The following is a 114064-nucleotide window of genomic DNA, read 5'->3' on the forward strand; positions in this document are numbered from 1 at the left end:
AGAGTACGTTCACGGGGTCAATGCCTCGGCGGTCTGCCCGGGCTACGTCGCCACCGACATGACCGCCGCACTACCCGGCGTCGATCCAGAAGACACGCCGGCTTCGCCGGCTATACCGTAGATTCCTGAGTCATACTGTGCTGCAATCGTTTTCGAGCATCGGGGAACTCGCCGTCACGCTTCGCGTGACTTTGAATGTTACTGTCTTGCAGATGGTTTCGCGCTTCGCGCTCAACGCCTGCATGCTTCCTCGTTTCCATTGCCTTACAGTCACTTTCGGAATGCTCCGCATTCCTTTGTCATACCTACAGTGTAGCAACAGTTTTGCCACCACGGCGCGTGCACATCCATAAGATCCAATCTATTTCAATTGCTGCCCAGGCGATTACGCTACTACCCACCCGTGCGGGCCTTGCGGTTCCTGTCTCGTAACCCTCATGCCTAACCCATACACAGCCGGTACTCCAGCCCAGGCCTCTGCCCACCAGGCCGCCCCACCACGCTGGCTCCGCCAGCACACCCCGTTAGACCTCCACGACGACTCTGCGCGACAGCGGCCGGCCGGACGTCCTCGTTACGCACTGCCCCCGGCCGGCATCAACGATCCACGGGCACATCTATCCCGAAAGCCCGGATACGCAGCTATCGATCCAGCCGGATTGAGTACGTCACGGGTGCCTCGGTCGTGACGCTCTGACGCCTGCTATCCGGCCGACCCAAGCGTACCGACGTATAACGCACCGCCGAGATGCCACTCTGCGTGCGGCATTCCACAGTCGGGGCGATACCCCCGGCCATAGGCATTGAGTCCGCACCTGTGCTCCGTCAGGGTCGATCCCGGCCAGATCTCGGCGATGCGCTGCCTCGCCACGCCGACGCACTCCCCGCGGGCGATGGGGTCGCTCGCCCACAACGTGGCGCCGGCCCTGTTGCAGACCAACACTTTCCAGCCTTTAGTCGGCGCTGCCGCGCCAAGGTCCCACCGCCTGAGCTCCCGGCGAACATCGTCCTCGGCCAGACGATTCCACCCCAGTGTTCCGTCCGGGAGAATGGCGTATCTGCCGTCGCCACTGATCTGTGTTCCTGTCGGCCACATCGCGCTACTCGCTCCCCGCCTGCACGCGGGCTCGCTGGCCACCAATCGCGTCGATCTTCGACGGGTCGGCCCGGTATCGGCCTCCGTCTGCGAACACCGCTACCGCTGTTCTATGCGCGTTGCGAAGCACCCTCAGCGCAGCCTCATATCCAGCCCAGTCCACCACGCGCCACAGCACAGGCCCCATGTGCACGTCCACCCACTGCACCTCACTGCCCCCCCGGTGCCGAACGCCGCACTGGGGCACCACTGACCATTCCGGCGGTCGCGTCCACGTCACCGACACCACCGACACGCCCGGCCACTCCTCACGCTGCTCCCCGAGCATCGCTGTGCCCGCAGCGCCACGCAGAGCCTCACGCACAGCACCGAACGCTTCCAGCACCGCGGACACCTGCGCCGCCGAGGTGAACCGCATCAGGACATCCCCCCACTGCACCGACACCACCGCCAGGTCCGTTCTCGAATCCGACACCGAGATATGCCCCGGACTCGGCCGCACAACGACCAGCGTCCGGGTTACCAGCCCTGACGGAATTACCATTCGATCAACAACCCGAGAACCCAACACCGAAGCAGTCACGACAGAATCCCCTTTCCGCGGGATACCAGGCCAGCCCAATAGCGTGCCATTACCGCCAATTCTACTGTGCTACACCGACAAAATGCGGCCACACAGATGGCCTCTCGATGCTCACGGCTGCCGGCTGAGCGCCACCGCCGCCCGTCTCGTCATCTTCCTCCTCCTACCACCCCGACAGCTGTACAACACACCGCACCCTCCCCACCCCGGTGCCGGGTGGGGAGGGTGCGGTTACAGCCCGCCACGTCAAGTTTCATTGCGGGCATTAGCGGGGTGATGCGATCTCGCCATCAGCAGGTATCGACGTCTTCACTGTCGACGTTGACCGCTGTTGACCACCACCACACGTCGCCAAGGAGGCTCACAGCTGCGGCGGGCAAAACCATTCTGATCGTGCCGGCCTCGCTGGTATCGGCGCCCCCGACCATGTTGTGGTTCATTGCCTGCCCATCGCGTGGCGACTCGAACCAGAAGTACTCCAGCGTCTGCCCGCCGAGCTCGTCGTAGCCCAGTTGGACGAAGTCTCCGTCCGGGTTACTCGCCAGTAGCGACCACAACACTGGGGCGGTGGGAGGAACATCGCCGGTGTAGGTGATGGTCACCTCGGCGGTTGTGCCCTCCCATCCTGGGGTGTCCCCCACACGGACCTGCGTCGAGATCAGATCAACCGGTGCCCCGACCGTGGGCGAGGTACACATCGAGTCCTGGCCGGCCAGTGTCTTCCCGTGCGGAGGCGCTTCAGGCCCGTCTGATGTATCTGTATCCGGCGCGGCTGATCCACCTGGGGCGAGCGGTGGTGCCGGCGAACTGCTCGGCGCAATCCTCGGCTCAGTGACAGTTGTGGTCACCACGGGCGAGGAACGATCAGCCGGTGCTTCATTGCCGGCGCACGCAGCAACTAACCCGCACCCGACGACAACGGCTAGACCGACTCCGCGCAACGAACACTCCGTTCCCCGATTCAAACAAGCTACGCGAGCCGCCATCGCGAAACCGCAGGCTTGCCGATCCCCTGCCCCGGAGCGGCGGATGGTGTGTACGCGACGCGGCAGGCCGTTCGCGACAGACCGGCAGCCTGCCGGGAGTTTCGATCACCCTTTTCGAATATGTGTGGGTATAACGGTTGCCCTGGCGTCGTCAGGCTGCTCGTGAAGACCCCCGCAGGTCACGCAGTAACCGCGCTGAACCCAATGATCAACACCGTTGGGACTGATCCACGCCCCAGTCCACGCATTGCTGTTGTTCCGCACGCCTCGTATTCCCCTTGGGCACGTGGCCGCAGTTTAGGTGATCCGCACCGGAGCCAGGCCACCGCTCACGCTGGGCCCCGGGCCGGCGCCCGCGGGCCCGGTGGGCAGCGGTTGAATGCTGCCCTCGGTGAAATCGCCCCAGTTAGGGTCGGCGTATCCACCAGGACCGTCGAAAGCACCGACCGGCGTAGCCTCCACCGCCCCGACCCGCTGTGCACCGTCTTGATCGGAGGTTGTGTAGCGCTGCGAGGCATCCCGGAGGTCATCTGCGTGGCGCTCGTACCGGCTGGCCACATGCGCGCCTGCCGCTTGCAGAGCCGTTTGGAACTCGCCAAAAGCGGCGGTGAATGCGGCCCCGACCGGCCCATATCCCGATTCCATCGCCGCAACCACCGAAGGGTCTACCTGGCAATCGGCCTGGACCTCGGCGCCGACGGTCCGGCAGGACTCGGCATAGGTGTCAACGGCGTGTGTATCGACTTCAAGCGCCATGGGCGGCTACCTCCCCTTGTGTGGCCTGTGGGGCCAAGTTTACCGCCATCGACCAGAAGCACCCCGCGCTCGACTGGAGGCATTTGCTGAAACGTCGAACACCTATCTGCGAGCCACCCCGAACATGGCACATCTGTCAGACTGCCCAGATGAAGACGGTCCGCCCCCTCGGGCCCGCCTACGCGCGGGCCCGGACGACCTCGGTGGCGACCCGATGAGCGGCCGGCGCGCTTCGCCGACCTGGGCCGCAACCAGCGTCCCCGAGATCCGCCAGCGGTGGTGCAACGCTCTCGATGCGGTAGCTCACCGCTTCTCCGATGTCGGGCTGGCCCCACCAGCCCCGTTCAACGACCGCGCGTCGGCAGCCCGCCGTCGGCAGATGCAGGACCAACTAGCCGCACAGCTGCGGGTCATGCAGACCGAGACGGCCGCCCTACGCGACGCCGCGTTGTTCTGGGTAACGCGTCCGATGGTCGATTTCATCGTCGAAGCAGCGTTGTCATTGCCGGAGTGGACGCCGGCGCTCGCGATCCCTTGTCCCAACGGTCTGCTCTGCTGGGCTAAGCCCGCCGGTTTGGTGCCGTTCGGCGCGCCCGGCTCCGCGACCGCCGACGTCAACTGGGACGGGGTCTGGTGGTGGACCCGCCCTGATGGTTTCCTTCAGCTCGCGCCGGCGAGCCGGTTCGCCAAGCACGCCGACCTGCTGGAGCCGTATCAGGTGACCACCCCACTCTGGGCGGCCAGCAGCATCGTGGTCGATCCCCGCGCTAATCGCACTGCAGAGGCCAACGGCTCCGAGGATGCTCATCCGTTCATCAGTGTCGTCGGCGCTACCTGGCTATTGATGAATCAGGCCAGCACTCAGACGCGCACCCTTTCAGATCCTTCCGGTCCCCGACTAGGTAAGCCGACGCGGCAGAAGGGCTCCGGAACCACGCTGCCGGCGCAGGTGACCCTCGTCGACATTCGGCACAGCACCGAGCCTGCCAATCCTTCCGAAAGCACTGACGAGTCCAATCGTCAGTACAGCCACCGCTGGTGGGTGCGCCCCCACTGGCGCCAGCAGGCCAAGGGCCCGAACCGGAGCCTGCGCGAGCCGAAATGGATTGGACCCCATATCAAAGGGCCCGGTGATGCGCCCCTGATCGAAAAGCCGCGGGTCAACGTCCTTCGTCGCTGACGGTCCGTTGATGCCGCAAGTTGGCGAGTAGCAACTCTGGCAATTCGAATCGCCGGCGGCCGTGTGAACGTAGTCTGATCAAGGCAACTCGTGAACGGCCCGGGGGATGCAAATGACCGAGTTCGACGCAGCTATTCCTGATGAGGTGTTAGCGGCCCTAGATGCCGTCCCATGGGACATCTCACGTCCACCGCGTCACACGCCCCCAGATCTGCTAGCGAAGTTCCCGGCGGCAATGATCGTGGACGAGACTCTGGTCTGGGCATCAATTCGTTGGCCTAAGTCCGTTGGCCGGCCAACGACGAAGCATCTTCATCAGGGCTTTGATATTCAAATGTACCGCAAGGACAAGGTCTATGGGCTGGAAAACGGGGCTGAGCGAGATTGGGATATCAATACCCCCATGCCCAGAATGAGTGTGCGAGATAGCAACGCCGACAACGATTCTCACTACGGCGTCCACATTGTCGCGCACATGCATTCAACAGGGAACAAGGACAGCAAGGGCAGAGATATGTTCTACACCGCCGAGGTAGCGCTGCTTCCTGGGATCAAATGGACTTCGCCGGCCGCTTTGTTCACACAGGGCCGATACCGGACCGTTGATCCCCAAAAGCGGTGGTTCTCATTCCCGGGCCCGGTACGACTAGACCCCTTCACCGTGCAGTTCGTCGTTCCCGAGTTTCACTTCCGGGCGTAACGACCTGCGGGTACGAACTAAAGCGAAAGAGGCCGACGCAATAGGCCGAGGTGCTGACTTACTCCGCGAGCTAACTCGTACAGTTTTCTCCTCTCGTTCGCGGACCTACTGGCTTAGCCTGGTTTCATGGGTAGCAGCGAGACCACCGGCAACGCCGGAGTCGACTTCATCAACGACCCCGACCTGCGTATACGAGATCTGTCATACACCGGCAGTCGTGTGCGCCAGCTGGTTGATCTCGCCAAGGGGTCGTTCTTCGACATGGGCTTCGGGCCACGCAATGGGGACTCCGACAGCTACGACGTCACCGTCGACGAGGAGTGGCCAAGAGACCGCCTAGAGATCTACATCAAAGATAAGCCTCGGGGCCCCGGCTATGTCTGCGACATCGTCTACTACTGCGAAGATCTGCCCGTCACTGTGTATGCGGTTCTGATCAACCGCGGCCGCGGACTTGAGGTCGCCGAGCTGGAGCTGTTCCGCCGCAACTGGGGCTGCTTCGACGACCACGACAACTATCTGCATCCCGATGACCAAGACCCTATCGACCCCGACGAGCCCACGACCCTGATCACAAGCGATACGCTGCGCCGCATCCCGCTCGGGGACATCCTCGCTCGTGTCGAACGCGACCTTCCCGATGATTCGTGGCGCAACGAGGGCATACAGCAGGTGCCCGGGAACACACGCCTGCGGGTCGAGGACCTCTCCGGCGATCAGCGTCGAGCCCTGGAGAACACAACCACGGTGACCGCCAGGCGCAAGGGGCGCCCGGAACTCAGCGACGAGCTGCTGATCGAGGTCGCCGAGGCCTACATCGGTGAAGCAGCCCGCGGCCGTGGGGCGATCGGCCGCCTCTCGACAATGTTCGACCGACCTGAACCGACCATCCGCGACTGGATTTCCACAGCACGCAAACGCGAATTCCTCGCCCCCACCACACCAGGCCGGCGCGGGGCCGCTCCCGGCCCCAAACTGCCCCGCCCGCCTCGGGCGTATGCGGCACCAGACCTCACTCGGGTACGCAGACGTACGGTGCTGCGGATGATCGAGAGGGATCGCATTCTTGATGCCGACATCGGCGAGGATGCCTTGCTCCTGTACACCGTGTCCGGCCTGGTATGCAACGAGGTTGGGGTGGCCAAGATGGATGCGCTGCAGGCAGCGATGCAGGACCCACAGGTGCTCGACGCGGCGCTAAACATTCTGAATAAGGCGCGGCGCCGTCACGCCGCCGCGGCCGCCGGGAGCGGCAACATCGCTTCTCAACCACGCTAAGCCACGCAGTGGGCAGGCCCGGGTTTGGTGGTCTGGATAACCGCTTTTCCTCGTGAGTCAATTGGAGTGAATCTATTTGCGCCGCTATGGCTTACGTACTCACGAAGGTGGTTGCCGTCATGTCTGCACACTCCCTGGCCGACGTGTTGGCGGCATCGCGGCTGAGCCTGCACAGCGCGGTCAACGCCGAGTCCGCCGAGCGGCGACGGATGTTCTGCGTGGACGCTGGCGATCTGGCGGCGACCGTTGCGCTGGATCCGACCGCCTCGGCCGCTGAGCGTGACCGCGCCGCTCTCTACGCCGACGAGGCGCGCGGCATGCTCGATGCCCTTCGCCGGCGCGGGGCCGGCCATGGCTGACTTCGGTCGCGCGCTGGCGCTAGCCTTCACCACCCGAACCATCCGTCGGCTCGCCGCCCAGCATCACCCACTGCCGTCTGATCGGCTCGCCCCCGTCGCAGAGCTCGCCGGCTCGGACGACACCCTGGGGGACGCATTCGACTTGGCTTACGCCGAGCTTGCCAGCCAGTATCGCTGTGAGTACGTCTTCGCCAACAGCCTGATCCACACACTGAGCGCACCGCGGAACACCAGCAATGCCATCAGCGGGTTGCGGGTCTCGATGTCGATCGCCGACTTGATCGTCGCCGACAATTCTGCCGCAGCGTACGAGATCAAAACCGGCCTCGACAGCTTCACTCGATTGGACATGCAGATGCTCTGCTACAGCAGGTGTTTCGAGCATGTCAACGTGGTGACCACACGCCAGAAGGCAAGCCGGGCAGCCGCGCAGACGGCCGCGCACATCGGCGTGGTGACGCTCACCGATGACGGCGCTCTCGATGTGGTGCGCTCGGCCGCTGGCGGGCTGTCTCGTCTCGACATGTCCTCGCTGTTTCGCGTCCTGCGCCGTGGCGAGCTACTGACAATCCTCGGCCGCCATGTCGGTTACAGCATCGACGTGCCCAGCGCCCAAATCTATCGCCGCCTCAACGCACTGTTCATGCAACTGCCGCTCGACACCGCCTACGGCGAGTTCGTCGCCGCGCTGCGTGAGCGCGACCTACGCTCACGCCAAGCTGCCCGGGACGCGCAATTGCCCGCATCGCTGAGTGCCGCAGCCTCGGGTCTGAGCCTCACTCCGCCGGCCTGGCGGCGGCTGGCCGCGCAGCTCGGCCGCCCGGCCCACGAGTTCCGGACCCGCGGCACGCAGAGCAACGGTCACGGGTCAATCAGGAACTTCAACAGCTCCTCGATCCGGTAGCCGAGTTCATAGGTGGCGGGCAGATCCCAGCGAGGAGTAATCCACTGCATGACGATCTCGTCGGCGAGAAGCTCGTAAAGGCGTTCGGTGTCGTCGTTGACCCACGCCTCGATTACCTCACCCTGAGGGTCGACATCCAGGGATGCATAGTCCTCTCCACCGGATTCCGGGATGCGTTTGGGGTACTCCTTGCCGTTGACGATCACAAACCCGTCGGTCTCCACACCGATCCGCTGCGTCGGAGCGCCCGGGGGCACCTTCTCGTCGCGACGCCGTGACGGCAGCTTCGCCGAGGGATCAGCGGAGTCGCGCCAACTCCGCACACGCGCCGGTGTGGTGCCGAGCTGGCGGGCCATCTTGGTCATGCCACCAGCGCGATCGATCGCCGCCCACCGATCCAGCCATAGCTTGTCCACACCCGTCGGGGGCTGATCGCGGCGGCCGCGGCGCGCAATCGTCGCCTCCGACAGCGCTTCGCTGTCGGTGTGCTGGGCGATACGGCGGGCCATCTCCTTGCGCGCTCGCCTGCCTGCCTCGGCACGGCGCATCCGCTCGGGCATGCGTTGCCATACCCCGCGCATCTCGCTGAGTCGCCGCTCAGTGAGTACTTTGAGCGCCTCCTGAAATCCCTGGCCCTGTGGGGCCTGCGATGCCCCGCCGGAGAGCTTCCAGAACTTCACAGCAACTCATCGGGGATGCTCTTGAGCCGATAACTGCCGTTGGTGCGCGTCCCGTCTGGACGCAGCGGGTCCTGCAGGTCCGCCGGGTTGATCCCGTCAGGGACCCGGTAGAACCACGCGTCTGCGAGGCATTCGGTCGGGTAGAGGTCGAAGTCGCGGCCGATGCGCCGGGCGTAACGCAGCGCTCGCCAGCGAGTGAACCCTTCGATGGCGGCGTACCACGCAGGCTGCTGGTGGTGCAGGTAGGGATGCTTGAACGCGCCCTCACCGGTGCCGGCGAGCCGGCCCAGGTAGCTGGTGTAGATGGCCTTGATCATGTTCTCGTAGTCGGTGCGGCCGGCCGCGCGGGCGGCAACCAGCCTGGCGCGCAGAGTTTCTCCGAACTGCTTGAGCCACTGGTGCTGTTCGGGCCACACCCAGGCGGCTTCGATTTGCAGTTCGGCCACGGCCAGACCAGCGCCACCGTTGTCAGGCGGTGCGATGAGCTGTTGTACATCAATCGTGGTCGCCCAGAACGTTGATTCCTTGGTCCACGACATGCCTGGGTGCGGCACCGGCAGCTTCGGTGACAGCCCGTCGAGGCTGTCGGCGGCGGGCACGGTGATCTGGTACAGCCCGAACGGTGGTCGTTGCTCGTCGAACACTGCTGCCTCGATGCTCTCCCACTGTGGTTTGCCGTAGCCCAGGTAGAGACCTTCAGCCGAGGGTAGATACGCCGCCTGCTGGTCGAGTTCGACGTCGGTGCCTTTACCGCGACTGCGGTGGGGCTTGCGCCGCCAGCTGGCTGGGCCCCACCACTGGCCGGGGAACTTGCCGCGCTCGTCGACAGCGGCCGGCAGCGGGCAGGGAAGTACCTTGGCCTGCGGATCGGTCTTGGGTTTGGGACGGGCCCGCCGCATGCCGGATTCGGCGATGTGCACACCCACGCGCGTCCAGCGTGGTGCGGGCAGGGCCTCGTCGATCTCGTGCAACCAGGCGATGCGATCGCCGAGCAGGTGCGCCGCGTCGACCTCATCGTCGGGCAACACGGTGTCGGTGCCTTCGATCCCGATGATGCCCCGGTCGGCGGGGCGCGCTGCCGACGGCTGTAGCGACGTTGCCGGCATCAGGATGAGTTCGATGGTGCGGTCGGTGCCGCCGCTTCCCTCTTCGGCGCTGAACTGGCAGGTGAAGTAGCCGGACTGGGCGTATTTCACTGTGGCGCCGAAGAATTCGGCGACCAGATCGGGTAAGGACGCCTCGTTGGCTTGATCGGCGGGGAAGTTCAGCGCTTCGAGTGCCTCCCCGGTGATCCAGACTTGGGGGTCGCCCTGGTCGGCGCGGCTGCTCCACCGATACTTGGTGGCCAGTTTTCCGAGGTCGCCGGGTTGACCTAGTGGCCGCGATTTGACTTCGCCGGCCGGGGTGACGATGCCGTAGCTGGTGGCGATGAGAACCCGGTGATCGGCCGCCGAGAGCGCCACGTCGTCCCATTGCCGGGAGCGCCTGGGCCAGTGCTGTGGGTCATCGTCGGCGCCGACTGCGGTGTCCGCGATGGTCGCGTTGTCCTCACCGGCTGTCTGGCTGTCGGTGAGCAGGTATCGCTGGACGGTAGGTTCCCACCATCCTCGGGTGGGCCCTTGCTCGGGATCCCCGACAACGACGTCCGGGCCGGGAAAGTCCTCGGGGATCCCGCGGCCAAGCCGGGTGACTACCTGCTGACGGGACAGTGTGACCAGGGGACCGTCGAGTTCGCGACAGCGTTCGGCGGTGATCCAGTCGAGGATGTCGCTGGCTTCGCCGTCCTCGCCGAGCTCGAAGACCCGACCGTCTTTGATTACATAGGTCGTCACGGCCGGCCCTTTCCTGCATCGTCGGAGGTATGCGGGGGCGGCGGTGGCGGTACTTGCAGGGCGAGGCTTTCAGCCAATGTGCCGCGGCGCCATTTGACGCGCAGAGACTCGACGGCTGAGGCGGTGCGGCCTACCTGGATGGCGGCTTCGGTCACCGGCAGTGACAGGTCCAGGGCGATACGCGCGTCGCCGATGGTCCAGGGGCGTCCGCGTTTGGCTGCTGCGGCCCCGGTGCGCTCCGCGCGGCGCTCGCTGTAGCGGCGGCGCTCGGCGCGGGAGCGTCGCTGTGGCGGTGGTGTTGGATCGTCCGACATGGGCGTCGCCTTCCTGCGTAGGCAGTGAGCCCTCATGCTAGGCGTGGGCCACGACTGAGGGATCTTGGGTGGCGCATCGCGTACGGGCGTCAGTCTCACGGCGCGACCGCCGGGCAGGTCGCCGCTGCGATGTTGCGTTCCTCGGTGGTGATCGCGAGGCCATAAGTCACCGCGACGGTGAGGTATCGGGCGATGTAGGGGCAGCGGTACGCCGGGTTCGGCGGCAGCCATGTCAGTCCGGAGTCCGACTTCTCGCGGTTGATCGCGCCACCGACAGCAATGAGGTTCAGCGGATCGTTGGCGAACGCGACGCGCTGGGGCAGGTCCCAATGCGCCGCCCCGGCATCCCATGAGCGCCCGAGAGCAAACACGTGGTCGACCTGGACCGCGGCCGGGTCACTGACGTCGAAGTGGATGGTTTCAGCCGTGTATGGATCGACGAGGACCCCTGACAGGACCTTGCAGCCCTGCGTTCCAGGCTTGACGGAAACATGTTCGAGCTGGCTGCGCAGGATCCGCGAGCGAGTGTCACATCCGCTGTGATCGTTGGGGTCGTTCCAGGCGGGACCGAATGAACACGCCTGTCCCCGTTTGCAACTCCGGTCATAGCCGTCGACTTCAGGCAAGACCTCGACGGTGCGCACCTGATCGAGTAGCGAACCGATCTGCTCATCAGGCACCACAGGCACCACTGGCGCGGACGGGGCTGAGACCGTGGCCGACGACGGCAGCAGTGAGGTCAATTCCTCAGGTATGCCTCCGGCTAGCACGGTCAGTGTTATCGCGGCGGCCGCGGTGATCAGCAAGCGCCGCTGTAGGGACTTCATCTTCCGCTTGATCCGTGTCATGCGGTGCCGCCTTTCAGTGCCGATGGTGATGCAGGCTGCATCACCGAGGGTGTGACCTCATGCTACACCCGTAGTTAGCATGAGGGGTGGTTATCCGCGGGCGAGGTCGCGGAACGAGGACATGTGAAGAGTTGACGCCACCGTGCAGGTTCTCGTTGGCCCGTTCCTGTGCTTTGCCAGGATGAGGTCTGCTTCACCGGCCCGTGGGCTGTCCCGGTCGTAGCCGTCCGGGCGGTTGATAAGGATTACCAAGTCGGCATCCTGTTCCAGCTGACCGGTCTCGCGCAGGTCAGAGAGCTGTGGAACCTTGTCGACACGCTGCTCGGGGCCGCGGTTGAGCTGGCAGACCGCGACCACCGGCACGTCAAGTTCCTTGGCCATCAACTTAAGGCTGCGCGAAAACTCCGCCACTTCTGTTTGCCGGGACTCCACCTTTTTGCCTGAGGTCATCAGCTGCAGGTAGTCCACCACGATCAGCTGCAGATCTGCCTTCTGCTTAAGCCGGCGCGCCTTGGCGCGGATCTCCATCATGGTCAAGTTCGGGGAGTCGTCGATAAACAACGGGGCGTCGGAGATCTCGCCCATCCGCCGGGCCATCCGCGTCCAATCGTCGTCGCTCATCCGGCCGGCGCGCATGTCGGCCAGTTTGATGCGGGCCTCAGCCGACAGCAGCCGCATCACAATCTCCGACTTACTCATTTCCAAGCTGAAGATGACGCTAGCCCGTCCGTGCTTGATTGAGCAGGACCGCATAAAGTCAAGTGCCAGAGTCGATTTCCCTTGGCCGGGACGGCCCGCGACGATGACCATCTGCCCGCCGTGCAGGCCGGTGGTCACCTCGTCGAGATCGGCGAAACCGGTCGGAACTCCTTGGCCTTGACCGCCGCCGGCCTGGATCGCGTCGATCTCGTCCATGGTCGGCTGCAGCAAGTCCTCCAGGGCCACCATGTCGTCGCTGCCGCGGTCCTCGGTGACGTCGTAGACCTCGGCCTGGGCACGGTCGACGACCTCGGCTACGTCGGCGCCGTCCGCGCCGGCGTAACCGTACTGCACCACCCGGGTGCCGGCCTCCACCAAGCGGCGCAGGACGGCCTTCTCGGCGACGATGCCGGCGTAGTAGCCGGCATTGGCGGCCGTGGGAACCGTGGCGATCAGCGTGTGCAGGTAGGGCGCTCCTCCGACCCTCTGCAGCACGCCCCGTCGATCGAGTTCGGCGGCGACGGTCACCGCGTCCGCCGGTTCGCCCTGGCCGAACAGGTCCAGGATCGCGTCGAAGATCTGCTGATGGTTGGGCCGGTAGAAGTCCTTGGGCCGCAACCGTTCGAGCACATCGGCGATCGCATCCTTACTCAGCATCATCCCGCCCAGTACGGACTGCTCGGCCGCCAGGTCCTGCGGTGGCTGGCGACCGCTGTCCAGGTCGGTGTAGGACTCCACCGCCTGCCGGCGCCGCGTGCGCGCTGGAGCATCGTCGAGATCAGTCATGCCGGGATCGCCTCCTCGAATTCGGCCTCGCCTTCGCCCGCGGCCAGCTCGGCGGCAATGTGCGGCCAGCACTGGTCACACACGTTCGCCATCGCCTTGAGCGGCAATTCAGGGCGGTAAACGCCGCGCCCGGATCCACACACCACGCAGTCGCAGCCACCGCTGATCGCCAGATCCATCAGCAGGTCGGTGCTCAGCGACGTCACCGCCGAAACCGGTTCCACCACGGCGGGTTCCGGTCGGTGATTCGCCAGGATGTCCCCGGCCCAGCGCGCCAACGCTTCCGCCAGGGGCATCTCCGGGAACATGCCGGCCACTCGACGCGCCGCCGCTGCCAACGCGGCCACCGGATCCCTCGACCGCCGCCCGAACTTCACCTCGTCGGCCCGAAGCACCTCGGCGCGCAGCTCCGGGCTGGTCACGGCCGCCACGTCGGCGTACCGGCGGGCTTTGGCGTCGTCAGCGTCGGCACGGGCCGTTGCAGCGGCTTCGGCATCCCAGGCCTGCTGCAGCGGCCGCAACCGCGGCCCGGAACCCACGACGTTGCGCTGGAGGCGCCAGACCGCCAGCTTGTACGGGCGCTGCAAGTCGGCGGGCATATCGGCGCTAAGCACGTCGAGGATCTGATCCGGGCGCCATCCCCGCTTCAACCGCTGCAGGATCTCGCTTCCGAGCTTCCACCGCAGGTGCTTCGGAAGGTTGGCCATCGGCTCGGGCAGCCCATCGAGGACGGTTTTTAGGTCCCCTTTGGGAACCTTCACCTCAGTCGGTCGCGAACCCGGCCGCCGCCTGTCGCAGCGGAGGGTAGGGAGGTACTTCGTTTGGTCTATATAAGGACGCGGCCGAGAAAAGGTGACGGAATCGGGCCGCGAATGGCCGCCGCAGTCGGTGATTACCCGGCCGGAGCTGTCTCGTTCGAGCACCTCGACATCGCCCACGAACTGGCCGTGCACGGCAATCAGCGAGCGGGCACCGCGGCCCCTAGCAGGCCGATACACGATCAGGTCGGCTGCAGCTAGCCCGGCCAGCGCCCGCCCGATGGTCTTGACGTCGTAGCGCCGCTCACCGGCCGCGGCGACAAGCTCAACGATCTGCGTCAGCGCCACCGCGTCGTCGGACAGCCTGCTCCACCCGCACAACAAGCGCAGCACGGCCGCCAGCACGTGACGGCGCGCCCCGCGTAGCTTCAAGCCAGCGGCAGCGCCTTCAACGCGTTCGCGCACCGTGGCCGCGTCGTCGAAGGCGATCCGCTGGCGCGGCGGCCTCGACGACCCCGGCCGGCATACACCGCGCCTGCTGGCGACCGACATGCCGACACTGCCGGCCCCCCCACGACGGGCGGCCCGGCGAACTCCGGTTGAACTGTGTTCAGGGTAGGAGCTACCCTGAGAACTACCTAGCATGGTGTTCTCCCTGGTGGCACAGGGACCGCGATCTCACCGTCTGGCAGCGGTGGTTTCGACACGAGACTCGGAGCGCGTTACTCCGGGGATCTGATGTTCATCTCGTCCCAGACCCCCCCCTTCGGGGGGGCTCTGGCTTGCGGTCCCACTATGGATTTGTCAGAAGTGGCCCCCTACTGCCGGGAACCCGATAACGGAGTCAGATCACCCCCTTTCAATCCGTGGGAAGTCACGGCGCGGCATCCGATCAGCGGGTGACGGTGGACGGCGCTACGGTCCTCCCCCACGGCCAAGAGGCGGGATCGGCCGCCGGGGGCGGGCGTGCCGAGCCGGCGCTCTCTCCCGACGAGGCGACTTTCAGGCACTTCTGGTCACCGTGTTGCTGACAGGGATGCTCAGCGGCGCAGCCAGGGCAACCTCGGCTGCCGAGCGCAAGACCGCCAGCATCGATTCGCCGTCGACCTTTGCGGCGAAGTCGGTGAGCGTGGTGTGCGGCGGCAACTGCGCGCGTACCGCAGCGAGCACAGCGGCGTAGGGCGCGGCCCGGCCGGTCTGCTCCCAGGCAGTTCGCAGGGCGTCGTAGATGTAGCAGTGCGCCACCGCGGAGGCATTACCGGCCAAGGCGCCCGCCGCGGTCGTGAGCACCTCACAGACCACCGACCCCAGCTCCCCGCCTCGCGGGGTACGACCGGCACCGGTGGTTGGACCGCTGGTAGGGCCACCGACATCCACTCGCCGATAGGCCGCACGCAGGCAGGTCGCCAGATCAGCCACGGACTTGCCCTCTGTCGGCTGCATCGGCACCGTCACTGCGCCGTGGTGGCCAATGTGGACCTCCCAGCCGCGGTAAGCGACCTGAGCTGTGCGCGAGACACCCTGCGCGGTGGTCTGGTCGATCTCCTCGACCTGGATCTCATCGTCGGAGCCCGCCTCGGGTCGGATTTCAAAGATGTTGCGTGTCATACGGTTTAGAACCTCCTTCGGATCGGGTGAATGTCGCCGTCATGGCCGGACGCAGCGGCCGGAACCCCACCGCATCGTCGAAACTGAGTTGTTCGGCGATGGGCCGGTTGGACCACAGCACCTCGCAGCGCGCCGTCCGGGAGTGGCCCTGCCCGGTTTTTGCCGGTACCTCCAAGCGCGACCACCCGACCAACGCCTCGTCATAAAGCGCCGACGGGTAGCCGGAGAGGACCACAGCTGCCCGACACGCCACCAGCGCCTCCAGCAGCTCGATGTGCTCAGCGTCGGACTTGAACTCATGGCGATACCCGGCCCCGCCGGCAGTACGGCTGGAACCCAAATACGGGGGGTCGACGTAGAGGCAACAGGAGCGGTGCGCACCGTACTGGGCGATCACATCCAATGCGGGACGGCACTCCAAGCTCACCCGGTGCAGGCGCTCGGCGGCCGCGGCCATGCGTTCGGTGTAACCGTCGAGATAACCCGGCATGCTGGTCGACGATCCCGCTGGGTCTACATACATGCGCCACCCGGTGCGGCGCAGCGTGCCACCACGACTCTGGGAGATCTGTATCCACACCAGACGCGCGACTTCCAGTTCATTCAGCACAGTGAGGTCGGCGTCCCATGCCTGCTGGTGCTCGGCCCGCGAATGCGGAGTCAGCGCGCACAGACGCGCGAGTTCAGCTGGACGCTCACGCAACACCCGCCAGAAGGTGATCAACCGCTCGTCGATGTCATTGACCGTCTCCATCGAGCTCACCGGCTTAGCGAGCAATACCGCCAGGCTTCCGCCGAAGGGTTCGACATAGTGCTGATGGCGCGGAAGAGCCGCCGCGATCCGGGTGGCCAACCGAGTTTTTCCGCCGCGGTAGGCGAACGGCGGCGTACGCGCAGGGGTGGTCACGAGTCCATTCCGGCCGCGCGCAGGAATCGCTGCTGGTAGCGACGGTCAACGCCCGACGATCTGGTCAGTGCGCCGCCGCAGCTCAGATCCCGCATCACCTGGTACCGCTCACCGGCGCCGGCCGCGCCCAGCCGCGTCAGCGCCTCTGCGGTCTCGGCGGCCCTGACGCCTACGCGAGCGGGGTTGTCCAGCAGCGACGTCTCGATGCCAAGGCGACCTAGCACCGTCGCTAGGGTCAGCATCATTGGCACCGACGGGCAGTACACCTTCATGCCGTGCCGGGTGAACCGTGACGCCGCATGCACCGCGCCCCTGCCGATACCTTCGGCCTCAACCAGCCCGCGGCCGAACGCCCACCGGCCGTCTTCATGTAACCCATACTGCCGCAGCGTCTCTCGTGGCCTCGGAACGTGAAGCACGCCCGGCCGTGGGGAACACACGGTTGGCTCGACCAGGGTGTCGAGCACCCATCGCGCGGTGGCCTGGTGAGCGAACTCGAACTGCAGCCCACCGCCTACCCGTCGGCTGGGGGTGAAGGCCAGCAGTGCCCCCAGATGCACGGCACGCACTCGGGCGCTCGTCGATGTCCGGCACAGCTCGACACGCACCGCGGTTGCGAGCTCATCCATCGCCTCACTCACGCCGGCATCCCTTGCCAGGGCGGGGTGAGGCCGCGCCCGCTGACTCCGCGGCGATCTCGCGCAACTGATCCATTGCTGCGGACCACCCTTTGCTCTTGCGGCGCTCGGGGACGAACACACCCGCATAGATCCCGGACTGCTGTTCGGCGGCGACGGCCTCGGCTGCACAGCGTCTCCGAACCGGGCAGCGCTGGCACATCTGTTGCAGATAGGTCCACACCGGCTGCGCGGGCCTCCGCTCGGATGTCCAGAGCTCAGGAGCATCGGGGGTCTCGCGAAAGCACACCGCCTTAGCTCCCCAATGCTCCTCCGTGCCCGCGGGCAGTGATGTCATCGCACCAGGCCCTGCACAGGCGACCGCCCGGAAATCTCGGCGATGAACCGAACCGCCATCGCCGCCACACGAACCGCGGCCGGACGTGCAGGGTCGTCGAAGCGCACCGCCGACCAGAGGGACTCGTATTCGCGCTTGAGGTAACCGAACCCTTCATGGCTCGACGCCAATGTCCGGCCAACCGGCCCGACATCGCCGATGACGCAATGGCATTCCCGCGCGGCCGCCGCGTAGCGCTCCGAAGCAGGACCACTCTCGTAGAGGTCGGCAACGAACCGCAGCGCCATAGCGCCGACCTGCACTGCCTCGGCACGCGCTCTGCCAATCCGATTGGCCCGGACCTCGTCCCAAAGCTCGTCGACCTCTTCAGCGAGCACCATCGCCGCTTCCTCGACCGAGCAGAAGACGCCCGGGAATGCCTCCAGCGCCGTGCGTAGTTCATCGCCGATCGCCAGCTCGGCATTGCGGCAACGGTCTTCGGCGTCGATGGTGGCGCAGGCGCTGAACATCAGGCGCGGTGTTCTCATGATCCGACCAGCTCTCGCACCGGGTGGAGCAGCGCCATACATCCCACGCAGGCGTCATCACCGGGAACGCTGGGCGATCCACATACTGTGCACGCTGCGGTGCACGTCCAGCACGCCATCTGACCCTCGATGAGTACCGGGTCGACAGGCAATCGCCCACACATCGGGCAGGTATCGAACACCGATCGCACCGCACGGCGGCGATGACCAGCGGCCACCCCGCTATGCAGGCCCAATGCGCACGCCGGGGCTTCGACTACGGCAGATGAATCAGCTTCTCGGGTTGATTCGGCTGTAGAGCAGCCGCTACCCTGAGTATGACCGTGCAAAGTCAACTCCTCTCAGTGGGAGACCCGGGACGCAGAAGTTGCGGTCTGTCGTCCTAACCCAGATCAGCCCTCCGTTTTCGCCGGGGGGCTGATCTATTTCTGGGCCCGGGTCATCGCTATGAAAATGTCCGATTGACGGCTCCTGGAGTCAGCGTCCGGATCCGCCATTGCTCACAGAGGCAGCGGCACCACCTCATTCGCCAACCGTGGATCTTGCTGCGCGCACATCACAGCCGACCTAGTTCATCGGTGCAGCCCTCCACGTGGCTGCGCGCTTGCTCGGAGGCCGCCGACGGCCGCGCCCAATACACTGCGCGGCCACGTCTTTCCACACGTACGACAACCCCATGTCGCCGCAGACGCAGCAGCGTCCGGTAGACGCCTGACTCGACCGCCCACGCACCGAAGCCAGCCTCAAGTGCCCGGTGCCGGAACTCCGCCGTCGAAATCGCCCGCCCGGCAGAGCTGTCGATGACAGCCCGCAGGAATGCGCCCAACTCCGCCCTCGTTTCATCGCCGAGGTCACGGGTGTGATGAGACTCCCGCTGGGCCGTCGCAGTCTGCATTTCTGTATGCCGGCTATCCAGTGGGTGCGTGCGCGGACATCGCCAGAGCCAGCGGCAACACCAGCTGTGTCTCCGCGGCAGCGCGCGTCGGCGTGTAGTCCGCCAGCTCGATCACCTCGGCATCGACTTCACTGCTGCTGACGTCGACCGCCGGCTCTGGGGCGTCAACGTCCTGCACACCCTGCCCGTCACCGGCACTCTCAGAGCACGCATCGCCTGCGGCACGGCGAGACAGGACCTGCGCCACTTCCACTCCCGGTGAGCGCGCCGGACCGACGTCCAGGCCGGCGATGATGCGTAGTTCCTTGCGGTTGCGCTTCAAGCCAGGGCCCGGCGCCAGCCGGTATCCGCCCCAGACGCCATGCTCAGGCTGCGGATCCAGGGTCAGGGCGCGTAGGGCGCAGCGAGACTGATAGAAGCACGACCAGCAATCCGCGGCGGCTTCAGCGTCGGGCAGCTGCCCCTCAGGGAACCAGCGTTCGGGATCACCCTGGAAACACGGGGTCATCTGCTCGGGTTCGGTGTCGCGCATCTGGTGCTTGGTCACCTTGTGCATAGGGTCGCCTCCATCGCGGTGAAGGCGCTGATGAGCGCAGAGTTGGGCACGACAAAGCTCCTCATGGGTCAAAGATGGGTGATCGCCGAAGCGTCGGGGCGTCCAGGCGCGACGAAGACAGCACTTCCTGGTGCGCGAGAAAGGTTCCTGTGCAAGCGAATTCGTGGTCGAGATTCGTGCCCCGGGTACAGCTGCTGACGGCCTGCTGGCCGCTTGAGTGCGAACGTGTTACCCGGGGGTGGTTACCAGTGACTCCTCAGCGGGCGCTCCCTCCGGTCTGTGTGACCTAACGCCCCGAACGTATCAAAGCACCGAACACGTTGGCAACATTTACGGCGAAGTCGTTGTGTCGTGCACTTCCGATAGCCGCCTGACCAGTGACATCGCATATGAGCGCTCGGATGTCGGAAGCTGCGGAATCAAAGGTGCCAACAGTGTTAGCGTCTGCTCGACACGGCCTTGAATCTCGGTGTACATCGCGCGTCGAGCCGACTCGGCCACACCGTCGGCTCGCGCCATCTGCACCGCACTCTCGGCGAATCCCAGGACCGCCTCCGCCATCTGCAAGGTGGTATCGGCCGCTGGCGGCACCCCGGCCCCTGATGTCTCCCCACCGGTGATGGCCTCCCGAAGGTCTGACTCGGGAACGCCGTAGAGGTCGGCGAGCACCGGACGTAGCGCCGCCGGCGGGGAGTACTTGCCGAGCTCCCATCCCGAGACCGCCGAGGGCGCCACATTGATGCGCTTAGCCAGCGCAGCCTGGGTGAGGCCGGCCGCGATCCTGAAGTGCTTGAGCTCCCAACGCTGCCGCGCCGGCATCTCCAGGAAGTCGACGAGATCGCCACCGAAAAAGTCCACAATCTTGGTCAACAGCTTCAGCGACGGCGTGGAACGACCGCTGTACAGGCTGCTCAGCGTGGTCGGAGTCACGCCCAACCCGGCGGCGATCGCCTTCTTGGTCATCCCCGCCTTGTCGCAGGCCTCGCGAAATGCTCTGGCGGAGAAAAAGTCAGAGGTGTTGTCTGCCATCAGCGGGTCATCCGACCCGGGCAGTCACTGCCGAAGCCGACCAACCTGGCCGCACAGGGAACCATGGCGCCAGACTGTGACTTCACGAGCCGCGAAGCCTTCAGTAGCCATGGATCGCGGCAGCGCTGCCCTGATCACCAGCGACATACCGCCCGGCCGCGGCGCGAAGGTCCTCGGCATGTTTGGCGAAGTGCTCGGCCACCGCGGTCCCCGAAGCCAGCATGGCCTGCTGGAACTCACCGACCGCTGCCGTGAACTCCGCGCCCACCGGTCCGTATCCGGTCTGCATGGCTGCAAGCAGCTCGGCGTCGGGCTGGACGTTGGCTGCAACCTCGGATGCCACCAGATCGTTGGCCTCCGCGAACTGCAGTATGTCCTGATCGTCGACGCGCAGATTCATGGCAAAAAGGCTATAGCTGTAACTCAGCTGCAAGCAAGACCACCCGAAGCGGGCTCCACCTGTGCGAACAGGCGCGCGACGGCGATCAGGAGTGGCTCGACCACCAGGTGTACAGCTCCGCGAGCGCGCGATCAGTCGGCGCACCGCGCGCCAATACCAGCAGCGAGCGCGCCGTGTCGGTCCAGGCCACCGTGGAGGCTTGGTCGTCGAGCCCGCAGACCAAGGTGCCGGCAGGCTGGGCGGTACCACTACGCCGCCACGGCCCCGGCGACTGGATGTTGCCGGGGCAGACCACGACATCGAGGCCGTCGACAATGCCTGCGAAGGCCGCATCGAGATCGGTGCGCTCAGTGATCACGGTGTACGTCGAGGTGGTGGGCCCGCCCGGGTCCAAGTTGCGCGCACAGTCGACCGCGGCCACCGCCGGCGTCGGCGGATCGACGGCGGCGCACGCCTGCGATGGATACCCAGCCGGCAGCATTGCCATCACACGATCGGCGCCGGTCTCATCGGAGTTGGTCTCCACCGCGGATTCCTCGACCGCTGCCCGCGGGCTCTCGGCTGCGTCCTGCGAAGAGGCGGGAGAGCGGGTCAGCAGCCAGGCGCCCGCGCCCACCACCAGGACCACCACGCCGGCGGCGACGGCCGCCCACAGCAAATTCCCGCCCCGGCGCGGACGCGTCGGGGAGTCGTAGAACCGCTGCCACGGGTTGTCCCCGTGGGAGGGTCCAGGAGAGAGTCCGCCCATACCTGTCAGTATGACCGATGTGACCGCCGCGTTGGCTCTGGAGAACGCGTGTCCACACTGCCAGCATTGGAATCATGACCAACCCGCTCCAGACAATCCTGACCGACCCGGAATTACGCTCGTGGCCCACCCGGAAACACACCGCGAAGCCGGTCGGGCCGCACGAACTGGAAGCGCAAAACATTGCAGCGGAAAGCAATCGAATGTCCGCTTCGCAGGTAAGCATAGATGCGGACGCCGAGGCCGCCATCTCGCGACTAAATGCGTTACTGGAACCTGCACCAGAATTAGAGGGTCCGTCCAATACTGCACTCAATGTTCAGCCCGCCGACGAGACTACCGAATTGGATGCGCTGGCGCCTGCAGATTGCGGTCAAGACCCAGCCGCACAATCTGACGAGGATTCGCAATCTCCGCTCGCGGAAAAAGAGGCGGCCCCGCCGCGCGGATTCGACGCTATCGCCGCCAAGCCGAATGCTGTAGCAGACAAAATTGCGCAATTCCGGGAATGGCTAGCCGCCGGCGGCTGGAAGAATCCTCGAACGCTGGGTTCGGTAGCCGCGGTCGCCGTGGTTCTGGTGACGTTGGCGTTGTCAGGCTCTGGGGATGATCCTGCGGCACCGTCTGCACAGATTGCCGCGGAGCCACCTCCGATCGCCCAGAGTTCGCCGGGGCCCGCCGCTGCATCAGTCGTTACCGACGTCCCTCTGGGCCCCGAATCAGTGCTGTCGGCGACCGCCCGCTGCCCAGCACCCAGCTCGGATCCGATGAACGCCCTACGCCCGGACAGTGCGCAGCCCTGGGTATGTGTTCGGGCCTGGCAAGTCGACGGCCAGCTACTTGAGATTATCTTCGACCGGCCCTATGTCATCAGCTCGGTTGGGATCATGCCTGGGGCCAGCACCGAGGTCGACGGACAAGACCAATGGGTGAAGTACCGCACAGTCAGTCGGCTCACGTGGAGCTTCAACGACCCCGCTCGAACGAAGGTCTCCCAGACCACCGGTGACCGCCGCGAACTCATGGTCACGCCGATCGTCGCGACAGGCTGCAGCTCAGCTCCAGACTGCCCGGTAATCGCCTCGGCGGTCACCATCACCATCGAAAAGACCAGTGAGCCTTCCAACCCCGGCAGCCTGCAGTCTCCGGGATCCGGTTTGGGTGCGGACTACACGGCATTCGCGGTCAGCCACCTGGAAATCGTGGGGCACCCGGCCGGTTGACCGCCGGCGGATCTCCGCCCACCGGCGCGTGTTACCCATGCCTGTTGCCGCTGTGTCCACATGCCTGCAACCGGACTCGGTAGCAGGTTATCTACGCAGCTCAGCTAGATCTGCAGCAGATCACCCATGCCTGAAAGCCAAAAAGCTGGCCGCGCTGGACTCCTCACATGCCAGCCGTGCGTGTTATCCAGAATGCTAGCAATCTACCAGCTAACGACCCGTGAAAACGTCTCGGCTCCTCGCTTGTCTCCGACCGCTCAGCGCCGAGCGTAGCACATGGTGTCAAGTGCAGCGAACGCTCAACGGGCCAGTGCCATCCTTCTCAGCCCCGGTGTCGCATGGATGAGCTCCTCTGGAAAACGACCCACACCAGCGGCATCGTCTTAAGCGTGAGCTTTCGACCCACCGCCGCAGACCGACTCCACCGAGCCTGGGCCCGCCGCCATGCCCACCGCCGCACCGTGCAGCGGGCGACTACCGTCACCTGCCTAGCGCTGGGTGCCATCGGCGGCTTCGGAACGTTGGCGGGCGCCTGCTCACCCAACACCTCCGTCACGGCCGAGCAGATGGCGGTCACACTCAATCGATCAGTCGCAGTCGAAGGCTTCGCCGACGCCTTCATCAACGCCTACCTCAGCGGCGCCAAAGGCCCCACCGCGCTCCCGCTGACGGCATTCACGTCCGTCTCCATCACCGCGCCCCCGGTGCCAGTGAGCGTGATCAAAACAGCGCCGTGGTCAGCCCGTCCACAAGACAGCGGCTACGCCAACATCGACTACTGGTCGGTGGTGATTGGCGCCTTCGTCAAGCCGCTCGGCAAATCACCGCAGCTGTGGTTCTACCAAGTCCCAGTCGCCGTCGTCGACGGGGCGCCGCGGGTCACCTCGGCGCCCGCATTCCTCAACGGACCACCCCCCGGATACGACCCCGAACTGGCCTACCCCGTCGACGTCCTCGCCCACAGCGACCCGGCCGACACAGTGACGGGATTCCTCGACTCCTGGCTGTCAGGAACCGGTGACATCACCCGCTACAGCACCGCCCCCGGCATCAGCGCGTTTCCGGAAACTCCATTCACCCGAATCACCAGCACCTCACTTAAATCCACTACCGAAATCCCCGCCCAACCTGCCGAGGGCTTCAGCACACAAGTACTTGCCACTATCACCGCACAGGACCGAGACCGGATAACGCAAACGCTCAGCTACCCGCTGACAATCTCCTACCGCACCAATAAATGGTTTGTCACCGATATCGACCTCGCACCGAAACTCGGCGGGCGGCTGAGCGAAACCGCCGCAACCACTGCGGCAAACACCCCGACTACCACTCCGCCCTATTCGCGACCGACACTCCCGCGTTAATTAAGGCCACCGACAACACCCCGAAAGGAAAACACCATGAGCGGAATCACCCAAGTGCTCTTGAACCTCTCTACCGAGGTCCGCGGAATCATCATTGCAGTCATTACGATTATCGCCCTCATAATGAGCGCCGTCGTCTTCGCACAATCACGCGGATCGGTCACCAAAGTGCTCGTCGTTCTCGCTTCATCGGTCGTCGCGGGAATCGTTGTGTGGCAGCTGCCCGACCTCATCCGCCTGGGCGTCAGCGACGCGCCCAACCTCACCGGCATCAACAGCCGCTACTGAGCCCGCCTGGTATGAGCTCCACCATCGACGTCACCGTCTACACCCTCGCCCGCAAATTCCCCAAGCTGATCGGGAAGTTCGCAAACGGCAAACCGGTGCCCCTAGGCCCCTACACCTACCTGCAGGTCGGAACCCTCATCGTCGGCGTGGTCACACTCCTGACGATCGTCGCGGTGTTCGACCCGCCCAAGCTGCCGGCCCTATTCGTCGGTGCGGCCATCGTCGGACCCGCAGTGGTCGCCGTGCGACGCATCGGATTCAGCATGGCCCGCACCAGCTCGCGCCTGATCTGGATCAGCCGAGCATGGGCACAGCGCAAGCCGCTGAGCACCGGTGGCCGAGAGATCACCTCCGCCCATTCCGGACGCGCCCCCCTGACCCCTACCGGCGGCCGCCGTGACGTCTTCGAAATGGACACCACCCACTAATGCTGAAACTGGCCCAACCCACCCTCGCGGTCACCGGGAACCTGCGCTGGACCCTCACCGGCGTCGTCTACGCCGAGTGGCTACTGTCTCCGCGGCCCAACGGTCACGAACGCCCCAGCGACAAGCGCGACGTCGTCAACGACCACCGGCACCTGTTCACCGACATCCCCGAGACGACCCTGACCACCGTGGTCGCGCCCCTTGACGTCGCCAGCATCGCCGCCCGACTCACCGCCACAGCCCGTACAGACGGCCAACATTCGGTCGGCTTGTTCCTCCAACACCACCCCGACTACACCGTCGAGGCATCGGCACAGCTCAACGCGATAGAACTGCAGGCTCGGCCCCCCCACGAACGCATCATGTGGCTGTCGGTCCCGCTGTGCGGACCTTCGCGCACCGGAGACCTGCCCCCAGATTTCATCCCCTCGGACAAACACCGCGAGCAGTTCCACGCCCTCGCTGAGGAGGTCCGACGAAAAATCCCGGCCTCCTTCGCACCCACCGCGGTCAATGCCACTCAGATGCACTGGCTCTGGGACCGCGCCCACACCCGCGGCCTCGACCTGGACCCCGCCGCCGTCGACCCATCGGCACCGCGTCCCTTTCCCCACGCCGGCACCACCACCCGGCGGGGACGCATCCGCGGTTTCCGACTCTCCGGAGAACTCGACGAGACTCTGGTCACCGACGACCGCAGGCGTCGCGCCCTGACTCGCGCGATCAAGACCTACTACACCGACAGTGAGCTCGCCCCGTCCTACCAGCAGTTCCTAGTCGTCGACGACTTCGCTACCCGAATGCCCTGGCCAGGTGTCGCCGACCAGATCTTCGCCGTCCTTAATCATTTCGAGGGCGCCGGCATCGACTTCACCATCCACACCCGCAAGCGGGACCGGTCCGAAGCGCTGGCCGCCAACGCCCGAGCTCTACGCCAACTCTCCGAGCAAATGGACGAACGCAGCGACGAGATCAGCTTCGCGCAGAACTTCCTGGTCCACCGCGGACAACAACTGGCCCAATACGACAATCACCTCGAAAGCCGGCCCTCGGAAACCGAGATCCAGTTCTGCCCCATCATCGCGATCTCCGCGCCCAGCTTCGAGGAACTCGAAGACCGCTCGCGCGAGGTGATCCGCACCTTCAACAGCACCGGCGTGAAACTGGTTGCCCCCTACGGCGCCCAAGCTGAACTCTGGGCCGCCAGCCAACCCGGATATCCCGAGACCCGCGCGCGCAGCGACTACACCCATTTCATGCCGACCGACACCTTCGCCTGTTTTATGCCGGTCACCGCAGCACACATCGGCGACGACTCCGGCCCCTTGATCGCCACCAACCGGCTCTCCGGCTTCCACGAGCCCGTGCACTTCGACCTGCTCGGGGCCACCGAGCGCGACAAGTCCGCCAGCTTCGCCATGACAGGCGACCTCGGATCGGGCAAGTCTGTGGCCCTCAAGGTCATCTCAGGGATGGTCGTCGACCTCAGCGGACAGGTTTTCGCGGTGGACCGTTCCAAACTCGGCGAGTACCTGCTGTTCGCCCAAGCGGTGGCCAACGCCGTAGTCATCGATCCGGCCAACCCTGCCTACACCATGGATCTGCTGCGCGTGCTACCTACTGCCGACGCCGCCGAACGCATCCTGCCGGTGTTGATGCGGTTGTTCCAGATCAAAAGCGGATCGCCGGAGGCAGCGCTGCTCTCGGATCTGATCGAACCCAACTACCGGGCCCGCCACCGCATCCACGGACTGCCGGACCTGGTGAACCACACCATCGCACTGGCCCGCGACCACACCACTTACACCCCAGCGATCGAGACGCTGGCCGGCCAGCTGCGGTTCTGGTCGCAGCGCACCTACGCGCGTGCACTGTTCGCCGACGACCTACGCCCGCTGCCCCTCGACGCGCCGATGGTCGTGCTGCGCACCCACAGGCTGCAGTTGCCCGCCGAAGAAGAACAACCCGCCGACGACCCGACCAAACTGTTCGGCGAAGTGATCTACGCCCTCTACGCCACCATCGCCCGAGAGGCGTTGTTCGCCAGCCAAGCGCGATTCGGCCTCCTGGTGCTCGACGAGGCTCTGCACCTGACTCGTTCTGTCGTCGGTCAATCGATCATCAGCGAGTTCGTCGTCGATGGTCGCAAACACAACGCCGCCATCGGCATCGCCTCCCAGGATCCCGCCCACTTCGGCCGATTCCGGCGACTCATCCCAACGCTGTTCATGTTCCGGCAGAGCGACGAGGTGTTGGCCGCCGACAGCCTCAAGATGGCCAGCGAGGACGCTGCGGCCGACCATCTCGTGCAACAGATGACCCGGTTTAGCCCCGGTGAGTGCTTCATGAAGGACCTCAAGCAACGACTCGGCTCGGTCAAGATCGCCCTACCGGCGCATCCCGACCGCGCTCGCGCAGTGCTGACCACCCCTACCCGAGAAGCGATCGCGTGAACTCCAGGATTCGCAAATCCGTTCGCCGGCTGACCTTACTGCTAACCCCAGCCGCCTACAGCCTGCTCACGGCGGCCCCAGCGTGGGCCGCCGTAGGTGTAGGCGTCGGGGCGTTGTGGATCGGGGTGACCGACGGCGACGGGGTGCCGATCGGCACCTATGGACTGTCGTTGGACAACGGAAGCCTGACCAACCCGCAGGCTGCACCCTCAGCCATGGTCCACCACTGGCTCTACAGTGCGTTCCTCACCATCATCGGTCTGGGCATGTGGCTCATCGACAACGTGCTGAGCTTCCAATGGCTCAGCATCATCGCCACCCCCATCGACTTCGTCGGCCAGAAGGTCGCCGCCCTGGTGGTCAGCCCCGCGGTCCTGCTCTTCGTCGGAACGCTGGCCGCAGGCTTCATCGCCGTCAACGTCCTGACCGGCAAGCTGAGCCGCGCGGCCGTGCAGATCGGCACCGCCGTGGTCCTCGCGCTGCTCGCGGTAACGCTGGGCAGCAAGCCCCTCAGTGATCTTGTCGGCCCCGACGGCGGCCTAGCCATGGGCCGCGACATCGGCATCGAACTCACCACCGAGCTGTCCGGAAAGTCCTCCACAGGGGAACAAGCGCTCTCCGACTTCACCACCTCACTGGCCGACAACTTCGTCCGCACCCCCACCCTGGTATGGAACTTCGGCGCCAATCTCGACGCCGACCCCTACAACTGCGGCGGCGCTTGGTCAGCCGCCGTGCAGACCGGAGACATCGACACCGTCAAGGACGCCGTACAAGGCAGCTGTCCCGGCGGCGAGCAGCTGCATCAGTTCGCGATGAACGACTCCAGCAGCAAAGGCGCCACAGCGCTGATGTCGATCCTCTTCGCGCTGTGCGTGCTGGCCGTCTTCGGCTACCTCTGCTACCAGGTCGTACTGCTGGCCCTGTCGGCGTTGTTCTGGGCGATCGTAGCGATCGTCGCCCTCATCGCCGGAATGGTCCCGGGATCACCACAGGGGTTAGCCATCAAGTCCGCTCTCGACGCAGTGTTCGCGATCATCGGAATGACCTGCTATATCGCCATTCTCGGCCTGACCGGCGCGCTCACGTCCGCCATGTTCACCCTCGCTGGAGACGATGTGATCATGGCGATGCCGCTGGTCTCGCTGCTGCTGGTAGCGCTCGTGCTGGCACTGCGCAAAGTCGGAAAAGGTCTCGTCGCCGTCCGAAATCGCGCCGCCCAACGGGCAGCCTCATTCAGTGGGGGAAGCGACGCCCTGGGCAATGGGCTCACCAGTCAGAACAACAGCCCCGGCCTCCTCGACCGCCTCGATCCCCTCACCGCGGTCCCCCATGCCACGCACACCTTTTCGGCGCGGACCAAGAGCGCCGCCACGACCGCCGCGAAGCTCGGAGTGGCTACCGCGGCACCAGAGGTCGCCCCGTTCATCGGGGCCACCGACGCGCTGATGTCCAAGCAAGCCGCCAGTCAACAACGCAGGAAGCGCACGGAATCGACTGCCTCCGAGGTCGACTCACCTCAGCCCCCACGGCAAACCCCCGGGCACCCGCAGTCCGCTGCCCCGCCCCCGAGCATCGGCTCAGCAGACCTGCCCGGTGAATCGAACGCTGAGACCACGACCCGATTCACGCCGCCGGCCGCGCCCCCCGACACGCCACCGAACCCCGCTCCGAGCGCCGAACCCAGCCCATCCCCGCGCTCCCCCACCGCGGCGTCCACGCTGTCTCAGCTCACCCAACCCCCGGCGGAAGACGGTGCATACACACCGACAGGGCTACCCGCCGCAGAGCACCGCTCAACCGGGACCGACGCCGCAATCCTCATGGCCAGACCGGCTACCGTCGAAGAAGCTCAGAAACGATTCCCAGCCCTGTGCGGGCATCTGACCACACGCGGGGACTACTGCATCAACCCCGCGGACACCTGCCCTCATCACCCGCGGCGCACCAGCGCGGCACCGGCGATGCACCCTGCCCTAGCCGACCTGGCCCGCGGCCACGGCGGCTCAGCCTCGACCCCTAACGGTGCAGCTACACCAGCCGACTCACGCGACGTGCGCACTGAGTTGATGATGGGCAACGCGTCCGTCGACCGGCAACGATGACCGCCCTGACGAAACTGACCCTGGCCGCGGCCGCATCCGGCGTGCTCGCCGCCCTGGCCGCACCTGTGCTACTGATCGCGCTCCTGATACCCGGGCAGACTGCGCAGGACTTCTACCAGGCGTGCACCACCGCGCTCGGACCCCGCGCCACCGTGCTGGCAAATCCCCCATCGACGCGCTTGAGTCGCGATGAAGTCCTGTTGAGAATCGTCGATACCGCCACAACACTGGGGTTCGGCAGACAGGGAGCAACCGTGACTGTGGCGATCTCACTTCGCGCGACCGGGTTAGCGAACGCCGCAAACCCCACAGTGCCCGACACTGTGCGCTATGCGCATAGCGCCGTCATCGACGGCGACGGTGTGGGGGCACTTGGCCTGCCCTCCACCTGGGGCACCGCCGCCGAACTGATGACCCCTGAAGTGTCCACCGCCCTCGCGCTCGACCGCATGGTTGACCGAGCGCCGAAATGGCGCGACACCGACCCCGCCGAGCTGGCCTCGACGATCACCGGCATACCCACCGAGGCCTTCCAGGGCCCGGTCCAGACAGCACAAGCACACCTCGACCAGCGCCGCCCCACCATCGAAAACGGCGCCCCGACAACACGTTCACTGCCCTCACCTTCGGCTACGCCCACTCCCACCGCCGCGGCCACAGCCAGCACATCAGCGCTGGTGTCCTCCGCCGACGCACAGTCAGTCGCCTCCACCGCCCCCGAAGCCGCCTCCTGCGCCACAGCGCTGAGCACCCCGATCCCCGGTCTCACCGACCACCCCAACCCCGCCGGCCCGGCGATCGCCGACGCAGCACAACGCCACACCGACACCACCGCACAAACCGATGGTCAGACCGACGCCGCTGCACCGCCGACCGACAGCGCCCAGTTCGTGGCCTCGGTGCTCACCGACGCTCTGCGACAGCACTTCCCGGCCACGGTCACCGGACTGCTTGAGCACGGCCACCGCGCCGACGCCCCCACCGCCGGAGACCTGATCTTCACTGACATCAGCGCCAACGAAGGGCCCCACCTCGTCGGAATCGCCATCGACCCCACAACCATGATCACGCTGCTACCTGGCCGACTCACCCCCGAACCCATCGAGATCGGACCGGCCCGACTCATCCGGCGAATCGAGGTGCCCACACCGTGAACACAGTCCTTCCCACCCAGGGCCCGCTGGATCCCACCGGCGACCTCCTCGGCGACCCAGACGGCGACGAGCAGGCCGACCAGACCACCACGACACCGCCTCCCCTCGGTGACGAGGACACCCAGTCCGGCCCCGTACCGATCCGCGTTCCCCCACTGGGAAGCGCCGCGCATCCGCCCGCCACCGGTTCCGCAGTGCCCGCCGCCACGACGAACACCGCAGCTCCGCCAGCCCCGGGCGGCCCTGCCGCGCCGACGCCCACCACCACAGACACCCCCGCTGCAGCGCCAGACGCAGAAGCGACGACCGACGCCGACGCCGACGCCGACGAGGGCCAAGCCACCTCCGACGCCGAACCTGAGACCGAACCCGATGCCAATACCCAACCGGAGATCCCTCAGGAAGCACTGGACGCCCTCAACGGCCTGGCCACTCTCGGCCCGCAAATCGCCTCACCCCTGCTCAACGCGGCCACCGGCATCCCCGCCGCCGCCCTGCAAGGCGCCGGTGGACTCGTCCCCGCCCTCACCTCCGCCGTTCTGCCCCAGCTGGCGGCCATGCTCGACCAACTCGGCACCACCGCACCCCCCGGATCGCCAGCAGCACGCATCGGCACAGCCGGCGCCGACGGGCTAGCCGGCGCCCTAGGATCACTGGCCGGAGATGGCGGGGCAGCCGACGCCGCCCGCGCCACCAACCAAACGCTGGCACGCCAAGTCGGAGCACTGCGCGACGTGGAACAACAGCTCGGCGACATCCTGGGGCTGTCCTCGGCACGCACCGAAGCTGACAGAGCCAAGATCCAAGGCATCATCGACGACGTTGAAACCGCTCTCACGTCCGCCGGCGTGCAGGGCAACACTCCCGAAGCCCAAGCCGCGGTGCTGTCTGCCCTACGCAGCGCCCTCGACGAAGCCGGTGATGTGGTCAGCGGCGCCGCCCGCGACAAACTCAGCGACGCCGAATTCGTCCGAGGGTTGATCAGCAACTACCTCAGCATTTCCAGCGAGCTCGACACCCTCCACGCCGGTGTCGCCGGCAGCGGCACCGGCGTCAGCGCTGCCCGCGCCGCCCATCAGGCGCTCGGCCTGCCCTACGTCTGGGGCGGCGGCGGCGCCCTGGGCCCAACCGGAGGCGGATTCGACTGCAGCGGCCTCACCCAATACGCCTACGCCCAGGGCTCCGGCGGGCGCATCATGCTGCCACGCACCACCTACGAACAGATCAAGGTGGGCCGACAAGTCCCGATGGGCGCGCTGGCTCCAGGCGATCTCGTGTTCAGCAACTTCTCCGCACCGGGGGTGCCCGAGCACGTGGGCATCTACATCGGTGGCGGCCAGGTCATTCACGCGCCCCAGCGTGGCCAGGACGTGCAAATCAGCTCCGTCCCGTCCGGCGGACAAGCACGGCGGGTGATGTGAGCGGAAGCCAGAAGAAGGGTCGACCATGCCACCGTTGCGCTGGGACAATGACGCTATGACCGCTGCCGAGGAACCCACCAGCCACGATGGATTCGAGATCAGCGTCGACGAAGCGGCATATCTCGTCGAGTATCTGGACCTCATCGGGTTGCTGCCGGAGGTCCTTGCGGTCTACAACCCGATGACCAGCGCGGAGCTGGTCGACGGCTGGAAGGCTCATCAGCACCAACGGCTGACCGAGCGTGGCATCCTGACCTCCACCGGCGCCCTGCCCGAGGTTGCTGAACAGATGCGTACATTGGCCCACTCGCAAGAAACGTTGGCGATCCGAATCACCCCACTGCAGCAGGCAGACACCATGCTGAGGCTGGCGATCGCCACGCGCTACGACCGATTCGTCGTCGCGAGCCGCACACGCGACATTTTCCTCGTTCAGTCGGTTCCGGTGAATGCCTGGCAAGACGCCGTGCGGATGACTTTGGATACCAATCTCGGAACGGCCGAGCCGGCGCCTTTGAGCCACACACTGCAACTCAGCGTCGCCGACGTCAACAAGATCGGCGCAGCGTCGGCAGGGGAGGTCGCCGACCTACTCACCGAGATGGGAATCCACCCCCGCGACGCGGCAGTCCTCAACGCCGCCTCGACCCCTACGGTAGCCACCGAAATCACCGCAGCCCGCCGCGTCGACGGCATTGTGCGTCGATCAGCCACCGCCGTGACGATCCTGGATACGACACATGGCCGGGTGATGGCCTGGCCGCACATTGGTCCCGATCGAAGCACATGGATCTCTTACGCCGCCGGCGAACCCCACCGCCTCCAGACAGCGATTGCCGGCCTACTCGAACAGTTCGACTCCGAGTAGCCCAAACGCCAACGCCGCTGCACCGCAACGGATACGCGTCCGCTACGAGTCCTCTTGAGAAGCTCTGCCACTGCATCGAGAGTGGTAAAGGTGAAAAGCTGGCCAGCCACTGCTGTCATGATCGTGCTCGCTTCTGCCGCCGCAGTCGCGGTAGGACTACGGCGCACCGCAGCGCCGACGAACTCGTTCCGGGTCGCCGCAGACGCGCTCCCGCCGGTCGTCATCGACCGACTCCGCCATCCCGGTGCGCCGACCTACATGGTCAGCTGGGACCGAGTCGATCGCGTCGCTCTGTGGAGGCCGGTCGAACGCCGATGAAGACCACCAGCAACACCGACAGCGGTACCGGATTCGAACTAGCCATCAGCCTCTTGGTGCTCGGCGCGGCCGGCGGCTGGTTGGGCTACCGATACCTCTCCAATCACCCCACCGTCCTGACGTCAATGGACTTGACCATGCTGGCAGTGATCGGGGCGGCGTTACTCGTCTCACTGGTCAGCTGGGGCCTGGTCTGGCGAGCCCTTCACCCGAGTGCCCCCGCCGACGATGAACTCGACCGCTGGCAGCTGCGATTCCCGGTCCCCGCCGCAACTGTAGGAACCGCGGCCGCGGCCTTTGCCGCCGCGGCAACCCTGATCCGCTGGAAACTCAGCATTGCATTCATGCCCAACGTTGGGATCGCTGCTGCTGCAGCCATCGTCGCCGCAGCATTCACCATTGAGACCCACCAGCTGCATAGTCGGCGAGTGCAGGCGCGCAGCAATCTGATTCAGGCCCTCTACGGCCCCCTGGGACACAAGGTTCCCACGGAGGCCGTCGTCCGCGATATCCACTGGCAGCCGAGATCCGCTGTGCCTGAGACGATCACGATCCGCGCCAGCAGGCCAACCAACACCCGCCTCACCTACAGTGAGGACCAAACACTCGACGACGACCCCAAGACCACAGGCCGTGCCGACGCCGCAACAGTCATCCGCCGCGCCCTCAAAACCCACTGCGGGGCACACTACAAAGTCAGCGCCGACCCATCAGGACTGCGCTTCCAGGCCACCCATCACGTCCCCGAGCAGCTCGACGAGGACCTCGCCGAGCTCACCCGCAAGGTCCGCGAGTTCTTCGGGCCCACAGCCACCGTGACCGGCAACCTAGCCGCGGGCTTCACCATCACCCACAGCGTGGCCACCAAGATGACCGGCGAGTTCCGCAAACGCGTAGCCGAGCAGAACCTCACTGAGCTGATCGGAGGCAACTGGGTCACCACCTGGGACATGCAGCAGGGCACGGTGGTCTTCGCCCCCAAGCCCGACCTGCCCAGAATCGTCTACCCCACCCCGGTGCCCGAAGTGACCTCAATCGACCAGGCAATCGCCGAGTACAAGCAGACGCGCCTGCCCTACGGCATCGATCTCGACCTCAACCCCCAGGAGTGGGACCCTCTCGACGCTCCGCACACGCTTGTCGGCGGCAAGACCGGCGCCGGCAAGACGGTGTACCTACGCGCCAAGATCATGCAGGCCGCCCGCCGCGGCTGGGCAGTGGTCATCGTCGATTTCAAAGGCGGATCCTTCTCCGACCTGGCCGGCTGGCCCAACGTCCACATCATCAGCAGCGATCCCTTCGAGTCCATCGCCACCATCCACCGCATGTACAAGCTGATGGACGAACGCAACGCCAAGGCCCGCTGGAACCCCAAGAGCTGGGAGAAGAACCTGCCCTACCTGCTGGTCATCGACGAAGCCGCGCAGTTCAAGGTGATCCTGACCCGGCTCTGGGAGTCTGGCCTCAAGCCCAAAGGCGGCCCCAAGGAACCACCCACCGTCACCGAGATCGCCGAACTCGCACGACTGTCCCGTACCGCCCGCATCCACCTCGAACTGGGCATGCAGCGCCCCGACCATGACCTGATCGACACCGAGGCGCGCGACAACTTCGGCAACAAGGTCTCAGTCGGTCCGATATCGCGGATCGCCGCCGAAATGCTGTTCGAGGACAGCTATACCGGCCGCAACGTACCCCGCATCAAAGGCCGTGGAATGTCGCTGGGAACCCACGAGACGCCCCGAGAGACCCAGTACTACTTCTGCCCCGCCGCCGACACCACCAACCCCGACGAACAAGCCGTAATCGCCTCCATGCGCCCATCCCGGACACTGATCCCCCGCTACGTTCCTGAGCTGCCCGCCGACCTCGACTCCTGGAACGAGATCGCCGACGCCCCTTGGTTCGATCTGGCCGCACGCCCGGACCTCGACCCCGCCCTGGTGAGTCGCACGATTACCCGCTGGGATGGCGACGCCACCCTCGGCTTCGACACCGAGGCCCACGAGAACCTCACCGTGTGCGCGCGTGACCTCCAGCCCAAGGATTCGGTGGTTATCGACGGCTTCAGCGGAGAGATCGACGGCATCGACGTCGACGACGACGGCACCGTCACGATCATGTGGCAGAAGGACGACGACGGACTTCTCTGCATGTCCAGCACCTCGGCGGGGTCCCACTTCGACATCACCCGCGCGCAGATCAACTCCTCTTGAGAATGCCCAGGCTGGGCCCATAGCGTCATAGCCGGACCTGGTGTACGTCACCACACGACGGCTACGAGAGGAGCCCCAGCGCCATCATGTCGATCGATCTGGGCCCCTTCGGCAGTTTCCCATTCTTCGTCGGCCCCGCGGGGGCGATCGCTAAGTCTGCATTCGACAAACTCATCGAGGAGGCGCAGGACCTGTTCGGCACGGGGGAACAGCCGCAACTTCCCGGCCCTCCCGAGGCGACCCTGCCGCAGTCTCCCGACGGCCAAGGACCAGCTCAAGACCGCATCGACGAACTCAATCAGATGGTGGCTGAGCTGCAGAAGCGCCTCGACGAGCTCCACAAGGCCGGCGACGAGGCCACCTCAGCGACCGGTGAGAACTCGACCCAGGGCCGAACTGCGCATGACCAGATCGTCAGTGACGGTGCGCTACTCGGGTCCGGCCTGGCGCCGCAGGGCAGCGTGCCCGAAGCCGACTCCGGGATGCTGGCGGCGATGCAGCAGCAGATCGACGAGCTCACTCGAAATGTCGAGGACAAAGCCACGACCGCCAATGGCATCGCCGACAGCCTACGCAACATGGGCATGGGCATGCCCGGCCTCGGAGGCCTCGGCGGTGGACCTGGCATGGGCATGCCCGGGCTCGGTGGAGGTATCCCCGGCTTGTCCTCATTGGGCGGGGGTGGGATGGATGTCCCGGAGGTCAGTTCGCTCGGAGACAACGACGCATTGGAGCCTCCCGAAGTGGCATCGACCTCGGATGACGCACTTACTCCACCTGAAGTGAGCGCCGCGGGTATGGCTGCTCCGGAGGTCTCGCCCGGGCCGGAACCTATGCCAGCAACCGCCGCGCCAGCGACGCCTGCACCAGCGCCCGCCCCGACGCCGGCAGAGGCACCCGGCGAGCCCGCAGCAAGCACTTCCGAGACATCCAGCGAAATCACGCTGCCGTCCGGCCAGGTTGTGACCGCACCGAACCCGCAGGCCGCCGCCGCGGTACGGAATGCACTCAACCGGCCCGCCGGTGCCGGCGACGTCGCCACCACCGCCTACACGGGCACCGACGTCGAATTGCCCACTGACGGTGCTGACCCGGGCCGCAAGATTGACCCGTCTGACGTCAAGCCCGGCGATATCGTCGTCTTCGACGACCACACCGCCATCGTCGCCGGCAACGGACAGCTCATCGGGCCTGACGGCAAGCTCGAACCCCTGGGCATCATCAATGACAGCCCCGGGTTCAAGGGCTTCTTCCGCCCCACCGAGGACGCCGCCGACCTCGCCGCACCATCATCGGCCACGGTTCCCGCAGCCCCCACCACCGCCGCCCCGCCGCCGCAGACAACCACATTGTCGGCCGCCGTCCCCGATGACGATCAACCCGACGAAGCCCCTGTTCCCGCTGCTGATCCCGGATTCGGGCTGTCGACAGTGCCACCCACCCATGAGCGTTGAACAGGCCGTCGACGACTATCTCGACGCCGCGCGAGACATCCTGGGAACCACCCAGCCACCCACGGTCCCCGGCGCCCCCACCAGGATCGAGACCCTGCCCAACCCAGACTGGACTGGAAACGCCCACGAGGCTGCCATCGAAGCGACCCGCACACTGCAGCTGGCCCGCGACCGGCTGCAGGCCGCCGCCACCAACGCCGCCGGCTACACCCAATCGGCCAATCAGATTGCCCAGCAGGCAGCGCTGGACCTAGACGCCATCACCTCAGAGTGGACCACTACCAAAAACAGCATCGCCGCGATGCCACCCGGCCCCACCCGCGACGTAGCCCTACTGACCGCTGCCCAGCAGCGCATCGCCGAAGTGGTGACCCTGATCTCGGCCACCACCGCGCGCTACAACGAGGAAGCCGCCAACCTGCGCTCAGAGATGGCCGGCCTCCCCCAGCCAGACACCACCCACGCCGGCGAAACCCTGCCGCCACCTACCCCAAACGCGCACCCGTCGGCCACTGCCCCGCCGCCCCCACCCACCGAAATACCACCACCAGCAATGGACGCCGCAGCGACGCCGATGCCGGGACTGACCGGGGCACTGCCGATCGCCTCACCAGCCATGGGTGCGCCGGCGGCCACGGCACCTATGGCCACTGCCCCGGCCGCGGCCGTGAGCCCGCTGAGCTCCCTGGGATCGCTGGCCCCGTCACAAACCAACCGCCGCACCGCAGCTGTCACTCCACAGCCCGGCGGCGGAAACCCGCTCCGCGGTGATTTCGGCGCCCTGGGAAAACTGACGCCAGACTCCACTCCGGGCGAAGTCTTCGCCGCGGTCCTCGCCGAAGCCAAGGCCCGCGGTTACACCCTTGAAGAGGGATTGGCCTGCGCCGCGACGATGCTGCAGGAAAGCTCCGGCAATCCCCGCGCGGTCAGCAGCAACGGCCTATGGGTGGGCCCCTTCCAGCAGGACACCAGCTACCCGGGACGTAACGACCCCAATACCGCGATCGCCGAGTTCTTCAACCGCCTCGACGACAAGCGCGCCTCCGCCGGCGCCAGCAGCGACATATGGAAGAACATCTTTTGGCTCCAACAGCGACCCGGCATTTCCACTGCCGAGGAAGCCTTCTCCGGCGGCCGCCAGGACTACCTGACCGAGATCCAGAGCCAACTTCCCCGCGCCACGCAGATGTACCGGGATCTGTCCGTCGTCCAAGAGCGAGTCCGTGCATGAGTATCCAAACCGCCATCGACGCCTACCTGCGGGACGCCCGCGAACTACTAGGCACCGGAGCCGCGCCGGGCAACTCACGACGCCCGCGCACTGACGTGCCCCCGGCCCAACCCCAATCCTGGATCGGGTCAGCAGCCGACTCTGCTGGCGCCACCGCCGACCGCCTCGACAACGACCGGGGAAGGCTCGGTAGCGCCCACGACCGAGCTACCCAAGCCCTCGACGCGGCAGCCGGCATCGCTCACGACGCACACAGCGGAATGACGACCATTGAGAACGCCTGGCACAGCGACAAACTTGCCCTCGGACCGTTCTCCAACACTCCCCAGGGCCAGGCCGCTCTCCTCCAAGCCGGGATACAGCGGGTGTCCGAAACCCAGTCCCTGGTCTTCGGCGTCACCACCCGATTCGGAGACCTCGCCACCAACGTCGGCGACGCCATCACCGAATTGCCGACCCCGCTCGACGCAGAAACCTCCAAAGACACCCCAGCCGACGCCGACGAAGACTCAGGAGCCGACGAAGACAGCAGCCAGACCGCGCAGAACGAAGAATCCAACGCGTTGGGCGGCCTACCTGGCGACGAACCCAGCACATTCCCGTCATCAGCGACCGACGCCGCCCCGATCACCACGCCCGCCGGATTCGGAGCCGGATCCGGATCGCCTATGGAATCGCTGCTCAGCAGCATGGGCTCCGGCGCCATGCCTTCGATGGGCCAGCTCCCCCTCAGTGGTGGAATGCCCGGCGGCGGCGCCGCCGGACTGTCCTCGCTGCTGCAGCCACTTATCGACGCCGCCGGATCCACCGACAGCACAGCAGAGGGCGACGACAGCGCCGAAGACGACAACCACGCCGGCGTCGCGTGGAACGGCACCGAGGCCCAACGGGCGATCAAGACCGCCGAACAAGCGCTGGGACTGCCCTACGTGTGGGGAGGTGGCGGCACCGCGGGTCCATCCGGCGGCGGCTTCGATTGCAGCGGCCTGACCCAATGGGCGTTCGCCCAGGCCACCGACGGCCGCGTCATCCTGCCTCGCACCACCTACGACCAGATCAACATGGGACAGAACATCGCCCCCGCCAACATCCGCCCCGGAGATCTCGTGTTCAGCAACTTCTCCGCCCCTGGCGTGCCCGAGCACGTCTCGCTCTACGTCGGCGACGGCAAGATCATCGAAGCCCAGCAGACCGGCGTCCCCGTCAAATACTCCGCGGCACCCACGGGCGATATCGCCGTCAGGCGCGTCCTGTAAGCCAACGCGAGGTCCTCATCGCCTCAGCGTTGAATCCGAGCACGACGATGCGCACGGAAGTACTCCATCGCCTCAGCGCGGGTCTTGGCACTCGCCGGCGCCGAGACGTCCCCCACGACGGCGGCCAAGGTACAGCCGTGCTGGGCTCGGCGGGACGTCATCGGCACTCTCGGCAACCCACGCAACCGAACAGCCAGGAACCCTGCCGGCCGCGGCAGAGAATCCGGCCAGGTCCGACCTGTTCGCCGCATATCAGCATTGAGCGCATCGACGATCTGCGCACCAGTCCAGACGTCGAGGTCCAGCCCCGATCGGGTGAGCACCTCGCAGATCTGGCCGGGATGCACGGCATCGAAGCCTCGACAGCGGGAGATGACGCTCGCGGCAAGCAGCTGCAACTGCAGCGGGCGGGGTTCGCTCTGCCTGGCGGTGTCTGATCGGGGAGAATTCTTCGACGCGGGCCGGCAACGGCCCTTTGGTGAGTTCTTTCCAACGTGAGTTACCCGCCTATCCCTACGGGATGGCGGTAGGTCGCAAACCGCCACGTTATCCACAGGCCTGCGCCGGCTCACCAAATGCCACACCGACGGCCGCCGATACCGCTGAGGGGACGCCATCGACCCGGTGCCTCGACGAACTTCCACAGCAAGACCGGCTTCGCCGAGGACCGCGCGCACGGTCGTCACACTGCGCTGGGAGCATCCCGCAGCCTTGGCCGCGGCCGCGTTGGTCACTGCACAGTGCCGGCCAGTCGCGTGATCGGCGTGCGCGGCCAGCGCCACGCAGACCTTGAGCAGCATCGACCGGCTCAGGTTCACACGCGTGAGAACCGCAGAGCCGGAGGATGTTCCGGCCCAGTAGGCCACTTCTTCGATCCAGCCGGCGCGGCTGGTCCACATCGATGTCGTGGGTGAAGTTGCTCCGGCGACGACGATCCATTGCCGCCGCTGTTCCCGTTGCTTGATCCGAGCCATACGAGCCGACACCCGCGGTCTGCAAGCATCGGCGAGATCACGAAACAGCGCGCCATCGTGTCCGTGCAGAAGGCGTGCGCTATCGTGGTACCTGTCCATGGAGACAAGTCCCTTCGGGGAAGGGCGCGAGCCCACCGAGTCGAGGGCCAACTCGACTCGAAAACTTCAGATTCGAAGCCCTCGGTTGCCGCCGGGGGCTTCGAATGTTTAAGGCGGCAGGTTCGCGCCGAACTATTCAGGTGTAGTGCCGACAGGCCAGATGTGTGTTCCGCCAATGAGACTCAGGTGGAGTGCCGTCTGGGGTCGACAGGGTGATGTGAGGTTTCTCCTCCTTTCGGTGGGCGCGTGTCATCGCGAGGTGTACCGCAGATCCGGCAACCCGTCGCTACGGTCGCCAAGTCACGCCATCACAGGGTGTTGGCGTGAGATGCGTTGTACAGAAAAGGGATTCGCGCGTGAATGTTGGTGATGCGCTACAGAGCAGGTCGTCCCATGCAGCCTCCAGTTGTTATTGGTGTGTCTGGAGGGATCGTTGCACGGCCCGCGCGGGTATCCGCGCATTGACACGCGGATACCCGCGCGCGAGTGCTACGACGGAGAAACTACAGATTCACGCGCGACGGCCCTCGACAGGGCTCACCCACGCGGCGTCGGCGGTCAGGCCACCGCGGTCGGGGTCGAGGTCAACGCCCTCAGCAGTAGAGCCTGCACTTCAGAGATCCCGTGCTCTCGCGCGAGAGCACGCACCGATTCACGGTCTTCGGCCAGGGTGACCAACGCCTCTGGCGACATCAGCGGTTGACAAGCCTCGACGATCAGTTCCTGGACACTTTTCTTATTGAACCCAGCTGCCACTGCGGCCGCGACATCCGCTTCCCGCGGCAGCAACCGCAGGGCCATCTGGGCGGACCGCTTGCGCGTCTCGGTCCCCCGGCGCGTCTTCTGTTGCCGCGTCGGGGGCACGTCTGCAGCGACCTCGCCCGGAGCCGTGTCCAAAGTGGTCGTCATCGCGCATCCTCCTCCGCTGAGCTCGCGCGGGTAGCCGCGCAAGCACCACGGTAGCGCACGATGCGCCATAGAGCGGGATTACGGCGCGAGCGTACGACGCGTGTTGCGTGATCATGCGCTGGGACGTGGGATAGTGCGCTGGGACGTGGGATAGTGCGCTGGGATTCGCCAGGATGCGCCATGACACGGCACAGTGTCGTACATTGTGGGGCTATGGCGACCCCCGATGGCCCACCCGGCGCCATCGACCCAGACTCCCTGCTGACCGCTGACGGCATTGCCGAGCTGGCCGGCGGCATGGTCAAGCCCAACACGGTGCGCTCCTGGTGGCGCAACGGGTCCCTGCCGTATGAGGTCTTCCCTGAACTTGGCGCCAAGTCGAACAAGCGCACCCGCCGCAGCGATGCCGAGCGTTTCCTGAGGCGCAAGCTCGGAGACCTCCCCGCGGCTCCCCTTACGGAAACCTCCATGGCTACGCCCACGGAATCCGACGAACCGCACGCGAACCCCTCCCCCACCCTGCCGTCGGTGAGCAGCGCAGATCTGCTCGACACGTTGGCCTCAATCAAAGCCGCGGCCGACTCCGCCATGCAGGCGCTGATCGCTGAAGCCGAACATCACGCCGAGATGGCCGCCGCTCAGGCCGCTGTCTCTCGCGCCCAGGCCGAGGCTGACACGATCCGCGCTCAGGCCGACGCCAAACGCGTCGAAACCCTCAAGCATCTGCAGAATGTGTTCCGCGGCTACGACCTGGCCCTCGCCACACACCTGCAGCCTGCCTACCCGCCGCATTTCGGCAGCACCGCAGAGCAGCCCCACACTCCCCAGCGCTGATCGCCCCGCGCCGCACCGCCGCCCCGCGCGGGTCACGGCCCGTCCATCTGCCCGATCCGCGGCCACGGCCGAGGTCGCCGCGGCGTTGACGCGACGTCCCTGCGTCGGCCACGCGATGACCGGACCTTGGGCGCAAGCCTCGGAATATAGGTCCGTGAAAAAGTCGCTGACCTGCAGAATACGGGTCTATCACGGACAATCACACGGGCAAGACGACGGGCATACACCGTCCAACGCACGCCCTGGCACACGCCGATCCGCACGCCCGTGTCAACGAACGAACATTCGCCCTCAGGCCCGACCCATTACTCGGGCGTGTCAACGCCCCGACAACCATGGTGGCGTACACCGCGACTCACGCGGCACGACACCGACGTTGACCCGCTCGCACCCACTCACGCATTCCGCGGCGTCACGCCTGGCGTTGACCAGCACATGGCGCCGCAACACCACACGCACCACCAATCACACGGGTAACAGTTCGGACTCACCCGTGTGCGTCGCCAAGAGGCCACGGACGAACAGACCTACGGTGCACGCATGACAATGACCGGACCGGCCCGAACGATCCTCGTGGCCAATCAGAAGGGCGGCGTCGGAAAATCGACCACCGTTGCCGCGGTTGCCGAAATGATCGCTACCGCCGGAAAGCGCGGTCGGCGGGTCCTCGTCGTTGACGGTGACCCACAGGCCAACGTGACTATGGAGGACCTCGGTGTCGACGGCGACCGTGGCCAATCGCTGGCCGCTACGCTGCAGTTCGGGACGCCGCTGACGCCGGTACGCGACGTGCGCACCCACCTCGACGTCATCGCTGGGGGACCGCAGCTGGCCGTCGTGGGCGCAGCAGCCAACACCATCGCCGAGAACGGCATCGACATGGCCACCAATATGCAGACCCAACTTCAAGCACTGTGCGACTCCGAAGGCTACGACGTCGTGCTGATCGACTCTGGGCCCGGAGACGTGCCACTCCTGGACACCTATCTGTCGGTCGCGAACTATCTGCTCATTCCGACCCGGGCAGACCAGGCCAGCCTCGGCGGCGTCGAACGCTTAGCTCGCCGCTTCTGGCGAGCCCGAAAACATGGCGCCTCCATCCAACTGCTCGGAGTGCTGCTCTTCGATGTGAACCCCCGCGCTACCAAACGCAACGAGGAAGTGTTTACACAGGTCAACGACATGCTGGCCGGTAGCGGCACAAGCCCCTTCGACATCACCATTCGATCGGCTCCGGCCGCGGCGGTGGACATGCGCACCCTGCACCGGACTGCTGGCGAACTCGTGGCCCTCGCTCACGACGAACGGCGCAGTCGACTGACCAGACTGCGCGACAAACAGCGCCCCGAACGGGCCTTGTGGTCAAGCGACCCGACTGGACTGGCCGCCGACTATCAGGAGCTCGTGCGCCAGATCGTGTCTCGCCTCGTGAGCTACGAAGCGGCGGCCGTGGGGGAGAGGGTCGGATGAGCACGCCCACACGCCGCAAAGCCGTCTTCGACCCCAACGCTCTTGACGACGACCTCGACGACCTGTGGCCATCCCGGCCCGCGCAGCCCCGGGATGAAACCGGACCGATGCCCGCCGCCACCGAGACCGCAGCGCCACCGAAATCGCCGCCGCAACCACCGGCAGAAGCGGTGTCGGAACCACGTACTCGAACGGCGCCGCGGCTCCCTTCGGTGCCGTCGCCGGGCACACACCAAAGTGCCCGCGACACGGAGCCGGCAGCGCGTCCCACGTCGTCGAAGCGACACCGCCCACCTGAGGCCTTGCTGTCCGCCGAGGTCTATGACGAGCTCTACCGAGTGCAGAATGCCGAGAAGAAGGTGCGACGGGGGCTGGCCAGGACCATGGGCGCCATCGTCCTGGACGCGATCGAGGCCCACGCCAGCCGGCTCCAAACCACGTGGACGGTCCCGCAGATAACGATCGCCGACGGACAGCTCTTCGAGCGTCCGTCAGCAACAGCGGTTCCCCCGCGACGTCGGCACCTGACCGCGCCACGGACGGTGGTCCTGTCCGGTGTCACCGCCGGCAACGCCGAACGTCTCGACGAGCTCGTGCAGCGGTGGGGTGCAGGCACCCGCAGTGCTCTGGTAGAGCAAGCGCTGCGCTACGAGTTCGGACTACTCCCGGGACCGCGGTAGCAGCCTCACACCTGAGGCGATGGTGATGCAGCCTGCATCACCCGCCACCCTCACGCAGCTCAAGACCTAGCGTGGCCGGCCCGGCCCCAACGGCTCGTCGTCCGGGTAGATCTCAGCCCCGCGGTTGTAGTCGCGCGCGATGACGGCCAGCTGGGCAATGAACGCCTCACGAACGAACTGAGCGAAGGTGTAAGGCCGCCCCGTGACCCGTTGAACGATTCGCACCGCCGCGCGCGCACGCCGGTGCAGATCCCGTGGAATGTTGACCTTGCTGACCTCGGTGGAATCCCCGGCGCGACGCCGCGAATCTTGATCAGGCATGGATGGATGCGGGCCGGAACATCCCCTGACTCTTCATGTGATCGACAACGGCCTGATAGTCGTGGGTGACGTCTTTGGCTCGGTAGCCGTACAGCGGCACCGGCGTGTAGTTCGTGTACGCCTCGTCCACGATGGAGCTACGTCGAACCGCAGGGGTCACCTTCGCATCGAAGCCCTCATGTAGATACTCCATCTGCTGGCGATACACGGTCCCGCTGGAGGGCACAGCGCAGGGCACAATGGCCAGTAGCGGAATGTCGATCCGATAGGTCTTTTTAAGCACCGCAAGCTCACGCAGCAAGTCCTGAATGCCCTCTGCTTCCTTGCCTGAGGGCTTCGTGCACGTGATCAGGCCCCAGGATCCCGCCGGGCCCTCTTCCTCGGTCGAGGAGGCAATCAGTGCCGTCGTCACGAGCGCACTGTTCGAGCCGGGGGAGTCGATGAGCGTGACATCGACCGGCGCGGCGGACTCCATGGCCTCACGCAGCCGTGTCACACCACCAGTGACCGCCGGCAGTTCCACCATGAGCTTGTCGAGCGTCGATCGTGCCGCAGGGACCACCGTGAGATTGGGAATCTGCCCTTCCTCGGCGTCGGTGTACACCGGACCTTGATCGTCGTAGTCGGCCAGGACACGAGCAGGACGCTCGATGTCGTCGATGGTGCAGTTCAGACGCAGGACATCAGCCACGGTGGATCCGCTGATATCGGGGTAGCCCAGCCAGGTGCTCGCGTTGGCCTGCGGATCGAGATCGACAACGCGGACACGCAGCCCGGAGGCGGCGAGGAGGACGGCGGTGGTGACCACGGTGGTGGTCTTACCGACACTGCCGGACATGTTGGCAACGGTGTAGGTGGGCATCGAAGGTTCTCCTGTCTCAGGCGGTGGGGCGCCGCCGTGATGCAGCCTGCATCACGGTCGGCGGGGTGGGCGGTGATGCAGGCTGCATCACGGGCGAGCAGCGTCGAGCTGGCGACGTTCCCATTCCGTGGGTTGGTAGCCGACGCGGTCGATCAGTCGTTCGACGTGGGAAACCGCATCGTCATCCCACATCTTGTCCTTCAACTCGGCGGTGTGCAGTTCGTCAGCGGCCACCGCACGATGCCATGCCATCGTGGACCGAGCCTTGTCCGAGTTGCCCTCGACGTGGGAGTCCCAGTCGCGTAGCAGTGCCCGCACCGCTGAGGTCTGGCACCGCACCGCCACCCCGGACAAGTACTGCCGTACGAGGGTTTTGAGTAGCTCTGCGTTGGTGGGTGCAAGTCCGATGAGCGTGGAGCAGGCCTGGCGGCGATGTGCCTGAGCCGCTGCGGCCGCCGCGGCGTCTTCGGCGCGCCGCGCCGCCTCCGGGTCTACCGCGACCGGCTCTTCCTGGGGGTCGTCGCCGGCCGCCGCCGGAGGTGGATCGCTGGCGGTGCGAGCCGGATCTTCACGCGGCGGCGCTGACTCCGTGGGCGTATGGCCGTTGACAGGTCCGAGGCCGCCATCGTCACTGTCCCCGTCGTCGTCGGACAGCGGCGGAGACTGATCGGGGGACGCCAGCGCGCGCACATAGAGATCGAGGTATCCCGTACCGGAATTGATCGCTCCCACCACGTCGGCGCCCGGCCGGTACTCGTCACGGCTGATGCGATGGTCGATGTAATGCTCACCCAGCTCGGCACGGGGATCCTCGACCAGAACGACTCCGAGGCCGTGCGCTTCGGCGCGTGATTCCCGTTCAGCGATGACGCGTTCCGCGGCTCGCGATGCCGTCCAGTTGTGCTGCACGACGAGACGCTGTGCCTCGACCTGCTCGTCTCGGCGACGATCGCTGCCTTGGTCGGGGTCCGTACCTTTCTGCCAGCGACGCGGGGGGCCGTAGGGCAGCATGCCGGACAGGATGGCCGCTTCGGCGCTGGGGAGACGCCCAGTCTCCACGGCCTTGCGAACCTCGGGCGCCAGCAGAAGCAGCGCCAGACGCCGCGAAACCGTGGCCTGGTTGACGCCCAGGCGCTCGGCGATCGCACGCTGGGACAGACCAAGGTCGGAGTATCTTGCGAACAGCTCAGCCTCGGCAAGGGCGGGGAGATCCTCGCGACCAAGGTTCTCGGTCGCCATAGCATCGAGGTCGCCGTTGTCGGCGAGGATCGCGTCGTCGACGACCACGGGGACCGACTGCCGTCCGGCCTCCAGTGCGGCGATCCGGCGCCGATGCCCGTAGATGAGCACGTATCGATAGCCGGCGTCGATAGACGAACCGGCCTCAGGCCGTGCGGCGACGAATGCTTCCCGGCCAACGGCCAGCAGCGGCAGTCGTACCCCGTTTGCACGAACGGAGGCCAACAGCTCTTCCCATTTCGGGTCGTCGGGCTGAGGCTGGGAGCGTTGGGCGGCGTTGAACGGGTGGGGCGCGATCTCGTTGACGGGCAGCTGCAGGACCCGGTGGGCGCTGTCGGCGGCGATGGCCGACATTCCACCGATGAGTCCGGAGTCGTCGGGCGATCCGTCACCGGCTGCGGGGGAGTGGATGTCGGCGGCGTCTCCGCCGGCGAACTGGGCGAAGCGGTTCGCAGTCTTACGCTTTCCGGCGGCTTTCGCGGGCCGGCGTGGCATGCGGGCGGTGGGCGTTTCAGTCACTAGAAGCTGGCTCCTTCCTAAATACCGGTATTACGGTATGGATCGATTGGAACGTACGCAAGAGGACCTCCCGGCGTTTCGTCAAACAGATCCAGTGATGCAGGCTGCATCACCGACAGCGCGCCCCCCAGCCGTCACGTGACGAAACGGGCCGCGATAGATCGGATGGGGAGTCAGCCGAACTAGGAGGGGGCGGAATCGGCCGACCGGCCATCAAGGGCAACAAAAGTACATCGGGGCGTCTTCGGCGGTCGATAGAGCATCGCATCGCACCTGCGGCACGCAAAACTGCGGTGCACTCCGCATGTGCCGCAATGTGCCGTACCAAGCAGCACCGTGAACGGGGCGCCCCAGGAATGCCCATTAGGACACGACGGGGGAGGGGGCGGCTCCGCCCAGCCCTTAGGAGTCCACCGCAGCGCGCCGGCCACAAATGCGAGCATACGTTCGAACGGAGGGCGGGGTCTAACCGGCGGCGCGCCACTCGACCACGACGCGTCAACTTGCTAGCAAAATAGGAAAATCACACGACAGCTAGCGGTGAAACTATGAACAAAGTAAGCTAGGTATCATGAACGCCAGTAACACAGCAACCAAGTCCTCTAGCTATCTGGATCATGGGCTGGATAACATGCTGGGAAGCTGGCCCGAAGAGTCGCCGGCGACGACGGAAAAGGACGCGGCAATGCCCAAAAGCGCCGGCGACGTGCAGATCAGCTTCCGAGCCAGCTTCGACCTGAAAATGAGGTTCGAACAGGCGCTCCTCTTTCGGTCGGCTCGCGAAGGCCGCAGAATTTATGCGAACCATGTCCTCGTCGAGAAGATCGAGGAATTCATCGCCGAAGAGGAGAAGCTGCGCCCGTGAACCTCCACCCGATGCGCTTCATCGTCGCAGCAGTTGCCGTCGCCGTCGCCACGCTGCTCGCCCCTATCCCCGCCGCCGCCAGCCCGACAGTGATGGCGTACCCCGGCATGGTCATCGAGCAAGGGGATAGCGCGTGCGCCATCGGGTTCATCGACACACGCCGCCGCATCGCTTACTCCGCCGGCCACTGCGCCACCACACAGACGGTCACCGACCAGGCCGGCCGACCGATCGGTGTCGTCGCCCTCTCCGAGCACAACCGCGCCGGCCACAAACGAACCGGACCACGCGACAGCGTGATCGACTACCAGGTCATCGCTCTGAACTCCAACGTCCAGGTGACCAACCAGCTCGGACCCAGCGGGACCCGCCCACTGATCACCGAACCAGGCGTCAAGCCTAAGCCGGGAATGAAGGTGTGCCAGCTCGGACCCATCACCGGATCGTCCTGCGGCACCATCGAAGCCGTCCACGACGGATGGTTCACCATGGAAGCCGCAGGCATGACCAGCCAGCGTGGCGACTCCGGAGCTCCGGTGTACACCTACACCACGGCCTCCGGGCCAAAGCCCGTCATCGTCGGCATCCTGCGCGGCCTCAACGGTGGCCAGGTCGCCGCGGTCAGCTGGCCTGACACCATGATGCGCGCCATCTACGCTGCTGCCGAAGCCACTGCCTGACCCTCACTCAGACTCCCGCGCGCATTCATCGGAATACACTGGGACACACAGCCAAACAACCCGGAAGGTCCCACCGCCCGATGCCCGGCCAGCGCACCCCATCAAGCGAAGCGGTCAACCTCCACGTCCGCCGCCAGCTGGCCGCCGCCATCCACGACTGGATCATCACCAATGACTGGACCCAGGCCGAGGCTGCCTCCAAGCTGGATGTCAGCCAGCCACGGATCTCCCACCTCGCCAGCGGGCAGATCGAACGATTCAGCGTCGACGCACTCCTGAACATGGCCGCCAAGGCAGGGCTCCATATCGAGCTGACCGTGACCTCGGCGGCAACAGCGTCCAAAGGTGTGCGTCCTTAAGCCCATGCAGCACAAGCGAACCCGCAAACCGCGGGGACGCCATGCAATGACCCCGGTCAGCGAGCTGATAGGGAAGGGCGCTCATCGTGTCGCATCGAGGATCTGACCCAAACGCGCGAGCCGCCGCGCCGCCTCCACGCACTCGTCCGCAGCCACCGGCCCGTGGCCGGCGCCCAGAACGGTAGCGGCCACGGCCGGGTCCATGTCCCGAAACAGCGCCAACGCCCGACAAAGCGCCCCCGCGTCGACCTCCGAACAATCCCCCATGACGACAGCGCGAGAGCCGTCAGCCGTCGCGCTCTCGCCGGCCGGCATCGGGCCACCTGCCTCGTCAATCGGCTCGGCCTCACTGGGCGGGACTATCGCCGACGGCGCCGGCGGCAACTCATCGAGATCCCCATCGACAACCACTACTGGCGAGCTACGACGCGGCCTGGCCGCGATGCTCTCCTCGATCAACGCCCGCAGGGCCTGAGTCTGTTCTCCCGCATCGAGTTCCCCCAGGCGACTGGCCGCCGCGGAAACGACCTGCCGGGCACCCTCCACCCCCAGCAGCGCGACGTCGTTGGGCGTCACCGGCACCTGCGTGCCCGGCCCCACAATCTCCTGCAGGGGCGCAACCAGGGTCTCCACACCCTGGCGGTACCGGCGCGCATTCGACGCTGATCCACCGAGCTGATCGCGAATGAAATGCCCGAAGTCGTTGTAGCTCTGCCCATCCCGGTCGAGAAGGAAGCGCCAATCCTGATCACGGTAGATCGCCGCGAGCACCTCCAACACCCCACTAGCCGCTCGGCCGAGCTCTCCGAGACGCCGCTGAGCCCGCTCCTGGGGCGTCTCCACCTCAACCACCTCGTGCGACGACACCGACACCACCGAAGTCATACGATCAGCCCGCCCACGGCGCTGGCGTGCGTCCCCAGAAAACGCTGCACCTTGGCCCGGGTTTCGGCATCGGCCCAGGCGCGTCTCAGCACATCGGGCAGCGTACTGGTGAAGGTTCCCAGCAGAGGATCGGCGCTATCCCGAAGACGCAACCGCTCACGGCTGCGCTGGTCCGGCAGTAACCGCACCAGACCGACCACAACGACCGGATGTGCGCCGCGCCCCACCCGCGCCCAACCCATGACCTGATGTTCGATCAACGACCGTCCCAACGGGTCATCAAAACTGCCCACAGGCAACGCCTGAAGTGGACCATCCCCATCCCGTGAGTGGCCCAACGCGCATCGGCGTTGAAACTCCTGATCCGCCAACGACAAACCGCGCAGATACACCGCGCGTAACCCGTCACGTTCGGCCCCGCTCGCCAGCTCAAAGCGCCGGTAGGTCTCGCATAGACCGTCGGTGGTCGCTGCATACTCGACCGCCGCGTCGACCAGCCGTTGCCGTGCTGCAGCGAGCTGCTCGCGCACTTCCGCTAGCTCCCGGAGCTTGTGCTCACGCAGCGCGGCTACGTCATTCCGCATCGAGCTCACGGCGGTCCGCCTCCTCGACCCCGAAGAACTCATCAACCTGCCGTTGCACGCCGACCTCATCGGGTCCCTCAAATACACGGACCTGCCCATCGCAGGGATCGGTCACCTCGACACGTACCGACACAACTCCACTCATCGAAACCTCCACATCCGATCCATCGCGCTTCGACATCTGCCACTCACACTTCCTGGAAACGCTTGATACGACCCATGATCCGATCGGTGGCCTTGCACACGGCCTCCGCAGTCTTGCGGGTCTTCTCCACATCGCCTCGCGCCCAACTCTCGATGTAGGCGAACGATTCACCCTCCTCGCGCAACCCGTACCGCCGAGCCACCACATAGGAGACGCTCTCGGCCTCGACCTCCATCGTCGAGCGCTGTCCACCCGCGCGAGTGTGATACTCACCAGTACGTTCGGTGTGCCCAAGCTCGATGTGAGCGAGCTCATGAGCCAGCGTTTTGGCCTGGTGAGCGTGGCTGTAACTGCTATTGATCGTTACCGTCTTGCTCACCGGATCGGTAGAACCGTCAGGGATCCGCGGATCATCGCCAAGATCCTTGTACACCAGGGCATACCCATGATCGCTCACCTGCGCCGCCAGGTCCTCGTGCATACCCTCAGGAGCACTACCCGACGCCCGGTTGTACGGCACCTGCGGCGGCTGCGGCAGCGGCTTCCCGCTGGTCGACGCAACGTCATAAACAGGTACAGGCTTAAACCCGATAACCTTGCTCTCTTTACGGGAGCCGTTGGCGTCCTCGACCTCAACCTTCTTGACCATCGGAGCGTAGATCCAAATCGCCTTCTCGCCCTTATTGACGCTGCGCCCGAGCTCCTTCCACTTGTTGAACCCCGCAACCTGCTGGGCATCAGGCCTCTGCGCCAAGATCAGCAACTGATTACTCATCGAGTACCGGTGGAACCGTTGCTGGAAGTCCAACCACTCCTGCCACTTCGGGCCAGTGCCCAACTCGGCGATCGCCGTATCAATCTCACGCCGGATGTCCTCAGTCCGCGTCGACTTATCCGCGAACGACACCGGCACACGCACAGCTGAGCCTGCGGCGCCCTCCGACTCGTCGAGTCCGGCGAGCTCCGACAGCAACGCAGCCTCAGCTCGCTCCAACCTCTTAACTCCGCGCGCCGCGCGCGCGTACCCAGCCCGCATATCGCCCGGGCAGCGCCGCGGACCATCGGGTTCATGTTCGGCTCGACACATCGGCGTCCAACACCTCCAGGCAACACACCAGCTAGCGGGATCAGATTCAGCATCGGCAAGCCGCCGCCTGCATTCAAGAGGACCTCGGTGGCCGCTAGCTCCTCTGGAATCTGGCTGCGCGGCTTCTTACCGTCGAAGGCATGACTTCCACGGACACGCGTCGAGTACGTGCACCGCGCCCGTTGACCGAAGGCCAGCGCAAGGTCCTGATCGCGTTTGCCCGCGCCGACTTCCCCGACGGCGAATGGGTCCGACCGATGGACGTCGGCGGCCGAGACCGCTCCGGGCACAGCCGGCTACTGACTCAGCTCGAACGGAAAGGCCTCGTCGAGTCCCGAACCCGCTCGACGGGCAAGCGCGGATCCAAGCTCTACCGCCTGACCACCATCGGCCGCCGCCACGCCGACGACGAACTCCACGATGCCACCGGGATGCCTCGATGATCCGCACAGCCAAGACTGACCCTGTGGCGGTTCGGCGCAGTCCGGCGCGCAGCGGCGGTCGAGTCGGGCAGGGACCCGACACCGTGAAGGCCCAGGTTCAGGGCGGACCTCGACGGGCGACGAGCACAGATTTGCGTGCGGCGGAGGCGCTCCTGGGCTGCTACGAGCAGCGTATGGAGGCCACCGTCTTGGGAGTCTGGGAAGAGGACGAGGATGCCCCCTCCACGGGTACCTTGGTTCCATGATGGATCGGCATCAGAGTCACCACGTCAGCGATACCGACCCGAACCCGCGCACCGTCACCGATGCCGACGACCTCCTGCCGGGACCCGAGTTCGACGAATTCGAGTGGAACATCGACGCCGCAGCCAAGCTGTCCCACGCTGAGACGGCCATCGCCGAATTCACCTACCAAATCACCAAACTGAGTTATCTGCACACCCAGCTACTGGCCGCCCGCGATGGCGTACTGGAACCCGACTGGCGCGACACCATCACCGCCATCACCGCCGACACGACCAGCGATCTCGACGACGCCCAGCAAGCAGCACGCGCCCGAGCCGCCGCCGACCTCGCCAGCATGGCACCCGCAGACTGGGAGCCCGGCAGAAAGGTCGGCTGGCGCACCGCACTGGAGGAATGGTTCGAGGCCATCAAAGCGTGCCTGGCCGACACCGAACGCGCCGAGCGCCACCTGCGCGGCGAAACCTGGATGTCAGCCGACTCCGTCGCCGCGCGCACCACAATGGAGCGCGATCTCGCCACCGCCTCCTACCGAGCCGGTCTGGCCGCCGGCGGCCTGGACGTCGACTGGTACGAATGGCTCATCGAACGCGTCCGATTGTGGCCCGACATGAAGCGCCGCAACGACCAGCTCGACCTCATGACCCTCGAACCTGACTACCGACAGACCATCGAGCACCTGCCGCCGTACTGGGCATGACCCGCCAGCGCGACCACGCCGCCGCCACCCCAACAAATCGGCACTGGTGGAACACACCCGAGCACCTCTCCACCCCGCTGCAGAACCTCATCCCGGGATTCCCTGCGATCGCCGGCCGCCCGATCCCGTACGCGCTCCTGCCCCGACGCGCACGCACCGTCTACGGCAACGCCATGCAGACATGGAGCGACATCGGCAAACACACCCCACAATCCCTGCTGACCTGGAGACTCTCAGGACCCACCACCATCACCGCGATCCTCACCGCCGCCACCGCAGCAGCGGCCACCGAGGCCACCCCACCACCACACACCGCCCACGCCGCCGCCGACCGACTTATCAGCGAGCTCAGCGAACGCGACATCACGGTCCTGTCCCAACGGTCCTGGGCACAGACCCCCACCCCACACGCAGAGCTCGCCGGCCACCTCGGCGTGCAGCCCATCTCGATCCGGCGCTACCAGCGACGCGCCCAAGCCCGCCTCGAGGAACTCCTCACCCAAACCGCCCACCACCCCCTTGTCGGCCACGCCGCCGCGCTGCGCACCAGACTGGGCCCCTACGCACCGCACGCCGCGGTCACCACCGAACTGCGCCGCCTCAACATCACCGCCGACGACATCACCGCCGACCTACTGCTCCACCTCGCCGGCCCCTACCGCCGCCACCACGACTGGTACGACAACACCACCATCGGCGGATCCACCACAGCACGCGCCGCGATCAACAACGCATTCGCCATCGACCCAGCCCCACCCCGCGAAACACTGTTGACCGCCCTCACCGCCATCGGCATGCCACCGCAGACCGCAAACGACTACCTCGAAACACACCTGACTCTGCGCGACTTCGGCGACCGCTGCGTCCCATGGAACACCGACACCACCGCCAACATGATCGAAGCCGCGCTACGCGCGCACAAAGCCCCCGCAACACCCGCCGAAGTCACCGACTTGATCGACATCCCCGAAGTACGCCTAACCACCGTCGCCGCGGTCCTGTCCGACGACCACCGCTTCAGCCGCGCCAGCCGGACCACCTGGGCGCTGCGCACCTGGGAACTGCCCGAGTATGTCAACGTCGACCACGCCATCACTACCTGCCTCGACGCCGCAGGCGGCGCCGCCACCCAAGCAGATCTCATCACGGCAATCCGGTCGACCTTCCCCGACGTCGCAGTGACCTCCATCCAGACCCACCTATCGACGCTGAACTACGTCAGACGGCGCGACGGCCGCATCCGTCGCCGCAAACCCAGAGACCCGTGGCCTGATTTCCCCCACCTGCGCACCGTGCGCGGAGCATTCCATGACCCGCCCCACCAAGCACGCCTCCTCCTACCGGTGACCGCCGATCTGCTCCGCGGATCCGGCCGCCCGCTACCGCCCGCATTCGCAGCTGCCATCCGTATCCGCCCCGGCCAACGAAAAACCTTCGCCAACGAACACGGACAGACCGCCGTGACCTGGAGACTCTCTTCCACCAACGGCGCCACACTCGGATCGATCCGCGCCCTGCTACGCGCCACCGGCGCCAGCGCCGACGATCGCATCGTTCTGGCCTTCGGCCTCACCGAACCCACCATCCACGCCACCCGCCTACCCCCGAACACCCCCGCACACCTGCTGTGGCTACACGTCCTTGGCCGCCCCATCGATGACCCACCCGCCGCGCTGGCAACCGCCTTGGACTGCCCCACACACCAAATCGAGGCAACCCTGCGCGCCCGCGGCGACCACGCCTTGGCCGACCTCCTCCAGCAGTCCTGAACCACTCAAGGCGCGTGACGTTGATCAACCCCGACGCTCGCCGCACCTGGAAATACCCAGTCACCCGTGAACAGCGGTGTTTGATGGGGATTAATGCACACGGGAAGCGGACTGTGGGGGACGGCTGATGCCTGCGCAATGGCTACTTGATGCGACGTCGGCGCTCGGGGAAGTCTGCAAGAAGAAGCTCGCAGGCCCAGGCGAGGCCGAAGCCGCGATCCGGTCCCCGATCGAGACACTACTGGCCGCCGCCGGGCACAACCTGTCACTGTCGGTGGTGCCGCACGACGAGGTCAGCGACAAAGACCGCGGCGTGCGACCCGACTACGCGATCCGAGTCAACGGCGCGATCGCGGGATACCTTGAAGTCAAGAAACCGGGCGCCGCTCTGGACCCGGAATCGTTCACCGGACACAACCTGCGCCAATGGCAGCGCCAGCGCGACCTTCCAAACCTGATCTACACCAACGGCACCGAGTGGCGGTTATACAACCACGGTGAGCTGATCGGCGATCCCGTTCATCTCAGCGGCGGCACCCTACGGACAGCCGGCCCAAAACTGACATGCGGGGACGACTTTGAAGTCCTGCTAACCGGATTCCTCAAGTGGGACCCGATCGACATCACCGGCGTAATCGCACTTGTACGCGAAGTAGCACCGCTGTGCCGGCTACTACGAGGCGAAGTCCTCGACCAACTCGATAAAGAAACGCGCGCCATCGCCGCTGGCGCGCGCGAAAGCGCCCAACCGTTCCACGGGCTGGCCAGGGACTGGCGAGCCCTGCTATTCCCCACCGCCGATGACAAAGTGTTCGCCGACGGATACGCCCAGGCGGTGACCTTCGCGCTGCTTCTGGCGCGCACCGAAAACATCGACATCACGGCCTCGGGACTGCACGAAGTCGGTGTGAAACTGGCCGGGCAACACTCCCTGATGTCTCGCGCGCTGCAGCTACTCACCGACTATGTGGCTGCCGACTTTCGGGTGACACTGGATCTATTGGTACGCGTGATCGGGGCCGTGGACTGGCCGAAAGTGCGTGCAGGAAATAGAGATACCTATCTGCATCTCTATGAGCGATTCCTGGGAGAATACGACCCCGACCTGCGCAAGCTCTCGGGCTCGTACTACACGCCGCACCAGGTGATCGAGGAGATGGTGCGGCTCGCCGAGGATGTACTCGTGCGGCGCCTCGATCGACCAGAGGGCTTCGCCGATCCATCAGTGGTGGTAGCGGACCCAGCGATGGGCACCGGCGGGTACCTACAACAGGTCATCGAACATGTCGCTGAGCGAGTGGAGGCCCGTGACGGCAAAGGAGCAGTCGCAGCAGCGGTCAGCGATCTAGCGACGCGACTCTACGGGTTCGAATTGCAGATGGGCCCGTTCGCGGTCGCGGAGTTGCGCGCTACGGATCTGCTAGCTGACATCGGCGCCACCCTTCCGGAGAACGGATTGGGGTTGTTCGTGACGGACACGCTCGACGACCCGTACGCCGAGCAGTCGCAGCTTGGATCAGGCCTAGAGCTGATCAGCCGATCACGCAAGCGCGCAGCCCGGGTCAAGGCGAAGACGAAAGTCACTGTGGTTATCGGCAACCCGCCTTACCGCGAGCGCGCTGATGGTATGGGGGCATGGGTTGAGAACGGCAGCGGCGCTGATCCGTACCGACCGCTAGACGATTTTCGAGCCGAGGGAAACGGTCGTCATGAGTTCAATCTGAAGAATCTGTACGTGTACTTCTGGCGGTGGGGCACATGGAAGGTGTTTGACGCCAACGCTGATCAGCCAGATGGCGACACCGGCGTGGTGTGCTACATCACGACCTCAGGTTACTTGCGTGGGCCGGGGTTCAAAGGAATGCGCGAGTATCTGAGGCGCAACACCACCGAAGGCTGGATCGTCGATGTTTCACCGGAAGGGCAACGTCCAGAAGTTGCGACTCGCATCTTCCCGGGTGTGCAGCAGCCTTTGGCGATCGCCATCTTCACCCGAACCCCGGACTGTGATCCGCAAGTCCCAGCAATCGTTCACTACACCGCAGTGCATGGCCATCGCAATGAGAAGTACTCCGCGCTAAAGACGTTGAGCTTGGACGGCCCGCACTGGCAGCCCACACGCACAGCGTGGCAGGCCCCGTTCACACCCGCCGCTCAATCTCAATGGGACGATTACCCCGCGCTGAATGATCTTCTGCCGTGGAGCAGCACCGGGGTGACGGCCAATCGCAACTGGCCCAGCGCCCCTGCCTCAGGTGTGCTCAAAGAGCGACTGAAAGCCCTTGTCGCGGAGACTGATTTGGCGCGCAAGGCAGAATTGTTCAAGGAAACTGACGCATCCACTCTTGCGATGACCAAGGATCCCTTCGGCGCTGCGGATACCGAGCCAAACACCACGCGGCCGTTCGCCTCGGAAACCTCGGCCTATCTCAAGTCGCCGGCCATCGTCCGCTACGGATGCCGAAGTTTCGACCGGCAGTGGATCGTAGCTGATCGCCGACTGCTGGATAGGTCACGCCCCGAGCTATGGGCGGCCCGTCGCCCCGGCCAGGTTTTTGTTGTTGAGCAGCATTCGCAACCCATAGCCGACGGACCGGCCGTAGTGTTCTCGGCGTTGATCCCTGATGCCCATCATTTCAACGGGCGTGGTGGTCGGGTGCTGCCGATGATGCATCCCGGTGGCCGGGCGAATGTGGCCAAAGGGCTGCTCGGAGCCCTCTCGACGATCAGCGGCCGTGCCCTATCGGCGGACGACCTTGTCGCCTACGTCGCCGGCGTGGCCGCGCACCCGGGATTCACCCAGCGGTTCGCTGAAGAGCTGGACACCCCAGGGGTGCGGATCCCAATCACCGATGACGCTGAACTGTTCGAACGTGCAATCCACCTCGGGCGTGAAGTGGTGTGGTTGCACACATACGGGCAGGCCTTCACGGAAGGGCACGACGGCGGAATCCGCTATCCGGCCGATGATCCCCGGCGAATCACCAATCTGACCGCGGTAGGTTCCCTACCGGTGGACGCCAGCTACGACCCCGAGGCCGCAGTACTGAGTATCGGGTCAGGCTCGTTCGGTCCGGTCCCGGCGGCGGTCTGGGACTACACGGTCGGGGGCCGCGCCGTCATCAAATCGTGGATCAACTACCGCAAAGCCAACCCGACTGGCCGTCGGTCCAGTGCACTGGATGACATCAACGCCTCGGCCTGGCCAGCAGAGTGGAATGGTGAGCTCATCGACCTGCTTTCGGTGCTCAGTCGCCTCGCCGAGCTGGAGGAGGCGCAAGCTGAGCTGCTCGGACGAATCCTGGACAGGCCAGTGGTTAGCTACTCCGATCTGGCCTCGGCGGGCGTGGATTGGCCGGGTGCGGCCAACGATCCGCAGCGGCGCCCCAATCAGGCTCCGGTAGCCAGGGAAGCCCAGGCCGACGACGATACCGACGGCCAACTCGGATTCACCTTCACTGGAAGCTGACGCCCGCAGGGTCGACCGCGAACAACGCACAATCGTGCAGTGGCGCCAGGCTAGGCGCGGCGAGCGGATGATGCGTCGTCGGAAGTTGCGCCAGTCGCTGGAAGAGCAGATGCCGCGAGCGACCGGACCGATCCCCGCACTGACGACGACCAGGACGCCGCCGAGAACAAGATGAGCGCCGCCGGAAGGACCGCGTCAAGGGCGATGACGCGACCACCCCCGCCGAGCACACCAAGACCGCCGGCACCGGCGAGCAGGCCGACTCTTCGAACGCAGAATCCGGGGACCGCTCCAGTTTGCGACTCATGAGAGCGCGCTGCGACCGTGGGAAACACGCGTGAGTCGCGACACGTCCTCAGCCATCGCTGCAGCTCGGAGCTCCTCTGGATTCGGGTGCTTCGCCGCCCTAGCGTCGAAACAACAGGCCAGAGAAACACCGACGACCCAAGGGACTCCCACTCATGCCCGCCGCGCTACACGTCACCCCCGACGGTGCTTTCACCGCGATCGCCCTCACTGCCGAGAGCGCCATCGTCACCACAATCGGCACCGGCGACCACGCAAGCCTGACTAGCCACGCCGGCCACTACACATTCTGGTTCGTGCCCTCGCTCAAGCCAGTCAACCGCCGCGCTACCGAACTGCTTCTCGCTCTGACCAGCTTTACCCCAGCCACTGTGCCGCTGCTGCGCGGCGATGTGATCATCACCGCCAACGACGCTCGTGGAAACTTGGCCAGCTGCACTCAGCCGCAGCTAGACCATCTCCTCCAAACTCGACCCCGCTGGCGAGACCACCGCCGGATGGCTCGCCGCTACGTCCACGACGCCCAATGCCGCCGCGACGCAGCCAGTCGCGATGAGGACCTGCACCCGGTGCACTGAAACCCAAACACCGAAGGGGATAGCCGTGTTCAAAGCGCTACATGCCAGCCACAACGGATGCCTGTACATCATCGACCTCGCCGGAACCGAGACGATCGCAGAATTCGTGCGCAACAACGATCTCGAATCCCTCAGCAGCAGCGACGGTCAATTTGACTTCTGGTTCACACCCTCGACCCGGCCCAACCACCACCGCGTCAACATGGCGGCCACCGAGATCTTCGCCGCATACACCGACTTCGACACACGCAACATGCCCCTACTGCGCGGCAACATCGTCATCACCGCCCACGACAAGGACACTGGAGCTCCATCGGGACTCACCGCTACGCAGCTCAATGTGCTTGCACACGCTCACCCCCGCGGCCGCCGGGGCCGCCGTCTGACCCGCCGGTGCGTCCGTGATCTTCACCGCCAACGGATCGCCGCCCAGGCCCGCCACGCGGCGGCCCGCGACGAATGGCTCTACGGACGCGTCGACCGATCGTTGGGGCACGAGTAGCGTTGGACAACAACACCGTTCGAGTCACAGACGACCGCCGAGAGGTGACCATCACCTCCCCCAACGGTCAATGCGCTACATTCCGATCTGCGCGCCCAACCGGATTCACCGACACCGACCTCGACCGGGCGCGCCGCATGCGCCTTCGAACCCAGCACGGCCAGATCAACCGAACCCGGCGAATCCCTATCAGGCGCTCAAATCTTTACCTGCACTGCAACACCGGCCCACCGCTATGGCTGCTTCCACGCCTGTCCGCCACGCGCACCAGTGTGTCGGTGGGCTGGCTGTACGTCGTGGTCGCCATCACGCGCGAACCCGCTGCCCACCGGTGCGCAGACACGAGGCGACACAGTGGCTGACCTGCTCGACGCGCTCGCCAGACAAGGACCGGTCGTGGGAATGCTGCTGGGTACTGCGGCACTCGTGGCTGCTGTCGCACTGCTGAGAATGGTCCGACGAATCCGCAGGACCATTCTCGTCGCTGCAGTTCTTCTCGGCGCTGGCGGATCCGGAACCGGCGGCGGCTGGCTACTCCTCGACACCCTTAGCGGCGGGTAAATGCGACGCTTACTGCGCGAAGTGGCGCCGGTCGGCAGGGACGGCGCGCGAGTTAGCGAATCGAACGTAGACCGCCACAACAGCAGCGCGGTCGGCCGCCGACAGCCTGCCAGCACTGCCGCCGTCGTCGCTGCTCTCAGGGGCGTGCTGGCCGTGGCTGTTGGTCATTGCCCGACGCTAGCGGCGGACACCGACAGCGCGGGTTGATTGATCCTCACCGCGGCGAGTGGACTTGCTACCGTTCTCCGTGTGGCTGACTCGACGAGCGAAGTGTTCTCGGCGAGCAAGTTCACCAAACGCGCGAATGGCTCCGGTCTGACCGGCCGCGAGCTTGCCAGCCGACTCGGAGTGACACCCGCGCAGGTCAGTGCATTGCGTAACGGTCGCCGCAACCCTTCAATGGATTCACTGAAGCGGATCGTCGAGGTGCTGGGCGGGACGGCGTCCGACTATCTGGTGCTCCCTGATAAGCCGCGCTGGACGTTACGGCACTTCCGTCTCGCGGCAGGGCTGACCCAGCTGGAAGTGTCCCAGGAGCTGGGCGTGGCGCCGGCTGCGGTATCGGGCTGGGAGGGGCGCCGCTACAAGCCGCCCCGTACCGTGCTGCCCCGCCTGGCCGAGTTGTACAGCGCTGATGAAGCCGACCTCGATGCCGCAGTGGGCTATGACACCATCGCCTCGCCGGCCGAGGGGCTGGTCGCATTGGCCCACTCGGTGATCGGCGTCGTGGAGGTCGCCCTCGATGCGGCTGCCGCCATGGATGGCAGCGACCGCGAGGTGTTGGTCGGTGGAGTCAGCCAGCACTTGGAACGCTCACTTGACACGTTGAGCAGCGCCGTGCGCGGTCTCCCAGAAGGGCAGCTACGGATCGCCGCTGTCGATGCAGTCCGCCAGATGGCCGAGCTCTACACAGCCGCCAACGAGGACTGTAACTAGACAGCAGATAGCGTATCCTTGCCAAGGTCATAGTCGCCGATGGGGGATGCGAATGCCTGCCATGAGCCCGGAGTCCACGTCGAGTGAAATGACGGGCCGCGAGGCTACGGACTACGCCTATGCCATGGCTCAGTCAGTGCTGAGCCTCGGCCGATCCTTGGCCGACACATACACCGAAATCGTCTCCGCGCTTCCCGGCGATCTCCACGGGTTAATCTCCCATGTGGAACAAGCTATTTCAGCGCTATCTGCTCTGCCGGGGCCGACCTCACCCGATGATCAGGGTGTGCACGCGCTGATCGGCGACCTGACCGCGCTCCTAAGCCGCCTCACTGCGCTCACCAACTGAACCGGGCGCGCTGGCCGGGCCGGGCCGGGTGCAGAAGAGGGCCAGCTTCACAACAGGACAGCACACCCCAAGAACCCCCAACGATGAACACAGCTCCCGTTGATCATGTGTTGGCTAGTTGATAGCGTCGCCGAGCGAGACGACTTCCGGGGACGAGGGGAACCCACCATGACCACGCCGACACCGCTTCTGCGGGCCAAACTCACTGCCGTTGCAGTGGCACTGACCACCGCAACGAGCTTGTTGACTGCCTCACCAGCGACCGCAGCCACAGAACCGGGGCGACCAACACACCAACTCGCCGTTGCACTGCTCTCCGAGACAAGCCCCGCCGAGCCAGTCTTCGGAGTCGCCGACTCACACCTGTACAACCTTGGACCTGAAGAACTCACCGCGCGGCTGACCGAACTACGCAACCTCGGCGTCACAGACCTGCGTATCGCGGTGCCCTGGGTCTACATCGAACCCGCGGCCGGCACCTACGACTGGACGAAAATGGACGCCCTCGTCGACACGGCAACCGCGTTGGGATTCACCCTCACCGGAGCGGTCACCGCGACACCCACCTGGGCCGGGGTACCACTGGCCGGGGCTCCAGACCCGGACACCTACGCGGCATTCGCTGGCTCGGTGGCCGCGCGATACGGGTCCCAGATCGACGCCTATGAGGTGTGGAACGAGCCAAACGGCGTAATCTTCTACGCCCCAGTCAATCCCGCGGGCTACACCCGCATGCTCCAAGCAGCATACTCGGCAATCAAAGCCGTAAACCCGGACGCCACAGTGTTAGCCGGGGCGCTCGGTGCGACAGGCACCGTAAACGGGATCACGCTGAGCCCGCAGCAGTTCCTAGCCCAAATGTACGAAGCCGGCGCGGCAGGCTATTTCGACGCACTGTCCTATCACCCCTACCACTACACGCTGCCGTTCTCGGCCGGAGCAGGCACCGCAAACGCGCCGCTGGACCAGGTTAAAGCCCTGTATGACCTGATGGTCGCCAACGGTGACGGCGACAAACAGATTTGGGCCACCGAGTACGGCACAGCCACCACCCCAGGCTGGGGTGTCACCCAGGCAGAGCAAGCCGCGCTGTTGCGCGACTTCCTCACCGCCTGGTCCAGGCTGGCCTACACCGGGCCCGCTTTCGTCTACACCTCGCACGACGCACAAACCGGAGTCCTCAACCACGAGTACAACTTCGGACTCTTCACCTCGGACGGCAGGCCCAAACCAGCTGCACAAGTGCTCGCAGAGCTGATCGCGGCCAGCGGCCTCGGCGAGCTACCCGACTACACCGCGCCCCGCATGTCGGCCGCACGAGACCTGTACCTGCAAATCGCATCCGTCGGTTTTGGTCTAGCCAACCAAGCGCTCGTGCTGCCTCACGCCGCCATCGCCGTCATCTACAACCTCATGCCTGGCCCCCTGCGCCACGCGTTCACCGCAGTAGCCAACGCCGTATCAGCCGTTGTCGCCCACGTCGCGACCGCGATGACCCCCGTCATGGAGGCCGCGCTGGGACTGGTCATCCGCGCTCTGCCGCAGCCCGCACCGGCTGCCTCCTCCCCAGAAGCCGACGAGGATACGCAGGCACCAGGCTCAGCCGACGCGGCTGACGACCGCGACGGCGCAAGCGAGGCGACCAACGATCCGAGCGCTGCAACCACGACCGCGTCGGAGGGCGATACCGATGTCCAGCCCGCCGGTCTGTCCGAGGAGGACGACAGCCTGGAGCTGGTCGACACAACGATTCCGGAGACCGTAGAGGAGATATCGGTCGATCCGACCGTCGTTGCGCAGCCCCCGGCCGTCGAGGAAACCGAACCTGTCGCCGACCCCGGCGACCCCGGCGACCCGGCCGAAGCGGACACCGCCACGGACAGAGACGAATCAGCAGGTGGGACCGAGACCGTCAGCACCGATGACGCGGCCGACGACACCGACACCCAGACCGACGCTGACCCCGATGCTCAAGAGTCGCCCGGCGACGACACCGACACCCAGACCGACGCTGACCCCGATGCTCAAGAGTCGCCCGGCGACGACACCGACACGCCGACAGACACGCACACAAGCCAAGCCCGTGGCGAAGACAGCGCGGTGCAGTCTGACCGCGCGCCGCGGCGCGCACCACGCACGGCTACAGCGCCATCGCCGAGCCGAGCCGCCACGACCGGCGTCACCCGCGCCGATCACCGCGCCACCTCACGGGGATCCGGACGGGACAACAGCAACAATCGGTCCGAGGCCGGCGAATGACGACACCTCGAAACACGCACTGGGCAAGGCGGTGGGTGGGGGCCACGGTCTGCGCGGCGATGATCACCACTCCCGCAGCGGTGATCAGTCCAGCACCCGCACAGGCCGCCAACTCGGTATTCTACGTCTCGGGCACCCGGAACAATCCCGCACCACAACAGATGATCAATCTGGCCGAAATCGGTGAGGCCTTCACCATGTTCGGCGAGCAGGCCTTGCAGATCGGCTACGCCGCAGCACTGTTCCCGTTTCAGGGCGCAACCGCGCTGAACGAATCGGTGGCAGAGGGATTGGCCAACCTCATCGCAGCACTGGAGGCCGCACCCGCAGGGGACGGGTTGGTGCTGATCGGGGTGTCCCAAGGCGACATCGTGCTCACCCTGCTGGAACAGGCCATGGTCGCGGCGGGCACCGCCCGGGACGTGCTGTTCGTGCGGATGGCCGGCCCGTCCGGGGACACCGGCGTGATGGGCCGCAACTGGGGCTTCAAACTGCCCGGGCTATCGTTCATCACCCGCCCAGAAGAATCCCCCTTCGATCAGGTCGTGCTCAACCACGAATACGACGGCCTCGGGCACTGGCCAATCGATCAGCTCAACGTGCTCGCAGTCCTCAACGCAGTCATGGGAACGCTGGCGTTCCACAATCCGAACAGCTACGCGGTGGACCTGTCGACATTCCCGGAATCCGACATCACCACGACCGTGAACTCGCTGGGGGCGACCACCACGACCTATCTGATCCCGGCAACCGGGCTGCTTCCAATACTGCGGCCGCTGCAAGCACTCGGATTCAACGCCGGCCTCCTCGACGACTGGCACCGCACCCTCAAGCCGATCATCGACTCCGCCTACGAACCCGATCAAGCACCGCTGCCGGTCCGCGTCGTGCAGGCGATGGCACGGACAGTGGTCAACCAGATCACCGCCATAGCCGAAGAGATCGGGACGGTTCTGCGGCGCATCGAATCGGCACACCGAGCCCGCACACCCGCGGCGATCGAGTCCGCTTCCCACGCAGACGAGCAGCCGACGACCCAGCGGCTCGACCCAGCATCGCTGACACAACCCCGGCCGGCCACACGGGCAACAGAATCAAGCGCCGACCCAGAATCCGGCGACGCTCACGCCGCGACGCAACCGAATACCGCACCAGCACACGAATCCGACAACGAGCCGTCGCCGCCGGTCGAACCATCGCCCACGCCGGACACGCTGACGGAGGAGCCCAGCAACACCACCCCGGCCGACGAGCCGGACACGTTAGAAGACAACGACAATGCCGAACCCGCGAAGACAGACGAACCGCAGGACGACAACGGCGCGCACAACAGCACGACGAGCACCACCACCCCAGACGCGGACACCGCCACGGATGCCGACACCGACACAGACCGTGACGACCCCGCCGAGTCGACTCGCCCCGGCAGCGACACCACCGCCACCGCCACACCACCACACACACTTCGCAGCGACCAGGACAGCGGCGACACCACACCCACCACAGCCCCGCGCTCACCAAAAGTGGCCACTACGGCTACCCGGCCCGGATCCGCCGATCGCGCCACTGCCCGCGAGGCCTCCAGGCCGTCATCACGCCAGGACGCAGCCCGTCCGTCCCGGGACGCGGGAGGCGAACAATGACCCTGGAAGCGGTGGCCTGGCTGGTCGTGGCTGCAGGAATCCCCTTCGCCGCATGGGACGTGGTGCGCCGACTCCGCGCCGGCGCCGCACACATCCGCCACTGCATCGACACGTTCGAGCCGAGCCCGCCGCCAGACCAGCCGGCCAATCGCCCGACCGAGGCCGCCCAAGGTGACGCCCCGTGAACGGACCGGTCTGCTTATTCCTCGCTGTCGCCACGGTCACAGCGACCCTCACGGTGCTGTGGGCGCGCCACCGAAAAGCCTCACGGTGAGCGGCGCCGTGTTCATCACTGGCATAGGACCGTGGAGTTCGGTGGCCATCCTCGCCGTATCAACGCTTTCCGCGGCGACGATCCTGGCTCGCTATCACCGGCACACCGAGGTGCAGCGTCCCGCGCTTCTCGCTCTTCCAGTTGCCGCAGCAGGGGCGATGTTGGCACTGCTGGTCGTCATGGTGCCCTACCTGATCGCCACTCCGCCCATCGATGACCGGGCACTCGCTGCCACCCTCGCAACGCCACAATGGCTGTGGCCGGCGTCCACGGCCATTGCCACCTGGTCAGGGGTGCTCGCATATTCCATCTGGACCATGCGACTGTTCCACCGCCAGCAAAGACCCACGTCGCCAGCTTCACACCGCACGCGGACGGCCTGTCATGTCTGATCGGCCACCCCGAGAGCAACGGCTGCTCAGCGACCGATCAACACCTGCCGTCATCACCATCCGAACCCAGTTCGCCTACAACACCCACGACGCACCGTCAGGCCGGCCTCCCCGAGTGGCCCGCTACCACAGCCGCATCACCAACTGCGGCGAATTCAGCAACCAGACAACGCACGACGACCACGTAGGCGATGTCTTTCACCGCATGATCGCCGCCTTCGGCGACGACACAGACCTCGAAGTGATAGTCCGGCCCATCGCCCACGGATCAGACCGGGCAGCGCAACAGAACGAACAAGCAGACAGGGAACTCCGATGACGACAACACCGGCTTCCAGCGACACGGCGACCGACAAAGGCAGACCGAATCACTTTGCCGCACAACTCAACCGGCTCTTCGACATCATCCGCCCGCCCGGGCGCGGCCCGTACACCAGCTCTGAGCTCATCGAGTGGGCTCAACGCGGCGGAATGGCACTATCGGGCCCGTACCTGTCGCAGCTACGCACAGGCGGCAGACAACGACCCTCCGCCCACACCATCGCAGTGATCGCCGAGTTCTTCGGGATCAACGGCGAGTACTTCACCGAGCCGGACAGCGCATATACCAGGCAATTGGAAATCGAGCTGCGTTGGCTTCACCTCGCAAACAACCCTGACGTTCGAAGCCTCACCACGACACTGCTCGCGCTGCCAGCCAACACCCGGGAGCGGGTCATGGCCGCCGCCGGCATCTGACTGCCCCCCAAACCAGACCCACCCATCCATCACCCCCGTCAGGAGCGCCATGTTCACCAATCCGTCCCGCTTGGCCGCCACGGTCGTGGCCGCGGCCACCGTCACCGCTCTGACCACCGCCGCTGCTGTCCCGACCCCACCGCCGACCCCACCTCGTCTCGTCGCCGCACACGTGGACCTGACCGCCTCGGCCGGTGTCTATCCGATCGGACCCATCCCGCAAGCATTTCGCACCCTGGGTATGGGCACCGCCCAAGACTTCCTCAACGGCATCGCCGGCCTGGCACAGGTCATTCCCGGCGAGGCCGGACAAGGCCTCAAACAGACCGTCGAGAACCTCGCCACACTGGTCGCCGCGCTGCAGAACGGCATCAACATACCGATCCTGGGCAACATCGCCATCCCCGAGATCGCCGTACCCCCAATGGGTCCCGCCGGAACCATCGACCAGATCAACACCCTCGAATGGTCTACCGTCACCCAGGGCACGCTGTCAGCATTGAAGACCGCCCTGGCCGCCGGCGACGCCGCCGCGGTCATCATCGGCCTGCTCGGCGACATCACCGGAATCGACACCGACATCATCGAAACCCTGGTCAGCGAACTGCCGCTCAACGTACCGGGAACCTGGGACGGGCCATTCTTCTCCGAGGCGGGCAAGCTCGCCATCGTGCCCGCAATCGGCCTGGGCGGCACCAACTTCGCACTCGCCGCACCCACACTTCTCAACGATCCCGCATTCGCCAAGACCGCGATCCTGGCCATCGCTCTGCGCAACCCCAGCCGCACCGGCGGCGGCATACTCTCATTGCTCAACCCACTGTCCTCGACCGTGGGGCTAAACCTCTCAAACGCCGACGGCGCAGCCTCACACAAAGACACCAACAACTGGGGCGTCCCCGTGACCGTCATGGACGGCAACGTCACCGTGTGGGACTTCGCCGCCGCTTACGACATCGTCTCCGACGCCCCGTCCACTCTGCTCAACCCACTGGCATGGCTCAACAGCGGCACCGGAATGCTCATGCCGACCTACCTGCTGCCCCCCAACGTCGACGCACTGTTCGAAGTGATCGGCGACATCACCGGCGGCACCCTGACCGCCGGAACGATCAACCACCTGCTGGAGACCATCGACGTCGGCCAGCTGCTGCACGTCGATGTCGGCCAAGACGGCAACCTGTACGTCACCTACGATTCCGGACGGCTCCCGCTGCTCGAACCCATACAGTTCATCCCCCGCACCCTGTCCTACATCCCCGGCTTCGGATTCTCCACCACCCTGTCAGACTCATTCGCCGACGTGCTCACCCAGCTGGTCGCCCAGGGCTACCACGACGTCAACATGACCGTCGACGCCGACGGCGTCGCGACCTTCACCCGCGGCTTCGACATGGCCGGCACCCAAGCGAACTTCTGGCAGAACCCGATCACCTGGCAGATGGGCCTGGAAACACCACAAACCGTATTCAACTCAGTCATCACCGGCCTGCAGAACAATCTCCTCGACCCGGACAAGGGCAAGTTCGAGATCTTCGGCAACAAGGAGATCGGAAACCTCGTCTACCGCAACGCAATCAGTGTCGCAGTCGCGCAGTACATCTCGCAGACGCTAGAGCAGGTACGTGACACGCTCAATCCGATCATCAACGACGTGCAGGGTGCGCTCACCCCGATCGCGAAGGCGCTCGACGACGCGACCACGCAGGTGAACAAGGTCATCGATGACGGCCTGGCCGGGGTCACCGACCTCGGCGTGGATCTCAACAAACCCATGCTCGATGCCAACCGGTTCGTCAACCAGGTCGGCGACGGCCTCAACAACGGTATCCGCAACATCTTCAACCTCAAGCCGATCGATTCGCCGACGGCACTGCAGTCAACCCCAGACAACGCTCAACAGCGGACGACAACCGCCACGGGGGTGCAGGTCCCGGCGATCACCGACACCTCGTTGCCGCCCGAGTCCGCCATGATCCCGGTGGACAGCGGCCCGGCGACCACTGACACCAACGAAACCGCGGAAGCTGCCGAAGCTGCCGAACAAGTCGATATACCCACCACCGACGATGCCACTACGGACGCAACCGTCCCGGCAACAACAGCGCCAGAGGACCAAGCAACCGAGAGCACCACAAAGTCAAACACCTCCCGCGACGACAACGACAAATCCGAGAACGCCACCGACATCTCATCTGACTCCACGGAGCCCACCAGAACGCAGAAACGACCCGCCAAGCACGGAGCCCGCACCACCGACGACAGCGACACCACCGCGAACCCACCAGCTGAAACTTCCAACGCACCTGCGGAATCGGCCAAAACCACAATCAAAGCCGGCACCCCCAAGACGTCAACGCGCCCAGCCCGTGACGGCCGCGACACCGCTACTGGACCACGCGCGGCGCGCAGTGACCGATCCACGGCACCCGCGGCCTGACGAGGAGGTTCAAGATTGTTCTAGGCTGGCTCGGCGAGACGTCGGCGGGCCAGCCGCCGCACTCGGGGCCGTGTCCCGGTGCTGCTGATTGCGCAGTGCAAGTTTGAGGACGGGGGAAGGGTCAAGGGGTCTGCTGCACGAGTAGGTGACATCTGAGTTGGCTTGCCCAGCGTGGGCGTAGTCGGATACGGGAGTCCGGAGTCAATGGCGCTAACGCGACGCAAGCGTCAGCTGCGCCCGCCCACTCCGCAGCTCAGGTTGTCGTTCAAGTTCAATGACGAAATCGCAGATCTAGTAAGGAGAGTCGCGCACATGAAGTTCCGGTACGAGATTCGCACGCTCGCTACATTGCCATGGCCCCATGGCTTAGGAAAGGGTGAGTTCCCGGAGCTTCGCGATGCGAATGAAGGACCTACTGAAAGCAGATTACGGCGACCCGGCGGTCGATAAGCGGGCTTTCGCGACTGACGATCGGTACCGAGAGATCGCACTTCATTATCTGAGCAAGGCTGACTGGTGTGACACCGTCGTGGAAGTAGTCACTGGTGCGACCCGACTTGCGGCTGGGGTCGACATTCTCGGACACTGGGTCGAGGAAGCCCACTGGCATGACCGCGCTAAAGCATATTGCGACGCTAACGCGGTTGCTCACGGAGATCGCTGGAACGGCGGCCCCTACGTTTCCGGGGGACTATCTGATATCGCCAGGCATTTCGGTGTCAGAGAGTTTCGTTGAGGACGGTCGTCACCGACTCACCTACCTGCGCCTCATGGAGAGGACTGGCATAGGTCCGAGCGAAGTCCTTGTGAAGGTGTTTTCGTGAGCCCAGGCAGCGTGCAGGAACAGAACGACGGGGTACGCACCGTCGACATGCGTCAATTGGCAGTGCCGCGGTCGACCACCCACCGATGCTCGAAAGCAAGCACGCCTGCGGCGGTCTCGAAGTCCGAGTCGTAGTGAATCACCATGACGTCGTGGTCGGCAGCGATCGAGGCGATCAGCAGATCCGCCATGCCGACCGCGCGATGCTGGCCTGCCTGAGCCAGCTTCCGCTGAGCGCTCAGCGCGCGTTGCCAGTCTTCATCACCCGTTGGCAGATACTCGTATGCCAGCCGCCGATCCGCCCACACCTGTTCATATTCAGCCGGGCTCCGGGCGCTGTATAGAGCCTCTGCATCAAGTTGTGCTGTCGTGGCCACGAGGCCAGCCTCAATCAGTGGAGCCAGCCGGGCACCTACCGCGGCTGACCGCATTCTCGCAGCGGCACTCGTGTCGATGAGATATCGCGCGGTTAACGCCATATGTTCTCCCGTGCCTCACGGGTCGCCAGGTCCTGTAATGCGCCCGACTGCAGCCAGGCGACCTGGCGGGCACGAGCCGATGTGGCCGCCGCCTGCTGCAACGCCATCCGAACGGTGTCGGATACGCCGGAAGTCCTCAGTTCCCGTTGCGCGGCCGCCAGTAGATCGTCATCCAAATCGATCAAGCGCTTGGTCATGCATCCACACCGACCCTCCTAGATATATACATACGACCCGTCCAGTATATAGCTATGGGTGCAGCAATGAACCGGACCAACGCGCAACCGCCCCTACCAGCGCGAACGCGAAACCCCTGCTCCCTCCGTCATCTCTGTCGAGAACCCAGGCAAACCTTTAGACTGAGGACGCAAAGGAGAAACCGTAGGGGGAGCAATGGCTATTCGAGGAGAGACCGCAGCCGGCGCACAGGCCGGCGCCAGCGTCGGCATGCACTTATCCTCGGACTTCCCAGAAGTCCCGACCGGCGCCGACACCAAGAGCGCCGCGATCGCCGCCGAACTGCAAACGTTCGTGACCGCCATCAGCACCGACATCACCACCTACAACACCAGCCTTGACCAGGCCCGCGAAGGCATGGTCGCCGCTCCGCGCCGAGTCGACGCCGCCGACCGCGAAGGCGCCGCCGTCATCCAATCCAGCGGAGGGACGTACACCATATGACGACTTTCGCCACCCAGTCCCCGGCGACCGGGCCCTGGAAGACCGCCGACGAAGTAGCCCGCGAAACCGGGCTCCGGCCCGACCTCGTCATGCGCTTCATCCCCCACACCGAAACCCCCAACGGCCCCCGCTACAACCCCCACCACATCGCACTGGCCGGCACCGTCAAGCAGATGACCGACGCCGGCGCACCAGCCGACGCGATCGACTCTGCAGTCCGCGAACTCCTCCATCGCCCAGACCTCGCCGCCGGTGCTCAGCTCGCCCGGTCCCCGAAGGGTCGAACCGGTCAGTTGCTGGCAGTCGGCGGTGTCAGCGCTGCCATCGCCCTCCTCATCGGCGGCGTGGTCGGCGGATTCATCGGATCGAGCAACGGCAGCGCCACCACAGCCGCCCCTGCACCCGTCACTGTCACCGCGACGGCGCCATCGCAGGAGCTGCCTGGCGTCCCCGCGGCTGTCGACCCGGTCTGCGATGAATGGGGTGCCCTCAACACCGAGTTCCGCGACAAGAGAGCAGCCTGGGTTGCAACTGACGCGAACATTCCAGCCAGCCAGTGGAACGCTGAGCAACGACGGATCACTATCGCCGTCATTCCGGTTCTGCGAGATGAGGCGACCGAACTCCGTACCCTGGCCAACGAGGCCAGTGATCCAGCGTTGCGTGATCTCCTGAGTCTTAACGCTTCCTATAAAGAAGCCTTCGCTGAGCGGTTGCCCAATTACGTTCCTGCGACGGACAAGCAAGTGTGGAGTGCGGCCGTTGATTTCGGGAACGCGGTGAACAGCTACTGCAATGCGACTAGGTGATCAATGCTTGAGCGGCCGCCCAGCCCGAACGATCTGATTGGCGATAACTGGCCGTCGATCGATGAGGTGGCTTTAGCTACGCTCAGTACTGCCTTTGTGGGGGCTGGGACTGCATCGCAGACAGCAGAGCAGAAGGCGTACACCGACGGCAACGCCTACAACAGCCTCTTGCCTGAAGGCTTCGAGAAGCAGGTCGAGGTGGCCTTCAAGGTCGGCGGAATGGCCGCTGACCTGTCTGCCGCACTCGGGAAGGCCGGCGGCGAAACGGCTGTGGTCGCCCAGGCCGTCATGATGGCCAAGGTGCAGATCACCGTCACGGTCGGCGTGGCAGAAGCCCTGATCGCGGCCAAGCAAGCCGAGATCGCGGCACTGCAGGCTGCAAGTCTGCGTCCTGAGATCCGTGCGATGCGGATCCAGCAGCTGCGCAACGAGATCGAACAGATCACACACGAGGCCAAGAGCGACATTCAGGCCATGTACAACGGCATTTACACACCCACGGCACCCGCCACACCAGGCCTCACCCCGATCACACACAACGGCCCAGCGCCTGGAAACGGCGCACCGCCGGCGGGAAACGGGATGGGCGTTCAACCGCTGAGCTGGGGCGAGGAGAAGGCCGACGGTGCCGGCGCTGACGTAGGCACAGGAAGTGGTTTTGAGGAGGCCGCGCCGACTGAGCAGCTTGCAGAAGGCTGGTCGCAGGAACGGCCGGTGGACTCAAATGCACCGGAAACGCCTGTTTCAGATGCGCAGGCTTTCGCCGAGCAAACCCCAACGGGAGTCCCCACAACCTCTGTGACAGAGCCTGCTGTCAGCAGTGGCGTGCCCACGGCAGCGATGCCGCCCTCGATGGGTGCGCCGTCGGCGAGTGGTGGCGGGTCTGCAAGCAGCTTGAGTAGTGCGATGCCGAAGATGAGCGGCGGCGGTGGCCTGTCGTCTGCTGGTGGCTCGGGCTTGTCGTCTCCTGGTGGTGGTTTGTCCAGCGGTGGAAGCGGGTTGTCCGGCCTGTCTGGTGGGGGTGCTCCGTCGGCGCCCGCTGCCCCGACGCCTACCCAGCAGTTCTTGAGCGGTGTGGGGCAAGGGTTTTCGTCAGCGTCGCCGTCCACGGTCGCGTCGGGTGCGTCCGCGGCGGGTGCGCAGCCGTTCAAGCCGGCGCCGGGTTCGACGATTCCGGCCGGTCCGCCGCCGGCAGCGTCTTCAGCTATGTCGGCGCCGACATCGTCTTCGGCGGGGCCCGTTGCGGCCCCGGCGGCTCCTGCGGCCAGTGCCGCGCCGATGGGGGGTGTGCCGGCGGCGGCTGGTCCGATGCCGATGACTGCCCCGCCTCCCGCGGGAACGCCCAGCGTCGCGCCCCCTCCTGCTGCGCCGGCGCCGGCCGCTCCGGTCGCGCCGGCCCCTGCCGCGCCCGCGCCTGCGCAGCCACCCCCAGTGATGGGTTTGGGCGGTCAGAACGTGGCAGCCAAGCTGGCCAAGATGGGCACGACAGCGGTCGGGGAGGGGCTGCGGACCAGTGACGAATTCAACGCCGCCGTCGTGCTCGTCGCGGCCTTGAACGATCCTGCCGTCGGTGTGGTGTGCGAGTGGGCGTGCGCAGTGTTCCAGCAGCCCGGAGAGACAGCCGCCCGATTCGTAGTGGCATCGCGTGAAGGCTTGTCGTGGATCCCGCCCGGTGTGTACATGCCTGACGGGGTGACGGTGGCCTCGCTGGACGAATCGGTGCCCTACGCGACTCGGCAGCTGTGGCGAGGCATGAAGCCGCCGGCGCGAGTGCTGGCGGCGTACGCGAAGGCGATCGAGGAGCAGCCGCGCATCGTTGTAGCCCGGAAGTGGTTGGGACTGCAGGGTTTGTTCGGTCGCGGGACGGTGTTGGCTGCCGATGATGAGACCGTCGTCAGCCCGAACCCGGTCCTCAACCCGGATGGACGGCACCGTTTGGAGTTGGCGTCCCCGGACAGGTGGTGGGCGCAGGTCCAGGCCATCCCCGACGCCGATATCGCGACACGGATCCGCGACCTTGCCGGCCACGTCGCCCAGGCGCACGACGCGGCGTTCGGTGTCCACGACGCCGACAGCCAGAACTTCGGCGGCAGAGCATTGCGGGTAGCTGCCGTCGAACAGATCGGCCGCCCAGGTGGGGAAGCTGTGTGGCACGCCGTCGAGCAGCAGATGCACTGGACCCGAGCGCAGATCATGACGGCTCCGATCGCCGCACCTGAGCCGCTGTATGAGGGCTGGAACAATGACCTGATTGCGGCCGAGCAGATGCTGCGTGGTTGGGAAGTGCTGTGGTTGGCGCAGCGTGCGGCGACGCGGGCGACGTTGGCGGACATGACATATGCGGCTGCGGCCGCGCTGATGTAGGCGGTTTGACGAGTGTCGCAGTGGTTGGCGCGGCCCGGGGCGGTTCCGTCGTCGACGCCTGTCCCGGTGTCGGAGCATGCTCGGTGGTGGTCCTACGCGCAGGCGTGCGCGGTGGCGTTCCGGCTGGGGGAGGCGCCGCCGGAGATCGATGTGTTCGGTCCGGTGCTGGATCACGACGAGTGCGTGTACTTTTCGGCGACTGCGCAGTACGCCCGGTTGTATGGGGGCGACGGCAGCTACACCACGAATGGGTTCGTGGCGTTCGGTCGGCCCGCGGTGATGGCGGGGGCGTTGGCCGCGTCGGCGTATGTGAATCACCGGCGCAAGGTTGCCGCGAGACGGGAGGCTGTCTCGCGGTGGCGGGATCAGCAGCAGTCCATGGTGATCGGGACGAGCTCGCGGATGATGGTGAACACCGTCGAGCATGGTTGGCTGTCGTTCTACTACTCCGCGGTCAATGAGTATGCGCCTGACCTTCCGCGGTGGGCACTCACGTTGGGCTTCGGAAGCCAGTGCGTGCCAATGCAACTCGTGGGGCCGTGCGTTCCCGCCGCGGCCGTGCTGGTCAGCGTTGCGCTGGACCCCCAGCGGTGGTGGCGGGATCCGCGCCTGGGCCCGCTGCTCACCGGGTAGGGAGCCGGAAAGGCCGGCTGACAGCGGGTCTGCGCCGTTCGTTCCCGGACGAGCAGGGCGCCCAGGGGGCATCCGGGGGGAAGCGATGCGCATCGCGTCATACAACGTCGAGAATATGACTCGTTGACCGCCGAACAGCACGCCGCCTCCGATCACGCACTGATTTGGGCTGAGCTGGAGGACTGAGGTCTCTGGATGAGGGCCCGCTTCTCAGGTCGAGATGGGGTGCGGGTGTCAGTGGCGGGCGGGGTCGAGTAGCTCGGCGCGGGCGTGTACTCGGTTGAGCACGTCGTCGAACGACGGCGGATCGTCGCCGTAGAACAGAGCGGTCATCGCTGAATCATGTTCTCGCCGGAGGTCTTCGGCGAACTGGCCGGTGGGGTCGAACGCGGCAGAGGCGGCGAAACCGCCATCGGGTACGGGGTGGTCCGGGTTGTCGAGGTGTGCGGAGACTTCGAGGGCGCTGGCAACGATGTCGCGGACCATCGCGGTGTCGGCGAGCAGCTCGGTAACCAGGTCGTGCCCGAGTAGGGCCCAGATGTCGTAGAACTGCCGACCGATCCGTGGCAGCCCGTGAGTGGTGTGTCGTCGCGCCGGGTCTACGACAAAGTTGTTGACCCGCAGCAGTTTTTCGATCAGCGTGCGTCCTGGGTGAAGGACCGACACCGAGAATGGCTGTAGATCATCCCAAACGCCATCGACTGCGCTCGCCAGCTGGCGCGCCAGCAGCGACTGCACAGTCCCGTCCAGTGCCGGGTTGGGGCCGCCAGCCTGCCCGAGCTCGATGAGCACTGACGTCGGCTCGGCCAGGCCCTGTGCGGTACCGCGGTGATCGAGGGGTAACGCGAGCCGGGCGGTTTGGGTTGCGGTTCCCAGCCGCCCGCCGGACTTGCGGTCGGTGTAGTTGCCGCCCGTCGTCGACGCCGCGGTCTCCAACATGGTGAGCATCGCGCGCTTTGCGGTGCGCACGTTGGGGAATTCGCCGAGCACCAGCAAGTCGAGGTCCTCGGAGAACCGCTTGATGATGCGCAGCTTCTCCAGGCTCGTCCCGCCTTTGAACACGATCTCGTCGCGGTGGTGTGCGGCGATGGTGCGCAGCACCTCGCAGACCCAGTAGTCCTTTTCGACGGCCAGCGGTTGCACGCGGAGCTGTTCGGCCGCGGTAACGATTGTCGCGGCGAAGACATCGGGATTCTCTTCGCGCCAGAGCGTCACGTCAGGTGCTCGTCAGGCCGGCCAGTGCCCGCACCTCGGTGCGTAGATCTGCTCGGCGCACCTTGTCGGCGAGTTCGGTGCGGCCTGTGCGTTGCAGCAGGTGGCGCAGGCGTGCCCGCACTGAGGCAGGTTCGGTGTCGCTGGCCTCGGCCAGGCGCTCGGCGTCGAGGCGTCCGGCATCGATGAGTTCGGTGAGCCGTGTCATCGCGGCATCAGGGCTTGTCTCGATCACCTGATCCCAGCGGTCGAGCACTTCGAGTGTCGCCACTTCGATAGGGGTCAGGGCGGCGTCGGCGCGGCCGCGGCGAGCCGAGCGGTTCGCGAACCGCACCAGTTCGTAGTCGGCCGGGGGACGTGCGGGTATGGCGTATTCGCCGCGGCGGGGGATCTGGGTGGACAGTTGGAGCGCATTGGCGGCTGACAGTCCGGCTGGCCCGATGCCCGGCACGCCGGCCAGCTCGGCGGCCAGTAGGTCCGGCTGTGGTGGGGCCATACCCAGCGGGGTTTTGAGGCCGCGCCAGTACAGGCCTCTGCGGAGGTGGCGAAGCTCCCCTTGGTTCACCAGCTCGGCGAGCAGGTGCTGTGTGGTCGACGGCGCGGTGTCGAGGTCGGCCGGCTTCCAGAACCGGTTGAGGGAGTTCAGGATCGCCTGGCGGGCGTTCTGGGCTGCGCTGCGGTCGTAGCGGGTGGGCATCGGGTTCACCTCCTTCATGCAACATGATACGAGAAACTGCCGCGGGTTCGGTCGGCGTTGGTACCTGCCAGGGCAAACGTGTCTTCCCGTCACGCTCGACGCAGCGCGCCTAACGGGGATACAATCGCGTTAATTGACGTTAGGAGAGTGGAGTTGTGTCAACGACCGACGAGCTGGAGAAGCTGCTGCAGGAACGATTCGAGATCTCGACGACCCAGTTCGTCGACGCACTGAAATTTCTACCCATCACCCGCCCCTGGGCGGCATCCCTTGCCGAAGACACAGCCCGACTCCTCGACGAGGCGGGCTTGGTTGAAGACCCGGACGCGTTCGTGGCCGCCGGCACCGAGGTCGCCGGCGAAGTAGCGCGTCTGGCGGTCACTGCCTACACCGTCGACGAGGTCGCCTCCGGCCTGGGAATCAGCGCCTCCCGGGTGCGTCAGAAACGCCTCGCCGGCGAGCTGTGGGCCATCCCAGACGGCCAGACCTGGGTCTTCCCGATCCTGCAGTTTGAAACCGGCGATGATGGCGGCCCCACCCGGCAGGTCCGCGGCCTCGACCAGGTGCTCAAGCAGCTGCCCGCCGACCTGCATCCGGTGGCCGTGGCCGGCTTCCTGCGAACCCCGCAACCGGACCTTTTCCATGAGCGCCCCAGGACAGTGATCGAATGGCTGCGCGACGGCGGCGAAGTGGACAAGGCCGCAGCTGCCGCAGCCAACGTCGACTGGTACACCGTGTGACCGCACGCCTGCCCGGCCCCCCACCGCTTGCCGAGCTGCGCGCCATCGGGATCCGCGACAACGAGTACCGGTCCTCGCCCACCGACCAGCTGTGGTGGCGTGTCCACCGCACCAGCGGGGCACATGTGTTGGCCTGGAATGCGTTCCGCGAGAACGGGCCGCGTCTTCGGTTCGACCCGCACCCACTGCCGGTCGGGGATCACCCCGGGATCGGGGTGTGGTACGGCGCCGCCGAACCGCTTGCGGCGCTGGCCGAGTCATTCCAGGCTGACCGCACCATCGACCGGTTCCGCGGTGCGCCCTACCTGACGGCGCTGCGGTTCACACGGGAGCTGCGGCTGCTCGATCTGGCAGCCGACAGTGCCGGATCGTGGCCGACACGAGCCGGCGGCACATTCGCCCTTTCGACCGGGCCGCACTCGATCACCCAGCGTTGGGCTCGCCGGATCGCCGATGCCTTTCCCGATGTCGACGGCGTGCTCTACAACAGTCGCTTCTCGGGCCGCCACTGTGTCGCGCTATTCGTGCCTGCGGTGCCAGCGATGCCGTCGCGTCCAGTGCTGTCGCTGCCGTTGAACCATCCCGGTATGGCGGTGCGGATCGCCACGGCAGCGCGGCAGCTGGGCTACCAGCTTCTGTGAAGGCGCGTGCGGGCCGGGATGCGATGATCGTGGCGTGGAGACTGGATCCGGCGAGCGGCCCGTTGCGGCGGTGCTTGATGCGTCGCTGTTCGACAAGGGCAAGTTTCGGACACAGTCGGTGTCGCGGCTTGCCCAGGACCTCGGGAAACGAGGGTTCGAATTGTGGATCCCGCGGCAGATAGTTTTCGAGTGGGCAGCGCACGCCAAGCCGGATGTCGCCGCGCTGCGGACCACCTACAAGGCGGCCCAGGACGCCGGCCTTGTGGCGGCGCAGGAGCTGCCCTCCAGCGACGCAGCCGACCTCGCCGAATCCATAGAGCGGGTGTGCCGCGCGATCCCGAACGTGACGGTGCTGGAGATGACCGGTGACGCGGCGATCGCCGGCATCCGAGATCAGATCCTCGGGACCGGACCCGGCAGTGTGGACGCGAAAGTTCGCACGGGAGCGTCGGACTCGTCGTGGGTGCGCGACGCACTCGCGCGCGTCGAGGGCCCCGGGAGGATCGTGTTCGCGTCGAGGAACGGCAAGGACATCTGGGCCACCACGACTGCCATGGGACACGCCGAGGCCCAGGTCAAGGTGTGGAACGGTAGCCGGCAGACCTTCGACGAGTTCTTCCCGTACCCGCGGGTGCATCCTGAGCCGGCGATCGATGCCCATACCGCGCAGCGCGTCGTCGCAACCTATTTGCTCTCGCTGCAAGCTGATAGCTGGGAGGCCGACGACCGGCACGGCCCGCCCCCGGAGTGGATCGCGGTCGACGACGTGGCCGTGGGCTCCGACGAGCGGGCCAGCCGCGACGACATCGAGAACCTTCTAGAGCCTGAGGCGGTCCTCGCGCCGGGGGCGCTGCTCATCGATGTCGGTGAGGTGTCGGTGGAGGCTGATGGTGAGGACACGCTGGTGTCCTACACGGTGCGCCTGTTCGCTGATGTCCGCGTAGAAGGCCGCGTGTTCGACAACGACGGGAACACGCTGTTCGACTCGGTCACGATGTTCGACAGAGTGGTGCGCGTGCCGTTTCGGGCGGTGCTGCGCGACGAAACGGTGCTCGATATCGAACAGGTCGGTGCGGCCGAGCACAGTGCCGCTGATCGGCGTTTCCGCGACACCTACGACGCCTACCAATGGCTGCGGTTCGAAGAGCTCGACGACTGGGAGTTCATCACCGTCTCTGATCTGGACGGCGAGGACGGAGTGAAGCTGATCGGTCCTGGGCGGCAGACCGAAACAGCGACTCTTTTCGGCGATCTCGGCGGGGACTGGGAGTTGTCGTTCGAGCACACCGGCGCGACGGTCACCGCGACCTATGACGCCGACAGCAGGGTGTGGCTGGGAAGGCACGACTCGTTCGACCTCTATCCGCCTGTGGGTCTGAGTTCGCAAGTGCCTGGAGCGCGCCGTGCAGCTGTTGGTCCATACGTCGCGTTGGCTGCGGTGTGGGCACATCTGATCACCGGTGCGGCCGACGCCGACGACCAAGAGGATTGAGCCGCACCGTTATCGGATGCCCCATCGGAATGGTCCGTTCTGTTGGAACGGGACCAACGATTCGCCGTTGGGCAAGTGATGCTCGAACTCGGAGCCATCGGCGCGGAGTAGCCCAACGCTGATGTCGTCCCCGGTCTCGTGAAGTGAGGTGACGCGGCACCAGTCCGCGTCGTCGATCCCGAGCTCGAAACCCCTTTCCGGGTTGGGTACGAACTCGCCGACGGTCACTGCGCTCCACCGCTTTTTCGCCCATCCGAGTCCGGAGACGGTGGTGTCGGGCCACGGATCGTCCCCGCGTCGGAGGCGGGCCTGTCCGGCGATCTCTTCGGAGCTGAACGGGTTTGAGTAGTCGCTGAGGTGGGCGCGGACGGCCTGTTCGTAATCGGAGATCTCGTCTTTGGTCAGGCGAACACCCAATGCGATCGATAGAGCCCGCCAGAGAGGGGCGAGCGGGGGTCGGGCCCACTGGCGGCGTTCGAACTGTTCGGTGACGGCAATGCTGTACTGGGCGAACCAGTGAACAGCTTCTTCTGGGTCGCAGTCCCAGATCCATCCGAGGACTCTGCCGATCGAGTCGCCGGCTTGATGGAACCCGGATCGTCCGACGTCGGTGGCCAGCCAGTCGGCCTCGCTGTCCAATGTTGCTCGCATCATTACCAGTAGTTCGTTGTTGTCGTGGACTAGTGCGTTCGCGGGCACGACCTTCTTGTCTGCGGGAACGATATGGGCGACGACTTGGCCTTCCCGGATGACGTGGGTGACTTTTCCGTTCGCTGCGTCGTCGAGAACCGCGCTGAAATGGGTTCGTACATCGGAGGCTCGCAGCATGCGCTCAAGATCAACTTTCATGCCCGAAGACTATCAGACGTACAGGAGAACATCACCTATAACGTACGGCGCAACGTACGGTGCGGCGTATTCATGTGTGGCGAAGTATCGGGACACGGTGCCGGCGGGTCGACAGCGGAACCTGCCGCCGAAGTCCCGTCACGGGGGCGGTGATCCGCGTACACGCTGGTAGCCTGCCGGACGGAGATGATTAGCTGCACTTATCTGCAGCGCACAGAGAACGAAAGGGTCGGGAACATGAAGAACGTCGGAATGACGTTGGTCGCTCTGGCCGGTGTCGCCGTGGCTGGTGTGGCGGTGGCTCCCAGTGCGGGGGCCGAGGAGGCGGTGATTCACCACTTCGGCGCCGGCGCTGAGCTCGTCAACGGCACCGTGGTGCAGGAGTGGACCGTGGCCGACCTCAAGCCCAGCAGCGACGTGATCCCGTACCCGGTAGCCGGGACGCTGTGGGAGGCCACCGCGACGGACACCGCAGTCGAAGGATCGGTCATCCCGATCGTGTCCAACTTCAACGCCCGGGCCCGGAGTGGGCAGACCTACCGGGTGCTGTTCGGTGTAGCCACGCCGCAGGGCGTGAACCCATCCACCCTCGGCCAGGGCGAAAGCACCACAGGCACAATCTATTTCGATGTCACCGGCGACGCTCCCGACAGTGTGGTGTACAACGCGGGCGGGCCGGATCTGGCGGTGTGGGTGCAGCCGCCGCCGGCGCCGCAGCAGCCGGCGGCGCGGTCCGGGTCGGGATCGGCCGCGTCCTCGGGTTCCGGTGCGGGCGGCGCGGCGGCTGCTGAGCCGGCGGGCGCCGAGGCAGAAGAGGTGCCCGCGGGCGAGGCCGCGGAAGCGGTCACGCCGGTCACCGACGGCGCGGTCGTCCCCGTCGAGGGCGGCAGCCAGGGCACCCCGATCGAGGGTGGCAGCGAGGGCACTCCGCTGCCGGCAGGTGACGGCGCAGCAGAGGTGCCGACGGTGACCCCTGAGCCCAGCGTCGCTGGGACGCAGCCTGCCGGGCAGGGGTCAGGACCGGCGCCCGGGCCAAGTGCCGGCACGCCGTTGCCGGCCGAGGAGCCCGGAACCTCTGCCGTGGTGGCGCCCTCACCGGGCGCCTAACGCGCGGTGCCGGCGAGAGGCGTTCAGACGGCGTGGGGGACGGGCTCTTTGTTGTTCCTGGTGGCCTCAGCGGTGGCCTGGCTGGTCAGGTAACCCCAGTCCTTGCGGATCGCGAACATGTAGCTGTGCCACAGCGGAATTGCGATGAGTCGCAACCGTTCCGCTTCGGCCATAGTGGCGGCAGCCGGTGAGGCACTCGCCCGGCGCCACGCCGTGGTACGGGCGAGGTCGTCGGCGATCCAGTACAGCAGCTCGTCGACTGCGGTCGTCTCCCGAGTAACGGTGCCGTGCGGGAAGGTTCGGGTGCGGTAGCGGTACAGAGTCTCGGTAGGACCGACTGTGACGATGCTGTAGCACGGCCCGCTGTGATGATCTTCGGTGTCGGGACGCACATGCGTGGGGGTCGCGTGGTCTAGGGGCAGCGGTGCTCCGGCGACGGTGACCAACTGAGCCTTGATGTGGTCGATCTGCTGTTGCAGGGACGCTGCCGGCCGCTCGGGGTCCGTCCGGGCCTGTTCAGGTGTCGGCGCGGCATCGACGATGTGCTGGTCGGGCGCTGCGGGTGCGGGTTGCTGTGGCAGCGTGCCGGCGGTCGAGGTGGCATCCTGATCGTTGGGCTGTCCGGCGGTCGGGGCGTCGTCGATCAGGACGACGGCCACGACCGCGGTCTTGGTGGCGTCCAATGTGTCGTCGGACACCGCGGTCGGGTCCAGGACGTACGACAGGGCCATGGGGAAGTCGGTCATCCCGCGGTGCGGGCGCTGCCCGGGCGTGTGCGGGTGCACAACGACGTCGGTGATCCACAGGTAAGGGCCGTGATCATCGTGGCCGAGCAAATCAGGGTCACAGCGGTCGAGGGGGAACGCTTCATCTGGGCGGAAGTACACCGGTTCGTCGAGGGTCGCGTAGTAGGTGTCACCGGCGAACAGACGCACAGTCGACCCGGTACGGGGCAGCTGCGTGCCCAGGTCCTCCGGCCCGGACTGCATATGGGTGATTGTGAAGTGAGACATCAAGTTTCCTAGCTGCCGGTAGCGGCTGTGTAGGTGATTCGCAGGCGACCATCCAGCGCCCATCGGAGTCGTCCGGCCGCCGCGCGGTAGAACGCGGCGGGCAGCGGACGTCCCGTCGTGGATGGATCGTCGACGTCGGTGTCAACGCGGGGGACGGTTGTGGTGGGCCAACTTTGAGGGGGCAATGAGGCCAGCAGCCGGTCGACATCAGTGGCGCGCTGGCCCGGGGCGAGCTCGGCAGTGATGCGAGCAAGCTCGGCGGTGACATCGGCGTCCATCTGCTTGTCGAGCTGAGTGAGCAGAGCGACGACATCGGTACGCAGAGGCAGGACACCGTCCTCCCAGCGTCGCACTGTGCGCTGGTCGACGCCCACGGCGTCGGCGAGCCACTGGGCTGATAATCCAAGTGACTCGCGGATCGTCTTGAAGTCAGCGGGTGTCATGCTGGGCGAGTTCCTTACTCATGTCCCCCGGGGTTGTGGATGCCCGCCGCGTCGGACATAGGGGAGGTCAGCGGTGATTCAGGATGGCGTCGGCATGTGTCGCGACCCAGGCCGGTGTCAGACCCTTGTCGACCGATCCAACGGGCCGCCACGGCGCGCCGTCGATGGTGCAGTAGACCGTGTGCCCGTCGTCGCCGATGCGGATCCATCCTGTGGTGTGGCGGGGTCCGTCGGTGATAGTGAGCGTGTAGCCGCGGGAGCCGTCAGCGGCGTAGCTGGGGGCTTCGGCGGATACGGTTGCTGTCGCGGTCATGATGGTGGTCCTTCCGGTGGGGTGTGGCCTTATGCCTGCCCGCGGCTCCATCCTACGCCCTAAGTTAGGGCGTGGCCATTGGCGGGGGAGAGGGGTCTCCGGTGTCGGTCCGGTTTTCTTCGGCGGCGCGATTCGCCGGGGCGGGTGCGCCGTCGCGGACGATCTGCCGGATGCGCTCTCGCGTGTAGCCGGTCCTTTTCGCGATCTCGGCCTGGGTGCCGCGTGGGCCTTGAGCGATCATCTGGCGGATGACGGCGTGCAGGGTTTGTCGTGCGTGTTTCGTTGCCTGCTGGGCGTCGGAGAGGCGGGTTAGGGCGGCGTCGAGGTCGTCCACCTGTAAAGCATAACGCAGTTGGCCAATAGCACTTGACAATGCCAACCGGATTTGGCATTGTCGCCGTGTCGGACCACCGAGAGAGGATCTCCACGTGGAAGCACTCACGCCATGCCAGTCGAGCTGGAGCGTCCCGTTCGGGTTCGCCACCTACGAGCTAACCCAGACGGTCGACGGGCCGATCATCACAGGTGACGGCCAGATCGACCACGGACCTCGGACCTTCCACTGGGGCGTTCAGCATGTTTACGACGACGGGACGCTGCGGATCGTGGTCAGGCCCGGTGACCGCGAAACCTACAGCGCAAGCGGCTATTACATGTCCCTCGAAACACTGGCTGGCCAGCCAGGGTGGCAGTTCAGCAACGTGCACGCGGCACTGGCGGCCGCCAGAGATGAGCTCTTGCGGTGGCCCAACTACCGCCGCGCGCTGGCCGCGCAGGCCTGCACGTAAAGCAGGTTGCCCGTGAATCACCAACGGCCTTGGAAAGTGTACTTTCACCACGACGGCACAAAGACCTTCAGCGACGACGAAACGCGACCGGATAGCTACACCATCGACACCTCGCGACCTATCGACGGAACATCGGCGCACGCAACCGAAGAAGCTGCGACCATCGCGGCACGCCGAGTCTCGCGCAACGGTGGCGAAGCGCGAATAATTCTCTGCGACAAGACAACCGGCATCGAGTCCGAGATCCGGACCTACGCGCCGTATGAAGTGGCTATGGAAGACTTGATGAGGACACAATGGAGCTAGTCATCGAATTCGGGGAAGACGGCCGCGCCGGATACGGCAGCATCCACCGCAAAGGGTGCGGCGACGTCAGTGACCCCGAACTGATCGGCACCGCCAGCACCCGCGCCGAAGCGGTAACGCTCGCCGACCAGGCAACATCCTGGGCGTCCAACGACGGCGAAAAACCAGCCGACTATGGCTACAAAATTGCCTCCTGCGTGAAACTCCCCGCCAGCTAAGTGCAGAAGCGCGCGGCCCGTCCCTAGGTTCGATTCCGACGCGCCGGCGCGTATCGAGTCGAGGCGCTTGCTCGAACTTCCCGCACCGTCACGTCGCTCGACGTCGATCGGCTGCGCGCCACCAAGGCCCGGTCCCAGGCGAGCGGGAGAGCTCCTCTGGAATAGTGCACCGAACACTCCTTAGCATGAGATTTGCGCAGCTCACCAAGGGGTCACCCCGCGACGGTGACCCTGTCCGATGCGCCCAATGATGGGGGAGTGCAGCATGATTCAGCGGACGAAGCCATTCGTGAATGCGCGATCTCCTCTGTCGGGTTCAGCATTGCCGACCACTCGCGAGCTCACCGTCACAACAGATGATGGTGTCGCACTCGCAGTTCGTGACACCGGCTCCAACGCCGCAACGCACACCGTGGTTTTCCTGCATGGACTATGTCTTTCGCAGCTGACCTGGTCGCTGCACATCGACCGCCTTGTGCGTCGGTACGGCCCGGCGATCCGGATCATCAGTTACGACCACCGTGGACACGGGCGCTCGCAGCACGCGCCGATGAACACCTACAGCATCGACCGGCTGGCTGAGGACTTGGCACTGGTGCTGGAAGCGGCGCGTGTGGCTGGTCCGACGACGTTGGTCGGGCACTCCATGGGTGGGATGACCGCACTGGGTTATCTCGCTCGCCCCGCTTCCGGCAGGCCCATCGATCCTGTCGGGCTTGTACTGGCGGCTAGCGCAGCTGGAAAGCTCTGCTGCCGCGGCCTGGGCCAACTGTTGGGGACTCCCGCCACCGCGGCACTGCGTGGTGCGGCAGAGCACGTCCCTGAGCAGGCCATGAAGGCGATGCTCAGCCCTCTGTGCGTGACTCTGCGCCGATGGCGACGCAATCCGCCGGCAGCAACGTTGGCTGCGCTTGCAATGGATGCGCTCAGCACCGTCACCTTGGCCACCGCGGTCGGATTCCTGCCGGCTCTTCGCGATTACGATCAGTATCGGGTCTTGGGATCAATCCGGGCCCGCACCGTCGTGATCAGCGGAGGTGCAGACCCGCTGACACCGCCAGCACATGGGCGCGACCTGGCTGGCGGAATTCCTGGCGCTCGACACGTGCATCTTCCTCGCGCTGGCCACATGTTGCCCCAGGAGGCCCCGCATGTGCTGCACCAGGCGATCCGCCGCGCGATGAACATCGATAGCGCGACCGAGCACGACAACGCCGCGGGTGCGACCACTGCGGCCGCTCCGACGATGGCAGGTGCTGCGTCATGACCGTCGAGCGGAGCCCTCGTGGGTAGGCCGTCTGCGCGGACCGTGGCCATCCGAGACCAGATCCTCGCCGCGCTACGCACTGAGTGGCCGCTGCCGGTATCGACTCGCCGCGTCTGCGAGCTGTTGGGCGCCCGCCGCTACGACGAGACTGGCTACCGCATCTATCCGCAACTGTGCGCCCTCGATCGATTGGGAGTCGTCGAGCGGATCCGCCGTGGCGCTGAATGCCGAGATGTGTTCTGGCGCTTCTGTGGGGACCCGACGGACGCCGAGTTGAACGCGGCGGTCGACGCGATGGACCCACCAGTTATCGAACGTCCACGCCCACCGCGGACAGCGCAACCACCCGACGGAATTGAACGGATTCTGTCGACCCTGGACGGCTATATCAGGGCTCTCGGTCAGGCAGAAAGACGCTTCTCCAGCGCGGCCGCATCAGGTGATGGTGCCGCCGAAGCAGGCGCGGCCAACGATCTGGCAGCGGTGGTTCGCCAGTTCGTCGACCTGTGTGCCCATTGGCCGAGTGAAGGTGAGCCCGCTCAATGAGAACGGTGGTGCCGGTACGGCAGGTGCAGTCTCGGCACGTAGAGCGCCATGTTGCCGAGGCGATCTCGCAGCGGCTCGGCCACCATGCAGCGGATGCGGTCATCGGGTTGACGCGCGAGGCGGGCGGCTCGGTAATCCTGCATCTGAACTCTGGTGGAAACGCGTGTGTGGTCGAGGCGCGGTTGCGGGCGCTCGGATACTGCGTTGAGCCAACGGATTACGACTCGTATGGGCCAGGGCGGTACGGCGTGAAGCTGCGCGTCAGTCCCGGAGATTCGTCGTCTTCGAGGTGGTGCGTGGGCAGTCGTACTCCGCCGTCTGTAGTGCGTCTGGATTTGCCGGGCAGCTACGCCAATCCGCGCGGGATCTGTTCGTATTGCGGCCGTGAGATGCCGGTTCTTGGAGATGCGACGGTGCGGAGGCATACGGGGGAAGGCGGAACGCCAGTTCGGAGAAGGCCGGCAGCGGGTGCTATTGAATCGTAAGGCGGATCGCCGAATCAGTGTGAGTGAGAGCAAGCGTCCGGAGTGGGCAGATCGGATAGATGGCATGCATGTAGACATCCTGGGTGTCGAGGGGGCGCGCCAGCTCGCGGCGGGCCTGCTCGCGGAAGCGCTGCCCCGTCGGTGGTCTCACACAGTGGCGGTGGCGAAGACTGCTGCGGGTCTGGCGAGCCGTCTTTCACCGGGAGCTGTCGATGAGATCGTGTGCGCTGCGTGGCTGCACGACATCGGATACTCCCCGCGCCTGATTGATACGGGTTTCCATCCGCTTGATGGGGCCGCATACCTGGCGGGGTTGTCGGGAACGGGGCAGGTTGCAGCCGAGGTGGTAGCTCTGGTCGCTCATCACACCGGCGCCGTCTTCGAAGCTCGCGAACGAGGTCTGTCAGACGCGCTGGCGGGCTACCCCGAGCCTGATGAAACAAGTCTGGCGATCCTGAGCTGCGCGGATCTGTGCAATGGTCCCGACGGCGCGCCGGTGGATCCCGCTGGCCGCCTCAGCGAGGTCCTCGCCCGGTACCCGGCTGACCATCCGGTTCATCGCGCCGTTGCACAGTCAGCTCCGATGCTTGTCGCGCAGTCTGGTCGGATCCTGGAGGCAGCTCGGGAAGTGTAGTGTGGCATGGGCTTTAGGGCGAGTGTGGTGGGAAGGCCGTGGCCGGAAGCTGCTGTTAGGCGGGTGCGGGCGCGACGGTGATGTCGTCGAGTCCCGCGAGGTGCATCGTCCTGCCGTCGGACAATGTGATGGAGGCGTTCTCGCACCCCGGGTGGTCGACGACGATGTCTATGGCTGTGACGGTGGCGCCGAATTCGGGTAGGTAGTCGCCTGGTTCGATGTCGTGGACGAGTTGCTCGATCATCGTCGCCGTTCCTTGCTGCCGGTTGATGGACGTTGATGCGACTATGCGGGCGCGGCGGTGGCTTCTCAAGAGGAGCTGATCGGTGCGGTTATGTCTGCAGTAGAGGCTCGATGGTGCCGCCGGTCTCGGCGGCGTAGGCGGCTGCTTCGGGGCGTTCTGCTTCGGTGAAAACCTTGATCGCTGAGGGGTTTCTGGGGACGCGGACGAGGATCGTGAAGTCGGCGATGGTGGCGGCGGTGTGTTTGCGGGGCTGGCGGGTGAAGTGGGTTTCGCTCACGGCTGTGATTGTGCTCTCGGGTGCCGACAAGGTTGGGTCAGCGTTGCGGGCGGCGGCGGTAGTGATCGGTGATCGGGCGGCCGTCTCTGGTGTGAGGGCGTACCCAAACCTGTCCCGGCACTGTGGGTCCGCGATCTGGTGGGCGCCACGCGCCGGCGTGGTGGTCCCATGTGTAGCCGGTGTCGAGGTCTCCGGACAGTAGTGGGTTCAGCCAGGCGCTGACGGTATCGGCGGCGCTGTCGAGGTGGCGTAGGGGTTCGGGCAGTGAGGTGGTGGTGGCAATGCGGGTGTAGCCAGTGGACCAGTCGGCGGGTATGTCGATGGTGGTGGGGGGCGGCTGGTTTCGGGTTTGTGCGCGGCGGTCTAGGGCGGTGCGCAGGGCATCACCATTGATGTCGACGGCGCCGGCGTAGAGGGTGAGATCGACGAGGTCGCGGTAGCGGTTGGTGGATCGTCCTGTCGTGTCGCGGTACATGACGCCGATGATCTTGTCGGCGAGTTGGCTTGCCAGTGGATAGAGCGGGACGGCTGGTAGGGGCGACATGCCTTTGACGTCGGGGACTATCGGATTGGGTTGGCGGCGCTCGATGTCGCTGATGGGGATGGTGTCGGCGGCGACGTCCACGGCGAACACCGCGGCGCGGTCGGCGCCGATGGTGGCGGTGATGCGCAGTTTGGTGCCGTTCATGACTCCGGTGAACGGTTCAGCCGTGTCGACGGTGTAGTCGAAAGGGTCGAGGTCGCTGAGGCCGGTGTGGGTGGCGATGTCGTCGAGGACCTGGTGGCGGTCGCTGCGCCCGGGCTCGGTGGCGGTGAGGTCGAGGTCTCGGGTCGCGCGGGCTCCGGGGACGCGGATGAGCATTCCGATGCCGCCGGCGACTACCCAGGGTGGTTCGTTGGCGTTGAATACGCGCGCCATGAATCGTTGAATGACGAACTGGCGCAACAGTTCGTGTGAGGGTTGCGGTGGTTGGGTGGTGCGTGCGTGGCGGGTCGCTCGGGTGCGTAGCGCGACCCAGAATGCTTGCTTGGTGCGGTATTCGCTGGTCCAGGTCATCGGCCGGTGAAGAGGAGTTCGTTGGCGGCGATGAGGTGGGCGGGGGCGCCTACGACGGTGAGGGCGTGTTCGATGGTGTCTCGGCCGGCGCCGTTGGTGAGTGGGTCGAGGGCGTCGGTGAGGTCGGCGATGTTGGCGAGGGCTCGGGTGAGCGTGTCGCGCAGGATGTCGCCGAGGTGGCCGGCGTCGATGCCGTCGGCGTAGAGGTCGGCGATGGTCTGGGCGATGGTGGTTGTGGGGATGCCGGCGACGAGTCGCCAGGGTGGCCACTGTCGGGGGACGTGAAATCGGATCCAGGGGTTGTTGGTGCGCCGGGGTGTGGGCACGGTGTAGTCGAGGTGGTCGGGCTGCAGTGTTCCCAGTTCATAGAGGTAGTGGGCGGCGGTGAGGTGGGATGCCAGTGGGCCTGGTGTGCCGGCGCGTAGCGCGTCGAGTCGTTCGCCGGCGAAGTGGGAGGGTTCGAGGGCTAGCCAGGTAGCTCGGACGGCGTCGAGGGTGATCTCGGTGGGTGCGCCGGCGAAGCGGTAGACCGCGCGGGTGTCGGTGTGGTGGATGCGGTCGGCGGCGCAGAGCTGGGTGATGCGTTTTCGGGTCATGCCGAGGCGGGTGGCCTGGGCTGCGGTGAACATGCCCCACTGGCCGGCCGCTTCCACGGCCAGCGCGAGTTCGGCGTCACGCATCCCGGACATGCTCTTAAAGATACCCTGATGTGGTATCAATTGGGTAGCTCAGGGCTGCTGTTGGTGGTGTGGTCGCCGGGGCACGTGATGCAGGGTTGCATCACGGTGTGGGTGTCGCGGTCCAGGTCCAGCGGGCCGGGTGGCGCCGGCGTAGAGCAGGCAGGTATCCGTCCAGTCCGCCGTTGAACTGGGCGATCACGCGCAGGTTGGGGCCTGCCTGGTGCACTGCAGCGTCGAGGACGTGTTGTCGGCTCAGCCGGCCTGTTGGATCGGCGAACTGTGCGCTGCATTCGCGGCATTGGAGAGTGCCGAACAGGATGGGAGTGCCGGAGTCGCGCTCGACGAACCGCGCGACCCTGATGTTGTTGCCGCTGATGAGGTGTGGGCCGGTGTCGAGGGCGAGGTGAGCCAGAATGTCGAGAACCTCATCGGGCGTTGCCCAGGAGCCGCCAGGGCGACCCGGTGACCAGAGTCTGCCGCCGTTGCCGAACTCGCTGGCGTCCATCCACTTGGGCAGGAGTCTGAGGTACTCGTCGGTCGCGCCGTGCAGGCGCATCTCGGTGGAGGCGAGCACGGTGCCGTCCTGGTCGTGGATCTCTTCGAAGTTGGCGTAGAACATCCGGTAGGGCCACGCGACCTCGTTCTGCTGGCGCAGCGTGAGCGCGACGCCGCGTTGCACGACTGCCTCGACGGTCACCGGTGTCCGGCTGGTGCCGTAGATTCCCCCGGTTCTGGGGTGATCGAAATCCGGGTCGGGCTCAATTGGGCCAGGCACAACGACGCGATAGACGTCACCCGGCTCGGCTTCGCTCTGGCTGTTCATGTAGCGGGCGGCGTACCCGCGCGCGACGCCGAGATGAGTGGTGAAATACACGAGGTCTGGGCGGTAGCGGGGAATCTGGGGCAGCGTCCCTGGTGCCCAGGAGTAAGCAGTCGAGTAGTCGAGGCCGAGGTGCGCGGCGGGGACGATGCGGTCACCGGGCTGCTTGCCGGGCACTCCGCCGTGGTAGTAGCTCCCGGTTCGCATGGTGGTTCGGACTCGCTGCGTCGGGGTGCTACGGGCTGCGGAGTTTGTCGTCGGGAAGCCAGATTCCCGACCCGGGGATCCATTCGACCCAGTCGGGTGTTGTGGCTGAGCCCATGGTGCCGGGTGGGCCCAGGCTGCCGGGGGTTTGGTAGATGGCGTTGTCGGGGAGCTGGTCTTTGGGGAGCCAGTAGCCGGAGTCGGGGAGCAGTTCGACCCAGCCGGGGGTGCCGTAGGGCGAGGAGGGGCCGAGGCCGCCTGGTTCGGTGACCTGCAGGCCGTCGAGTTCGTCGTCGGGCAGCCAGATGCCGGTGTCTTGGCCGATCTCGATCCAGTTGGGGGTGCCGGCGCTGCCCATGGTTCCTGGTGGGCCGAGGGCACCGGGTTCGGTGAGGATGGGCATGCTGCGCTTGTCGGGTGGGCCGTCCGTGTCGGGTTTGTCCGTTTTGAAGTCGACGGCCTGGGTTGCGGATGGGTTCTCGACGTTGTGGGGGAGCTCGGCGGTAGCGGCGGCGAGCTGCTCGGCGATGGTCTGGTATTGGGTGGCGGTCTGCTCGATGAGCTGGGTTGCTTCGGTGATGCGCAGTTGTCCTGCCTGGAGCAGCGCCATTTGGCCGGTGGGGGTGTCGGCCAGAGGGCCGAGGATGGCCTTGTCCTGCTGCCATGAGGCCTCGACTGCGGTGAGGCCGGTGCGGGCTTCTTCGGAGAGTCGGTTAGCCGTGGCGACTGCGGTGGCGGCGCTCCGGTGGGCAACGCGCAGGTTGTCGCGGTTGGTGTCGAGGTCGGCGTGGACGGTGCCGGCGCGCTCGGCGGCTGGTCCGGTCCAGGCGTCGGGTGTGCTGATCTGCCCGCCATAGGCTGGTGGGGTCAGCTCGGGCGGGGTCAGGGTGCCTAGTAGCTGGCGCGCCTGCTGGAGGGCAGCGTCAACGGGATGCATGAGTCAAAGGTATCGCGATGTTGGGAACTTCGAGAAGTGGGTGCTCGGGAAGTTATGCGGGTGTTCCGGGTGGGCGTGTGCGGGCGCGTTCGTAGGCGGCGCGGTAGGCGGCGGGGGTGAGGTCGAGGATGGCGGCGATGGTTGCAGCGTTGGAGTCGCTGAGGGCGACTTCGCCGCGTTCGATGGCGCCGATGGTGGTGGTGCTCAGCGCGGTCGCCGCGGCCAGTTGGGGCTGGGTGAATCCTCGGATTACGCGCCAGTCGCCGGGGTAGCGCTGGTCGGGGGGGAGTTTGATGAAGGACTCGGGGGTGAGGTTGAGGACTGCTGCGACGCGGACCAGTGCGTCGATCTGGGGTGTGGCTTTGCCGTTTTCCCAGTTGTCGATGGTGGCGCGGCCGGTGCGGGAGAGGCGGGCGAGGTCTTGGCGGCTGAGGCCGGCCGAGGTTCGGGCTCGGATGAGGTCCTCGGGATCGAAGCCCCGCATGACGCGTCGGCTCATTGTGGTGCCAGTGGTGTGGGTGTGGCAGTGCGGGCCATGGATGGAAAGTTTGGATGATGGCACCACATACAGCTGCATGCTAGCGTAATAGTTCACGGGTATAGATTGGCATTGGAGGGGGGGTGTAGACATGGCAGTACTAACCGCGGACGCGACAGTCGGGGGTGCGCCTGTTGAAAACACCTTTTCGCTGCAAGATCATTACCGCATGAGTTCAGCACCTGTTTCCGTGGACCCAGCGTCGTTGCGGACCGCCGCTGGTGACAACGACGAATGTGCCGCGAGCTACGACGAGTACCGGCGCCGGGTCGCTGCGTGGATCGACGGTGTCGAAGACGAGATCATCCGATGCCATGGCGCCATCGCGGCTCCCGTGGGGGCGTCCCTGCGTGAGTTCTTCGGCAGGGTGTCGGGCTATGCCGAGCAGACTGGCGTTCGCCGTGCTGGTATGGCCCAGAATCTGACGGCCGCGGCGGGACGCTACGAATGCGGCGATGCTGATGGTGCGCAGTCGATCTCTGCTGCAGGCGGTGGCCTGTAGGTGGCTGGAATCCGGGTTGATCCTGCTGAGGTTGGGCCGCGTATCAGTGCGGCGTTGAGCTCGGCAGCGGCCGCGTTGGCGGCGCCTGCTGCGATCACCCCGCCCGCCGCGCCCGGGGCGGATCCCGTATCGGTGGCCGCGGCTGGGCAAGTGGCAGCCAGTGCGGGCCGGCTCAGCGCTGATCTTGCCGGGGGGATCGCTCGGATCACTGAGGGCTCGCAGGCAGTCGCTGCGGCGCTGCAGCGCTATGTCGATGGTGACGCGGCGGGCGCACAGGGCATTTCGGGAGGGTCGGTAGGGGCTGGCTCGGTAGGTGGTGCTGTGCAGGCGGCGCTATCGGCGCTGAATATCCCTGCGCCGCCCGCGGTTTCAATCCCTGACATGCCTGATATGTCTTCTGCGGTTGCGCAGATCCCCGCAGAGCCCGCCACTGTCGACGACGCGTTGCGAGGCGGTGCCGGTGAGGCTGGGATGGAAGCTCACGCGGCGGCGTGGGATTCTGCGGCTGCGGAATTGAGTTCGACGGCTGCCGCTTTGCAGTCGCTGGCGGCAGGGCTACCCAGCTCGTGGGACAGTGAAGCGGCCTCGCTGCTGTCGGCACGGCTGCAGAGCTTCGGTCAGTGGATGAATGACGGTGCGACGGCGGCGGGTGCGCAGGCAATGGCGGCTCGTCAGGTGGGATCCTACTGGCGGTCCGCGGTCGCTGAGCATCCTCGGGCCGAGGATGTTCGCCAGCGGTACCAGCTGCTGCTGGCGGCGTCGACGAGAGCGGCGGCTGGTGATCCGCGCGGCGCGGCGGAGGCTGCCGAGCATGAACGTGCGATCGAAGAGGCCAGAGAGGTTTCGGCGTCGACGATCAACCGCTACGGCGAAGGTGCCGGTGGGGTCAACGACCAGGTGAACAAGCCCGGCGACTCACCGCGCATCAGCGGCGATGGAGATCCCCGTTTGCCGGACAAGCCGGCGGGCGAGATCGGCAGTATCGATGATCCTGCCGCAGCTGACGAGCTGCAGTCTGGTGATGCTGCCCAGGGGCTCGGCGAATCGACTGGCCAGGGGATGCAGTCGGTGATGTCGACGCTGATGCAGATCCCGTCGATGGTGGCCAATGCCGGTGGCCAGATGATGGGTAAGGCCGGTGAATCGGTGCAGCAGATGGGCCAGCAGGCCAGTCAGGCCGCGAGCCAGCTCGGCAATGTCCTCGGGGGTGGCGGATCGCCGGCGGGCGGGTCTGGCCTCGGCAGCGCTGGGCGTAACCCATTGAGCGCTTTAGGTTCTGGCGGCAGCGGATCAGGTTTGGGCGGCGGCGGTGGTGGTGCTGGTGGAGGTGGTCGCACGATGCCGGCCAGTCTGCCCGAGCAAGCGCCAGCCGCTGCCCCGCCGCCGGCCGCGTCTTCGACCACCGCACCATCGACCGGTGCTGGTGCTCGGCCGGGAGGATTCGGCGGTAGCGGGATGATGCCGATGGGCATGATGCCGCACAACCGCGGTGGGGAAGGCGACAAAGAAGCTGCCCGCAATAAAGACTGGTTTCCCGACGAGCCGCTGGTTGCTGACGAGCCGGAGGTCTCCGAACCGGTGGCCGGTCAACGACGTCGCGTGCGGCCGACCGAGACGTAAGAAGGAGTTCAGCCAGTGTCGTTTCACCCCGCGGTGGAGAGTTTCCTGGCCAAGTCCAGGGAGCTGGGCTCGGTGCTGGGCAAGGTTCAGTCGGCGATGTATGACGACCTTCGGGTGCGCCGAGCCGCACCCGAAGAGCCCAATGTGATGCCTGAGATCGATGGGTACGGGGCGCTGACCGACCTGTACCTGGAGGGCATCGTGGGTCGCTATTCCGCGCGGCAGATCGAGGACCTGGTGATGTCAGGGCTACAGGAGTGCTACGCGGCGATTGACGAGCGGCGCCTGGAGGCGGTGCGTGAGGCGGTGCCCGAGTTCGACCAACTCGATCTGGGACTGAGTTGATGACCGCGGTACAGGCAACCCCAGCTGAGCTGGTCGCAGAGTGCCTCGATGGCGGCGTGCGCAGGCTGCTGGGCGGTGTGCACTCACTGACCTCGGCCAGGGCAGTGGTGGTGCGCGTTGACCCGCAGTGGGTGTGGGTGAAGTTCTCCACTGAGCCAGGACGTCTGGCAGCTCCGTGGGAGTTCGTCGACGCGGGCTGGGTGCGCGCCCCTCGCGGCGCCGAGCCAGGGCTGCGAGACGCCTCAGCCGACCCCGTTCTCGTTGTACTGGGGGTTGGCGAATCCGAGCTGCTCGCGGTGAACGCATTGGCCATTGATGAGATCGGTGTGACCTGTACCGGCGGTGAGGGGATGATCGCTCACTGGGCGATGCAGGCGGCCGCGCAAGGGGCTGTCGCCGATGAAGCAGCGATAGCAGGTGCGCGGGTCAGCGCTAGCCCGGATGCCACGGTGGTGATCGCTGACCCGCTGATCGCCGATGACCCGGGGTGGGTGGATGTGTTGGCCGCGGGGACGGCGTGGCCCGTGCGGCCCCTGCGCCGGCCGGTCGCCGCGTGCCCCGATGGAACACCTGGCATCGAGGCCGGTGCAATCGAAGAGGAGTCAATTGACTCGGATGCGCAAAGCGGTGTCAGCGGACAGACCGCCGGCGAGGTGGTGGCTGTGGCATCGGCCGGACTGGTCACCGATCCGGTAACCGCGCCATCCACCCCGGACGCGGAGTCTGCGGAGACGCCGAGCACTGTTGCCGCCGAGGATGACGTCGCGGCGGGGCGCGTGGTTGCTGATTTGGGCCCTGCGACAGGGGATGCCGTCGTCCCCGATCGGCCGCAGGGGCCCTGGATGACAGTGTTCGGTGGTTTCGAGGTAGTCGACGGGACCGGCGCGCCGTTTCAGCCGATGCAGCAGCAGATCATCGGCGCGATCGCATTGTGTCAGCCGATCGTGACGGCGGATCTGTGCGAGATGTTGTTCGGAGATCCTGTGCGGCCGAAGAGTTTTCATGTTGCGTTGAGCAAGATCCGCAACCGGGGGCTGGACCCGCGCTACACGGATGCGGGTTATGTGCTGGAGATCAACTCCGAGTGGGGGCAGTTCGTCGAGCTGGTGGGAGAAGATCCCGCGACCGCCTCGACCGATGCGTTGGCTTCGGCTGCGGCGATGGTGTCTGCGCCGCTGTTCGGTGCGGAGCCGCCGCGGTGGGCCGCGGCTCACGTGGCGGAGATGACGTCTGTGGTGTGCCGGGTGTGCCGGGAGCTCGCGGCTCGCCATTGTGAGGACCCCGCGGCCGCGCTGCGGTACGCGCGCCTGGGATTGGTCTTCGATCCTGGTCATAGTGAGCTCGGACGGATGGTGGAGTTGCTGACACAGGGAGTAGGCGGCGTGCCGGACAGGGGAATCGCATCGTGAGTGATCTCGGGCAGCAGGTGGGCGAGGTGTCGGTGCCGGAGTCGACCGAGGAGTTCTACGCGAGGGAGTTCACGGTGTTCAACCCGCCCGGTTCGATCGGGGTTACCTGCAATGGGCGCGGGCAGATCAGCGCGCTGATGCTGGAGCCTGAGGCGTTGACCAACGACGAAACGCTGGCCGAGGAGATCGTGGCGATCGCGGGGTTGGCGCGGGCCAAGCAACGCATGGAGTTGCGGTTGTTCACGTTGCTCAGCGCCGAAGCGCAGGGCCGGAATCCGGATCCGATCGACAGGTTCTGTCGGCGGACGCAGAAACTACCGACTCCGGAGGAATACCAGGACATGGAGAGCGCTGAGTTCGCGCGGAGGTACCCGGCGTGAGCGCGGCCGAGGATCGATTCGATGCTGGGGTAGCGGCGCTGGGGATCATCGACGGAGGCCGTGCTGACAGTGCGCAGGCGTTGCGGTATTTCACCGCTGCCAGCGAAGAGGACCCGCAGATGTGCGATGCCTGGCTGGGTCGAATGCTGTGTGGTGACAACGAGCCTGGTGTGATTTATCGGGCGTGGCGGTCGCGGGCGAACATGCACCAGCAGTTGTCCCGGTTGCGGGTTCCGCCGGCCCATTTCGTGCCGCGGTTCGATATCGGGATGGGGATCGTCGCCCTCGACCAGCCGATCGTTGACCGCGGGATCCTGACTGCCGCGTTGGCGCGGATGCAGGCGATGCGGACCCCGCCGGATTACGCGGAGGCGTTGGAGACCTTGGCTGAGGCGCCCTCGACGATCGCGGGGCGGTGGCTCGTTGGTGCGATTCACTACAAGGCTCAGCGGTGGCCGGAGGTGATTTCCAGCCTGGGGGAGGAACTGGGCTCCTTCGAGGCTGATCAGTTGTTGCGGGTGGCCGTCGATGTTGCTCTTGGCGGAGCGCATGCGTTCCTGGGTGAGTTCGATGAGGCGCAGCGGTACCTGCATAGTGTCGAGGCCCAGGAGAATTTGCCCGGAGCCAAGCCGGCGGCGAAATGGTTCCTGGGGCTCATCGCGCGGGAACGTGGCGAGGAAGATGCTGCGGTCGCGTTGCTCAAGCAGATCAACGCGGTGGCGCCGTCGGGGGAGGTAGCGGCCGCGATCGCCGATCCCGGTATCCGGTTGAAAGTGACGACGCGTGAGGCGGTGGCAGCCAGGACTGACCCGTGGGACCCTGAGTCGGGGCCCGATGCCGCCGAGCTGGCCGGCGAGCGAGCCGCCGAGGCGCGCGCCAAGCTGTTGGCTGAGGCGACCGCGGAACTGGACGCCCAGATCGGCATGGGTGCGCTCAAGGATCAGATCAAGACGTTCCGGGCGCGGATCCGGATGGCGGCCAAGCGGCGGGAGTTAGGTCTGAAGACTCCCGGTTCGGCCAACCACATGGTGTTCGTGGGCCCGCCGGGTACGGGCAAGACCACGATTGCGCGGGTGATGGCCAACATCTTGGCCGGCTTGGGTGTGATTGCCGAGCCCAAGTTGATCGAGACCGGGCGCCGCGATTTCGTCGGCGAGTACGAAGGGCATTCGGCAGCCAAGACCGGCGCGACGATCAACAGTGCCCTCGATGGTGTGTTGTTTATCGACGAGGCCTACACGTTGGTCCAGGAGCGTGACGGTCGGTCTGATCCGTTCGGTAAGGAAGCCCTGGACACGCTGTTGGCGCGGATGGAAAACGATCGGGACCGGTTGGTGGTGGTGATCGCCGGCTACGAGAACGATATCGATCGGTTGCTTGCGGCAAACGAGGGTCTTCGGGGCCGGTTTGCGCACCGGTTCAAGTTCGAGACCTACAGTGCCGGTGAGCTGGTTGCGATTGCTGAGGCTGTGGCCGTCGGTCGCGACGATGTGCTGGCTGAGTCGGCAGTCGAGGTCCTGCGCGCCACCTGTGGTCGGTTGGCCGAACTGCGGATCGGCGATCGCAGCGCGATCGACGTGGTGGGCAACGGCCGGTTCGTGCGCAAGGTGATCGAGGGTGCTGCTGATTTCCGCGATCTTCGACTTGAGGAGGATCCGCCGGAGGTTCTCGATGCCACGACATTGACCACGATCGTTGGTGCCGATATGGCCTTGGGACTGCGGAAGGTGTTGGCCGCCGAATCCAGCGAGGCCGGTTCGGATCTGACGCAGCTGGTCGAGATCGTGGGGTCCTGATGCCGTTCATTCCGTCTACGAAGCTGCAAGTCACCGGCTACAAGTTCCTGGTGAACCGGCTGACGCACGCGCTGACCCGGCACGACACCTCGATGCGCCACGATCCCAATCGGTCGGCGACGATGGCGGCGATGGCTGGGTTCCTGGTCGCCGCGCTGGTCGCTGTTGGAGCTGTCGCGCTCGCCTACTTCAAACCGCAAGGGTTGCGGGACAATTCGCCGATTGTGCAGGCTCGCGAAACGTCGGAGCTGTTCGTCACGATCGATTCAAAGTTGCACCCGGTGCTGAACCTGGTCTCGGCGCAGCTCATCGTCGGGAAGCCGGATACGCCGGCATTGGTGAAGACGTCCGAGGTGCAGAACATGGCGCGTGGATCGCTGGTGGGTATCGCCGGGGCGCCGTCGCGAGTGTTCCAGCCGGCGCAGATGGATTCAGTATGGACAGCTTGTGATGTGATCGATCGGCCCGGGACGGCACGGCCGGCGGTGACGACGGCGGTCATCGCCAGTGATCAGCAGCAGTTGTTGAGTGCTGACCCGTCGGCGGCGCGGATCGTGCAGGGCCCCGACGAGGCGACCTGGCTGCTCACCGGTGATCAGCGTCGCCGCATTGACATCGACGATACGGCCCTGGTTTTGGGTCTGGGATTGCAGAGGTTCCCCAGCATCGACGTGATCAGCGAGGAATTGTTCAACGCGATCCCGGCGGGGCGGCCTATCAGTTCCCCGGTCATCCCGCAGGGCGGCAGTGTCCCGGGGTATGCGGTAAGCCCGGGAATCGTTGTCGGGTCTGTGATTCGGGTTCCCTCAGGAGAGGACACGGACTGGTATGTCGTGCTCGCCGACGGTGTTCAGAAAATCTCTGAGGTGATGGCTGCGGTCATTCGAAATACCAACGCCTACGGCGCTGACGTGGCGCCCACGGTGTCTCAGGACGTGGTTGCGCGGCTGCCTGCAGCCAATCCCGGATTGGACACGAGTATGTTTCCGGAGTCGCCGCTGCACTCCTCGCCGAGCATGGAGGAACCGGTGACGTGTTGGCAGTGGGTCAAGGCCGCTGGGGAGCAGCAGTCCCGGACGGTGCTGACCTTCCGGTCGGGGTTGCCGCTGGACGCCGAACAGCAGATGCTGTGGCAGCACGAGTTGGTCTCGCGGCCCACCGTGTCGATGTACGCGCCGCCGGGGTCGGGTTTCTTCGTGCAGACCACGGGGTCTGATCCGCGGTCCCCGGCGCGCGAAACGCTGTGGTGGGTCTCCGATGCGGGGGTGCGCTACGGGCTGATGTCCTCGCGGGAAGGCACCTCGACGGAGAAGGCGCTGGGTCTCAGTTCACCGATTCCGGCTCCGTGGGCGGTGCTGGCGATCTTGGCTGACGGCCCAGGGCTGTCCAAGCAGGCGGCGTTGATCAGCCAGGACACGATCGCGGCGGGCAACGGCGATACGGAAGGTGGGCTGCGATGAGTGTGCGTCCCTGGATCCCGAACCGGTCAAGCAAACGGGTCGAGGCCCCGCCGGCCGAGGAGATCACGGTTGCCACAGAAGTGCCGCCACCCAATGAGATTCCAGAGGTGGTGCCGCCCAACAAGTTCCAGAAGTTGCTCCCGTTGTTGATGGGTGTGGCGATCATCGGCATGATCGGCATCTTCTTATCCATGGGCATTCGGCGGATGAGTCCGATGATGCTGATGTTCCCCCTCATGTTCTTGATGGCCGCTGGGGGCATGATGGCCGGGCACGGCAACAGTGGCGGCCCCAAGACCCCCGAGATCGACCTCAACCGGCGCAAGTACCTGGAGATGTTGACCGGGCTGCGGCGCAAGGTTCACTCGCGGGCGGCCGCGCAGTACCGCTACCTCGCGCACTACGCGCCGTCGCCTGACACGCTGGCCGCGCTGGTCAGCAGTCCCCGGCAATGGGAACGCAGCGCCCCTGATCGTGACCCAACCTACTTTTTGGCCCCGCGGGTCGGGGTGGCGCCGCAGAAGCTGGGCGGCGGCATGACGATGAAAGAGACGGCGGAGAAGAAAGATCTCGAGCCGGTCGCGCGCACGGCGGGGGAACGATTCTTCCGCGCCCATCGCGCCGTCGAAGGCATGCCGACGCTGATTGACCTCAAGACCCATCGGGCGGTGCAATTCTTCGGAGAGGGCGATCTCGCCAGCGTGGTGCGCGCCCTGCTGCTGCAGGTGGCGGTGTTCCATCCGCCGAACATGGTGATGATCGCGGTGGTGACCAACAATCCCGGCGCCTGGGACTGGATCAAGTGGTTGCCGCACAACCAGCATCCGCTGCGCCAGGACGCGCTGGGCACCGAACGCATGGTGTATTCGCCGGGCGAGGCTGGCGTGGCGCTCGCCGAGCTCATCGCCGACCGCGGAGACTTCTCTGCCGATGACAAGTACACCGGCGCCAAGCCGTGGTTGATCGTTGTCGCTGACGGTGTGGGTGCGGTGCCCGGCTGCGGCGAGGGCCTGGAAGCCGTGACGGTCATACGTCGCGGCGAGGTCGATGAATCTGGGCTGGAAACCCTGGGTGCGCGGGTGCAGATCGCCTCCGATGGCGCGGCCCGCAAGCGGCGCATGACACCCGATGACCCGCTGAAGTTCTGGCTGAGCCGGGCCGATTCGGTCGGAGTCGAGCAGGCCCGTCAGGTGGCGCGACGGATGACCCGTTGGCGTGCGGCCACCGATGCCCAGATCTTGGCCGGCGTGGAATCGTCGCTGGCAGAGACACCCAAGACCTGGGCCTCGCTGATGGGCATCGACGATATTGGTTCCACCGGCACGAGCACGTGGCGGACGTTCCGCGAGGGTGACCCCGATCGGATGCGCGTCCCGATCGGCTGGACCAAGTCGGGGGCCGTGATGTCTTTGAACATCAAGGAGGAAGCCGAGCAGGGAATGGGGTCACACGGGGTGATCCTGGGAACCACCGGATCGGGCAAGTCAACCCTGCTGATCAATCTGCTGCTGGGTTTGGTGGCCCGGCACACCCCCGAGCAGCTAAACCTGATCTTGGTCGACTACAAGGGTGAGGCCACCTTCGACGGGTTCGAAAAGCTCAACCACACCGTGGAGATCATCAGCAACCTGTCCTCGGGCAAGGACATGATCAGCCGGTTCGAAGAAGTCATGCGCGGCGCGGTGGAGAAGCGGCAGGCCGCGCGCAGCGAGTTGGGCAAGCGGACCGTGGGCAAAAAGTTCCGTGACGCGATGACCTATCTGAAGGCCCGCGAACGAGGGGCGGCGCTGCCACCGTTTCCGACCCTGTTGATCGTCGTCGACGAGTTCACCGCGCTACTCAAAGACCACCCCGAGTTCCGCGATGTCTTCGAGCACCTGGGCCGGCAGGGCCGGTCGGACCGGATGAACCTGCTGCTGGCCACCCAGTCTTTGACCGGGGTGTCGGTCGGCCAGCTGCTGTCGAACTGCGGCTGGAAGATTGCGATGAAGACCGCCAGCGCCCAGGACTCCCAGGCGGTGATCGAGACCAAAGAGGCCTACTACCTCGACAAGATCGGTGAGGGGTACCTCAAAGTTGGCGGCGCCGAGCCGCAGTACTTCACCGCCGCCAACCCGCAGGCACCCTACTTCCCACCGGTGGCCGCGCCTGAACGGACGGACAAACGCGGATCTGTCGGGTTCTCCGGGGTCGCACCGTTTAGCGTCGAGGCCGTTCCGCTGCCCAGGGAGGAGCCCGTCGACGGCGACGGTGCACCGGCGGTACCGGTACACACCGCCGAGGAGATTGCCAGTGCGCCCGAGATCGCCTCGGTGATGCTCGATCAGCTGGCCGGCCACGGGGAGCCCTGCGAGAAGCTGTGGCTGCCCCCGCTGCTACGGCCCCGGCCTCTGGGACAGTTGATCGCCGACAGTGGTCTGGGCGCGGGAGCCAAGGCGGTGCTCGATCTGCCCATCGGGTTGATCGACCGCCCGTACACCCACGCCCAGGATGTGTTCCGTGTTGATCTGACCGACAGCAACCTGCTGTTGCTGGGGCGGCCACGCTCGGGCAAATCCGTTGCGTTGCAGACCTTGGCAGTGTCGGCGGCAGCGCTGAACAATCCTCGCACCGTGCAGATCTACGGACTGGACTGTGGGGCGGACCTCAAACTGGCGGCGTTGGAAGGGCTTCCGCACGTCGGAGGTGTGGCAATCCGCGGCGACGGTGACGGCATTGCCCGGGTGATCGCCGAAGTCACTGAGGTGATGGCCCAGCGCCGCACCCTTTTCCGGGAACTGCGGATCGGGTCGATGGCCGCCTACCGCGACAAGGTGGCAGCCGGTCAAGCCGCCGATGACGGCTATGGCGATGTGCTGCTGCTCATCGACGGGTGGGACAACTTCAAGAAAGAAAACGACAACCACCTCGATGCGGTCGCGAACCTGACCAACAATGGTCTGGCCGTCGGCATTCACGTCGTGGTAGCGGTTCAGGTGCACTCCGAACTTGGCCGGGCGATGAACCAGAGTTTCAGCACCCGAGTCGATTTCAAGATGAACTCCCCGGAGCTGTCTGGGGTCAACAACAAACGGCTCGCCGAGGCGGTGCCCGACGATGTCCCCGGCCGCGGCCTGGACCTGGCCGAGGCGCTGCACATCATGATCGGCGCGCCCCGCCTGGATGACATCGAAGCCGTCGACGACGCTGGGCTGGCCGCGGCTGTCGCCGAGATTGCCGACCGCTGGCAGGGTCAGTCTGCGCGGCGGGTGCGCCGGCTGCCCGAGCGTGTCGAAGCATCCTCATTGGTGGTTCCAACCGAGTGGACCGGATCGAAATGGTCGGTGCCGATCGGTATGTACGAGAAGGACCTCTCGACGGTCATGCTCGACATGCTCACCGACCGCCACCTCAACATCTTTGGACGTACCGGCGGCGGCAACGGCAGCGGTAAGACTCATCTGATCGCGGCGATGATGAAGTCGCTGATGGCCCGCTACAGCCCCGACGAAGTGAAATTCATGGTCGTCGACCTGAAGTCCTCCCAGCTGCTCGACATCATCGACGAGCGCTACATCCTGAGCTGGCAGGGCTGGGAGACCGTGCCGGTGACCAACCCGGCGCCTGGCCAGCCGGCCACCACCAGGCGATCGGTAGCCCACAACGGCCTGATCCTCAACGCCACCGAACTCACGCCGGCGGTCGAGGGGATCGCCAACGCGCTCGCTGGCCGCGCACCGACGGAGAAGGTGGGCATGCAGGAGCGGCGCGAGCGGTCCTGGTGGAGCGGGCCGGAGGTCTTCGTTTTCGTCGACGACTACGCCATGGTCAATAGCGCGGCTCCGCAGGCATTCGCGCCGTTGGCGCCCTACTGGGGTAACGCCCACTCGCTGGGGCTTCACGCCGTAGTGTCGTGCCCGATCGGGCTGGCCACCCGTGTGCTGGCGCAGTCTGGCTCTCTGGTCAAGATGAACAATGACGTCAACGGGGCCACACTGGTGATGGACGGCATCAAGGAGAATGGCCCCATCTTGGGGCTGCGGGTCCAGCCCCGTGTGACGGGTCGAGGTGTGCTCATCACGGCGGCGGGACAAGAGGTAATACAAACGCCAGTGGTAACTGAAATAGAGGACCTCGCGGGAGTGCCCGGATCTATTTAATCGGTAAAACTGCTGGTCGGCGGGCCTGTTGAGAAGGTGCACGCACCATGCAAATATCACGGTAGATTAGCTAGGGGTAGGAAAGGGGAAAATCAATGTTGCAGGTACAGCCCGAAGCATTGCTCATGGGAGGCGCGTCGGTCCTGGGGCTCAGCGCCCAGCAGACAGCGGTTACCGCCGCGGCAATGCCTGTGGTGTCGGCGTTGGTTCCGTCCGGAGTCGACGAAGTGTCGGTGATGGCGGCGGCGGCTTTCGGCGCCCAAGGCATCGAGTTCAGTGCCATGTCGGCCGAAGGCGCGGCAATGCTGACACTGGCCGGCGAGGGCCTGACCGCGGTCGGGGCGGCCTACGAAGCCGGCGACGCAGCCGGTGCAACGCTGATCGTCTGATCCCCAGGATTTGTCGGGGGACGTAACGCTATGTGGCACGGTTTCCCGCCCGAGGTCAACACCGGGCGGCTGATCGCGGGTGCGGGCGCCCAGCCCTACCTGCAGGCCGAGGTCGGCTGGCAGACGCTGGCAGCCGACTTCACCGCGGCTACGACCGCGCTGCAAACACAGATCGCGGTCGTCTCGGGTGCGTGGCAGGGCATGGCCTCCACACAGGCGCAGGCGGCGTTTCAGCCCTACCTGGCGTGGATGGCGACGGTGATCGCGATGGCCCAGCAGCGCGCGGCGGCGGCCGCCGCGCAGGCGTCGGCCTACTCGATGGCGGTGGCAACCACCCCGTCGCTGGGAGAGATTGCCGAGAATCACATCACCCACGCGGTGTTGCAGGCCACCAACTTTCTTGGTGTGAACACGGTTCCGATCGCTGTCAACGAGTTCCAGTACTTCGTGGAGATGTGGAATCGCGCGGCAGGGGTCATGGAGAGCTACGCGTCGGCGACCGGGGTCAACACGACGTTTCCGCCGTTTCCCCCGGCCCCGCCCATCATGGCGGCCCCGGGTGCACCAGAGGCCGGTCTGGCGGCGGTGTTGTCGCAGACCGCGGCCGCGCTGCCGGCGAGTATGGCGCGCAACGCGGTGCTGGCGTCGCTGGGAGCATCGAGCCTGGGAGAGAACGTCAAAGGTCGCGCGCAGGCAGTCGGCCAGCTCAGTGGAATCGCCGGCAATGCCGCAGCGTCGGCAGGCCAGCAGGGCGCCCAGCGCAGCGCCGAGGCAGCCGCCGCAGCGCCGATGGAATCGTCGCAGATGGCGACGCAGATGTCGCAGATGGCGATGCAGGCGCCGCAGATGGCCGCGCAGCTGCCTCAGCAGGCCGGCCAGCTGCTCGGCCAGGGGCCCCAACAGTTCATGCAGATGGCGAGCCAGCCGCTGCAGCAGCTCACCCAGCTGTTCGGTCAAGGCGCTGGTAGTGATCTTGCCAGCCAAGGCATTTCCAACGATGCGCTGATGTCGCACTTCGGTTCTGTGGACCAGATGGGGATGTATGGCACCAGCCCGGTCGGTTCGGCCGGCGGAGCTTACGGCGGGGCAGGACTGCTCGGGTCGGGCAGTTCCGGTGCAACGCTGCGGTCCCCGGCCGGTTGGACCCCGCCGATAGCCGCGGCTCCGCAATCTGAGCTGGCGGCTTCACGTGCAACCGTCGCGGGTAGCGGAACCGGCGCAGTCGGTTCGGGCACCGGGATGATGGGCCCGATGGCTGGCGCGATGCGCGGCGCCGAAGGGGCCATGGTGGCCGTCGACGAACCCGAGGTCGATGAGCGGCACGTGGTTGCCTCATTGGGCTTCGACACCATCGACTCCGGAGATGACGTCAGAGCATGGTGAGAGGAGGGGAGGAAGCTGGGGGTCCTCTTGCGTTCGCCGCAGGGATCGTTTTGGCTGGTAAGGACGGATTAGATGTTCCGCGTCGCTGCTGTTTCCGGCGCGGCCTTCAATGTTGAAGGTGGACTACGTGAGACAGCAAGCGAGCATGACGCAACAACCAACCATCGATAAAGGGAGTGACAAGTGGCAATTCTGAGCACCGACACCGCGGTCCAGGCGGCCGTCGGCCAGGAGATCGGCAACATCGCTGCAGCGCAGAAGGGACAGATCCAGGCGTTCCTCAACGAAGTCCAGGCGCTGCAGGCCCAGTTCCAGGGCGAGGCGGGCATGGCCACCCAGGCCAAGGCCTCACAGCTGCACGAGGTCGGTATCGCGCTGATGGCCGAGTTCGACAGCATCGCCGAGCGGGTCGGCCACGCGACGACCAGCTACATCAATTCCGACGCCGACGGCGCCAGCATGATCGGCAGCAGCGCCGGCGCAGCGTTCTGACCGGTCAAGACCAGCTCGCAACAAGACTGTAGGAGAAACACAAGATGACACAGCAGGTTTGGAACTTCGCCACCATTCACGCGACGATCGGCACACTGCGCGGCAACGCCTCGACCATTCAGGCGGGCAACGAACAGGCCGAGGCCGCCTTGGGTAAGGGCGTCGCGGCCTGGCAGGGCGAGGCCTCGGAGATGTGGGCCATGGAGCAGCAGAAGCTCAACAGCCGTGGCGAGGAGTTCAAGATCGCCGTCGATCAGTACCTCGCGGCGGTCGAGGAGGCCACCCACGGCCAGGAGAACATCGAGAAGGTCAACATGGCGTCGTTCGGCTGACGCCACCACAGCTCGGAAATATAGCGGTATGGGTATAAGAATCCCGTACCGCTATATTTTTGCGCAGGTCACGATGGTGTTTTGTTCATTCATTTGCGATGTTAGGGTCAATTCATGAGCAATCCACAAGACCCATATGGCGGCGTTTTCGAACAGGGCTCGCCAGCCGGCGGGGCACCCAATCGGCGACCCCCCGCCGCCGAACCCCCGCCCGCGCCTGCGCCGCCACCGCGTCCAGCTGAACAGTTCCAGGGGGACCCTCCGGACTGGCCGACCGAGGTCCATCCTGCTGTGGACGGACCGCCGCCACGACATCAGTCTGCCTCGCATAGAGGCTATGCACCGCAAGACTTCCCGCCTCAGCAGCCGCAGTACCGTCCTACTCCGGGTTTGGTCGAGCCGCGCCGTGGGGGGCACTACGCAGGTGGGGATGCCCTGCCGGTTCCAGCGCGTCAGCCGGCCACCGTCGAGGGATCGGTGGGGCTTGATCGGCTTGACGTGCGGCGCCGCAAGGTTCCGCCGAAAGCGGGATGGCGCCGGGTCCTGCATGCAGTGACGCGAATCAATCTCGGACCTGGCAAAGACGAATCGTATGAAATTGGGCTGATTGAAAACGTTCAACGACCCATTCGCACCACATTCACCGTGGCCGTGATCGGCCTTAAAGGCGGCGTCGGAAAAACTGTCGTCTCCGAGGGGCTGGGATCCACGCTGGGGCTGCACCGCGGCGACCGGGTGATCGCGATGGACGCCGACCCCGACGGTGGCAACCTCATCATGCGCCACGGCGTGGAGAATCAGCTGTCCATCCACGATCTCGTCGACGACACCTCGGTGGTCCGCTACCACGACGTGCGGGCGCACACCTCGCAGAACGGAAAGACCCGCCTCGAAGTTCTGGCCGGGCCCGACTACGCCGGCAGTGACCGCGTGATCGACACCACCGACTTCCAGAAGGCGTTGGGCATCCTGCAAGAGCACTACGCGGTAGTGGTGGTGGACTGCGGGATCGGACTCAAGACCGAACTGATCCGATCAGTGCTCGCCGAGGCCGGTGCGGTCGTGGTCGTGACCAGCGCTTCGATCGACGCGATGCACGAGACCCGCGATGCGCTGGCCTGGCTGCGTCACGCCGGCTACCAGCGTCTGCTTGACACCGCGGTACTGGCGATCAACCGGACGGAGTCCGGGCGGCCCAATGTCGATGTCGCGCAAGCGATCGAGCAGTTCTCCCGTGAGATCCGGCCCGATCGGATTTATGAGCTGCCCTTTGACCGGCACCTGCACGAAGGTAAAGAGATCACCTTGGAGCTACTGAATAAGAAGACCCGCCGCCGCTACCTGGAGATCGCCGCAGCGTTGTCGGACCTGTACCCGCGGACCGTGAACTGACTGCGCCTCAACACGATGCAGGCTCGACACAGCGGCGCCGCAGCGGATCGGCGTGAACAGGAGGGGCGGTAATGGCTGCTGCACCAGGAGCTGCCTTGTCGCGGGTGGCGGTGAGATACGACACGACGCAAAAGGACCTCGTCTTGCCGTCGTCAGTCCCGATCGGCGAGTTCATCACCGACGTCATTGACGCGCTCGCCGAGGACGCCGACATAGAGTCGCCCCGCGACGGGCACTGGACGCTGGCGCGCATGGACGGGGCCATCAAACCCGATCAGACGCTCAACGACGCCCGAGTACTCGACGGGGCGCTGCTGGAACTGCGCGCTGTCGCATCGACCGAGCGCTATCGGCCCGTGATCGAGGACGTCGTCGACGCGGTATCAGAAGCTGCCGCGCAGGCGGCCCGACCATTCGACGCGGACGCCGCGCGCCGTGCCGGGCTTGCGGGTCTGGCTGCTGGAGGGCTGGCGCTGTGCGCAGGCCAGTGGGCGTTGTGGTGGGCTAACGGGTTCAGTTGGATATGGATGGCGGTTGGTCTGGTCGGGGCGGCGTCGGCGCTGATCGGGATGACCTCGGCGGCGCTGCGGTACCGGTCGGCGGACGCCTCCACGGCATGGGCGGTGGTCTGGCTCGTGGCGGCTGCAGCGGTCGGCCAGGTTGTGCCGGTGTCGGAGCGCACCGCCGTTCCTGGCGTGGCGCACCTGTTGATCAGCGCGGTCGGGATCGGTATCGCCGCGCTGTGCGCGCTGCTGATCACCCGTCGGCACCTGGCCGCCTACAGTTCGGTGATCGCGATGGCCGCCGCGGCGGCACTGACCTGCGTGGTGGTCGAGTACACCGACCTGGCACCTTCGGCGATTGCGGCAGGCGCCGTCTTGGTCGGGCTGATCGGTTTGCTCCAAGTGCCGCGAACTGCACTGGGTTTGGCGCGAATCACGCTGCCGCCGGTTCTCGCGCCGGGTCAAGAAGACATTGAGGTCGGCAGCGGCGTGGACGCCGACGAACTGGAAACGCTGCGCCTGCGGGCGCAGCGCGCGGTGCAACTGACTTCGGGGTTGATGGTGGCGACCGTGGCGTTGGTGTCCGTGGCGGCCGCGGTGGTCTTCGATCCGAACTCCTACTACGTGCGCCAGATGATCGGGATCGTGGTGTGCGTGGTGCTGGTCTTGGTCATCCGCGGGCGGACCATGCCCAACCAGATCCAGGCGTATGCGATGTTCGGCGGCGCGGTGGCGGTGATTGTTGCGGTCGCCGCCAGAGCCGTGCTTGCCTGGCCTTCGGGGGTGGCGCCGATCGTGGTCATGGTGGTGGTGGCGGCGGTGACGGTGGGGCTGAGTGTTATCGCGATCGTGGTGCCGGGTCGTTCGGTGAATCCGCGGGTGAGCCGATGGGTGCAATGGTTGGGTAATGCCGCGCTAGGTGTGGCGTTCCCGTTGTGCTTTTGGGTGATGGGCGTCTACGCCACGCTTCGTGATCTGAGCCTGGGATGAGCGCGGCTTCGCTCGGGCATGGGCTGTGGCGGCCCGTAGCGGTCGCTGCGGTCGCGATGTTGGTCGCGGTGACCGGCCCGGCGGCGACTGCGGCGGCGCTGACCCCGCCCAGCGTCGATGCCGCCGCGGTGCCGCCGGACACGACCGGGCCTGAGGTTCCCATGGCCCAGCGTGTGGCCTGCCAAACCCCCGGCGTGCTGCCGGGCAGTAACTTCGCCGACCCACCGCCGGGGTGGCGGCTTCTCAATCTTGATGCGGTGCGCCCGTTTGCCACCGGCGCCGGAATCACCGTGGCCGTCATCGACACCGGTGTCACCCCGAATTTCCGGCTGCCCAACCTGCGGCCCGGCGGCGATTACGTCACCGATGGTGATGGGTTATCCGACTGCGACGGGCACGGTACCTTGGTCGCCGGGATCATCGGTGCCGCACCGCATCCCGGCGATGGCTTCGCCGGGGTTGCCCCCGATGCCGCATTGATCAGCATCCGGCAATCCTCCACGCATTTCAGCCCCGAGCGCGCGGCCCCGCCGGGCGACGACCCGAATGCCTCCGAAACTGCGATGGATCTTCGGGCGATGGCGCGGGCGGTTGTGCACGCGGTCAACTTGGGGGCTCAGGTCATCAACATCTCGATGGTGTCGTGCATGAAAGCTGTTCGTCACGCCGATGACCGGGAGCTGGGTGCCGCACTGCGGTGGGCGGCCACTGAGCGCAATGTCGTAGTTGTCGTCGCCGCGGGTAATACCGGCGGGGACTGCACGCAGAATCCGGCGCCGCCGGCAGGAGATCCAGATAGTTGGGACAATGTGGTCACCATCGCGTCGCCGGCCTGGTGGGCCGACTACGTCCTGGCGGTTGGGTCGGTCAACGGTGACGGTGCGCCGTCGACGACAACCCTGCAGGGCCCGTGGATGGATCTGGCGGCACCGGGCGAGCTGATCACCAGCATCGGTAACTATCCCGATGGGCGGTTGGTCAACGGAGTACCCGGTCAGGACGGTGTGCTGGTGCCGATCTTCGGTGATTCCTACTCGGCGGCCTACGTATCAGGGGTGGCGGCGCTGGTCCGCCAGAAATACCCCGAGCTCAACGCTTTCCAAGTGATGAATCGACTGAAGGCCACTGCGCGGGCCGCTCCGACCACCCCAGATCCGGCATTGGGATGGGGAGTGTTGGACCCGTTGGCGGCCTTGACGTGGAATGTGGCCGATCCGGTGCCGGCGCGTCCGGTTAACGAGGTGATCGTCCCGCAACCGCCACCGCCACCGCCGGACATGGCGCCACGCCAAGTCGCGACCTACACACTGCTGGGTGTGGTGGCGATCGGTGTCGCCGTTGTGGGTGTGGTGTTCGCGCTGCGGAGGAAGCAGAGCCGATGAGCAGTGGGAGCGGCCGTCTACAGACCGGTGCAGCATCGGGGTTCACCAAGCCGCCGGTGTGGGGGATGCGGTGGACGCTGTGGCGGACCATCACCGTGCTGGTGGTGTCGGTGGGCTGGGTGGCGGCCACCGTGGGGAGATTGCATCCGGTATGGGTCGCGCTTCCGGTGGTCGTGTTGGCGCTGTTGGCGTTCAGCACCGTCTACCACGTCACGCTGACACGGTGGGTCGAGCGCCGGTGGAGTTGGTGGCGGCGCCGTCGTGCCGCTACCCCGCCGCAGTGGCCCGCGGCCCTGGATGTACCCACCGGTGGGGTGTCGATCGGTGTGGTCTCGGAGAACGAGACGCTGACCATGATGGTCGAGCTACGGCCTGATCCGATCGCGCCCAGCGTGGTCACTGACACCGAGGAACGCACGATCAACACGATCAGCATCGCGCTGTTGACCGAGATGATGAACGTGCTCGATGTCGAGCTCGATTCGATAGACCTCCTCGGCGACGGGTTTCGGGCCGTCGGTGGCTTTTCTGATCTCTACCAACAGATGACCGGGCCCACCCCGGCTGCAGCGGCGCGGTCGAACTGGATCGTGCTACGGATGCGCCTTTACGAGAACTTGGCAGCGATCGATCGCCGTGGCAGGGACGTCGAGTCCGCGCGTCGGGTCGCCGCCACGACATGCCTTCGTGCAGCCGACATGCTGGCGGCGAAGGGGATCGACGCTGTCCCGGCAAGCGCGGCGCAGATCGACGCGGTCAACGCGGCGCTGCACGATGACACACCGACTGTTGATCACTGGTCACACATGGAGAGTCGGCATGGGTACGCCAGCGTGTACTACGCCGATCCCGCGCATATCAGCGTCGATTCGCCGCAGTGGTGGACGTGGACGTTGGCGCAGAGCACATCCACGCTGATCCGGCTTAGCCGCGCTGGCGGTGACACCGTGAACATCGCCGCGCTGGTGCGTTATCGCACCGCTGCTCGTCCGCCGGCTCCGCCGGTGTCACGGCTTGGCCCGCTCTACGGTGTGCAACCGGCGATGTGGCGTCAGTTCCGGATCGGGTACTTACCCTTCGAGGCGCCCATCCCGTCGACCCTGCTGGCCGGGGCGGATCCGGTGATCCCATTCGGACCGACCGGGCCGGTCATCGGATCCATCGGGGACCCCCGAGACAAGGCTTCGGTGCACCTGCCGCTGGCGGGACCGATCACCGTCCTGTGCCAGACTCCACTGCTGCTGCGCCAGGTGGCTCTGCGCGCCAGTGTGACCGGACGTCCCCTGGTCGTGGTGACCGATCGCGCGGCGAAGTGGGAATCGATTGTTGCGGTGGCCGCGTCAGGGGCAGTGGTCGAGTCCATCCCGGAATCGCTGCCCGATAACGCACTTCTGGTGCTTGATACCGACGACGAGTGGCCCGCTACGCTTCCGCAGGTCACGGTGCTGACCAACGATGAGGCCTGCGACGCGGATATCGAGCTCGTCGACGCCGACGCTGAGAATTCCTTCACCCTGCAGACCCGGACCGGCCTGAGTGCGCGCGTGCGAGCCAAACCCACCCACGAGGAGCGCCGCCTGCTCGGGGTCAACCCGCCGGCAGCGCCGCGGGCAGCCACCCGCGATTCGCCGGCGCTGGCGCGCCCGACACGGGCCGCCCGTCCCGATCTCAATCCGACGGGCGTCAGGGCGCGGCCGGCGGGCCAGCCGCGCTCGCCCGCCGACACGAGCGCACCGGCTGCCGCCACCACCGACCATGCGGCCGCGTCCGCCGGTCCAGACCTGGGTGTCCGCTACGAGCGCGGTGGTGCGACCGAACAGAATCGGCCGCCCGCCGCGGTTCCGGGCGGTGACACGCCGCCGCGTCGCACACCGCCGCCCCCGCCTCCTGCGCGTCGGGGCAACGGCCAAGGGCCTGGAGCGCAGCCCCCGCCGCCAGTGCGGCATCTTCGACCAGTCCAATCCCCACCGCGAGGATCCTCGCCAGGGCGGCACCGCAGCGACGACAAACCGTCACCACCGCCCCCGCCTCCGCCATCACCGCGCCGTCAGGGCCCAGGCGGCCCGCCACTGCCGCCCGAACCGCGACGATAGGGACACCCACGATGGCTAAGAAGGTAATCGTCGAACTCGTCGACGACATCACCGACGAGCCCGGGGCCAGGACCACTCAGTTCGGGCTGGACGGTGTGGACTACGAGATCGACCTGGTCGATGACCGACCCCTGCGTGAAGCGTTGAAGCCCTACATGCGGCGGGGCCGGCGCGTCGGCGGCCCGGCTAAGGAACGCGCCGGCACCGCCCGGGGGAGGTCGGATTCCACTCTGATTCGCCAGTGGGCCCGCGACCACGGCCACGAGGTTCCCGCGCGAGGCCGGCTGCCTAGGGCCACGATCCGCGCCTACGATGAATTCCGAAGCCAGTCCCGCGATACCGAGTGACGGTGGGGCTGCCGCAGCGAAATGGGCGAAGTGGTCGACGTTGGTTGCGGCCTGGTCAGGCGGTGGTTCCGGGAGGGCGTTTGCGGGCCCGCTGATAGGCCTGCTGGTAGTCCTCTGTGGATACGCCCAGCAGCGCCGCCAGTTTGGTCGCGGTGGCGTCGGTGAGCCCAATGTCGGCGCGTTCGATCCCTCGTAGCGTGGTGGTGGCAATACCGGCTGCGGCGGCTAGTTGCGGTTGGGTGAGTCCGCGGATGACGCGCCAGTCACCGGGAAACCGCTCGTCAACCGGCACGGTCACGACCAGCTCGATCGGGGCGTCGAGGATGGCCATGACACGGGCGAGGAGGTCGACCTGAGGTGTGCCGCGGCCTGCTTCCCAGGAATGGACCGTCGACTGGCCGACATCGGCGAGCCGCGCAAGATCAGACACGGTGAACTGGTGGTCCCGCCGCACTTCGGCGAACCTTTGCGCATTGAACCCGCGCAGGACTCGCCTGGTCATACGTGGGCTCCATT

General features: G+C 65.9%; 115 protein-coding genes. 69 read left to right on the forward strand and 46 right to left on the reverse strand.

The window, feature by feature from the left end:
• Positions 1 to 1100: 1100 nt before the first annotated feature.
• From ACWDUN_RS22475 to ACWDUN_RS22485, 3 genes are all read right to left on the reverse strand, one after another.
• Positions 1101 to 1544: a hypothetical protein gene (locus ACWDUN_RS22475; RefSeq protein WP_449932225.1), complete on the reverse strand. Its 444-nt coding sequence runs from the start codon at positions 1542 to 1544 to the stop codon at positions 1101 to 1103.
• Positions 1545 to 1969: 425 nt separating this feature from the next.
• Entirely contained in the window at positions 1970 to 2281 is a 312-nt protein-coding gene (locus tag ACWDUN_RS22480; protein ID WP_449932226.1) for a hypothetical protein, read from the reverse strand.
• A 681-nt stretch (positions 2282 to 2962) separates the two neighbouring features.
• Positions 2963 to 3421, reverse strand: coding sequence for a type VII secretion target (locus ACWDUN_RS22485; RefSeq protein ID WP_449932227.1), 459 nt, complete (start codon positions 3419 to 3421; stop codon positions 2963 to 2965).
• Positions 3422 to 3833: 412 nt separating this feature from the next.
• Between ACWDUN_RS22485 and ACWDUN_RS22490 the strand changes: the two genes are divergently transcribed.
• The 5 genes from ACWDUN_RS22490 (at position 3834) to ACWDUN_RS22510 (ending at position 7842) form a co-directional block, all read left to right on the forward strand.
• Positions 3834 to 4601, forward strand: a complete 768-nt coding sequence (locus tag ACWDUN_RS22490; protein WP_449932228.1) for a hypothetical protein — start codon at positions 3834 to 3836, stop codon at positions 4599 to 4601.
• Between the two features lie 112 nt (positions 4602 to 4713).
• A complete protein-coding gene (locus ACWDUN_RS22495) occupies positions 4714 to 5301 on the forward strand; it encodes a hypothetical protein (protein WP_449932229.1) in 588 nt (195 codons plus the stop codon).
• 126 nt (positions 5302 to 5427) lie between these two features.
• Positions 5428 to 6579, forward strand: coding sequence for a hypothetical protein (locus tag ACWDUN_RS22500; RefSeq protein WP_449932230.1), 1152 nt, complete (start codon positions 5428 to 5430; stop codon positions 6577 to 6579).
• Positions 6580 to 6698: 119 nt separating this feature from the next.
• Positions 6699 to 6938 (forward strand): hypothetical protein, encoded by a 240-nt coding sequence (locus ACWDUN_RS22505; protein ID WP_449932231.1) that lies wholly within the window; start codon positions 6699 to 6701, stop codon positions 6936 to 6938.
• A complete protein-coding gene (locus ACWDUN_RS22510; protein WP_449932232.1) occupies positions 6931 to 7842 on the forward strand; it encodes a sce7726 family protein in 912 nt (303 codons plus the stop codon). The genes ACWDUN_RS22505 and ACWDUN_RS22510 overlap by 8 nt, the downstream gene beginning before the upstream one ends.
• Here the strand turns inward: ACWDUN_RS22510 and ACWDUN_RS22515 are convergent.
• The 15 genes from ACWDUN_RS22515 to ACWDUN_RS22585 form a co-directional block, all read right to left on the reverse strand.
• Positions 7800 to 8522: a hypothetical protein gene (locus tag ACWDUN_RS22515; protein ID WP_449932233.1), complete on the reverse strand. Its 723-nt coding sequence runs from the start codon at positions 8520 to 8522 to the stop codon at positions 7800 to 7802. The two genes, ACWDUN_RS22510 and ACWDUN_RS22515, sit on opposite strands and share 43 nt — an antisense overlap.
• Positions 8519 to 10354, reverse strand: a complete 1836-nt coding sequence (locus ACWDUN_RS22520; protein ID WP_449932234.1) for a hypothetical protein — start codon at positions 10352 to 10354, stop codon at positions 8519 to 8521. Before ACWDUN_RS22520 ends, ACWDUN_RS22515 begins: the two co-directional genes overlap by 4 nt.
• Positions 10351 to 10668, reverse strand: a complete 318-nt coding sequence (locus tag ACWDUN_RS22525) for a hypothetical protein (RefSeq protein WP_449932235.1) — start codon at positions 10666 to 10668, stop codon at positions 10351 to 10353. The genes ACWDUN_RS22520 and ACWDUN_RS22525 overlap by 4 nt, the downstream gene beginning before the upstream one ends.
• A 95-nt stretch (positions 10669 to 10763) precedes the next feature.
• Positions 10764 to 11516: an HNH endonuclease family protein gene (locus ACWDUN_RS22530; protein WP_449932236.1), complete on the reverse strand. Its 753-nt coding sequence runs from the start codon at positions 11514 to 11516 to the stop codon at positions 10764 to 10766.
• A gap of 90 nt (positions 11517 to 11606) precedes the next feature.
• Positions 11607 to 12953 (reverse strand): replicative DNA helicase, encoded by a 1347-nt coding sequence (gene dnaB / locus ACWDUN_RS22535; protein ID WP_449932354.1) that lies wholly within the window; start codon positions 12951 to 12953, stop codon positions 11607 to 11609.
• A 44-nt stretch (positions 12954 to 12997) separates the two neighbouring features.
• Positions 12998 to 14311 carry a hypothetical protein gene (locus ACWDUN_RS22540; RefSeq protein ID WP_449932237.1) on the reverse strand — a complete coding sequence of 438 codons (1314 nt, stop codon included), beginning with the start codon at positions 14309 to 14311 and terminating at the stop codon, positions 12998 to 13000.
• 450 nt (positions 14312 to 14761) lie between these two features.
• Positions 14762 to 15367 carry a hypothetical protein gene (locus ACWDUN_RS22545; RefSeq protein ID WP_449932238.1) on the reverse strand — a complete coding sequence of 202 codons (606 nt, stop codon included), beginning with the start codon at positions 15365 to 15367 and terminating at the stop codon, positions 14762 to 14764.
• Positions 15348 to 16274, reverse strand: coding sequence for a DNA adenine methylase (locus ACWDUN_RS22550; protein WP_449932239.1), 927 nt, complete (start codon positions 16272 to 16274; stop codon positions 15348 to 15350). The genes ACWDUN_RS22545 and ACWDUN_RS22550 overlap by 20 nt, the downstream gene beginning before the upstream one ends.
• Positions 16271 to 16915 (reverse strand): hypothetical protein, encoded by a 645-nt coding sequence (locus ACWDUN_RS22555; RefSeq protein ID WP_449932240.1) that lies wholly within the window; start codon positions 16913 to 16915, stop codon positions 16271 to 16273. Before ACWDUN_RS22555 ends, ACWDUN_RS22550 begins: the two co-directional genes overlap by 4 nt.
• Positions 16908 to 17249, reverse strand: a complete 342-nt coding sequence (locus ACWDUN_RS22560) for a WhiB family transcriptional regulator (protein WP_449932241.1) — start codon at positions 17247 to 17249, stop codon at positions 16908 to 16910. The genes ACWDUN_RS22555 and ACWDUN_RS22560 overlap by 8 nt, the downstream gene beginning before the upstream one ends.
• Positions 17246 to 17776: a hypothetical protein gene (locus ACWDUN_RS22565; RefSeq protein ID WP_449932242.1), complete on the reverse strand. Its 531-nt coding sequence runs from the start codon at positions 17774 to 17776 to the stop codon at positions 17246 to 17248. The genes ACWDUN_RS22560 and ACWDUN_RS22565 overlap by 4 nt, the downstream gene beginning before the upstream one ends.
• Before the next feature lie 908 nt (positions 17777 to 18684).
• Positions 18685 to 19227 carry a WhiB family transcriptional regulator gene (locus ACWDUN_RS22570; protein ID WP_449932243.1) on the reverse strand — a complete coding sequence of 181 codons (543 nt, stop codon included), beginning with the start codon at positions 19225 to 19227 and terminating at the stop codon, positions 18685 to 18687.
• A 330-nt stretch (positions 19228 to 19557) separates the two neighbouring features.
• Entirely contained in the window at positions 19558 to 20256 is a 699-nt protein-coding gene (locus ACWDUN_RS22575; RefSeq protein ID WP_449932244.1) for a helix-turn-helix domain-containing protein, read from the reverse strand.
• A 100-nt stretch (positions 20257 to 20356) separates the two neighbouring features.
• Positions 20357 to 20656 (reverse strand): type VII secretion target, encoded by a 300-nt coding sequence (locus ACWDUN_RS22580; RefSeq protein WP_268787126.1) that lies wholly within the window; start codon positions 20654 to 20656, stop codon positions 20357 to 20359.
• Positions 20657 to 20741: 85 nt separating this feature from the next.
• Positions 20742 to 21404, reverse strand: a complete 663-nt coding sequence (locus ACWDUN_RS22585; RefSeq protein ID WP_449932245.1) for a hypothetical protein — start codon at positions 21402 to 21404, stop codon at positions 20742 to 20744.
• A gap of 74 nt (positions 21405 to 21478) precedes the next feature.
• Between ACWDUN_RS22585 and ACWDUN_RS22590 the strand changes: the two genes are divergently transcribed.
• The 13 genes from ACWDUN_RS22590 (at position 21479) to ACWDUN_RS22650 (ending at position 39183) form a co-directional block, all read left to right on the forward strand.
• The gene (locus tag ACWDUN_RS22590) at positions 21479 to 22627 is read left to right on the forward strand and encodes a hypothetical protein (protein WP_449932246.1); all 1149 of its coding nucleotides are present in this window, start codon (positions 21479 to 21481) and stop codon (positions 22625 to 22627) included.
• A 338-nt stretch (positions 22628 to 22965) separates the two neighbouring features.
• Entirely contained in the window at positions 22966 to 23991 is a 1026-nt protein-coding gene (locus ACWDUN_RS22595; protein WP_449932247.1) for a conjugal transfer protein, read from the forward strand.
• 36 nt (positions 23992 to 24027) lie between these two features.
• A complete protein-coding gene (locus ACWDUN_RS22600) occupies positions 24028 to 24279 on the forward strand; it encodes a hypothetical protein (RefSeq protein ID WP_041801131.1) in 252 nt (83 codons plus the stop codon).
• 11 nt (positions 24280 to 24290) lie between these two features.
• Positions 24291 to 24707 (forward strand): hypothetical protein, encoded by a 417-nt coding sequence (locus ACWDUN_RS22605; RefSeq protein WP_449932248.1) that lies wholly within the window; start codon positions 24291 to 24293, stop codon positions 24705 to 24707.
• Positions 24707 to 27160 carry an ATP-binding protein gene (locus ACWDUN_RS22610; RefSeq protein ID WP_449932249.1) on the forward strand — a complete coding sequence of 818 codons (2454 nt, stop codon included), beginning with the start codon at positions 24707 to 24709 and terminating at the stop codon, positions 27158 to 27160. The genes ACWDUN_RS22605 and ACWDUN_RS22610 overlap by 1 nt, the downstream gene beginning before the upstream one ends.
• Positions 27161 to 27285: 125 nt before the next feature.
• Positions 27286 to 29265, forward strand: coding sequence for a hypothetical protein (locus tag ACWDUN_RS22615; protein ID WP_449932250.1), 1980 nt, complete (start codon positions 27286 to 27288; stop codon positions 29263 to 29265).
• The gene (locus ACWDUN_RS22620) at positions 29262 to 30419 is read left to right on the forward strand and encodes a hypothetical protein (RefSeq protein ID WP_449932251.1); all 1158 of its coding nucleotides are present in this window, start codon (positions 29262 to 29264) and stop codon (positions 30417 to 30419) included. Before ACWDUN_RS22615 ends, ACWDUN_RS22620 begins: the two co-directional genes overlap by 4 nt.
• The gene (locus ACWDUN_RS22625) at positions 30416 to 31840 is read left to right on the forward strand and encodes a C40 family peptidase (protein WP_449932252.1); all 1425 of its coding nucleotides are present in this window, start codon (positions 30416 to 30418) and stop codon (positions 31838 to 31840) included. Before ACWDUN_RS22620 ends, ACWDUN_RS22625 begins: the two co-directional genes overlap by 4 nt.
• 55 nt (positions 31841 to 31895) lie before the next feature.
• Positions 31896 to 32708, forward strand: coding sequence for an ESX secretion-associated protein EspG (locus ACWDUN_RS22630; protein WP_449932253.1), 813 nt, complete (start codon positions 31896 to 31898; stop codon positions 32706 to 32708).
• A 314-nt stretch (positions 32709 to 33022) separates the two neighbouring features.
• On the forward strand, positions 33023 to 35242 hold the full coding sequence (locus ACWDUN_RS22635) for an FtsK/SpoIIIE domain-containing protein (protein ID WP_449932254.1): 2220 nt from the start codon (positions 33023 to 33025) through the stop codon (positions 35240 to 35242).
• A gap of 86 nt (positions 35243 to 35328) precedes the next feature.
• Positions 35329 to 36696, forward strand: a complete 1368-nt coding sequence (locus tag ACWDUN_RS22640; protein ID WP_449932255.1) for a hypothetical protein — start codon at positions 35329 to 35331, stop codon at positions 36694 to 36696.
• Complete coding sequence (locus ACWDUN_RS22645; RefSeq protein ID WP_449932256.1) at positions 36686 to 37927, forward strand: hypothetical protein; 1242 nt, start codon at positions 36686 to 36688, stop codon at positions 37925 to 37927. The genes ACWDUN_RS22640 and ACWDUN_RS22645 overlap by 11 nt, the downstream gene beginning before the upstream one ends.
• The gene (locus tag ACWDUN_RS22650; protein WP_449932257.1) at positions 37924 to 39183 is read left to right on the forward strand and encodes a C40 family peptidase; all 1260 of its coding nucleotides are present in this window, start codon (positions 37924 to 37926) and stop codon (positions 39181 to 39183) included. The genes ACWDUN_RS22645 and ACWDUN_RS22650 overlap by 4 nt, the downstream gene beginning before the upstream one ends.
• Positions 39184 to 39206: 23 nt before the next feature.
• Here the strand turns inward: ACWDUN_RS22650 and ACWDUN_RS22655 are convergent, their stop codons facing one another.
• On the reverse strand, positions 39207 to 40157 hold the full coding sequence (locus ACWDUN_RS22655; RefSeq protein ID WP_449932258.1) for a hypothetical protein: 951 nt from the start codon (positions 40155 to 40157) through the stop codon (positions 39207 to 39209).
• Between the two features lie 657 nt (positions 40158 to 40814).
• The gene (locus ACWDUN_RS22660; protein WP_157680495.1) at positions 40815 to 41165 is read right to left on the reverse strand and encodes a hypothetical protein; all 351 of its coding nucleotides are present in this window, start codon (positions 41163 to 41165) and stop codon (positions 40815 to 40817) included.
• A gap of 213 nt (positions 41166 to 41378) precedes the next feature.
• Here ACWDUN_RS22660 and ACWDUN_RS22665 point away from each other — a divergent pair, with 213 nt between their 5' ends.
• From ACWDUN_RS22665 to ACWDUN_RS22675, 3 genes are all read left to right on the forward strand, one after another.
• Positions 41379 to 41999, forward strand: coding sequence for a hypothetical protein (locus ACWDUN_RS22665; protein ID WP_449932259.1), 621 nt, complete (start codon positions 41379 to 41381; stop codon positions 41997 to 41999).
• 540 nt (positions 42000 to 42539) lie between these two features.
• Entirely contained in the window at positions 42540 to 43469 is a 930-nt protein-coding gene (locus ACWDUN_RS22670) for a ParA family protein (protein WP_449932260.1), read from the forward strand.
• Positions 43466 to 44149 (forward strand): hypothetical protein, encoded by a 684-nt coding sequence (locus tag ACWDUN_RS22675; protein ID WP_449932261.1) that lies wholly within the window; start codon positions 43466 to 43468, stop codon positions 44147 to 44149. Before ACWDUN_RS22670 ends, ACWDUN_RS22675 begins: the two co-directional genes overlap by 4 nt.
• 66 nt (positions 44150 to 44215) lie before the next feature.
• Here ACWDUN_RS22675 and ACWDUN_RS22680 read toward each other — a convergent pair whose 3' ends face one another.
• From ACWDUN_RS22680 to ACWDUN_RS22690, 3 genes are all read right to left on the reverse strand, one after another.
• Positions 44216 to 44470, reverse strand: coding sequence for a hypothetical protein (locus ACWDUN_RS22680; protein WP_449932262.1), 255 nt, complete (start codon positions 44468 to 44470; stop codon positions 44216 to 44218).
• Entirely contained in the window at positions 44463 to 45332 is an 870-nt protein-coding gene (locus ACWDUN_RS22685) for a ParA family protein (protein ID WP_268787147.1), read from the reverse strand. Before ACWDUN_RS22685 ends, ACWDUN_RS22680 begins: the two co-directional genes overlap by 8 nt.
• Before the next feature lie 87 nt (positions 45333 to 45419).
• On the reverse strand, positions 45420 to 47090 hold the full coding sequence (locus ACWDUN_RS22690; RefSeq protein WP_449932263.1) for a ParB/RepB/Spo0J family partition protein: 1671 nt from the start codon (positions 47088 to 47090) through the stop codon (positions 45420 to 45422).
• Positions 47091 to 47661: 571 nt separating this feature from the next.
• On the opposite strand from ACWDUN_RS22690, the gene ACWDUN_RS22695 reads away from it, so the two are divergent.
• The 3 genes from ACWDUN_RS22695 to ACWDUN_RS22705 all read left to right on the forward strand — a co-directional run bounded on the left by ACWDUN_RS22695 (position 47662) and on the right by ACWDUN_RS22705 (position 48994).
• Positions 47662 to 47955, forward strand: a complete 294-nt coding sequence (locus ACWDUN_RS22695; RefSeq protein ID WP_449932264.1) for a hypothetical protein — start codon at positions 47662 to 47664, stop codon at positions 47953 to 47955.
• Entirely contained in the window at positions 47952 to 48635 is a 684-nt protein-coding gene (locus ACWDUN_RS22700) for an Rv1815 family serine proteinase (RefSeq protein WP_268787150.1), read from the forward strand. The genes ACWDUN_RS22695 and ACWDUN_RS22700 overlap by 4 nt, the downstream gene beginning before the upstream one ends.
• Positions 48636 to 48715: 80 nt before the next feature.
• The gene (locus tag ACWDUN_RS22705; protein ID WP_268787151.1) at positions 48716 to 48994 is read left to right on the forward strand and encodes a helix-turn-helix domain-containing protein; all 279 of its coding nucleotides are present in this window, start codon (positions 48716 to 48718) and stop codon (positions 48992 to 48994) included.
• 81 nt (positions 48995 to 49075) lie between these two features.
• On the opposite strand, the gene ACWDUN_RS22710 is transcribed toward ACWDUN_RS22705, so the two are convergent.
• The 4 genes from ACWDUN_RS22710 to ACWDUN_RS22725 are packed head-to-tail and all read right to left on the reverse strand — an operon-like array spanning position 49076 to position 51581.
• Positions 49076 to 49879 carry a hypothetical protein gene (locus ACWDUN_RS22710; RefSeq protein WP_449932265.1) on the reverse strand — a complete coding sequence of 268 codons (804 nt, stop codon included), beginning with the start codon at positions 49877 to 49879 and terminating at the stop codon, positions 49076 to 49078.
• Positions 49876 to 50463 (reverse strand): hypothetical protein, encoded by a 588-nt coding sequence (locus ACWDUN_RS22715; protein WP_449932355.1) that lies wholly within the window; start codon positions 50461 to 50463, stop codon positions 49876 to 49878. Before ACWDUN_RS22715 ends, ACWDUN_RS22710 begins: the two co-directional genes overlap by 4 nt.
• Complete coding sequence (locus ACWDUN_RS22720; RefSeq protein WP_449932266.1) at positions 50453 to 50644, reverse strand: hypothetical protein; 192 nt, start codon at positions 50642 to 50644, stop codon at positions 50453 to 50455. Before ACWDUN_RS22720 ends, ACWDUN_RS22715 begins: the two co-directional genes overlap by 11 nt.
• 7 nt (positions 50645 to 50651) lie before the next feature.
• Positions 50652 to 51581, reverse strand: a complete 930-nt coding sequence (locus ACWDUN_RS22725; RefSeq protein WP_449932267.1) for an ArdC-like ssDNA-binding domain-containing protein — start codon at positions 51579 to 51581, stop codon at positions 50652 to 50654.
• Positions 51582 to 51835: 254 nt separating this feature from the next.
• Between ACWDUN_RS22725 and ACWDUN_RS22730 the strand changes: the two genes are divergently transcribed.
• The 6 genes from ACWDUN_RS22730 (at position 51836) to ACWDUN_RS22755 (ending at position 59705) form a co-directional block, all read left to right on the forward strand.
• Positions 51836 to 52138 (forward strand): MarR family transcriptional regulator, encoded by a 303-nt coding sequence (locus ACWDUN_RS22730; RefSeq protein WP_449932268.1) that lies wholly within the window; start codon positions 51836 to 51838, stop codon positions 52136 to 52138.
• Positions 52139 to 52379: 241 nt separating this feature from the next.
• Positions 52380 to 53081, forward strand: a complete 702-nt coding sequence (locus ACWDUN_RS22735) for a hypothetical protein (RefSeq protein ID WP_449932269.1) — start codon at positions 52380 to 52382, stop codon at positions 53079 to 53081.
• Positions 53078 to 54850: a hypothetical protein gene (locus ACWDUN_RS22740; protein ID WP_449932270.1), complete on the forward strand. Its 1773-nt coding sequence runs from the start codon at positions 53078 to 53080 to the stop codon at positions 54848 to 54850. The genes ACWDUN_RS22735 and ACWDUN_RS22740 overlap by 4 nt, the downstream gene beginning before the upstream one ends.
• 127 nt (positions 54851 to 54977) lie before the next feature.
• Entirely contained in the window at positions 54978 to 58319 is a 3342-nt protein-coding gene (locus ACWDUN_RS22745; RefSeq protein WP_449932271.1) for a type ISP restriction/modification enzyme, read from the forward strand.
• 461 nt (positions 58320 to 58780) lie between these two features.
• On the forward strand, positions 58781 to 59203 hold the full coding sequence (locus tag ACWDUN_RS22750; protein WP_449932272.1) for a hypothetical protein: 423 nt from the start codon (positions 58781 to 58783) through the stop codon (positions 59201 to 59203).
• Between the two features lie 25 nt (positions 59204 to 59228).
• Entirely contained in the window at positions 59229 to 59705 is a 477-nt protein-coding gene (locus ACWDUN_RS22755) for a hypothetical protein (protein WP_449932273.1), read from the forward strand.
• Positions 59706 to 60275: 570 nt separating this feature from the next.
• Here ACWDUN_RS22755 and ACWDUN_RS22760 read toward each other — a convergent pair.
• Positions 60276 to 60434 carry a hypothetical protein gene (locus tag ACWDUN_RS22760; protein WP_449932274.1) on the reverse strand — a complete coding sequence of 53 codons (159 nt, stop codon included), beginning with the start codon at positions 60432 to 60434 and terminating at the stop codon, positions 60276 to 60278.
• A gap of 81 nt (positions 60435 to 60515) precedes the next feature.
• On the opposite strand from ACWDUN_RS22760, the gene ACWDUN_RS22765 reads away from it, so the two are divergent.
• The 6 genes from ACWDUN_RS22765 (at position 60516) to ACWDUN_RS22790 (ending at position 66119) form a co-directional block, all read left to right on the forward strand.
• Positions 60516 to 61202 (forward strand): helix-turn-helix transcriptional regulator, encoded by a 687-nt coding sequence (locus ACWDUN_RS22765; protein WP_449932275.1) that lies wholly within the window; start codon positions 60516 to 60518, stop codon positions 61200 to 61202.
• 61 nt (positions 61203 to 61263) lie between these two features.
• Positions 61264 to 61551 carry a hypothetical protein gene (locus ACWDUN_RS22770; RefSeq protein WP_449932276.1) on the forward strand — a complete coding sequence of 96 codons (288 nt, stop codon included), beginning with the start codon at positions 61264 to 61266 and terminating at the stop codon, positions 61549 to 61551.
• A 168-nt stretch (positions 61552 to 61719) separates the two neighbouring features.
• Entirely contained in the window at positions 61720 to 63810 is a 2091-nt protein-coding gene (locus tag ACWDUN_RS22775; protein WP_449932277.1) for a cellulase family glycosylhydrolase, read from the forward strand.
• A gap of 59 nt (positions 63811 to 63869) precedes the next feature.
• Positions 63870 to 65453, forward strand: a complete 1584-nt coding sequence (locus ACWDUN_RS22780; RefSeq protein ID WP_449932278.1) for a PE-PPE domain-containing protein — start codon at positions 63870 to 63872, stop codon at positions 65451 to 65453.
• Positions 65450 to 65638, forward strand: coding sequence for a hypothetical protein (locus ACWDUN_RS22785; RefSeq protein WP_449932279.1), 189 nt, complete (start codon positions 65450 to 65452; stop codon positions 65636 to 65638). Before ACWDUN_RS22780 ends, ACWDUN_RS22785 begins: the two co-directional genes overlap by 4 nt.
• A 130-nt stretch (positions 65639 to 65768) precedes the next feature.
• Complete coding sequence (locus ACWDUN_RS22790) at positions 65769 to 66119, forward strand: hypothetical protein (protein WP_449932280.1); 351 nt, start codon at positions 65769 to 65771, stop codon at positions 66117 to 66119.
• A gap of 97 nt (positions 66120 to 66216) precedes the next feature.
• On the opposite strand, the gene ACWDUN_RS22795 is transcribed toward ACWDUN_RS22790, so the two are convergent.
• Positions 66217 to 66384: a hypothetical protein gene (locus ACWDUN_RS22795; protein ID WP_449932281.1), complete on the reverse strand. Its 168-nt coding sequence runs from the start codon at positions 66382 to 66384 to the stop codon at positions 66217 to 66219.
• A 50-nt stretch (positions 66385 to 66434) separates the two neighbouring features.
• Here ACWDUN_RS22795 and ACWDUN_RS22800 point away from each other — a divergent pair, with 50 nt between their 5' ends.
• Together ACWDUN_RS22800 and ACWDUN_RS22805 are read left to right on the forward strand one after the other, a co-directional pair.
• Complete coding sequence (locus tag ACWDUN_RS22800; RefSeq protein WP_449932282.1) at positions 66435 to 66857, forward strand: XRE family transcriptional regulator; 423 nt, start codon at positions 66435 to 66437, stop codon at positions 66855 to 66857.
• A gap of 49 nt (positions 66858 to 66906) precedes the next feature.
• A complete protein-coding gene (locus tag ACWDUN_RS22805) occupies positions 66907 to 69297 on the forward strand; it encodes a hypothetical protein (protein ID WP_449932283.1) in 2391 nt (796 codons plus the stop codon).
• An 876-nt stretch (positions 69298 to 70173) separates the two neighbouring features.
• Here the strand turns inward: ACWDUN_RS22805 and ACWDUN_RS22810 are convergent.
• Both ACWDUN_RS22810 and ACWDUN_RS22815 read right to left on the reverse strand, forming a co-directional pair.
• Positions 70174 to 70599 (reverse strand): PIN domain-containing protein, encoded by a 426-nt coding sequence (locus ACWDUN_RS22810; protein WP_449932284.1) that lies wholly within the window; start codon positions 70597 to 70599, stop codon positions 70174 to 70176.
• Positions 70590 to 70796 (reverse strand): DUF2191 domain-containing protein, encoded by a 207-nt coding sequence (locus ACWDUN_RS22815; protein WP_449932285.1) that lies wholly within the window; start codon positions 70794 to 70796, stop codon positions 70590 to 70592. Before ACWDUN_RS22815 ends, ACWDUN_RS22810 begins: the two co-directional genes overlap by 10 nt.
• Positions 70797 to 70992: 196 nt before the next feature.
• Between ACWDUN_RS22815 and ACWDUN_RS22820 the strand changes: the two genes are divergently transcribed.
• The 4 genes from ACWDUN_RS22820 to ACWDUN_RS22835 all read left to right on the forward strand — a co-directional run bounded on the left by ACWDUN_RS22820 (position 70993) and on the right by ACWDUN_RS22835 (position 75086).
• Positions 70993 to 71280 (forward strand): hypothetical protein, encoded by a 288-nt coding sequence (locus ACWDUN_RS22820; protein ID WP_449932286.1) that lies wholly within the window; start codon positions 70993 to 70995, stop codon positions 71278 to 71280.
• Positions 71277 to 72089 carry a hypothetical protein gene (locus ACWDUN_RS22825; RefSeq protein WP_449932287.1) on the forward strand — a complete coding sequence of 271 codons (813 nt, stop codon included), beginning with the start codon at positions 71277 to 71279 and terminating at the stop codon, positions 72087 to 72089. The genes ACWDUN_RS22820 and ACWDUN_RS22825 overlap by 4 nt, the downstream gene beginning before the upstream one ends.
• A 3-nt stretch (positions 72090 to 72092) precedes the next feature.
• Positions 72093 to 74453: a hypothetical protein gene (locus ACWDUN_RS22830; RefSeq protein WP_449932288.1), complete on the forward strand. Its 2361-nt coding sequence runs from the start codon at positions 72093 to 72095 to the stop codon at positions 74451 to 74453.
• Between the two features lie 66 nt (positions 74454 to 74519).
• On the forward strand, positions 74520 to 75086 hold the full coding sequence (locus tag ACWDUN_RS22835; RefSeq protein ID WP_449932289.1) for a hypothetical protein: 567 nt from the start codon (positions 74520 to 74522) through the stop codon (positions 75084 to 75086).
• Positions 75087 to 75320: 234 nt separating this feature from the next.
• On the opposite strand, the gene ACWDUN_RS22840 is transcribed toward ACWDUN_RS22835, so the two are convergent.
• Both ACWDUN_RS22840 and ACWDUN_RS22845 read right to left on the reverse strand, forming a co-directional pair.
• The gene (locus tag ACWDUN_RS22840) at positions 75321 to 76187 is read right to left on the reverse strand and encodes a nucleotidyl transferase AbiEii/AbiGii toxin family protein (protein WP_449932290.1); all 867 of its coding nucleotides are present in this window, start codon (positions 76185 to 76187) and stop codon (positions 75321 to 75323) included.
• 115 nt (positions 76188 to 76302) lie between these two features.
• Entirely contained in the window at positions 76303 to 77013 is a 711-nt protein-coding gene (locus tag ACWDUN_RS22845; protein WP_449932291.1) for a hypothetical protein, read from the reverse strand.
• A gap of 137 nt (positions 77014 to 77150) precedes the next feature.
• Between ACWDUN_RS22845 and ACWDUN_RS22850 the strand changes: the two genes are divergently transcribed.
• From ACWDUN_RS22850 to ACWDUN_RS22860, 3 genes are read left to right on the forward strand one after another with little or no spacing between them, the layout of a single operon-like run.
• Positions 77151 to 77735: a helix-turn-helix domain-containing protein gene (locus ACWDUN_RS22850; RefSeq protein WP_449932292.1), complete on the forward strand. Its 585-nt coding sequence runs from the start codon at positions 77151 to 77153 to the stop codon at positions 77733 to 77735.
• Positions 77732 to 78376, forward strand: a complete 645-nt coding sequence (locus tag ACWDUN_RS22855) for an RES family NAD+ phosphorylase (protein WP_449932293.1) — start codon at positions 77732 to 77734, stop codon at positions 78374 to 78376. The genes ACWDUN_RS22850 and ACWDUN_RS22855 overlap by 4 nt, the downstream gene beginning before the upstream one ends.
• 34 nt (positions 78377 to 78410) lie before the next feature.
• On the forward strand, positions 78411 to 79868 hold the full coding sequence (locus ACWDUN_RS22860) for a hypothetical protein (protein ID WP_449932294.1): 1458 nt from the start codon (positions 78411 to 78413) through the stop codon (positions 79866 to 79868).
• A gap of 9 nt (positions 79869 to 79877) precedes the next feature.
• On the opposite strand, the gene ACWDUN_RS22865 is transcribed toward ACWDUN_RS22860, so the two are convergent.
• A complete protein-coding gene (locus tag ACWDUN_RS22865; protein ID WP_449932295.1) occupies positions 79878 to 80717 on the reverse strand; it encodes a type II toxin-antitoxin system Phd/YefM family antitoxin in 840 nt (279 codons plus the stop codon).
• Positions 80718 to 80954: 237 nt separating this feature from the next.
• On the opposite strand from ACWDUN_RS22865, the gene ACWDUN_RS22870 reads away from it, so the two are divergent.
• Positions 80955 to 81824 (forward strand): MPT63 family protein, encoded by an 870-nt coding sequence (locus tag ACWDUN_RS22870; protein ID WP_449932296.1) that lies wholly within the window; start codon positions 80955 to 80957, stop codon positions 81822 to 81824.
• A gap of 23 nt (positions 81825 to 81847) precedes the next feature.
• Here ACWDUN_RS22870 and ACWDUN_RS22875 read toward each other — a convergent pair whose 3' ends face one another.
• The 4 genes from ACWDUN_RS22875 to ACWDUN_RS22890 form a co-directional block, all read right to left on the reverse strand.
• Positions 81848 to 82837, reverse strand: coding sequence for a hypothetical protein (locus tag ACWDUN_RS22875; protein WP_449932297.1), 990 nt, complete (start codon positions 82835 to 82837; stop codon positions 81848 to 81850).
• A gap of 8 nt (positions 82838 to 82845) precedes the next feature.
• Positions 82846 to 83280 carry a helix-turn-helix domain-containing protein gene (locus ACWDUN_RS22880; protein ID WP_449932298.1) on the reverse strand — a complete coding sequence of 145 codons (435 nt, stop codon included), beginning with the start codon at positions 83278 to 83280 and terminating at the stop codon, positions 82846 to 82848.
• 67 nt (positions 83281 to 83347) lie between these two features.
• On the reverse strand, positions 83348 to 83593 hold the full coding sequence (locus tag ACWDUN_RS22885; RefSeq protein WP_449932299.1) for a hypothetical protein: 246 nt from the start codon (positions 83591 to 83593) through the stop codon (positions 83348 to 83350).
• A 64-nt stretch (positions 83594 to 83657) separates the two neighbouring features.
• A complete protein-coding gene (locus ACWDUN_RS22890; RefSeq protein ID WP_449932300.1) occupies positions 83658 to 83927 on the reverse strand; it encodes a sigma factor-like helix-turn-helix DNA-binding protein in 270 nt (89 codons plus the stop codon).
• Between the two features lie 94 nt (positions 83928 to 84021).
• On the opposite strand from ACWDUN_RS22890, the gene ACWDUN_RS22895 reads away from it, so the two are divergent.
• The 6 genes from ACWDUN_RS22895 (at position 84022) to ACWDUN_RS22920 (ending at position 87837) form a co-directional block, all read left to right on the forward strand.
• On the forward strand, positions 84022 to 84381 hold the full coding sequence (locus ACWDUN_RS22895) for a hypothetical protein (RefSeq protein ID WP_449932301.1): 360 nt from the start codon (positions 84022 to 84024) through the stop codon (positions 84379 to 84381).
• A 12-nt stretch (positions 84382 to 84393) separates the two neighbouring features.
• Positions 84394 to 84687 (forward strand): hypothetical protein, encoded by a 294-nt coding sequence (locus ACWDUN_RS22900; RefSeq protein WP_449932302.1) that lies wholly within the window; start codon positions 84394 to 84396, stop codon positions 84685 to 84687.
• A complete protein-coding gene (locus ACWDUN_RS22905; protein ID WP_449932303.1) occupies positions 84678 to 84905 on the forward strand; it encodes a hypothetical protein in 228 nt (75 codons plus the stop codon). Before ACWDUN_RS22900 ends, ACWDUN_RS22905 begins: the two co-directional genes overlap by 10 nt.
• A gap of 265 nt (positions 84906 to 85170) precedes the next feature.
• The gene (locus ACWDUN_RS22910) at positions 85171 to 86172 is read left to right on the forward strand and encodes an alpha/beta fold hydrolase (RefSeq protein ID WP_449932304.1); all 1002 of its coding nucleotides are present in this window, start codon (positions 85171 to 85173) and stop codon (positions 86170 to 86172) included.
• Positions 86173 to 86214: 42 nt separating this feature from the next.
• The gene (locus tag ACWDUN_RS22915) at positions 86215 to 86718 is read left to right on the forward strand and encodes a hypothetical protein (protein ID WP_449932305.1); all 504 of its coding nucleotides are present in this window, start codon (positions 86215 to 86217) and stop codon (positions 86716 to 86718) included.
• Between the two features lie 549 nt (positions 86719 to 87267).
• Entirely contained in the window at positions 87268 to 87837 is a 570-nt protein-coding gene (locus ACWDUN_RS22920) for an HD domain-containing protein (RefSeq protein WP_449932306.1), read from the forward strand.
• A 55-nt stretch (positions 87838 to 87892) separates the two neighbouring features.
• On the opposite strand, the gene ACWDUN_RS22925 is transcribed toward ACWDUN_RS22920, so the two are convergent.
• The 7 genes from ACWDUN_RS22925 to ACWDUN_RS22955 form a co-directional block, all read right to left on the reverse strand.
• Entirely contained in the window at positions 87893 to 88081 is a 189-nt protein-coding gene (locus ACWDUN_RS22925) for a hypothetical protein (RefSeq protein ID WP_268787199.1), read from the reverse strand.
• 88 nt (positions 88082 to 88169) lie between these two features.
• Positions 88170 to 88358: a hypothetical protein gene (locus tag ACWDUN_RS22930; protein ID WP_449932307.1), complete on the reverse strand. Its 189-nt coding sequence runs from the start codon at positions 88356 to 88358 to the stop codon at positions 88170 to 88172.
• Positions 88359 to 88395: 37 nt separating this feature from the next.
• Complete coding sequence (locus ACWDUN_RS22935) at positions 88396 to 89415, reverse strand: nucleotidyl transferase AbiEii/AbiGii toxin family protein (RefSeq protein ID WP_449932308.1); 1020 nt, start codon at positions 89413 to 89415, stop codon at positions 88396 to 88398.
• Positions 89412 to 90104 carry a hypothetical protein gene (locus tag ACWDUN_RS22940; protein WP_449932309.1) on the reverse strand — a complete coding sequence of 231 codons (693 nt, stop codon included), beginning with the start codon at positions 90102 to 90104 and terminating at the stop codon, positions 89412 to 89414. The genes ACWDUN_RS22935 and ACWDUN_RS22940 overlap by 4 nt, the downstream gene beginning before the upstream one ends.
• 91 nt (positions 90105 to 90195) lie before the next feature.
• Positions 90196 to 91122, reverse strand: coding sequence for a hypothetical protein (locus tag ACWDUN_RS22945; protein WP_449932310.1), 927 nt, complete (start codon positions 91120 to 91122; stop codon positions 90196 to 90198).
• A gap of 28 nt (positions 91123 to 91150) precedes the next feature.
• Positions 91151 to 92056 (reverse strand): hypothetical protein, encoded by a 906-nt coding sequence (locus ACWDUN_RS22950; RefSeq protein WP_449932311.1) that lies wholly within the window; start codon positions 92054 to 92056, stop codon positions 91151 to 91153.
• A 52-nt stretch (positions 92057 to 92108) separates the two neighbouring features.
• Positions 92109 to 92555 carry a helix-turn-helix domain-containing protein gene (locus ACWDUN_RS22955; protein WP_449932356.1) on the reverse strand — a complete coding sequence of 149 codons (447 nt, stop codon included), beginning with the start codon at positions 92553 to 92555 and terminating at the stop codon, positions 92109 to 92111.
• A 130-nt stretch (positions 92556 to 92685) separates the two neighbouring features.
• Between ACWDUN_RS22955 and ACWDUN_RS22960 the strand changes: the two genes are divergently transcribed.
• The 17 genes from ACWDUN_RS22960 (at position 92686) to ACWDUN_RS23040 (ending at position 113548) form a co-directional block, all read left to right on the forward strand.
• A complete protein-coding gene (locus tag ACWDUN_RS22960; protein WP_449932312.1) occupies positions 92686 to 93096 on the forward strand; it encodes a type VII secretion target in 411 nt (136 codons plus the stop codon).
• On the forward strand, positions 93097 to 94716 hold the full coding sequence (locus ACWDUN_RS22965; RefSeq protein ID WP_449932313.1) for a PPE domain-containing protein: 1620 nt from the start codon (positions 93097 to 93099) through the stop codon (positions 94714 to 94716).
• A 15-nt stretch (positions 94717 to 94731) separates the two neighbouring features.
• Positions 94732 to 95061: a hypothetical protein gene (locus ACWDUN_RS22970; protein WP_449932314.1), complete on the forward strand. Its 330-nt coding sequence runs from the start codon at positions 94732 to 94734 to the stop codon at positions 95059 to 95061.
• Positions 95061 to 96470 carry a hypothetical protein gene (locus tag ACWDUN_RS22975; RefSeq protein WP_449932315.1) on the forward strand — a complete coding sequence of 470 codons (1410 nt, stop codon included), beginning with the start codon at positions 95061 to 95063 and terminating at the stop codon, positions 96468 to 96470. The genes ACWDUN_RS22970 and ACWDUN_RS22975 overlap by 1 nt, the downstream gene beginning before the upstream one ends.
• Complete coding sequence (locus tag ACWDUN_RS22980) at positions 96467 to 96850, forward strand: YbaB/EbfC family DNA-binding protein (protein WP_449932316.1); 384 nt, start codon at positions 96467 to 96469, stop codon at positions 96848 to 96850. The genes ACWDUN_RS22975 and ACWDUN_RS22980 overlap by 4 nt, the downstream gene beginning before the upstream one ends.
• Positions 96847 to 98646 (forward strand): type VII secretion AAA-ATPase EccA, encoded by a 1800-nt coding sequence (gene eccA, locus ACWDUN_RS22985; RefSeq protein ID WP_449932317.1) that lies wholly within the window; start codon positions 96847 to 96849, stop codon positions 98644 to 98646. The genes ACWDUN_RS22980 and eccA overlap by 4 nt, the downstream gene beginning before the upstream one ends.
• Positions 98646 to 100106 carry a type VII secretion protein EccB gene (gene eccB / locus ACWDUN_RS22990; RefSeq protein WP_449932318.1) on the forward strand — a complete coding sequence of 487 codons (1461 nt, stop codon included), beginning with the start codon at positions 98646 to 98648 and terminating at the stop codon, positions 100104 to 100106. Before eccA ends, eccB begins: the two co-directional genes overlap by 1 nt.
• Positions 100103 to 104245: a type VII secretion protein EccCa gene (gene eccCa, locus ACWDUN_RS22995; RefSeq protein WP_449932319.1), complete on the forward strand. Its 4143-nt coding sequence runs from the start codon at positions 100103 to 100105 to the stop codon at positions 104243 to 104245. Before eccB ends, eccCa begins: the two co-directional genes overlap by 4 nt.
• A gap of 95 nt (positions 104246 to 104340) precedes the next feature.
• Complete coding sequence (locus ACWDUN_RS23000) at positions 104341 to 104634, forward strand: PE family protein (protein ID WP_268787218.1); 294 nt, start codon at positions 104341 to 104343, stop codon at positions 104632 to 104634.
• 30 nt (positions 104635 to 104664) lie between these two features.
• Entirely contained in the window at positions 104665 to 106017 is a 1353-nt protein-coding gene (locus ACWDUN_RS23005) for a PPE family protein (protein WP_449932320.1), read from the forward strand.
• 183 nt (positions 106018 to 106200) lie between these two features.
• Positions 106201 to 106509, forward strand: a complete 309-nt coding sequence (locus ACWDUN_RS23010) for a hypothetical protein (RefSeq protein WP_268787220.1) — start codon at positions 106201 to 106203, stop codon at positions 106507 to 106509.
• A gap of 44 nt (positions 106510 to 106553) precedes the next feature.
• Positions 106554 to 106841 (forward strand): hypothetical protein, encoded by a 288-nt coding sequence (locus tag ACWDUN_RS23015; protein ID WP_011896190.1) that lies wholly within the window; start codon positions 106554 to 106556, stop codon positions 106839 to 106841.
• Positions 106842 to 107231: 390 nt separating this feature from the next.
• On the forward strand, positions 107232 to 108233 hold the full coding sequence (locus tag ACWDUN_RS23020) for a MinD/ParA family ATP-binding protein (RefSeq protein WP_449932321.1): 1002 nt from the start codon (positions 107232 to 107234) through the stop codon (positions 108231 to 108233).
• A 71-nt stretch (positions 108234 to 108304) separates the two neighbouring features.
• Positions 108305 to 109726, forward strand: a complete 1422-nt coding sequence (gene eccD / locus ACWDUN_RS23025; protein ID WP_449932322.1) for a type VII secretion integral membrane protein EccD — start codon at positions 108305 to 108307, stop codon at positions 109724 to 109726.
• Positions 109723 to 111108: a type VII secretion-associated serine protease mycosin gene (mycP, locus tag ACWDUN_RS23030; protein WP_449932323.1), complete on the forward strand. Its 1386-nt coding sequence runs from the start codon at positions 109723 to 109725 to the stop codon at positions 111106 to 111108. The genes eccD and mycP overlap by 4 nt, the downstream gene beginning before the upstream one ends.
• On the forward strand, positions 111105 to 113201 hold the full coding sequence (eccE, locus tag ACWDUN_RS23035; protein ID WP_449932324.1) for a type VII secretion protein EccE: 2097 nt from the start codon (positions 111105 to 111107) through the stop codon (positions 113199 to 113201). Before mycP ends, eccE begins: the two co-directional genes overlap by 4 nt.
• An 11-nt stretch (positions 113202 to 113212) precedes the next feature.
• Positions 113213 to 113548, forward strand: coding sequence for a histone-like nucleoid-structuring protein Lsr2 (locus ACWDUN_RS23040; RefSeq protein ID WP_449932325.1), 336 nt, complete (start codon positions 113213 to 113215; stop codon positions 113546 to 113548).
• 55 nt (positions 113549 to 113603) lie between these two features.
• Here ACWDUN_RS23040 and ACWDUN_RS23045 read toward each other — a convergent pair whose 3' ends face one another.
• Entirely contained in the window at positions 113604 to 114050 is a 447-nt protein-coding gene (locus ACWDUN_RS23045) for a helix-turn-helix transcriptional regulator (protein ID WP_449932326.1), read from the reverse strand.
• Positions 114051 to 114064 lie beyond the last annotated feature (14 nt).

Source organism: Mycobacterium sp. NPDC003323 (assembly GCF_053589535.1).

Excerpts from the sequence above, each read along its gene's own strand:
- ACWDUN_RS22500 (WP_449932230.1), top strand. The coding sequence starts at position 5,428 with ATGGGTAGCAGCGAGACCACCGGCAACGCCGGAGTCGACTTCATCAAC.
- eccCa (WP_449932319.1), top strand. The coding sequence starts at position 100,103 with ATGAGTGTGCGTCCCTGGATCCCGAACCGGTCAAGCAAACGGGTCGAG.
- ACWDUN_RS22610 (WP_449932249.1), top strand. The coding sequence starts at position 24,707 with ATGCTGAAACTGGCCCAACCCACCCTCGCGGTCACCGGGAACCTGCGC.
- ACWDUN_RS22595 (WP_449932247.1), top strand. The coding sequence starts at position 22,966 with ATGGATGAGCTCCTCTGGAAAACGACCCACACCAGCGGCATCGTCTTA.
- ACWDUN_RS22645 (WP_449932256.1), top strand. The coding sequence starts at position 36,686 with ATGAGCGTTGAACAGGCCGTCGACGACTATCTCGACGCCGCGCGAGAC.
- ACWDUN_RS22570 (WP_449932243.1), bottom strand. The coding sequence starts at position 19,227 with ATGCACAAGGTGACCAAGCACCAGATGCGCGACACCGAACCCGAGCAG.
- ACWDUN_RS22660 (WP_157680495.1), bottom strand. The coding sequence starts at position 41,165 with ATGACGACCACTTTGGACACGGCTCCGGGCGAGGTCGCTGCAGACGTG.
- ACWDUN_RS22960 (WP_449932312.1), top strand. The coding sequence starts at position 92,686 with ATGGCAGTACTAACCGCGGACGCGACAGTCGGGGGTGCGCCTGTTGAA.
- ACWDUN_RS22810 (WP_449932284.1), bottom strand. The coding sequence starts at position 70,599 with ATGGCGTTAACCGCGCGATATCTCATCGACACGAGTGCCGCTGCGAGA.
- ACWDUN_RS22780 (WP_449932278.1), top strand. The coding sequence starts at position 63,870 with ATGATCACCACTCCCGCAGCGGTGATCAGTCCAGCACCCGCACAGGCC.
- ACWDUN_RS23045 (WP_449932326.1), bottom strand. The coding sequence starts at position 114,050 with ATGACCAGGCGAGTCCTGCGCGGGTTCAATGCGCAAAGGTTCGCCGAA.
- mycP (WP_449932323.1), top strand. The coding sequence starts at position 109,723 with ATGAGCGCGGCTTCGCTCGGGCATGGGCTGTGGCGGCCCGTAGCGGTC.
- ACWDUN_RS22750 (WP_449932272.1), top strand. The coding sequence starts at position 58,781 with ATGCCCGCCGCGCTACACGTCACCCCCGACGGTGCTTTCACCGCGATC.
- ACWDUN_RS22630 (WP_449932253.1), top strand. The coding sequence starts at position 31,896 with ATGACCGCTGCCGAGGAACCCACCAGCCACGATGGATTCGAGATCAGC.
- ACWDUN_RS22650 (WP_449932257.1), top strand. The coding sequence starts at position 37,924 with ATGAGTATCCAAACCGCCATCGACGCCTACCTGCGGGACGCCCGCGAA.
- ACWDUN_RS22685 (WP_268787147.1), bottom strand. The coding sequence starts at position 45,332 with ATGCCCACCTACACCGTTGCCAACATGTCCGGCAGTGTCGGTAAGACC.
- ACWDUN_RS22635 (WP_449932254.1), top strand. The coding sequence starts at position 33,023 with ATGAAGACCACCAGCAACACCGACAGCGGTACCGGATTCGAACTAGCC.
- ACWDUN_RS22665 (WP_449932259.1), top strand. The coding sequence starts at position 41,379 with ATGGCGACCCCCGATGGCCCACCCGGCGCCATCGACCCAGACTCCCTG.
- ACWDUN_RS22680 (WP_449932262.1), bottom strand. The coding sequence starts at position 44,470 with ATGCCTGATCAAGATTCGCGGCGTCGCGCCGGGGATTCCACCGAGGTC.
- ACWDUN_RS22950 (WP_449932311.1), bottom strand. The coding sequence starts at position 92,056 with ATGCATCCCGTTGACGCTGCCCTCCAGCAGGCGCGCCAGCTACTAGGC.
- ACWDUN_RS22785 (WP_449932279.1), top strand. The coding sequence starts at position 65,450 with ATGACCCTGGAAGCGGTGGCCTGGCTGGTCGTGGCTGCAGGAATCCCC.
- eccE (WP_449932324.1), top strand. The coding sequence starts at position 111,105 with ATGAGCAGTGGGAGCGGCCGTCTACAGACCGGTGCAGCATCGGGGTTC.
- ACWDUN_RS22560 (WP_449932241.1), bottom strand. The coding sequence starts at position 17,249 with ATGACATCACTGCCCGCGGGCACGGAGGAGCATTGGGGAGCTAAGGCG.
- ACWDUN_RS22775 (WP_449932277.1), top strand. The coding sequence starts at position 61,720 with ATGACCACGCCGACACCGCTTCTGCGGGCCAAACTCACTGCCGTTGCA.
- ACWDUN_RS22740 (WP_449932270.1), top strand. The coding sequence starts at position 53,078 with ATGACCCGCCAGCGCGACCACGCCGCCGCCACCCCAACAAATCGGCAC.
- ACWDUN_RS22525 (WP_449932235.1), bottom strand. The coding sequence starts at position 10,668 with ATGTCGGACGATCCAACACCACCGCCACAGCGACGCTCCCGCGCCGAG.
- ACWDUN_RS22600 (WP_041801131.1), top strand. The coding sequence starts at position 24,028 with ATGAGCGGAATCACCCAAGTGCTCTTGAACCTCTCTACCGAGGTCCGC.
- eccD (WP_449932322.1), top strand. The coding sequence starts at position 108,305 with ATGGCTGCTGCACCAGGAGCTGCCTTGTCGCGGGTGGCGGTGAGATAC.
- eccB (WP_449932318.1), top strand. The coding sequence starts at position 98,646 with ATGCCGTTCATTCCGTCTACGAAGCTGCAAGTCACCGGCTACAAGTTC.
- ACWDUN_RS22975 (WP_449932315.1), top strand. The coding sequence starts at position 95,061 with ATGACCGCGGTACAGGCAACCCCAGCTGAGCTGGTCGCAGAGTGCCTC.
- ACWDUN_RS22735 (WP_449932269.1), top strand. The coding sequence starts at position 52,380 with ATGATGGATCGGCATCAGAGTCACCACGTCAGCGATACCGACCCGAAC.
- ACWDUN_RS22620 (WP_449932251.1), top strand. The coding sequence starts at position 29,262 with ATGACCGCCCTGACGAAACTGACCCTGGCCGCGGCCGCATCCGGCGTG.
- ACWDUN_RS22760 (WP_449932274.1), bottom strand. The coding sequence starts at position 60,434 with ATGACCAACAGCCACGGCCAGCACGCCCCTGAGAGCAGCGACGACGGC.
- ACWDUN_RS22505 (WP_449932231.1), top strand. The coding sequence starts at position 6,699 with ATGTCTGCACACTCCCTGGCCGACGTGTTGGCGGCATCGCGGCTGAGC.
- ACWDUN_RS22710 (WP_449932265.1), bottom strand. The coding sequence starts at position 49,879 with ATGACTTCGGTGGTGTCGGTGTCGTCGCACGAGGTGGTTGAGGTGGAG.
- ACWDUN_RS22940 (WP_449932309.1), bottom strand. The coding sequence starts at position 90,104 with ATGTCCGGGATGCGTGACGCCGAACTCGCGCTGGCCGTGGAAGCGGCC.
- ACWDUN_RS22820 (WP_449932286.1), top strand. The coding sequence starts at position 70,993 with ATGGCTATTCGAGGAGAGACCGCAGCCGGCGCACAGGCCGGCGCCAGC.
- ACWDUN_RS22845 (WP_449932291.1), bottom strand. The coding sequence starts at position 77,013 with ATGAAGGAGGTGAACCCGATGCCCACCCGCTACGACCGCAGCGCAGCC.
- ACWDUN_RS22540 (WP_449932237.1), bottom strand. The coding sequence starts at position 14,311 with ATGTCGGTCGCCAGCAGGCGCGGTGTATGCCGGCCGGGGTCGTCGAGG.
- ACWDUN_RS22640 (WP_449932255.1), top strand. The coding sequence starts at position 35,329 with ATGTCGATCGATCTGGGCCCCTTCGGCAGTTTCCCATTCTTCGTCGGC.
- ACWDUN_RS22590 (WP_449932246.1), top strand. The coding sequence starts at position 21,479 with ATGACCAACCCGCTCCAGACAATCCTGACCGACCCGGAATTACGCTCG.
- ACWDUN_RS22870 (WP_449932296.1), top strand. The coding sequence starts at position 80,955 with ATGAAGAACGTCGGAATGACGTTGGTCGCTCTGGCCGGTGTCGCCGTG.
- ACWDUN_RS22485 (WP_449932227.1), bottom strand. The coding sequence starts at position 3,421 with ATGGCGCTTGAAGTCGATACACACGCCGTTGACACCTATGCCGAGTCC.
- ACWDUN_RS22720 (WP_449932266.1), bottom strand. The coding sequence starts at position 50,644 with ATGTCGAAGCGCGATGGATCGGATGTGGAGGTTTCGATGAGTGGAGTT.
- ACWDUN_RS22800 (WP_449932282.1), top strand. The coding sequence starts at position 66,435 with ATGACGACAACACCGGCTTCCAGCGACACGGCGACCGACAAAGGCAGA.
- ACWDUN_RS22545 (WP_449932238.1), bottom strand. The coding sequence starts at position 15,367 with ATGACACGCAACATCTTTGAAATCCGACCCGAGGCGGGCTCCGACGAT.
- ACWDUN_RS22675 (WP_449932261.1), top strand. The coding sequence starts at position 43,466 with ATGAGCACGCCCACACGCCGCAAAGCCGTCTTCGACCCCAACGCTCTT.
- ACWDUN_RS22670 (WP_449932260.1), top strand. The coding sequence starts at position 42,540 with ATGACAATGACCGGACCGGCCCGAACGATCCTCGTGGCCAATCAGAAG.
- ACWDUN_RS22695 (WP_449932264.1), top strand. The coding sequence starts at position 47,662 with ATGAACGCCAGTAACACAGCAACCAAGTCCTCTAGCTATCTGGATCAT.
- ACWDUN_RS22905 (WP_449932303.1), top strand. The coding sequence starts at position 84,678 with ATGGAGCTAGTCATCGAATTCGGGGAAGACGGCCGCGCCGGATACGGC.
- ACWDUN_RS22910 (WP_449932304.1), top strand. The coding sequence starts at position 85,171 with ATGATTCAGCGGACGAAGCCATTCGTGAATGCGCGATCTCCTCTGTCG.
- ACWDUN_RS22745 (WP_449932271.1), top strand. The coding sequence starts at position 54,978 with ATGCCTGCGCAATGGCTACTTGATGCGACGTCGGCGCTCGGGGAAGTC.
- ACWDUN_RS22815 (WP_449932285.1), bottom strand. The coding sequence starts at position 70,796 with ATGACCAAGCGCTTGATCGATTTGGATGACGATCTACTGGCGGCCGCG.
- ACWDUN_RS22955 (WP_449932356.1), bottom strand. The coding sequence starts at position 92,555 with ATGAGCCGACGCGTCATGCGGGGCTTCGATCCCGAGGACCTCATCCGA.
- ACWDUN_RS22605 (WP_449932248.1), top strand. The coding sequence starts at position 24,291 with ATGAGCTCCACCATCGACGTCACCGTCTACACCCTCGCCCGCAAATTC.
- ACWDUN_RS22565 (WP_449932242.1), bottom strand. The coding sequence starts at position 17,776 with ATGAGAACACCGCGCCTGATGTTCAGCGCCTGCGCCACCATCGACGCC.
- ACWDUN_RS22730 (WP_449932268.1), top strand. The coding sequence starts at position 51,836 with ATGACTTCCACGGACACGCGTCGAGTACGTGCACCGCGCCCGTTGACC.
- ACWDUN_RS22575 (WP_449932244.1), bottom strand. The coding sequence starts at position 20,256 with ATGGCAGACAACACCTCTGACTTTTTCTCCGCCAGAGCATTTCGCGAG.
- ACWDUN_RS22770 (WP_449932276.1), top strand. The coding sequence starts at position 61,264 with ATGAGCCCGGAGTCCACGTCGAGTGAAATGACGGGCCGCGAGGCTACG.
- ACWDUN_RS22865 (WP_449932295.1), bottom strand. The coding sequence starts at position 80,717 with ATGAAAGTTGATCTTGAGCGCATGCTGCGAGCCTCCGATGTACGAACC.
- ACWDUN_RS22495 (WP_449932229.1), top strand. The coding sequence starts at position 4,714 with ATGACCGAGTTCGACGCAGCTATTCCTGATGAGGTGTTAGCGGCCCTA.
- ACWDUN_RS22655 (WP_449932258.1), bottom strand. The coding sequence starts at position 40,157 with ATGGCTCGGATCAAGCAACGGGAACAGCGGCGGCAATGGATCGTCGTC.
- ACWDUN_RS22830 (WP_449932288.1), top strand. The coding sequence starts at position 72,093 with ATGCTTGAGCGGCCGCCCAGCCCGAACGATCTGATTGGCGATAACTGG.
- ACWDUN_RS22490 (WP_449932228.1), top strand. The coding sequence starts at position 3,834 with ATGCAGACCGAGACGGCCGCCCTACGCGACGCCGCGTTGTTCTGGGTA.
- ACWDUN_RS22715 (WP_449932355.1), bottom strand. The coding sequence starts at position 50,463 with ATGCGGAATGACGTAGCCGCGCTGCGTGAGCACAAGCTCCGGGAGCTA.
- ACWDUN_RS23040 (WP_449932325.1), top strand. The coding sequence starts at position 113,213 with ATGGCTAAGAAGGTAATCGTCGAACTCGTCGACGACATCACCGACGAG.
- ACWDUN_RS22585 (WP_449932245.1), bottom strand. The coding sequence starts at position 21,404 with ATGGGCGGACTCTCTCCTGGACCCTCCCACGGGGACAACCCGTGGCAG.
- ACWDUN_RS22510 (WP_449932232.1), top strand. The coding sequence starts at position 6,931 with ATGGCTGACTTCGGTCGCGCGCTGGCGCTAGCCTTCACCACCCGAACC.
- ACWDUN_RS22805 (WP_449932283.1), top strand. The coding sequence starts at position 66,907 with ATGTTCACCAATCCGTCCCGCTTGGCCGCCACGGTCGTGGCCGCGGCC.
- ACWDUN_RS22935 (WP_449932308.1), bottom strand. The coding sequence starts at position 89,415 with ATGACCTGGACCAGCGAATACCGCACCAAGCAAGCATTCTGGGTCGCG.
- ACWDUN_RS23005 (WP_449932320.1), top strand. The coding sequence starts at position 104,665 with ATGTGGCACGGTTTCCCGCCCGAGGTCAACACCGGGCGGCTGATCGCG.
- ACWDUN_RS22880 (WP_449932298.1), bottom strand. The coding sequence starts at position 83,280 with ATGACACCCGCTGACTTCAAGACGATCCGCGAGTCACTTGGATTATCA.
- ACWDUN_RS23015 (WP_011896190.1), top strand. The coding sequence starts at position 106,554 with ATGACACAGCAGGTTTGGAACTTCGCCACCATTCACGCGACGATCGGC.
- ACWDUN_RS22530 (WP_449932236.1), bottom strand. The coding sequence starts at position 11,516 with ATGACACGGATCAAGCGGAAGATGAAGTCCCTACAGCGGCGCTTGCTG.
- ACWDUN_RS22920 (WP_449932306.1), top strand. The coding sequence starts at position 87,268 with ATGCATGTAGACATCCTGGGTGTCGAGGGGGCGCGCCAGCTCGCGGCG.
- ACWDUN_RS22875 (WP_449932297.1), bottom strand. The coding sequence starts at position 82,837 with ATGTCTCACTTCACAATCACCCATATGCAGTCCGGGCCGGAGGACCTG.
- ACWDUN_RS22580 (WP_268787126.1), bottom strand. The coding sequence starts at position 20,656 with ATGAATCTGCGCGTCGACGATCAGGACATACTGCAGTTCGCGGAGGCC.
- ACWDUN_RS22885 (WP_449932299.1), bottom strand. The coding sequence starts at position 83,593 with ATGACCGCGACAGCAACCGTATCCGCCGAAGCCCCCAGCTACGCCGCT.
- ACWDUN_RS22705 (WP_268787151.1), top strand. The coding sequence starts at position 48,716 with ATGCCCGGCCAGCGCACCCCATCAAGCGAAGCGGTCAACCTCCACGTC.
- ACWDUN_RS22825 (WP_449932287.1), top strand. The coding sequence starts at position 71,277 with ATGACGACTTTCGCCACCCAGTCCCCGGCGACCGGGCCCTGGAAGACC.
- ACWDUN_RS23000 (WP_268787218.1), top strand. The coding sequence starts at position 104,341 with ATGTTGCAGGTACAGCCCGAAGCATTGCTCATGGGAGGCGCGTCGGTC.
- ACWDUN_RS22925 (WP_268787199.1), bottom strand. The coding sequence starts at position 88,081 with ATGATCGAGCAACTCGTCCACGACATCGAACCAGGCGACTACCTACCC.
- ACWDUN_RS22945 (WP_449932310.1), bottom strand. The coding sequence starts at position 91,122 with ATGCGAACCGGGAGCTACTACCACGGCGGAGTGCCCGGCAAGCAGCCC.